This window comes from Pseudomonas sp. GW821-FHT09C10 (assembly GCF_059418085.1).
Genome location: NZ_JBWKPE010000001.1, coordinates 57,672 through 169,912 on the forward strand (window position 1 = coordinate 57,672; position 112,241 = coordinate 169,912).

At 58.3% G+C, this 112,241-nt stretch carries 110 protein-coding genes, 1 tRNA gene and 2 pseudogenes (2 of these 113 cut by a window edge); 46 read left to right on the forward strand and 67 right to left on the reverse strand.

Translation table 11 applies throughout. The features are described from left to right. The 9 genes from AC07OT_RS00200 to AC07OT_RS00240 form a co-directional block, all read left to right on the forward strand. A protein-coding gene (locus AC07OT_RS00200) for a FliI/YscN family ATPase (RefSeq protein ID WP_495107062.1) crosses the window boundary here: on the forward strand, window positions 1-190 show its final stretch. The gene continues 1,157 nt to the left of window position 1, outside the view; only the last 190 of its 1,347 coding nucleotides appear in the window; the start codon falls outside the window, past its left edge; the stop codon is at window positions 188-190. Beyond that, complete coding sequence (locus AC07OT_RS00205; protein WP_495107063.1) at window positions 180-641, forward strand: hypothetical protein; 462 nt, start codon at window positions 180-182, stop codon at window positions 639-641. The genes AC07OT_RS00200 and AC07OT_RS00205 overlap by 11 nt, the downstream gene beginning before the upstream one ends. Continuing rightward, a complete protein-coding gene (locus AC07OT_RS00210; RefSeq protein WP_495107064.1) occupies window positions 631-1,362 on the forward strand; it encodes a hypothetical protein in 732 nt (243 codons plus the stop codon). Before AC07OT_RS00205 ends, AC07OT_RS00210 begins: the two co-directional genes overlap by 11 nt. Continuing rightward, entirely contained in the window at window positions 1,352-1,774 is a 423-nt protein-coding gene (locus AC07OT_RS00215) for a flagellar hook assembly protein FlgD (protein ID WP_150675510.1), read from the forward strand. Before AC07OT_RS00210 ends, AC07OT_RS00215 begins: the two co-directional genes overlap by 11 nt. Beyond that, entirely contained in the window at window positions 1,774-2,952 is a 1,179-nt protein-coding gene (flgF, locus tag AC07OT_RS00220) for a flagellar basal-body rod protein FlgF (protein WP_495107065.1), read from the forward strand. The genes AC07OT_RS00215 and flgF overlap by 1 nt, the downstream gene beginning before the upstream one ends. Window positions 2,953-2,955: 3 nt before the next feature. Continuing rightward, on the forward strand, window positions 2,956-3,711 hold the full coding sequence (locus AC07OT_RS00225; RefSeq protein ID WP_495107066.1) for a FliM/FliN family flagellar motor C-terminal domain-containing protein: 756 nt from the start codon (window positions 2,956-2,958) through the stop codon (window positions 3,709-3,711). 1 nt (window position 3,712) lies between these two features. Continuing rightward, a complete protein-coding gene (locus AC07OT_RS00230) occupies window positions 3,713-4,018 on the forward strand; it encodes a FliM/FliN family flagellar motor switch protein (protein WP_150675513.1) in 306 nt (101 codons plus the stop codon). 337 nt (window positions 4,019-4,355) lie between these two features. Next, window positions 4,356-5,078, forward strand: a complete 723-nt coding sequence (gene fliP / locus AC07OT_RS00235; RefSeq protein WP_495107510.1) for a flagellar type III secretion system pore protein FliP — start codon at window positions 4,356-4,358, stop codon at window positions 5,076-5,078. An 18-nt stretch (window positions 5,079-5,096) separates the two neighbouring features. Continuing rightward, complete coding sequence (locus AC07OT_RS00240; protein ID WP_281112273.1) at window positions 5,097-5,801, forward strand: sigma-70 family RNA polymerase sigma factor; 705 nt, start codon at window positions 5,097-5,099, stop codon at window positions 5,799-5,801. A 54-nt stretch (window positions 5,802-5,855) separates the two neighbouring features. Here the strand turns inward: AC07OT_RS00240 and AC07OT_RS00245 are convergent, their stop codons facing one another. The 3 genes from AC07OT_RS00245 to AC07OT_RS00255 all read right to left on the reverse strand — a co-directional run bounded on the left by AC07OT_RS00245 (window position 5,856) and on the right by AC07OT_RS00255 (window position 8,181). Next, window positions 5,856-6,632, reverse strand: coding sequence for a hypothetical protein (locus tag AC07OT_RS00245; RefSeq protein ID WP_495107067.1), 777 nt, complete (start codon window positions 6,630-6,632; stop codon window positions 5,856-5,858). 899 nt (window positions 6,633-7,531) lie between these two features. After that, window positions 7,532-7,888: a type II toxin-antitoxin system RelE/ParE family toxin gene (locus tag AC07OT_RS00250; protein WP_495107068.1), complete on the reverse strand. Its 357-nt coding sequence runs from the start codon at window positions 7,886-7,888 to the stop codon at window positions 7,532-7,534. A gap of 2 nt (window positions 7,889-7,890) precedes the next feature. Continuing rightward, window positions 7,891-8,181, reverse strand: coding sequence for a type II toxin-antitoxin system ParD family antitoxin (locus AC07OT_RS00255; RefSeq protein ID WP_495107069.1), 291 nt, complete (start codon window positions 8,179-8,181; stop codon window positions 7,891-7,893). A 303-nt stretch (window positions 8,182-8,484) separates the two neighbouring features. On the opposite strand from AC07OT_RS00255, the pseudogene AC07OT_RS00260 reads away from it, so the two are divergent. Next, window positions 8,485-9,469: pseudogene (locus AC07OT_RS00260) on the forward strand (5'-nucleotidase). A 497-nt stretch (window positions 9,470-9,966) separates the two neighbouring features. Here the strand turns inward: AC07OT_RS00260 and AC07OT_RS00265 are convergent. The 8 genes and pseudogenes from AC07OT_RS00265 to AC07OT_RS00300 all read right to left on the reverse strand — a co-directional run. Beyond that, window positions 9,967-10,201: pseudogene (locus AC07OT_RS00265) on the reverse strand (integrase arm-type DNA-binding domain-containing protein); the annotation flags it as partial. A 301-nt stretch (window positions 10,202-10,502) separates the two neighbouring features. Continuing rightward, on the reverse strand, window positions 10,503-12,341 hold the full coding sequence (locus AC07OT_RS00270; protein WP_495102518.1) for an autotransporter domain-containing protein: 1,839 nt from the start codon (window positions 12,339-12,341) through the stop codon (window positions 10,503-10,505). A 151-nt stretch (window positions 12,342-12,492) separates the two neighbouring features. Next, window positions 12,493-13,101, reverse strand: coding sequence for a TetR/AcrR family transcriptional regulator (locus tag AC07OT_RS00275; protein WP_424082619.1), 609 nt, complete (start codon window positions 13,099-13,101; stop codon window positions 12,493-12,495). Between the two features lie 69 nt (window positions 13,102-13,170). Further along, the gene (gene actP, locus AC07OT_RS00280) at window positions 13,171-14,835 is read right to left on the reverse strand and encodes a cation/acetate symporter ActP (protein ID WP_495107070.1); all 1,665 of its coding nucleotides are present in this window, start codon (window positions 14,833-14,835) and stop codon (window positions 13,171-13,173) included. After that, window positions 14,832-15,143: a DUF485 domain-containing protein gene (locus AC07OT_RS00285; protein WP_424082623.1), complete on the reverse strand. Its 312-nt coding sequence runs from the start codon at window positions 15,141-15,143 to the stop codon at window positions 14,832-14,834. The genes actP and AC07OT_RS00285 overlap by 4 nt, the downstream gene beginning before the upstream one ends. A 263-nt stretch (window positions 15,144-15,406) precedes the next feature. Then, the gene (locus AC07OT_RS00290) at window positions 15,407-16,216 is read right to left on the reverse strand and encodes an AraC family transcriptional regulator (RefSeq protein ID WP_424082625.1); all 810 of its coding nucleotides are present in this window, start codon (window positions 16,214-16,216) and stop codon (window positions 15,407-15,409) included. Window positions 16,217-16,342: 126 nt separating this feature from the next. Further along, the gene (gene bktB, locus AC07OT_RS00295) at window positions 16,343-17,527 is read right to left on the reverse strand and encodes a beta-ketothiolase BktB (protein ID WP_495102521.1); all 1,185 of its coding nucleotides are present in this window, start codon (window positions 17,525-17,527) and stop codon (window positions 16,343-16,345) included. 68 nt (window positions 17,528-17,595) lie between these two features. Beyond that, a complete protein-coding gene (locus tag AC07OT_RS00300) occupies window positions 17,596-18,369 on the reverse strand; it encodes an enoyl-CoA hydratase (protein ID WP_424082629.1) in 774 nt (257 codons plus the stop codon). 223 nt (window positions 18,370-18,592) lie between these two features. Between AC07OT_RS00300 and AC07OT_RS00305 the strand changes: the two genes are divergently transcribed. The 4 genes from AC07OT_RS00305 to AC07OT_RS00320 all read left to right on the forward strand — a co-directional run bounded on the left by AC07OT_RS00305 (window position 18,593) and on the right by AC07OT_RS00320 (window position 24,748). Beyond that, on the forward strand, window positions 18,593-19,633 hold the full coding sequence (locus AC07OT_RS00305) for an AraC family transcriptional regulator (RefSeq protein WP_495107071.1): 1,041 nt from the start codon (window positions 18,593-18,595) through the stop codon (window positions 19,631-19,633). A gap of 37 nt (window positions 19,634-19,670) precedes the next feature. After that, complete coding sequence (locus AC07OT_RS00310) at window positions 19,671-19,862, forward strand: hypothetical protein (protein ID WP_424082632.1); 192 nt, start codon at window positions 19,671-19,673, stop codon at window positions 19,860-19,862. A gap of 133 nt (window positions 19,863-19,995) precedes the next feature. Then, window positions 19,996-23,478 (forward strand): indolepyruvate ferredoxin oxidoreductase family protein, encoded by a 3,483-nt coding sequence (locus AC07OT_RS00315; protein ID WP_495107072.1) that lies wholly within the window; start codon window positions 19,996-19,998, stop codon window positions 23,476-23,478. A 40-nt stretch (window positions 23,479-23,518) separates the two neighbouring features. Next, window positions 23,519-24,748 carry a pyridoxal phosphate-dependent aminotransferase gene (locus tag AC07OT_RS00320; RefSeq protein WP_495102524.1) on the forward strand — a complete coding sequence of 410 codons (1,230 nt, stop codon included), beginning with the start codon at window positions 23,519-23,521 and terminating at the stop codon, window positions 24,746-24,748. Here the strand turns inward: AC07OT_RS00320 and AC07OT_RS00325 are convergent. Further along, entirely contained in the window at window positions 24,666-25,484 is an 819-nt protein-coding gene (locus AC07OT_RS00325; RefSeq protein WP_495102525.1) for an AraC family transcriptional regulator, read from the reverse strand. The genes AC07OT_RS00320 and AC07OT_RS00325 overlap by 83 nt on opposite strands. Window positions 25,485-25,559: 75 nt before the next feature. Then, the gene (locus tag AC07OT_RS00330; protein WP_424082639.1) at window positions 25,560-26,585 is read right to left on the reverse strand and encodes a GlxA family transcriptional regulator; all 1,026 of its coding nucleotides are present in this window, start codon (window positions 26,583-26,585) and stop codon (window positions 25,560-25,562) included. A 96-nt stretch (window positions 26,586-26,681) separates the two neighbouring features. Between AC07OT_RS00330 and AC07OT_RS00335 the strand changes: the two genes are divergently transcribed. The 7 genes from AC07OT_RS00335 (at window position 26,682) to AC07OT_RS00365 (ending at window position 33,948) form a co-directional block, all read left to right on the forward strand. Continuing rightward, window positions 26,682-27,398, forward strand: coding sequence for an NAD(P)H-dependent oxidoreductase (locus tag AC07OT_RS00335; protein ID WP_106803944.1), 717 nt, complete (start codon window positions 26,682-26,684; stop codon window positions 27,396-27,398). A gap of 17 nt (window positions 27,399-27,415) precedes the next feature. Continuing rightward, window positions 27,416-28,231, forward strand: coding sequence for an enoyl-CoA hydratase/isomerase family protein (locus AC07OT_RS00340; RefSeq protein WP_495107073.1), 816 nt, complete (start codon window positions 27,416-27,418; stop codon window positions 28,229-28,231). Between the two features lie 18 nt (window positions 28,232-28,249). After that, entirely contained in the window at window positions 28,250-29,017 is a 768-nt protein-coding gene (locus AC07OT_RS00345) for an SDR family NAD(P)-dependent oxidoreductase (protein ID WP_495107074.1), read from the forward strand. 175 nt (window positions 29,018-29,192) lie between these two features. Beyond that, on the forward strand, window positions 29,193-30,434 hold the full coding sequence (locus tag AC07OT_RS00350) for an OprD family porin (protein WP_495107075.1): 1,242 nt from the start codon (window positions 29,193-29,195) through the stop codon (window positions 30,432-30,434). A gap of 154 nt (window positions 30,435-30,588) precedes the next feature. Then, a complete protein-coding gene (locus AC07OT_RS00355; RefSeq protein WP_495093860.1) occupies window positions 30,589-32,274 on the forward strand; it encodes an AMP-binding protein in 1,686 nt (561 codons plus the stop codon). Between the two features lie 59 nt (window positions 32,275-32,333). Then, window positions 32,334-33,104, forward strand: a complete 771-nt coding sequence (locus tag AC07OT_RS00360; RefSeq protein ID WP_495102529.1) for an enoyl-CoA hydratase/isomerase family protein — start codon at window positions 32,334-32,336, stop codon at window positions 33,102-33,104. A 13-nt stretch (window positions 33,105-33,117) separates the two neighbouring features. Beyond that, the gene (locus AC07OT_RS00365; RefSeq protein ID WP_495102530.1) at window positions 33,118-33,948 is read left to right on the forward strand and encodes an amidohydrolase family protein; all 831 of its coding nucleotides are present in this window, start codon (window positions 33,118-33,120) and stop codon (window positions 33,946-33,948) included. Between the two features lie 19 nt (window positions 33,949-33,967). Here AC07OT_RS00365 and panB read toward each other — a convergent pair whose 3' ends face one another. After that, a complete protein-coding gene (panB, locus tag AC07OT_RS00370) occupies window positions 33,968-34,801 on the reverse strand; it encodes a 3-methyl-2-oxobutanoate hydroxymethyltransferase (protein WP_495107076.1) in 834 nt (277 codons plus the stop codon). Window positions 34,802-34,826: 25 nt separating this feature from the next. Continuing rightward, window positions 34,827-35,444, reverse strand: coding sequence for a LysE family translocator (locus AC07OT_RS00375; protein WP_424082650.1), 618 nt, complete (start codon window positions 35,442-35,444; stop codon window positions 34,827-34,829). 148 nt (window positions 35,445-35,592) lie between these two features. Between AC07OT_RS00375 and AC07OT_RS00380 the strand changes: the two genes are divergently transcribed. After that, entirely contained in the window at window positions 35,593-36,045 is a 453-nt protein-coding gene (locus AC07OT_RS00380; RefSeq protein WP_177009980.1) for an Lrp/AsnC family transcriptional regulator, read from the forward strand. Here the strand turns inward: AC07OT_RS00380 and AC07OT_RS00385 are convergent. Together AC07OT_RS00385 and AC07OT_RS00390 are read right to left on the reverse strand one after the other, a co-directional pair. Continuing rightward, complete coding sequence (locus AC07OT_RS00385; RefSeq protein ID WP_424082653.1) at window positions 35,965-37,404, reverse strand: MFS transporter; 1,440 nt, start codon at window positions 37,402-37,404, stop codon at window positions 35,965-35,967. The two genes, AC07OT_RS00380 and AC07OT_RS00385, sit on opposite strands and share 81 nt — an antisense overlap. A 141-nt stretch (window positions 37,405-37,545) precedes the next feature. Next, a complete protein-coding gene (locus tag AC07OT_RS00390; protein ID WP_177009982.1) occupies window positions 37,546-38,478 on the reverse strand; it encodes a LysR family transcriptional regulator in 933 nt (310 codons plus the stop codon). Window positions 38,479-38,589: 111 nt separating this feature from the next. On the opposite strand from AC07OT_RS00390, the gene AC07OT_RS00395 reads away from it, so the two are divergent. The 8 genes from AC07OT_RS00395 (at window position 38,590) to lhgO (ending at window position 48,866) form a co-directional block, all read left to right on the forward strand. After that, a complete protein-coding gene (locus tag AC07OT_RS00395) occupies window positions 38,590-40,311 on the forward strand; it encodes an acyl-CoA dehydrogenase family protein (RefSeq protein WP_495107077.1) in 1,722 nt (573 codons plus the stop codon). 30 nt (window positions 40,312-40,341) lie between these two features. Then, window positions 40,342-41,529 (forward strand): CaiB/BaiF CoA transferase family protein, encoded by a 1,188-nt coding sequence (locus tag AC07OT_RS00400; RefSeq protein ID WP_495107078.1) that lies wholly within the window; start codon window positions 40,342-40,344, stop codon window positions 41,527-41,529. 32 nt (window positions 41,530-41,561) lie between these two features. Continuing rightward, entirely contained in the window at window positions 41,562-42,356 is a 795-nt protein-coding gene (locus AC07OT_RS00405) for an enoyl-CoA hydratase (protein ID WP_495107079.1), read from the forward strand. Next, window positions 42,353-43,900, forward strand: coding sequence for a 3-hydroxyacyl-CoA dehydrogenase (locus AC07OT_RS00410; RefSeq protein ID WP_495107080.1), 1,548 nt, complete (start codon window positions 42,353-42,355; stop codon window positions 43,898-43,900). Before AC07OT_RS00405 ends, AC07OT_RS00410 begins: the two co-directional genes overlap by 4 nt. 18 nt (window positions 43,901-43,918) lie before the next feature. Next, a complete protein-coding gene (locus AC07OT_RS00415; protein ID WP_495107081.1) occupies window positions 43,919-45,121 on the forward strand; it encodes a 3-oxoadipyl-CoA thiolase in 1,203 nt (400 codons plus the stop codon). Window positions 45,122-45,214: 93 nt separating this feature from the next. After that, complete coding sequence (locus AC07OT_RS00420; RefSeq protein ID WP_495107082.1) at window positions 45,215-46,540, forward strand: OprD family porin; 1,326 nt, start codon at window positions 45,215-45,217, stop codon at window positions 46,538-46,540. An 81-nt stretch (window positions 46,541-46,621) separates the two neighbouring features. Next, the gene (gene glaH, locus AC07OT_RS00425; protein WP_495107083.1) at window positions 46,622-47,608 is read left to right on the forward strand and encodes a glutarate dioxygenase GlaH; all 987 of its coding nucleotides are present in this window, start codon (window positions 46,622-46,624) and stop codon (window positions 47,606-47,608) included. Window positions 47,609-47,669: 61 nt separating this feature from the next. After that, entirely contained in the window at window positions 47,670-48,866 is a 1,197-nt protein-coding gene (lhgO, locus tag AC07OT_RS00430) for an L-2-hydroxyglutarate oxidase (RefSeq protein ID WP_495107084.1), read from the forward strand. A 6-nt stretch (window positions 48,867-48,872) separates the two neighbouring features. Here lhgO and AC07OT_RS00435 read toward each other — a convergent pair whose 3' ends face one another. Continuing rightward, entirely contained in the window at window positions 48,873-49,781 is a 909-nt protein-coding gene (locus AC07OT_RS00435) for a LysR family transcriptional regulator (protein ID WP_495107085.1), read from the reverse strand. A gap of 85 nt (window positions 49,782-49,866) precedes the next feature. Here AC07OT_RS00435 and AC07OT_RS00440 point away from each other — a divergent pair, with 85 nt between their 5' ends. Further along, window positions 49,867-50,376 carry an SRPBCC family protein gene (locus AC07OT_RS00440; RefSeq protein WP_495107086.1) on the forward strand — a complete coding sequence of 170 codons (510 nt, stop codon included), beginning with the start codon at window positions 49,867-49,869 and terminating at the stop codon, window positions 50,374-50,376. Here AC07OT_RS00440 and AC07OT_RS00445 read toward each other — a convergent pair. Further along, window positions 50,348-51,244, reverse strand: a complete 897-nt coding sequence (locus tag AC07OT_RS00445) for a LysR substrate-binding domain-containing protein (RefSeq protein WP_495107087.1) — start codon at window positions 51,242-51,244, stop codon at window positions 50,348-50,350. The genes AC07OT_RS00440 and AC07OT_RS00445 overlap by 29 nt on opposite strands. Window positions 51,245-51,343: 99 nt before the next feature. Here AC07OT_RS00445 and AC07OT_RS00450 point away from each other — a divergent pair, with 99 nt between their 5' ends. From AC07OT_RS00450 to avs1c, 7 genes are all read left to right on the forward strand, one after another. Continuing rightward, window positions 51,344-52,126 (forward strand): NAD(P)H-dependent oxidoreductase, encoded by a 783-nt coding sequence (locus AC07OT_RS00450; RefSeq protein WP_495107088.1) that lies wholly within the window; start codon window positions 51,344-51,346, stop codon window positions 52,124-52,126. 792 nt (window positions 52,127-52,918) lie between these two features. After that, window positions 52,919-53,797 carry a putative phage abortive infection protein gene (locus tag AC07OT_RS00455; RefSeq protein ID WP_495107089.1) on the forward strand — a complete coding sequence of 293 codons (879 nt, stop codon included), beginning with the start codon at window positions 52,919-52,921 and terminating at the stop codon, window positions 53,795-53,797. Window positions 53,798-53,945: 148 nt separating this feature from the next. Further along, window positions 53,946-54,257 carry a hypothetical protein gene (locus AC07OT_RS00460; RefSeq protein WP_495107090.1) on the forward strand — a complete coding sequence of 104 codons (312 nt, stop codon included), beginning with the start codon at window positions 53,946-53,948 and terminating at the stop codon, window positions 54,255-54,257. A gap of 146 nt (window positions 54,258-54,403) precedes the next feature. Then, a complete protein-coding gene (locus AC07OT_RS00465; RefSeq protein WP_495107091.1) occupies window positions 54,404-59,689 on the forward strand; it encodes an AAA family ATPase in 5,286 nt (1,761 codons plus the stop codon). A 642-nt stretch (window positions 59,690-60,331) separates the two neighbouring features. Further along, window positions 60,332-61,519 (forward strand): AVAST type 1 anti-phage system MBL fold metallo-hydrolase Avs1a, encoded by a 1,188-nt coding sequence (avs1a, locus tag AC07OT_RS00470; protein ID WP_495107092.1) that lies wholly within the window; start codon window positions 60,332-60,334, stop codon window positions 61,517-61,519. After that, window positions 61,509-67,313, forward strand: coding sequence for an AVAST type 1 anti-phage system protease Avs1b (avs1b, locus tag AC07OT_RS00475; protein ID WP_495107093.1), 5,805 nt, complete (start codon window positions 61,509-61,511; stop codon window positions 67,311-67,313). The genes avs1a and avs1b overlap by 11 nt, the downstream gene beginning before the upstream one ends. A gap of 19 nt (window positions 67,314-67,332) precedes the next feature. Next, a complete protein-coding gene (gene avs1c, locus AC07OT_RS00480; protein ID WP_175581887.1) occupies window positions 67,333-67,584 on the forward strand; it encodes an AVAST type 1 anti-phage system protein Avs1c in 252 nt (83 codons plus the stop codon). A 56-nt stretch (window positions 67,585-67,640) separates the two neighbouring features. Here the strand turns inward: avs1c and AC07OT_RS00485 are convergent, their stop codons facing one another. From AC07OT_RS00485 to mobH, 4 genes are all read right to left on the reverse strand, one after another. After that, window positions 67,641-67,781 carry a hypothetical protein gene (locus AC07OT_RS00485; protein WP_495107094.1) on the reverse strand — a complete coding sequence of 47 codons (141 nt, stop codon included), beginning with the start codon at window positions 67,779-67,781 and terminating at the stop codon, window positions 67,641-67,643. A 467-nt stretch (window positions 67,782-68,248) separates the two neighbouring features. Further along, entirely contained in the window at window positions 68,249-68,527 is a 279-nt protein-coding gene (locus AC07OT_RS00490; RefSeq protein WP_495107095.1) for a hypothetical protein, read from the reverse strand. 198 nt (window positions 68,528-68,725) lie between these two features. Then, window positions 68,726-68,974, reverse strand: a complete 249-nt coding sequence (locus tag AC07OT_RS00495) for a DUF6124 family protein (protein WP_253490366.1) — start codon at window positions 68,972-68,974, stop codon at window positions 68,726-68,728. A 512-nt stretch (window positions 68,975-69,486) separates the two neighbouring features. Next, window positions 69,487-71,130, reverse strand: a complete 1,644-nt coding sequence (gene mobH, locus AC07OT_RS00500) for a MobH family relaxase (protein WP_495107096.1) — start codon at window positions 71,128-71,130, stop codon at window positions 69,487-69,489. Window positions 71,131-71,351: 221 nt separating this feature from the next. Here mobH and AC07OT_RS00505 point away from each other — a divergent pair, with 221 nt between their 5' ends. Next, complete coding sequence (locus AC07OT_RS00505; protein WP_495107097.1) at window positions 71,352-71,714, forward strand: DUF3742 family protein; 363 nt, start codon at window positions 71,352-71,354, stop codon at window positions 71,712-71,714. Between the two features lie 8 nt (window positions 71,715-71,722). Here AC07OT_RS00505 and AC07OT_RS00510 read toward each other — a convergent pair whose 3' ends face one another. The 16 genes from AC07OT_RS00510 to AC07OT_RS00585 all read right to left on the reverse strand — a co-directional run bounded on the left by AC07OT_RS00510 (window position 71,723) and on the right by AC07OT_RS00585 (window position 85,097). Then, window positions 71,723-73,228, reverse strand: a complete 1,506-nt coding sequence (locus tag AC07OT_RS00510; protein WP_495107098.1) for a conjugal transfer protein TraG N-terminal domain-containing protein — start codon at window positions 73,226-73,228, stop codon at window positions 71,723-71,725. Continuing rightward, window positions 73,225-73,566 carry a hypothetical protein gene (locus AC07OT_RS00515; RefSeq protein ID WP_495107099.1) on the reverse strand — a complete coding sequence of 114 codons (342 nt, stop codon included), beginning with the start codon at window positions 73,564-73,566 and terminating at the stop codon, window positions 73,225-73,227. The genes AC07OT_RS00510 and AC07OT_RS00515 overlap by 4 nt, the downstream gene beginning before the upstream one ends. 1 nt (window position 73,567) lies before the next feature. Continuing rightward, entirely contained in the window at window positions 73,568-74,923 is a 1,356-nt protein-coding gene (locus AC07OT_RS00520) for an integrating conjugative element protein (protein ID WP_495107100.1), read from the reverse strand. A 3-nt stretch (window positions 74,924-74,926) separates the two neighbouring features. Continuing rightward, a complete protein-coding gene (locus AC07OT_RS00525) occupies window positions 74,927-75,862 on the reverse strand; it encodes a TIGR03756 family integrating conjugative element protein (protein WP_495107101.1) in 936 nt (311 codons plus the stop codon). A 463-nt stretch (window positions 75,863-76,325) separates the two neighbouring features. Then, window positions 76,326-76,571 (reverse strand): DUF6124 family protein, encoded by a 246-nt coding sequence (locus tag AC07OT_RS00530; protein ID WP_495107102.1) that lies wholly within the window; start codon window positions 76,569-76,571, stop codon window positions 76,326-76,328. A 446-nt stretch (window positions 76,572-77,017) separates the two neighbouring features. Then, window positions 77,018-77,320 (reverse strand): type II toxin-antitoxin system RelE/ParE family toxin, encoded by a 303-nt coding sequence (locus tag AC07OT_RS00535; protein WP_495107103.1) that lies wholly within the window; start codon window positions 77,318-77,320, stop codon window positions 77,018-77,020. Continuing rightward, a complete protein-coding gene (locus AC07OT_RS00540) occupies window positions 77,317-77,628 on the reverse strand; it encodes a type II toxin-antitoxin system RelB/DinJ family antitoxin (protein WP_495107104.1) in 312 nt (103 codons plus the stop codon). The genes AC07OT_RS00535 and AC07OT_RS00540 overlap by 4 nt, the downstream gene beginning before the upstream one ends. Before the next feature lie 65 nt (window positions 77,629-77,693). After that, window positions 77,694-80,516: a conjugative transfer ATPase gene (locus tag AC07OT_RS00545; RefSeq protein ID WP_495107105.1), complete on the reverse strand. Its 2,823-nt coding sequence runs from the start codon at window positions 80,514-80,516 to the stop codon at window positions 77,694-77,696. Then, window positions 80,516-80,926 carry a TIGR03751 family conjugal transfer lipoprotein gene (locus AC07OT_RS00550; protein WP_495107106.1) on the reverse strand — a complete coding sequence of 137 codons (411 nt, stop codon included), beginning with the start codon at window positions 80,924-80,926 and terminating at the stop codon, window positions 80,516-80,518. Before AC07OT_RS00550 ends, AC07OT_RS00545 begins: the two co-directional genes overlap by 1 nt. Next, window positions 80,907-82,289 carry a TIGR03752 family integrating conjugative element protein gene (locus AC07OT_RS00555; RefSeq protein WP_495107107.1) on the reverse strand — a complete coding sequence of 461 codons (1,383 nt, stop codon included), beginning with the start codon at window positions 82,287-82,289 and terminating at the stop codon, window positions 80,907-80,909. The genes AC07OT_RS00550 and AC07OT_RS00555 overlap by 20 nt, the downstream gene beginning before the upstream one ends. Further along, window positions 82,279-83,118, reverse strand: coding sequence for a TIGR03749 family integrating conjugative element protein (locus AC07OT_RS00560; RefSeq protein ID WP_495107108.1), 840 nt, complete (start codon window positions 83,116-83,118; stop codon window positions 82,279-82,281). Before AC07OT_RS00560 ends, AC07OT_RS00555 begins: the two co-directional genes overlap by 11 nt. Continuing rightward, the gene (locus AC07OT_RS00565; RefSeq protein WP_495107109.1) at window positions 83,115-83,774 is read right to left on the reverse strand and encodes a PFL_4703 family integrating conjugative element protein; all 660 of its coding nucleotides are present in this window, start codon (window positions 83,772-83,774) and stop codon (window positions 83,115-83,117) included. Before AC07OT_RS00565 ends, AC07OT_RS00560 begins: the two co-directional genes overlap by 4 nt. Further along, window positions 83,771-84,163: a TIGR03750 family conjugal transfer protein gene (locus tag AC07OT_RS00570; RefSeq protein WP_253490344.1), complete on the reverse strand. Its 393-nt coding sequence runs from the start codon at window positions 84,161-84,163 to the stop codon at window positions 83,771-83,773. The genes AC07OT_RS00565 and AC07OT_RS00570 overlap by 4 nt, the downstream gene beginning before the upstream one ends. A gap of 13 nt (window positions 84,164-84,176) precedes the next feature. Next, window positions 84,177-84,476, reverse strand: a complete 300-nt coding sequence (locus tag AC07OT_RS00575) for a TIGR03745 family integrating conjugative element membrane protein (protein ID WP_253493967.1) — start codon at window positions 84,474-84,476, stop codon at window positions 84,177-84,179. A gap of 77 nt (window positions 84,477-84,553) precedes the next feature. After that, a complete protein-coding gene (locus AC07OT_RS00580) occupies window positions 84,554-84,793 on the reverse strand; it encodes a TIGR03758 family integrating conjugative element protein (RefSeq protein ID WP_495107110.1) in 240 nt (79 codons plus the stop codon). Continuing rightward, window positions 84,780-85,097, reverse strand: a complete 318-nt coding sequence (locus AC07OT_RS00585; RefSeq protein ID WP_495107111.1) for an integrative conjugative element protein, RAQPRD family — start codon at window positions 85,095-85,097, stop codon at window positions 84,780-84,782. The genes AC07OT_RS00580 and AC07OT_RS00585 overlap by 14 nt, the downstream gene beginning before the upstream one ends. A 277-nt stretch (window positions 85,098-85,374) precedes the next feature. Here AC07OT_RS00585 and AC07OT_RS00590 point away from each other — a divergent pair, with 277 nt between their 5' ends. Beyond that, entirely contained in the window at window positions 85,375-87,120 is a 1,746-nt protein-coding gene (locus AC07OT_RS00590) for an ATP-dependent nuclease (RefSeq protein ID WP_495107112.1), read from the forward strand. After that, the gene (locus AC07OT_RS00595) at window positions 87,117-88,850 is read left to right on the forward strand and encodes a UvrD-helicase domain-containing protein (RefSeq protein WP_495107113.1); all 1,734 of its coding nucleotides are present in this window, start codon (window positions 87,117-87,119) and stop codon (window positions 88,848-88,850) included. The genes AC07OT_RS00590 and AC07OT_RS00595 overlap by 4 nt, the downstream gene beginning before the upstream one ends. 70 nt (window positions 88,851-88,920) lie before the next feature. Here the strand turns inward: AC07OT_RS00595 and AC07OT_RS00600 are convergent, their stop codons facing one another. From AC07OT_RS00600 to pilL2, 7 genes are read right to left on the reverse strand one after another with little or no spacing between them, the layout of a single operon-like run. Continuing rightward, window positions 88,921-89,664 carry a TIGR03747 family integrating conjugative element membrane protein gene (locus AC07OT_RS00600; protein WP_495107114.1) on the reverse strand — a complete coding sequence of 248 codons (744 nt, stop codon included), beginning with the start codon at window positions 89,662-89,664 and terminating at the stop codon, window positions 88,921-88,923. Next, window positions 89,657-91,720 carry a type IV conjugative transfer system coupling protein TraD gene (traD, locus tag AC07OT_RS00605; protein ID WP_495107115.1) on the reverse strand — a complete coding sequence of 688 codons (2,064 nt, stop codon included), beginning with the start codon at window positions 91,718-91,720 and terminating at the stop codon, window positions 89,657-89,659. The genes AC07OT_RS00600 and traD overlap by 8 nt, the downstream gene beginning before the upstream one ends. A gap of 1 nt (window position 91,721) precedes the next feature. Next, window positions 91,722-92,138 (reverse strand): integrating conjugative element protein, encoded by a 417-nt coding sequence (locus tag AC07OT_RS00610; RefSeq protein WP_495107116.1) that lies wholly within the window; start codon window positions 92,136-92,138, stop codon window positions 91,722-91,724. Further along, window positions 92,135-92,701 (reverse strand): transglycosylase SLT domain-containing protein, encoded by a 567-nt coding sequence (locus AC07OT_RS00615; protein WP_495107117.1) that lies wholly within the window; start codon window positions 92,699-92,701, stop codon window positions 92,135-92,137. Before AC07OT_RS00615 ends, AC07OT_RS00610 begins: the two co-directional genes overlap by 4 nt. After that, window positions 92,686-93,429 (reverse strand): TIGR03759 family integrating conjugative element protein, encoded by a 744-nt coding sequence (locus AC07OT_RS00620; RefSeq protein ID WP_495107118.1) that lies wholly within the window; start codon window positions 93,427-93,429, stop codon window positions 92,686-92,688. Before AC07OT_RS00620 ends, AC07OT_RS00615 begins: the two co-directional genes overlap by 16 nt. 27 nt (window positions 93,430-93,456) lie before the next feature. Then, on the reverse strand, window positions 93,457-94,068 hold the full coding sequence (locus tag AC07OT_RS00625; protein ID WP_495107119.1) for a hypothetical protein: 612 nt from the start codon (window positions 94,066-94,068) through the stop codon (window positions 93,457-93,459). 8 nt (window positions 94,069-94,076) lie between these two features. After that, window positions 94,077-94,556 (reverse strand): PFGI-1 class ICE element type IV pilus protein PilL2, encoded by a 480-nt coding sequence (gene pilL2 / locus AC07OT_RS00630; protein WP_495107120.1) that lies wholly within the window; start codon window positions 94,554-94,556, stop codon window positions 94,077-94,079. 151 nt (window positions 94,557-94,707) lie between these two features. On the opposite strand from pilL2, the gene AC07OT_RS00635 reads away from it, so the two are divergent. Continuing rightward, a complete protein-coding gene (locus AC07OT_RS00635; RefSeq protein WP_495107121.1) occupies window positions 94,708-95,349 on the forward strand; it encodes a glycoside hydrolase family 25 protein in 642 nt (213 codons plus the stop codon). 46 nt (window positions 95,350-95,395) lie between these two features. Here the strand turns inward: AC07OT_RS00635 and AC07OT_RS00640 are convergent, their stop codons facing one another. The 5 genes from AC07OT_RS00640 to AC07OT_RS00660 all read right to left on the reverse strand — a co-directional run bounded on the left by AC07OT_RS00640 (window position 95,396) and on the right by AC07OT_RS00660 (window position 98,247). Then, on the reverse strand, window positions 95,396-95,689 hold the full coding sequence (locus tag AC07OT_RS00640) for a hypothetical protein (protein ID WP_495107122.1): 294 nt from the start codon (window positions 95,687-95,689) through the stop codon (window positions 95,396-95,398). Between the two features lie 76 nt (window positions 95,690-95,765). Continuing rightward, window positions 95,766-96,239 carry an STY4534 family ICE replication protein gene (locus tag AC07OT_RS00645; RefSeq protein WP_495107123.1) on the reverse strand — a complete coding sequence of 158 codons (474 nt, stop codon included), beginning with the start codon at window positions 96,237-96,239 and terminating at the stop codon, window positions 95,766-95,768. A 299-nt stretch (window positions 96,240-96,538) separates the two neighbouring features. After that, complete coding sequence (locus AC07OT_RS00650) at window positions 96,539-97,258, reverse strand: DUF5983 family protein (RefSeq protein WP_495107124.1); 720 nt, start codon at window positions 97,256-97,258, stop codon at window positions 96,539-96,541. 78 nt (window positions 97,259-97,336) lie between these two features. Beyond that, complete coding sequence (locus AC07OT_RS00655) at window positions 97,337-97,729, reverse strand: hypothetical protein (RefSeq protein WP_495107125.1); 393 nt, start codon at window positions 97,727-97,729, stop codon at window positions 97,337-97,339. 305 nt (window positions 97,730-98,034) lie between these two features. Beyond that, window positions 98,035-98,247, reverse strand: a complete 213-nt coding sequence (locus AC07OT_RS00660) for a YegP family protein (protein ID WP_253490312.1) — start codon at window positions 98,245-98,247, stop codon at window positions 98,035-98,037. Between the two features lie 204 nt (window positions 98,248-98,451). Between AC07OT_RS00660 and AC07OT_RS00665 the strand changes: the two genes are divergently transcribed. Then, complete coding sequence (locus AC07OT_RS00665) at window positions 98,452-99,114, forward strand: hypothetical protein (protein ID WP_495107126.1); 663 nt, start codon at window positions 98,452-98,454, stop codon at window positions 99,112-99,114. Window positions 99,115-99,350: 236 nt separating this feature from the next. On the opposite strand, the gene AC07OT_RS00670 is transcribed toward AC07OT_RS00665, so the two are convergent. The 12 genes from AC07OT_RS00670 to AC07OT_RS00725 all read right to left on the reverse strand — a co-directional run bounded on the left by AC07OT_RS00670 (window position 99,351) and on the right by AC07OT_RS00725 (window position 108,544). Beyond that, entirely contained in the window at window positions 99,351-99,752 is a 402-nt protein-coding gene (locus tag AC07OT_RS00670; protein ID WP_495107127.1) for a single-stranded DNA-binding protein, read from the reverse strand. Then, complete coding sequence (locus AC07OT_RS00675) at window positions 99,749-100,243, reverse strand: DUF3158 family protein (protein ID WP_495107128.1); 495 nt, start codon at window positions 100,241-100,243, stop codon at window positions 99,749-99,751. The genes AC07OT_RS00670 and AC07OT_RS00675 overlap by 4 nt, the downstream gene beginning before the upstream one ends. A gap of 2 nt (window positions 100,244-100,245) precedes the next feature. Beyond that, window positions 100,246-100,980 (reverse strand): PFL_4669 family integrating conjugative element protein, encoded by a 735-nt coding sequence (locus AC07OT_RS00680; RefSeq protein WP_495107129.1) that lies wholly within the window; start codon window positions 100,978-100,980, stop codon window positions 100,246-100,248. A gap of 142 nt (window positions 100,981-101,122) precedes the next feature. Beyond that, entirely contained in the window at window positions 101,123-102,220 is a 1,098-nt protein-coding gene (locus AC07OT_RS00685; RefSeq protein ID WP_495107130.1) for an STY4528 family pathogenicity island replication protein, read from the reverse strand. A gap of 3 nt (window positions 102,221-102,223) precedes the next feature. Further along, window positions 102,224-102,784: a DUF2857 domain-containing protein gene (locus AC07OT_RS00690; RefSeq protein WP_495107131.1), complete on the reverse strand. Its 561-nt coding sequence runs from the start codon at window positions 102,782-102,784 to the stop codon at window positions 102,224-102,226. After that, on the reverse strand, window positions 102,781-104,070 hold the full coding sequence (locus AC07OT_RS00695) for a ParB family protein (RefSeq protein WP_495107132.1): 1,290 nt from the start codon (window positions 104,068-104,070) through the stop codon (window positions 102,781-102,783). The genes AC07OT_RS00690 and AC07OT_RS00695 overlap by 4 nt, the downstream gene beginning before the upstream one ends. Further along, window positions 104,063-104,260, reverse strand: coding sequence for a hypothetical protein (locus AC07OT_RS00700; protein WP_495107133.1), 198 nt, complete (start codon window positions 104,258-104,260; stop codon window positions 104,063-104,065). Before AC07OT_RS00700 ends, AC07OT_RS00695 begins: the two co-directional genes overlap by 8 nt. Next, window positions 104,250-105,101 carry a ParA family protein gene (locus tag AC07OT_RS00705; protein WP_495107134.1) on the reverse strand — a complete coding sequence of 284 codons (852 nt, stop codon included), beginning with the start codon at window positions 105,099-105,101 and terminating at the stop codon, window positions 104,250-104,252. The genes AC07OT_RS00700 and AC07OT_RS00705 overlap by 11 nt, the downstream gene beginning before the upstream one ends. A gap of 12 nt (window positions 105,102-105,113) precedes the next feature. After that, the gene (locus AC07OT_RS00710) at window positions 105,114-105,329 is read right to left on the reverse strand and encodes an AlpA family transcriptional regulator (RefSeq protein ID WP_495107135.1); all 216 of its coding nucleotides are present in this window, start codon (window positions 105,327-105,329) and stop codon (window positions 105,114-105,116) included. A 113-nt stretch (window positions 105,330-105,442) separates the two neighbouring features. Next, complete coding sequence (locus tag AC07OT_RS00715; RefSeq protein WP_495107136.1) at window positions 105,443-106,177, reverse strand: ATP-binding protein; 735 nt, start codon at window positions 106,175-106,177, stop codon at window positions 105,443-105,445. 822 nt (window positions 106,178-106,999) lie between these two features. Next, window positions 107,000-108,295: a tyrosine-type recombinase/integrase gene (locus tag AC07OT_RS00720; protein ID WP_495107137.1), complete on the reverse strand. Its 1,296-nt coding sequence runs from the start codon at window positions 108,293-108,295 to the stop codon at window positions 107,000-107,002. A 162-nt stretch (window positions 108,296-108,457) separates the two neighbouring features. Beyond that, window positions 108,458-108,544, reverse strand: a tRNA-Leu gene (locus tag AC07OT_RS00725). A 224-nt stretch (window positions 108,545-108,768) separates the two neighbouring features. Here AC07OT_RS00725 and AC07OT_RS00730 point away from each other — a divergent pair. Together AC07OT_RS00730 and AC07OT_RS00735 are read left to right on the forward strand one after the other, a co-directional pair. Continuing rightward, the gene (locus AC07OT_RS00730; RefSeq protein ID WP_065941586.1) at window positions 108,769-109,233 is read left to right on the forward strand and encodes a hypothetical protein; all 465 of its coding nucleotides are present in this window, start codon (window positions 108,769-108,771) and stop codon (window positions 109,231-109,233) included. A gap of 94 nt (window positions 109,234-109,327) precedes the next feature. Then, complete coding sequence (locus tag AC07OT_RS00735; protein WP_027606617.1) at window positions 109,328-109,519, forward strand: hypothetical protein; 192 nt, start codon at window positions 109,328-109,330, stop codon at window positions 109,517-109,519. Between the two features lie 45 nt (window positions 109,520-109,564). On the opposite strand, the gene AC07OT_RS00740 is transcribed toward AC07OT_RS00735, so the two are convergent. Beyond that, entirely contained in the window at window positions 109,565-109,846 is a 282-nt protein-coding gene (locus AC07OT_RS00740) for a hypothetical protein (protein WP_146476314.1), read from the reverse strand. Between the two features lie 196 nt (window positions 109,847-110,042). On the opposite strand from AC07OT_RS00740, the gene AC07OT_RS00745 reads away from it, so the two are divergent. Next, window positions 110,043-110,501, forward strand: coding sequence for a GFA family protein (locus AC07OT_RS00745; RefSeq protein WP_065927465.1), 459 nt, complete (start codon window positions 110,043-110,045; stop codon window positions 110,499-110,501). 2 nt (window positions 110,502-110,503) lie between these two features. Here the strand turns inward: AC07OT_RS00745 and AC07OT_RS00750 are convergent, their stop codons facing one another. From AC07OT_RS00750 to AC07OT_RS00760, 3 genes are all read right to left on the reverse strand, one after another. Beyond that, entirely contained in the window at window positions 110,504-111,031 is a 528-nt protein-coding gene (locus AC07OT_RS00750; protein WP_495107138.1) for a DinB family protein, read from the reverse strand. A gap of 94 nt (window positions 111,032-111,125) precedes the next feature. Then, window positions 111,126-111,947, reverse strand: coding sequence for a PA4824 family protein (locus tag AC07OT_RS00755; RefSeq protein WP_495107139.1), 822 nt, complete (start codon window positions 111,945-111,947; stop codon window positions 111,126-111,128). Window positions 111,948-111,966: 19 nt separating this feature from the next. Further along, window positions 111,967-112,241 carry the 3' portion of a DUF2493 domain-containing protein gene (locus tag AC07OT_RS00760; protein ID WP_065927468.1) on the reverse strand. The gene runs 73 nt beyond the window's last position, so 275 of the gene's 348 nt are visible here — the last part of the coding sequence; its start codon lies beyond the right edge, outside the window; it ends in the stop codon at window positions 111,967-111,969.

Consider the following 112,241-nt stretch of genomic DNA (forward strand, 5'->3'; position numbering starts at 1 on the left):
GGACCTGATTGAGTTGGGAGCCTATGAGAAGGGCACCAGCCCATTGCTGGATAGCATGATCATGCTTAAGCCACAGTTCGATGAACTGCTCAAACAGCGCTCGAACGAACATGTACTGACGGCTGACGCCTGGAAGACCGTGCGGCGCTTGTCGCAACAACTGACCGCAGGAGCCGCCCATGCAGGATGAACAGCGCAAGCTCAGGCAACTGGCGGCCGCGGCCCGCTTGCGAGCATTGCAACGGGAAAAAGCTGCATTGAGTCACGCTGCCTGTTTACGCGGTGTGCGCACCGCCGAACGCCTGCTGGAGGAAGAGCACCAGCGGTATGCGCAACTCCAATCGTCGTTTGAGCAGCAAGGTCGCGTAGGCGTGGCGTTGGACCCGGCGCAATACGAGCAGCGCCTACTGGCCCAATCGCAGAGTTTTGCTGCGTTGAAGTCTCGGGTACGGGCCTTGGGCGAGGTACAGGACGAGGAAAGCGCATGCAGGACGCTGTTGGGGCGCCGCACGCTTGAGGTGCAGGTGACGCAAAAGGCCTTCAACACGGTATTGCATGACCTGCAGTGCTACCTGAGGGATCAGGAATCCATCGATATCTTTGACGCGCAGCAGGCGCGAGGGGCGGGTCATGGGGCTTAACGTCGGGGTATCGCTGTGGGTTACGCCGCCGGACGCGCAGGCGCCAGCGCTCAGTAACAACAAGCCCCAAGGGCCTACATTTGCGCAGAGAGCGGGGGTTGAGCCGTTGCTGGCAAAGGCGGATCAATTGTTGCCGCCAACCGATGATCATCTGGCCCAGGAGGCTGGTTTGCTCAATATTCAGCGCCTGCTTCAGTCGAGTTTGAAAACACCCGAGAGGGGCGTGTTGGAGCTCTATAGCCTCGGGCTTCGTGCTGGAAAACATCTTTCGTATGTGCCGCAATTATTTGAGCAGACGACACATGTTGAACGCGGGGTTGCTGCGGCTGATAACGAACGTGCGTTCTATCAAGCCGGAGGCGGCCTCCCGCTTCAAAGGCCATTACCCTCAGTTGAAGATCACAGCGCCCTTGAGCAGAAAACCGTACACCTTGCCAGCGATAACTTGGCGGATGCCGGCCATGAAGTGCCCGGTGCGGGTCCGGCCCTGGCCTACTTGATAAGAAAGTGGCCAGAACGTCATGTACAGGTTTTGCCAAGGGGTAAAGGCATCGAAGTGATCATTCGCGACTACCACCTGGGCCCGGAGGAGCAGCGGGCCCTGGTGCAAGACCTGACACGTCAGGCTGTACGCCCTGAAAGCATCTGGATCAATGGCCAGCCAGCGTGGCAGGCCCCGTCTCTCTCACGTCATTCAACAGGCGACTCCCATGGCCATTGAAGCGATCGGCAACGAACTGAGTACCACCACCTCGGAGCTGGCGCAAAGCCGCTTGGGCCAGGAGGACTTTATCAAGTTGTTCCTCACCGAGTTGACGTTCCAGGACCCTCTGGAACCCATCAACAACCGTGAATTTTTGGCCCAGATGGCGCAGTTCGCCAACCTTGAGCAGACCCGCGTCACCAATGAAAACACCAATAACTTGGTGTCGATGAGCGCGACGTCGCAGTCTCTCGGGCTCCTGGGGCGTCAGGTGGAGATCAATATGACCACGGGAGGTAGCGTGATCGGTTCGGTATCAGCCATTGCGTTTTCCTCGACTGGACCAGTGCTCTCTATCAAAAAAGCCGACGGCTCCGTGCTTACGGACGTGCGTCTCTCGCAAATCAAACTGGTCAGGCAGGGGGCGTGATGCTGCAAGCTTTCTATAACGGAATGAGTGGCCTGTTTTCCTTTTCCAAGGGCTTGGACAACGTTTCCAATAACGTTTCCAATATGAACACCCCTGGGTACCGCGGTAGCGACACGTTTTACCGCAGCGTCAACGGCCAGAATGGACAAAGCTTTGGCGCCGGCATCGCCGGTACCGAGGTGCGGATCAAGCCCGGCGAAAACCGTCAGACCGGCAACAACACCAACGTTGCCGTCAACGGTTCAGGTTACTTCGTGCTGCGCGATGTACGCGGTGAGCTGTCTTACACACGGGCCGGGCAGTTCCAGGTGGACCAGGACGGGTATCTGGTGGACACCGTGACCCAATTGAAAGTGGCAGGTATCGACTCTGCGGGCAACTTGCGCGACATCAATATCAAGGGCCAGCGGACGTTGCCACCTAAGGCCACCACCCGCATCGAGATGATAGGTGCCTTGGCGCGTAGCGGCCCTACGGATTCCACCCACCAGATCAACTCAATCCAGGTGTTTGACGCGACGGGCGCCAGCCACACGTTGAGTGTCAAGTTTGAGCCGCAAACCACACCGCCCAACAGCTGGAAAGTCAGTGTTTCAGATGCCAGCGGCGCATTGCTGCAAAGCGGCACCATTGCCTTTGGTCCTGACGGCAGTCCCGTGGCAGGCTCCAATACGCTGAACTTCACCCTGACCGCCAACGGCGCCGCCCAGAGCATTCAGTTGGATTTCGGTACGCCAGGCAGTTTCAACCTGGCCTCACAGGTGGCCAGTGGTCCGAGCCACACCTTGGGCGCTCGTGTGGTCGACGGCAGTGCGATTGCGGGGTTGAGCAGTTACGCCTTCGATGAGAAAGGCGTTCTGCAATTTACCTATGCCAACGGCGAAAAACGCACCGGTAGCCAGTTGGCCCTGGCCGATTTTGCTGACGAGACAGCGCTGATTGCTGGCGCGAATTCGCAGTACAGGACGCCCTCGACCCTGCGTGCCGAATTTGGCAGGGCAGGTGAGGCTCAGTTCGGCCGTATCCAAGGCGGTTACCTTGAGTTGTCCAATGTCGACCTGGCGCAGGAGTTCGGCGACATCCTCATCATCCAGCGCGGTTATCAGGCCAGCTCCCGGGTTATGACGGTCTCCAACGAAATGCTGGAGCAACTCTACAACGGCACTCGGGGTGGGTAATCGATGAGAGCGTTGGGGTTTATTGGCAAGAGCCGCTGGAGCGCAGCCACAGAAAAACTGCCACCGGCGGTGGAAGCCTGGCGTGAGCAATGGTGCTTCAGCCAGATGGGAAAACCTTGGCAGATTGAGTGCCTGGAGCGTGTTGATACCGCTGACCAGGAGCGCGCGTACCCTCTGACGTGGCTAAAGGCCGGTAGTGCAGGTGCTGCGGTGTATGTGGCGGGCGACTGGACGGCACTGGTGTTTGGCGCATTCGCCCAGGAGTTGCCTGCAGACGAAACCTCGGACTATTTGCTTCAGGGCGCCCAGCGAGCACTGGTCAATGGTGTCTTGGCGTCAATCGGCCAGGCGCCAGCCGCAGAATTGCTGGCGGCACCGCCAAGAGCACTCGGCAAACCGATGAGTACCGACATTCTACTGCGCGTCAGCGTTGAGTCTTTTCGGGTCTATGTCGTGCTGGACGCTGCGTTGTTGAACAACGCGCTGGGACCACACGCGGTCAAGCCGCCGCTGTTCCCGCGTGAAAATGCCCTGGGCAAGGCCAAGGTCAAGCTGTCGCTGCAATTGCCACTCGCCAGCCTGTCCATTGGCGAGATGAACGACCTGCACCCGGGGGACACCTTGCGCGCTCAGGCACTGCTTTCCCAAACCTTGAAATTGCGGGTCGGCACGAGTGTAGTCGCGTCGGGATACCTCGCCCGGCAGCAGGACAATCTCGCCGTACAACTGATTTCCGGTCAATCGCCAAAGGAGTTTTAGCGTGACAGCTACAGTCGATTCAATCGAGTTGGAAGAGGCAAAAAACGTCGCCAATGAAAGCATGCCGGCGCTGATCAAGCGGGACATGAACCTGATCAAACATGTGGTCGTGGAACTGGTGGTTGAGCTAGGCAACGCGTCGATGAGTGTCGACGAACTGTTTGCGCTCAAGAGCGGGGACATCGTCAAGCTCTTGCAGCAAGTCCACGAACCCGCGTCGCTGTGCCTGGATGGCAAGGCCGTGGCGCGTGGCAACCTGGTTGCCGTCGACGACAACTTTGGCATTCAGTTGACGGAAATACTGTGACCACGGACATTACTTCCCAGCCCATGGGCTTACCGCTTCGCCAGGACGACCCGGTATCGTTTGTACTCATGATCAAGGTGCTATTGGTCACGGCTTTATTGCTGGCCATTGTGTACTTGGTCATGCGTTGGTACGCCAAGCGTCAGGCAACTGGTAGTGCAAGTGCGCCGACTACGGAGTTGAACTGTACTCGAGCACTGAGGCTATCGACCAAAACCAAGGTCTATCTCTTGCGTGCGGAGGGGACCCAGGTATTGGTCACGGAATCATCCAACGGTGCGACGGTGACTGTGCTCAGCCAATCTGCCTCTGCGCCCGCTCCGGATCTTCAATCGTGATGATCCGAGGCCTTGCGCTTTTGCTCCTGGGGTTACTGCCTCTGACGGCATTGGCCACCGACGACTTTTCTGAGTGGGGCAGCCTGCACATCAATCAGATCCAGTCGCCCGTCAGCATTGTGGTGCTGCTGACAGCACTGTCGTTTGTGCCCTTTATGGTGATCGCCCTCACCACCTTCACCCGAAATATTGTGGTGCTGTCACTGACGCGCCAGGCGCTTGGCTTGCAGCAAACGCCACCGAATATCGTGTTGATCGTGCTGTCGATGTTTCTGACCTTGTTTGCCATGGCGCCTACCCTGGAAAAAACCTACGACATTGGTGTCCGCCCGTTTCTTGCCAGCAAGGTCGGTTTAGAGGGGGCCGCCCAGCAAGGCTGGGTGCCGATTCGCGACTTTATGGTTCGTCAGACTCATGAGTCTGATCTGCGGCTGATCTACGAGCTTGCCAAGGCGCCGCTACCCTCAAGCCCGGACGGCCTCTCTCCAGTCAAATTGGTGCCAGCCTTCATGCTGAGCGAGTTGAAGGTCGCCTTCCAGATTGGCTTCATGATTTTCCTTCCATTTTTGATCATTGACCTGGTGGTGGCCTCAATCTTGATGTCCCTGGGGATGATCATGGTGCCGCCCATCACCATTTCACTGCCGTTGAAAATCATGTTGTTCTTGCTCATTGATGGTTGGGGATTGATCGCCCAGACATTGATGCGTGGTTTGGGTTAGCCAGAGTCGACCCACTCCATGGAACCGGAAAAAGATGCTGACAAAACCGATGAGCTTTCGCTCTGGCAGGCTTGGCTGAGCGAAAAATCCAGCGATGCCCGCAGTCATCTGTTTTTCTTTTACGGGCAGTGGTTGCGCATGATTACGCGCTTGCTTTACGTGCGTTATCCCCACCCACTCGCCGAGTGGCACGACTACGTGAATCTGGCGTCTATCGGCTTGCTGCAAGCCATCGACCGATTTAATCCGGCGTTGAACACCCGTTTTCAGGCTTATGCCGAACCCTATGTGAAAGGCAACGTACTCAAAGGCTTGGCGTGTTACGTACGCGATAGCCGAAAAATGTACCAGGACCGTCTTGTGAGCCTGTCTGGCAGCGAGGACGAAGGCGCGAGCGATCTGGAGCACGTTGCCAACGTCGCGATAGGATTAGCGTTTGGACTGTTCTTGGAGTCAGGCATCATTGATCATGAGCCTGAGGCCAGTAACCCTTTGAATGTGTATGAAGTGGAGCAAAACCATGACCACCTTAATGAGTGTGTGAAACAGCTGCCGCCCAACGAGCAGCGGTTGATCGTCGCTCATTACTATCAACATTTGAGCTTCACGGAGATCAGTGAGTTGATGGGCCTTTCGAAAGGGCGGATTTCACAGTTGCATGCTCAAGCGTTGAAGCGTGTGCGGCAAAGTCATGAGCATTTCATGGGCGGGGTGCGGTGGTGAACATCAATGTGGCGCTGGCCTTAAGAGGATCCTTAGCCAGCGCGCTGCAGATCGTCAGGCGGTAGGTCTGACCCGGAAGGCAAGGAACAGCGGGCCGCACGGGAATGTACTGATTTCCAGCTCATCCAGCGGGTTAAGCGTGCGTGTACGGTTCCCAGCGTTGCTGTAGATCGTGTGGCTGCTCGATGCTGAGATGTTGATCTTGCCGGCGGCCGCTTGAATGAGAGTGGCCTTGAATCCTTCAGTCACATCGTCACTTACCGTAAGTGTGACGTCAGTGTTGCTGATAACCAGAATCGACTTACCTGAATCCGCCATGGTCAGGGCTCTGCTGCCAGTGATCGAAACATTCGTGTGCACGTGGCCGCCGGCGTGGTAACTGACCATCCTGGGGTCGGCAAAGACACGGGCGAAGGCGCCGACATAATTGACACTGGTGCGCATGTCATCGAATTGCTCAACAACATAGGTGCCGATGCTACCGGAGACCTCTGCGCTAGGGTCTAGAACCCATTTGCGTCCGACCATCTGCCCGATCTGGGTGTTGTCGCGTACACCTGCACGCATCTCTTCAAGAAACAATGCGCTGATCTGGCCGCCACCTTTGCCCTGGGCATAGGTTAACCGTGCTATTGAGTGGCAGTCTCCCGTAGGGTTGCCTTGGGAGGTATCGACCCGGTAGTCGAGAAAGTCTGCCGAGACGATGGTGGTCGTAGTATTGGCGTTAGGCGCCCAAGTGAAATCCAAGACCCGGCCGGTTTTGACCTGCTCCAGGGAGGTGGTGCTCTGCGAGGTAGTGGTAGAGCCTGACTGCTTCAAATCATCGTTCATAATACTCATCCTTAAGTAAGGTTCGTGCGTGAGTGCGGGTCGAAATGTGCCGAGGCGTATGACCGCCGTCCTACAGCCATTTGTCCTGCCGCGTAGTGGTGCTTCCTTTGATCCGGATCGAATACACCGTCAGCGGTCACTATGGGTAACCTTGTATATATATACAGTAATTTAGATTCTGTCGTCACTCGCCTTTTCGACGAGTTGCAGAGGATTCTGATTTGATGTTCGGTCGGCAGAACGCCGGGGACACAGTAGCGATAAGCACCTTTTAGGACGGGTCAAACCAACAACCTCCGTTCGGGGCAGGTCGTGATCATCGTACGAATTTCACATACACCCATTCAGGATCGTGTTCATCAAGGTTCGCGATCTGCCCGCTTGATACAAAACCCGCCTTTGTAATGAATGCCTGTGAAGCGATGTTCCCCGCATTAGTCGACACAAACAGCAGTCGACACAAACAGCTAGGGCGTTTTGCACGCCGCTTCGGCCGCTGCAAGCAAACGTAGCGCGACGCCTTTTCGCTGATGGGGAAACCACTTCCAGCGCAACATGAACCTCGTTACGAGCCATCCCCCAAAAAACATTTTGACAGGGCTCTAGGACAATATTTTCAGCTCAAAAAATCTAAAATATGCCCCCAGATTTGCCCCCGCTCGCACCGGGTGTGCGAGCGATCGCGAATGGCGATTTCTGACACGGACCTCGGTGGCCGTGGCTGGTATTCAGTGCGCCTCCGTATACTGGATGAGCAACCCGTATCTGGCAAACCCTTGCTTGTTCGGAAGAGGGCATGGGTAATGAGTCGATACCTTTAAGCGGTGTTGTCGGGTGTGTTTTTCAGCACCTATCCTTCGCAGTTCATGGCCAGTTAACCCTTTGGGCTAGCTCGGTGATCAGTCATTAGGCAAGTGAGACTGCACTTCCATGGCGTCATGAAGGAGTCTGACGACCTCGATCACGTCGTCGTTTGCCACACGATAGAACACGATATGGCGTGGGCTTTTAACCGTTCCATGGGTTTGTTTGGCCTGCTGGCGTGAGTAGATGAGGTGATAGCTGCGAAGGCCCGGTGCAAGCTCATCGCGGTCGTGGCTGCCAATGCGATAAGGCGTGTCGGCAAGCGCTTGCAGCGCCGCGAGGATCAGTGCCTGGTAGCGCTGGCGTGCTTGACCGCCGAACTGTGTCTGGGAGAGCCTGAGGATGTCAACAATGTCGGCGCGCGCTGCGTTGGTAATCCGATACTGCGGCATACTCAGTGTTTTTCTCTTGTGGGGATGGTGGCCTCCAGGCTCAAGCCCTCGAGAAAGTGCTCCAGATCCCCTTCGTTCAACTGAGTAAAGCGCCCGTGCTCGAGATCCATGATGCCGATTGAGGTCGCTTGACGCAGTGCCTCAATTTTGGCGGTGTCTTCGGCGACGCGCTGCTCCAATAAACGCAAACCTTCTCGCATCACTTCGCTGGCATTCTGATAACGGCCGGACTGCACTAGGTCATGGATAACCTGTTCCTGGTGAGGGGTGAGCACAACGTTTCGCGTCGCCATAACTAGCTCCAGTTCCATGCAAACAGGTACTTTTGATTGTTGGCATATTATGCCATTTTCGTTCAGGGGAATAGTTTGGGGCCGACATTCGGCGATCAGGTGATGGCTGACTCGGCGCTAATCAGCAAGATTCAAAGTGATCCACCCATTAATAAAACAACCTGTAGATTGATTTGAAGATTGATATGCCTGACTGTGCGTGGGAGGAGGCGTTCGATGTGTGCTTCTTGATCCGCCCTGAAATCGATCGGCATGTTCGATGCCCATCAATATTTGCGTTTAGAGGCATCAAGAGAGGTTCCAATGCCCTACGAGTTAGAAAATCGCCTGGTGATTGGCGTCGCTTCCAGCGCTGTGTTTGATTTGTTGGCATCGGACGCAGTGTTTCAGAGTCAGGGGGAGGAGGAATACCGCAAGTTTCAGCAAGAAAATCTTCACGTACCGCTTCCTAAGGGGATAGCGTTCCCCTTCATCAAGCGCTTACTGTCAGTGAATGACCTTAGCGTCGATCCTACGGATCCGCTCGTCGAGGTAATACTGCTTTCGCGCAATGATCCCGACACTGGGCTGCGCGTGCTGAAGACTATCGAGCACTATGGCCTTGGGATGACAAGGGCGATTTTCATGCAGGGAAAATCCCCTTATGAATACATACCAGCACTGAATATCGCTTTATTTTTGTCGGGTGACAAAAAAGACGTGGAAGCGGCAATCAAGGCCGGGTACCCGGCTGGCCAGGTGCTCGATTCAAAATTTGAAGACGACGAAGCTGATAAAACCCTACGTATCGCATTCGACTTTGACGGCGTACTCGCCGGCGATGAGTCCGAAACAATCATGCAGGCCTCTGGATTGTCTGAGTTCCATGCGCACGAAGTGAAAAACGTTATGCAGCCCCATAACCCGGGGCCGCTGAAGGAGTTCATGGTGCGGATATCCAAAATCCAGTCGGTCGAGGAGAAGCACAAAAAGCTCAATCCTAAATACGAAAACCGCATACGCGTCTCGATCGTCACAGCCCGCAATGCTCCGTCTCATGAGCGTGCGATGAATACACTCAAGAGTTGGGGGTGTCATGGCCAATGACGCATTCTTCCTGGGTGGCATAGAGAAAGGCAAAATTTTAGGCGTATTGAAACCACACATCTTCTTCGATGACCAATCAGGGCACCTTAAATCGACTAGCGCCGTTGCTCCATCCGTGCACATTCCTTTCGGCATCACCAACCATGTCGCTACTGTGGATGCGCTAGAGCCTGAAGCGGATCAGGTCCAGCAGGTGGTGTAACACGGTGGCTTGAGCGCGTAGTACTACAGGAACTCGTATCGGTTCTGTACTGCGTACCCGTTCCAGCCTTGACGACGACGTTGACTCGTCGATTTGCGACCAGTCACCAACGTGCTCGATAGCGAATCCATTTCCCGAACGATGAACCCCAAGGTGGATAGGGTACAACGTGAGTATCGATTCGGTAATTTCCGCCCGGTCTGGTCTGATCGGAGCGGTACCCTTGACAGGTTGGTGGATGAGGGGCCCCGGGGCATCCAGTGCCTTACTATGCCCAAACGGACATAGCGTTTCTTCCATCCATGGCCAAATTCTTTCCAGCACTCGATCATGCGGAATTCCGCAGCAAAGGCGAATTTACGCTTTTTCAGGAACTAGCGGCACTTGACGATGGGGTTGTCGTCATCCACTCGCTACCTTGGCTACGCGGCCGGACAAAGCGGGTGTACTCGCAGGATCTGCAGGACTACCTACGAGGTTCCTTAGATAGGAGGCACCTTGAGCTCCAAACGTTTGGCTCGTGCATCTGTCAGGCTGACAACAGGATAATTGCCGAAAGCCGTGAGTCCTTGCTTGCCATTGGATTTGGTATATCGAAAGCGCCATCCCTTTCGGCCGTTAGGCTGGATTAGCAGAAAAAGGCCATCACCATCGAACAGACCGTATGGGCAATCTTTAGGCTTGGCCGTACGGCAAGCAGCGTCACTGAGGGGGAGCAGTGGTACGTGGCATAAGTACACAACCCATTATCGAACTGGCTTGTATCTCTAAAGCTATACCTAAAAAGCCTGGAACTCGACAGAAACCGCCGGAACGCCATAAACGAAAAAACCCGCCAAGTGGCGGGTTTTAAAGGGTTCCATGGACTTTACTGGCTGTCAGTGGAACTAGAGATGGTGCCGAACCCGGAATCGAATGACGGCATAATATATTGAAAGTATTCAAGTATTTTCTTGGTTCGCGGAAGTTTTATCCCTAAAAATATCCTATTAGGAGTGAAGGCTTCTGGGGCGGTGACGGCCCCAGACCCGCGTTAGAGATCGTAGCTAAAGCTAGCCATTATCGAGCGATCATCCTGCCGGTTGCCAAAGGTACTCATCGCATTCAAGTTCATGCCCCATCCTGAAGGAAGATGGATGTCGACTTGCGCGCTCAGGCGCCCGAATGGTCTTTCGTCCGTCCCGTTGACGGGGGTTTTGATGTTGAAATTGGGCGCGTTGCGTTGAAAGCTTTCAAGCGTTCGATCACTGTCGGTCAGGACTTGCTCTGTGGTCAGGCGCAGCAGTGACTCTACGGATGCCCCGTGGCTATTGATGCGTTTTCCTATCTGCCCACCCAGGCTGGCATTCAGTTGTTCGTATTGCTGGCCGCGCACACCCATTTGCAGTAATGAATCGCCTTGCTCGGAGTAGCCACTGATTCTGCTACGCCAGTAATCCAGGCCGATCACCGGGGCCAACTCAACCGACTCAAAGTGAAACCACCGGCCTGCACGTACTGTGGCACTCAAGACATTGGCATTGGGTGAGGCAGACAGGCTGTCGAACACGCCGGCCCGTGAGATATCGAACTGGCCTGCGCCATAGGCCACCCCCATATTGATAAATGTTCCTCGTGCGGCAAAGCTCGCGAGGACCGCGGCCTGGCCCATTTGCAATGCGGTGTTGCTGCCACCTCTGGTTGCTTGTCTCGATTCGATATCTGAGTAGTTAAGAGCTGCTCCGAGCGTCCATTCACTTGAGAGTCGGTAGTCGACTCCGATACTGATGGTGTCGCTCTTCAAGGTGTTTTTTCCGCGATCGAGCCCAGGCCCCGGTATCTGCGAATGATCGGCCCCATGGGCTGTGCCACCGTTGATAAACACCGTCCATGACGAAGCTTGATCGCGCTCCTGAAGATCGATACCCCGCAGGTCATATCGACTGATCAGCGGCTGAAGAAAATTGGCGCCTGCTGAACCGACCATGGTCGATTGCACGCTGAGCGTGTTTCGAGCATTGATGATATTGGCGATATAACTCGCAATAAGTCTTTCAAAGCGGTCGGTGTAATGAATGCTGTCCTTCATTAAGTAAGTGTTTTGTTGTGCAAGTGTCAACGTGTCGCATTGGTTTGCCTCGCAGTTATCCAGGCTGGTGACATGAGTGAAACCATATTTCACGGGATCGCTGACCGTATTTCTCAATAAGGTCAGTACATCGAAATAGTAGATGTTCACGTTGGAAATATTAAGCGCCAGCAGTTTCTGGTTGAAGTTTTTGCCAGCATTTGAAAGCGCTTCAAGGCCCGGATCTACCGCGGACGAAGGGCCTGCCAATAACGAGACGTCATCAGAACCAATCAGCACAAAGTTATGTGCGCCCAGTGCCTGAAGTGTGCGGATGCCTGTTTCTATATTGTTGACGTAGGTATCCAGTGCCGCGAGGGATGCGTCATCGAAAATGTCGTTGGTGCCAATCCAGATACCAACCAGGTCATTTTCGCCGAGGAATTTTTTTCCACTGACCACGTCACTGCGGAACTTTTCAATTTGGGTTAGAAAACCGGTCGGTGCTCCCACCAAGGCGTCATCAAAACCGCTATATCCACTTTTTGCGCCGCCGATTGCATAGCCATTGGTGTCGCTGAATGAAAGTCCGGACAGACCGGGTAATACTTCGGCCCATGTGCTGCCATTGGTGAATTTCCCATCTGCGCCCGGGTAGCGACCCGGGGCGTTACCGATGGCTGCGCCAAATTCACGCACTGAAATACCATTGTCGGTGAGGCTGTCGCCAAAGGAGTAGAAAGAATTGGCCTGGGCGGAGTAAGACGATAGCGACAAGGCGCCAGCGATCAGGATACTGCGGACTCGCGTGTCTGTGATATTCACTGTCTCTTCCTGTTTTTATTGTTTTGGCAGCGATTCCGTAAATACGGAAAAGTGTATTGGTGATGTAGCCATACGTTCTGGATCGAGAGGATTATGCGCAGGGTAGGGTGAGGTACAAATGCCAGAATTTAAAAAATCACTTGTGTATTTTCTAAACTAATCTACGGATAGTTGTACGTTTGTGTATTTGCAACTTGTTTATGGCCGTTATCAGGAAGTCCTGCAGAAATTTATGTTGCTGGCGTTGATCTATCGCTGAGCCTGCCAGCCAGGTCGGGGCAAATTGCAGTAGGTTCGCGATAAGCCTGGCGATGAGTTCGGCTTCAGGATCAAATATTTGAGCAGGTGTGCCCAAGGTCCTATAAAGATCGCCTTTGTAGTCTTCACGCAGGGTTTGCAAACGCTGCTGTTGCTCTTCGGTCAAGCACCCAATGTCCCGTTCCGCCAGGCGGAAGTGCCAGGGCATCTCTGCATGCAGGCGAAGGTGTACCTGAATTAACAGGTTGAGTTTTTCCGGCTTTTTCACCGCTAAGCGCCTGACGCTGGCGACGGCGGCAAGCAACTCCTCATATAACTCTTCAATCAGGTCGAACAACAAGTCCTGCTTACTGGGGTAATGGTGGTAAAGCGCGCCGGGTGACAGGCCCAGGGAGGAGGCAAGTTCACGCATGCCAACCTGACTGAAGCCTTTGCTGGCCAGCAGTTCCAGCACCTGGGGCCGGTACTGGCCGAAATGCGACCGTCGTTCAGAAACAGGCATCGTCGGGCCTCTCGATAGCTCAAAAAAAGGGAGCGTGACGCGATTGCGCCACGCTCCCGTTAGAAGTTTTCAGTGCTGTGCGGCTTTCTCAGCTCCCCAGCCGGTTTCGGCGCGTACGCTTTGCTGCTCGTATGCATCACGTTCGCTCGTAGTGCTCGGGCTGCGATCCAGGCAGGAAACGCTCCACGCGACGGCGAAGGCCAACGGCATCGAGAACAGGGCGGGGTAGTCGTACGGGAACAAGGCCTCGGGGTGATGCAGTACTTTGACCCATACCCCCGGCGACAGCAGCACCAGCGCCAGTGAGCTGACCAAACCGCTCAGCCCGCCCCATAGAGCGCCACGGCTGGTCAGGCCTTTCCAGTACATAGCCAGCAGCAGAATGGGAAAATTCGACGAGGCCGCAATACCAAATGCCAGCGCCACCAGGAACGCCACGTTCTGACCCTTGAATAGAATCCCCAGCGCAACTGCCAGCACACCCAGGATCACGGTGGCCCAACGGCTGACGCGCATTTCCTTGCCACTGTCGGCTTTGCCCTTGCACAACACGTTGGCGTAGAGGTCATGGGATATCGCGGACGCGCCGGCAAGCGCCAGGCCCGACACCACGGCCAGGATCGTCGCGAAGGCAACGGCGGCGAGGAAGCCGAACATCAGGTCACCGCCCAAGGCTTGTGCCAGGTGCATGATTGCCATGTTCACACCACCCAGCAGGGGGCCGCCAATCACGCCTTGGTCGAAGTAGCTGGGATCGGTACCGACGATGCTGATGGCGGCGGTGCCGAGGATGCACACCAGGATAAAAAACAGACCGATCAAACCATAGGCCACCAGCACCGATTTGCGCGCCGCCTTTGCATCCGGCACGGTGAAAAAGCGCATCATGATATGCGGCAAACCGGCGATGCCGAACACCAGCCCCAAGGACAGGGAAATCATCGACACCGGGTCCGTGGCGATCTTCAATGGTCCGAGAATCAGCTGGCCGCTCTGGTGGGTCGCGACGGCGCTGTCAATCATGCGCTCCATGCTGAAACCAAAGTGCTGGAAGGCCAGCCCTGTCAGCAGGATGCCGCCACTGAGCAGCAGCACGGCCTTGATGATCTGCACCCAGGTGGTCGCCACCATGCCGCCGAACGTGACGTACACCACCATCAGCACACCGACGCAGACCACCGCGACTTCGTAGTCAAGGCCGAACAGCAAGTTGATCAATTGTCCGGCGCCGACCATCTGCACAATCAAGTAGAAACACACGATGACGAACGAACTGAACGCCGAAAACAAGCGAGTGGTCACCGGGTCGAGGCGGTAGGCGATGATGTCGGCCAGGGTGTAGCGCCCCAGGTTGCGTAGACGCTCGGCCATCAGGAACATGATCAAGGGCCAGCCAAGAATCGCACTGACCGAGTAGATCATGCCGTCGAACCCGGTTGAAAACACCATGCTCGATACGCCCAGCAACACGGCGGCGGACATGTAGTCCCCGGCAATCGCAAAGCCATTTTGCACACCACTGATGCCGCCTCCGGCCGTATAGAAGTCCGCTGCTGAGCGCGTGCGGCCAGCCGCCCAGTAGGTGATGCCGACGGTGGTGACAACGAAGGCCAGGAAAATCGCAATGGCGGTCATATTGGGTTGGCGCGCCACAGTTTGGCTGGCTTGTGCCAGGGTTGCAAAGCTGATCAGGCATAGCACCCCAGTGGCCAACAATAGGCGAGGAGCCCTCATGGTTGCACCTCCAACAGCAGCGCCTGGTTCAGCTTGTCGAATACGTGGTTGGCGCGAAATACGTACAGCCCGGTCAATAGCCAGGAGCCGACAATCAGGATGAGTGCCGACCAGATCCCCAGCGTGATGCCACCGCCCACAGGCACATGCAGCAGGACGTGGGGGAACCAGGACACCGCTGCGACAAACAGCGAATAGAGCCCTAACACAATGGCGCTGAGGGTGAAGGTCAGGCGAGCGCGGCGCCGGACCAGTTCGCGATAACGCGGGCTGCTGCGCAACGCCTGGTAGGCAGGGTGCAATGACATGTTGAGCTCCTTGATACCTTGATTGTTATTGGCTGGAGTTTTTTGTTATGGGGTTGCCATGCTTGCGCACAGCGGGTGCTGCATTACGGTCCGCAGCGTTTTCACCCCGCGCGAAGTGCGTGGTGAATCTGCCTTGCAGGGGTAACGTGGACGTTATGTCCGGTATAGGTGGCGCTAGCTTATCCAGTGCTCCACTGGCGATTAAATAACCCGATCCGCCGATTAACTTGCATAACCCGCCAGTCCTGCGCGGCGCCTGTACCTCAGGTTTTTCGCGGGCTGCACCAGCGCGTGGGGGAGAGACCGAAGGCCTTCTTGAAGTGTCGGGTCATATGGCTCTGGTCGAAGAAGCCGGCTTCGACCGACGCATCCGACAATCCTTGCCCGGCCTGGACCAGCGCCTTGACCCGGTCGAGGCGCCGTAGCGTCAGGTAGCGATGGGGGCTGGTGCCGAAAAACTCCCGGAAGTCACTCGATAGGCTCCAGCGGTCGCGCCCGGCGCAGTGGGCGAGGTCGTCGAGGGTAATCGCCTGGTCGAGGTTGTCGTCTATGTATTCGCGTGCGATGGCGGCAGCCGCAAAGTGATGGGACGCGCTGACAACGCCGCTGTTGGCGACGCTGGCGAGGGTGATAACGAACGTGTAAAGCGCGTCATCCTCGGCCATGGAGTCCAGGTCGGCATCCAGTGTATTGAGCAGTGCGTCGGCGGCCATCGCCAGTTGCTGATCCTGCGTGATACAGGCGCCGAAAAAGGGCAGGGCGCTGCCCTTGATGATGTCTTGAACCAGAGACGGCGGCACATACACGCCACGATAGTGGAAGCCGGCGTCGGAGCCGGCGCAACCATCATGGGATTCATCCGGATGGATGATCATGGTTTCGCCGGGCAGGCACAGTTTGCATTCACCCCGATAGTGAAAGCGGTGTACGCCCGACAGGGTGCGCCCGATGGCATAGGTATCGTGTCGGTGCGGATCAAACGCGTGCGAACCGAAGTAGGCTTCAAAACGCTCCACTTTTGAGGTTGGCGTTGCGTGTTTGACCCAGTCTTGTTTCGGTTGTTCGTTCTGCATGTTGGCGCACCGAGGCGATACCGCTGTTGTCTGGCAGAGCATAAGCAGAGGCATCGCCGTTTGGCTTGGACGTTTGTGGGTTTAACCTGGCCGGCGGTTTTTGCGGGGCAAAAGCAGACTGGTGGGTTATACCCGCTCAAGAATGGCGGCAATCCCTTGCCCACCGCCGATGCACATGGTGACCAGGGCATAGCGTCCGCCACTGCGTTGCAACTCGTGGATCGCCTTGATCGCAATCACTGCGCCGGTCGCGCCCACCGGGTGCCCGAGGGAGATGCCCGAACCATTTATATTGACCTTGTCCGGGTCAAACTCCAGTTGCTGCGCCACGGCACAGGCCTGTGCGGCAAAGGCTTCATTCGACTCGATTACATCAATGTCCTGGATGTTCAAACCGGCGCGCTTCAGGGCCAGGCGGGTCGCCGGCACCGGGCCAAGGCCCATGTAATCCGGGTCAACGCCGGCATGGGCATACGCGACCAGGCGTGCGAGAGGCGGCAGGTTGTGTTGCTGGATCGCGACAGCGTCTGCCAGCACCACCGCGGCTGCGCCATCGTTGAGACTTGATGCGTTGCCGGCGGTGACCGTTCCGTCTTTCTGAAAGACTGGTTGCATCCGACACAGCTGTTCGAGGTCGATGTTGACGCGCACGTTTTCATCTGTGTCGAAGAGCGTCGTCTGGCGCTTAATTTGCACGTCGACCGGAACGATCTGCGCCTCGAAGCGGCCTTCGCTGATGGCGCGAGCAGCGCGCTCCTGGCTTTGCAGGGCCAGGCGGTCCTGCATGTCGCGGGTGATGCCGTAGCGCTTGGCGATATTTTCGGCGGTCACGCCCATGTGAGTTCGCTTCCACGGGTCATGCAGGATGCCATTCATGTAGTCCACGGCCTGGCTATCACCCAGACGGCTGCCCCAGCGGAGGTTGGGCAGCAGGTACGGTCCACGGCTCATGGACTCCGCACCACCGGCAACGGCCAGGGCAAAATCCCCCAGTAAGATACCTTGTGCGGCACTCACTATCGCTTGCAGCCCGGAACCACATAGGCGGTTGACGTTGAAGGCTGGGGTTTCCTGGGGCATCCCGGCACCGATGGCCGCGACTCTGGAGAGATAGGCATCACGTGGCTCGGTGGGCACTACATTGCCCATGACAACATGGCCGATAGGCTCGCCATCGATCCCGGCATGGGCCAAGGCGCCTTTGACGGCGACGGTAGCTAGGTCAACCAGGGGCACATCTTTCAGGCTGCCGCCAAAACTGCCGATGGCGGTGCGCGCGGTGCCAACGAAAAACACATCTTTGTGGGCCATGGAAGGCTCCCGTTTTGAGAGGTAAAAGTTGAAGGAGGTTCGTCGCAGCTAGGGCCGCGGTGGCCAGGTCATCTGTGTTTGAACACGGGCGCACGTTTTTCGACGAAGGCGGCCATGCCTTCCTTCTGGTCGGCGGTGGCAAAGATCGAATGGAACACGCGGCGCTCGAAGCGCACGCCCTCACTGAGGCTCGACTCGAAAGCACGGTTGACACTTTCCTTGACCAGCATGGCCGCCGGCAGGGATTTTTCGGCGATGGCGCTAGCGGCCCTGAGTGTTTCCTCCAACAGCTTGTCGACTGGGAAAACGCGCGCCACCAAGCCTGCCCGCTCGGCCTCTTCGGCGCCCATGTGGCGTCCGGACAGGCACATTTCCATTGCCTTGGCTTTGCCGATGGCGCGGGTCAGACGCTGTGTACCGCCAATACCCGGCAACACACCCAAGGTTATTTCCGGTAACCCGAAGCGCGCATTGTCGGCCGCATAGATGAAATCGCACATCACGGCAAGCTCGCAGCCGCCGCCCAGGGCATAGCCGGCCACGGCAGCGATCAGCGGCTTGCGGCGGCTGGCGATGCGGTCGGCGGCCGAGAAGAAATCATCGAGAAACACCTGAGGGTAGGTGAACTCGGCCATTTCCTTGATATCGGCGCCGGCGGCAAAGGCCTTGATGGAGCCTGTGATGACCATACAGCCGACCGCCGGGTCGTTCTCCAGTTGATCCAGGGCCAGGTTAAGCTCGGTGATCACCTGGGTGTTAATGGCATTGAGTGATTGGGGGCGGTTCAACGTGATCAGACCGACGCGCTCATGGACTTCCAGCAGCAGGGTTTCAAACGGCATGGCTCAGACTCCGAAAGGTTTGCATTAACGGCCAGGCGATGGCTGCATTTTTCAAGCGGCCATTCGAGCAAGGTTGCGTTGGGTATGGGCTTTGGCCTAGCTTAGCCAGTGCGCCTGGGCCCTTGAAATAACCCGATCCGCCGAATAGTTTGCATATCACGCCATATCAGCCGTCAGCATAGGAGCGCAGCAGGTGGACCATCCCGTGGATAACACCTTGCCCATGACTTTCGTTCAAGGCTTGCTGCAAGGGGCGTTGAACATCTGCAGCGAGGCAGATATCCGTGGATTCGTCGGTGCTGCGGGCATTGCCGGACATTTGCTTGAGGCACCGGGTGCGCGGGTGACTTACGACCAGTTTGTGCGTTTGTATCAGCAGGTCGCGCTGGGTACCGATGATGAAGTGATGGGGCAGTTTTCCAGGCGCATGCGCAGCGGCACGCTCAAGTACTTGTGTGCGAGCCTGCTGGATGCTCGTTCACTGAGTAATGCGATGTACCGCTTTACGCGATTCTGGAATTTATTGCTGGACGACTATTGTTTTGGCTACTACGAGCGCGACGGCCAGATGGTGATCTCGCTGGAGGCCCGTGATCCCGCCGCCAACGCCCAGCGCTGGGGGCACGAACTGATGATGAAACTCGTGCACGGCGTGGCCTCCTGGTTGGTAGGCCAGGAAATTCCGCTGCACAGCGTGGCGTTCTCCTTCGCTACGCCGGTGTATGCATCGGAATACATGCATATGTTTCCTGGCCCTGTCCGTTTCGAGCAGCCGTGCACGGCGTTGTCGTTCGATGCCGCGTGGGGCGCAATGCAGTTTCGCCGCAGCAAGGCCGAGTTACTGCCGTTCCTGCGCGAAGCGCCGCGCTACTGGCTGTTCACCACGTTGAAGGAGCGCCTGGTGGCACAACAGGTGCGGCAATACCTGTTGGCCCATCTCAAACAGGCTGACACCATCCAGGGCGCGGCCTCGGCGCTGTTGCTGTCGACCCGCACGCTGACGCGTCGGCTCAAGGAGGAAGGAACCAGTTACCAGATGGTCAAGGATGCGTTGCGCCGGGACATCGCCGTACAACAACTGATTCATACCGACCTCTCCATCATGCAGATTGCCTTGGGCTTGGGGTTTGATTCCACGGCGGTGTTTCACCGTGCCTTTCGTGGTTGGACCGGTAGCACACCCGGTGCATATCGGCGTCCAGGCGCAGACCTACAAACGTACAATCCAATTCCGGCGCCAGCCGATAAAGTCAGCTCCACATGACGGCTGACCCAGGCCGTCATCGCGACGGAGCAAGGTTATGACCCCTTTTCTGAGTTTGATCATTCGCCCTCATCGCAAGCGCAGCGACGGTGTTTACCTGCTGCTGGCGCTCCTGACGGGAGGCTTCTTTGGCGGCGTCATGGGGCTCAAGATTTCACTCGCGGCAGGGCTGGCGATTGGGGTGTTCTCCACGCTGGTGCTCTACACGATGTGGCGCTCGCCGGACTAGCCAGCCCTCATACCGCTTAGCCCCAAGACAGACGTAATACGCGCGGTCGTCTCCATGCAGCCGCGTGAGGGCAAGTCGCGCCTGCTCGTCACTAAAAACAATAAATACCCCAACCAAGGGGTGGAGTTGAATGATGACCCTGAAGACCGTCCAGCTCGACGATAAATACACGCTTACCCAAGGGCGTATTTTCATCACCGGCACCCAGGCCCTGGTTCGATTGTCCATGACCCAGCGTCAACGTGATCAGCAAGCGGGCCATCACACGGCTGGCTACATCTCCGGCTATCGGGGCTCGCCCCTGGGCGGCCTGGATGATCAGTTGGGCAAGGCGAAAAAACACCTTGAGCAGCACCACACCTTGTTTGTCCCAGGCATCAACGAAGATCTGGCGGCCACCACCATCTGGGGGGCGCAGCAGGCGCACCTGAGCGGTGAGGGCAAGTATGACGGTGTGTTCGGCATGTGGTACGGCAAGGGGCCCGGCGTTGACCGCACCGGTGATGCGTTCCGGCATGCGAACCTCGCGGGCACCGCGCAGTTGGGCGGGGTGCTGGTGCTGATGGGCGATGACCATACCTGCGAATCGTCCAGTACCTGTCACCAGAGCGAATTTGCCATGGTCGACGCCATGATTCCGGTACTCAGCCCGTCCGGCGTCCAGGAAATCCTCGACTTCGGCCTGATCGGTTGGGCGTTGTCTCGCTATAGCGGCTGCTGGGTCGGCATCAAATGCGTCAAGGACACCGTGGAGGCCACGGCGACCATTGACGTCGACATCAACCGCGTGAAAATCCAAATCCCCCAGGATTTTGCCCTGCCGCCCGACGGCCTCAATATCCGCCAGCCCGATACCCCACACGCACAGGAAGCGCGGCTGCACCGCTACAAGCTGAATGCGGTGCGCGCCTTTGCCCGTGACAACGCGCTGGACCGCGTAGTCATTGATGCCCCTGGCGCTACGCTTGGCGTGATCACCCACGGCAAGAGCTACCTGGATGTACTGCAAGCACTTGACGACCTGAACCTCAGCGAACAGGCCGCCGCTGTCATGGGCTTGCGCATTTACAAGGTCGGGATGGTCTGGCCTCTGGAACCCAAAGGCGCGCTACGTTTTGCCGAGGGCCTGAACAAAATCCTGGTGGTGGAGGAGAAGCGCAGCCTGCTCGAATTCCAGCTCAAGGAGCAGTTCTACGGCCGCGCCGGCGCCCCGGTCATTGTCGGCAAACTGGATGAGGCGGGCCAGACGCTGTTCCAGTCGGAAATGGCCCTTGACTCCAACCAGATCGCTATCGCCCTGGGCGAACGCCTGCTCGAACTGGGTAGCAACTCCAGCCTGCGTCTGCGCATTGAAGAGCTGCGTGCCTACCAAGTGGTCAAGGGCGACACCGAGTTGCTGGCACGCAGTTATTACTTCTGCAGCGGCTGCCCGCACAGCTCGTCCACGGTGCTGCCGGAAGGCAGCAAAGGCTACGCCGGTATTGGCTGCCACTGGATGGCGCAGTCCATGGACCGCTCCACCTTGGGCTACACCCACATGGGCGGCGAAGGCATGGTGTGGGTCGGCGAGGCGCCGTTTTCCAAGCGCAAGCACATGTTCCAGAACATCGGCGATGGCACCTATTTCCACTCCGGGTATCTGGGCATACGCGCCGCCGTTTCCGCCGGCACCAACATCACCTTCAAGATTCTGTTCAACGACGCCGTGGCCATGACCGGCGGGCAGAAACACGATGGCGCATTGACCGTGCCGGCCATCGCTCATCAAGTCAGTGCCGAAGGGGTCAAGCGCATCGTGGTGGTCAGCGATGAGCCCCACAAATACCCGCTGGAGACCGCCTGGCCCGCCGGCGTGACCTTCCATCACCGTGACGAACTCGACAACGTCCAGCGCGAGATCCGCGAGGTGCAAGGCACGTCGGTGCTGATCTACGACCAGACCTGCGCAGCGGAAAAGCGTCGGCGCCGCAAGCGCGGTACTTTCCCCGACCCGGCCAAACGCATCGTGATCAACGACCTGGTGTGTGAAGGCTGTGGTGACTGTGGCGTGAAGTCCAACTGCGTGTCAGTGCAGCCGGTGGAAACCGAGTTTGGTCGCAAGCGTGCGATTGATCAGTCTTCCTGCAATAAAGACTATTCCTGCGTCAACGGCTTCTGCCCAAGCTTTGTCACCGTTGTTGGCGGCAGCCTGAGCAAGCCGGAGGCGGCCGTGCAGGGGCAGGCGGTACCGTTGCTGCCGGAACCGATGCGGCCGAGTATCGATGATCGGGTCTACAGCATTTTAGTCGCGGGCATGGGCGGCACTGGGGTCGTCACCATTGGCGCCATTTTGGGCATGGCTGCGCACCTTGAAGGGCGCGGCTGTGGCTTGCTCGATATGGCGGGCCTGGCCCAGAAGGGGGGATCGGTGTGGAGCCATCTGCGCTTCGGCCCCGACCCGCAGTCAATCAAGACCATCCGTATCGCCGCCGGTGGCGCCGACCTGGTGCTGGGCTGCGACCTGATTGTGGCGGGCAACACCAAGACCCTCGCGGCAACGCGCCATGGCAGCACCTACGTCTTGGCCAACACCCAGGAAACCATGCCGGGTGCCTTTACTCGCAATGCCGATATGCAATACCCCACCCAAGCGCTGCGGCGCAATATCGTCGAGGCAGTGGGCCAGGATCATGCCGAGTTCGTAGATTGCGGTCGCATCGCCACAGCGCTGTTGGGCGATAGCATCGCCGCCAACATGTTCATGCTCGGGTTTGCTTACCAGCGCGGGCTGATTCCTATCTCTGCGACTTCAATCGAATCGGCCATCGAACTCAATGGCGCGGCCAAAAAGATGAACACAGAAGCCTTCCGTTGGGGGCGCCAGGCAGCGGTCAACCCACAAGCCGTCGAGCAATTGCTGGAGTCCAAGGCTGCCGGCCAGGGTGTGCGTATTTCACCGGAGCCCGTCAAGACACTGGATGAGGTGATCGCTGTCCGTCAGCAGTTCCTTACCGAGTATCAGAACAGTGCCTACGCCCAACGCTACAGCGCCTTGATCGAACAGGTACGTAACGCAGAACAACGGCTCGGCACTGGACGTAGCGAACTGGCCCAGGCCGTTGCCAAGTACTACTTCAAATTGCTGGCGATCAAGGATGAGTACGAAGTCGCACGCCTGCATGTAGAAAGCGGTTTCCTTGACCGCATCTCCCAGCAGTTTGAAGGCGACTACAAACTGGTGTTCAACCTGGCCCCACCGCTGTTTGCCAAACGCGCGCCTGATACCGGACTGCCGAAGAAAAGCGAATTTGGCCCCTGGATCGTGCCGGTGTTCCGCCTGCTCGCCAAGCTGCGTGGGCTACGGGGGACTGCGCTGGATGTGTTCGGCTACTCCGTCGAGCGCCGTCAGGAGCGCGCACTGATCCAACGCTACGAGGCGGTGATTGCTGAGGTATTGCCGCTGCTGGAGGACGGTGGCGCGCATTACGACACGCTGCTGGAGCTGGTTTCGCTACCCGAGCAGATCCGCGGTTATGGGCACGTTCGCGCCAAAGCCATGGCGTTGGCCAGGCAGCGCGAAAGCGTTTTGCTGGATGTGTTGCGCGGTCGTGTGATCGCGCTGAAAAAAGTGGCTTGAGTCACCCAGGTCGCACCGATTATCAATGGAGGATAAAACCATGAACTCACTGATCAAACCGCCCGTTATCGCCGCCCGTATGGACGATGTCGCGCCGTTTCATGTGATTGATATCCTGACCCGCGCCAAGCGGCTGGAGGCGGAAGGGCGCGACATTGTGCACATGGAGGTCGGCGAGCCCGACTTCCCGACCCCACCCGCCATCATTGCTGCCGGCCAAGCGGCCCTGGCCAACGGCAAGACCACCTACACCCCAGCGCTGGGGATTCCCGAGCTGCGGCAGGCGATCGCCGATTACTACTTGCGGCGCTATGGCGTCACGGTGCCGGCGGCACGCATCGTGGTGACGGCGGGCGCTTCGGGTGGGCTGTTACTCGCACTGGCCTGCCTGGCCGAACCGGGCAAGGAATGGTTGCTGACCGATCCTGGATACCCGTGCAACCGCAATTTCGTGCGCATCTTTGAGGGCGTGCCTACCTCGATTCCGGTGGGCGAAGCGCATAACTTCCAGCCCACCCTGGCTGACCTTGAAGCCCATTGGAATGATTCGACCGCCGGCGCGCTGTTTGCCTCACCGGCCAACCCTACGGGCACCATGCTCAGCCTCGAACAGGTCCGTACGTTCGCAGAGTTTATCCGCGCCAAGGGCGGACATTTTATTCTCGATGAGATCTACCAGGGCCTCACCTACGACCAGGAGTCCACCACCGCACTGCAGTGCTGCGAGGGCGTCTGGATCGTGCAAAGCTTCTCCAAATACTTCCAGATGACCGGCTGGCGCCTGGGCTGGCTGGTGGTACCCGAAGGCTATACACGGCACATCGAAAAGCTCGCGCAAAACCTGTTCCTGTCGCCATCGGCACCGGCCCAGTACGCGGCGCTGGCAGCCTTTAAACCCGAAACCCTCGACTTGCTGGAGACGCGTCGCATGGAGTTCCAGCGCCGTCGCGACTTCCTTTCTGCCGAGTTGGCAAGGTTGGGCTTTCGTGTGGTGGCCAAGCCGGAAGGCGCGTTTTACATCTATGCCGACTGTTCAGCATTCACCACCGACAGCTTTGCATTCGCCATGACGCTGCTCGAAGAGGCTGGGGTGGCAACGGGGCCAGGTTTGGATTTTGGGATCAATCAACCGGAGCGCTATATCCGCTTCTCCTACACGACCAGTATTGAAAGGCTCAAAGAAGCGGTTAGTCGTATGGAGCAGTTTCTGCAGGTGCGCCATGCTCTGGGAAAAGCCAACGGGAAGGGGCAATCCCAAAACTGCGCGTGAAGTGCCGGGACATATGGCTCTGGTCGAAGAAGCCCGCATCGACCGCGGCTTTGGACAAGGTCTGCCCGGCTTGTACCAATAGTTTTACGCGGCTTAGCCGGCGTGCGGTGATGTAGCGATGGGGGCTGGTACCGTAGAACACCCGAAAATCCTTTGACAGGCTCCAGCGGTCGCGCCCCGCGCACTCTGCGAGCTCGTCAAGGGTGATTGGGCGGTCCAGGTTGTCATGAATATAGTCCCGCGCCCTGCGTGCGGCCTCGAAATGATGGGCCGTGGGTGTGCGGGGTTGGCCGGTAACGGCCGCGAGGGTGGTCACGAAGGATAGCAGTGCATCTTCTTCAGACATGGGATCGAGGTCTTGCGCGTGCAAGAGTTCGAATACCGTCGTCGTCAGACGTGGGTCCTGGGATACCGCGGTTTTCAGGAACGGCAACGGTTTGCCCTGGAGGATTTGTTGTACCAGCGCGGGCGGCAAGTACAGGCCCTGATAGCGAAAGCCTGCGTCGGTACCGGCGCGGCCATCATGCTGTTCGTCGGGGTGCACTACCATCACTTCACCAGGGGCGCAAACTTTGGCCTCACCTCGGTAATTGAAGCGGTGCGCGCCGTGCAGCGTGATGCCGATCGCGTAGGTATCGTGCTGGTGCGTGTTGAACGCATGGGTGCCAAAAAACGCTTCGAGTCTCTCTATGGGGGAGGTCTGCGGCGCGTGTCTGACCCAGTCTTTTGTCTGCATCGGGAGCGGCTACTCAGTGATTTCCCGCAGAGTACGTCTGCACTGGGGGCCGTGGCTTGCACGTTTGTGGTTGGACTATCGTTGTCGATTGCCGCCCGTTGTCGCAAACCGACTGCGATAAGCGGCTGGCGTCGATCCCACTTGCTGGCGAAACAATCGCGTAAAGGAACTGGCGTTCTGATAACCGACTTGATTGGCAATCTCCTCGATGCTCAGATCGCCGCTCTCGAGCAGGGTCATGGAGATCTCAATACGCAGATTTTGCAGGTAGGCGAGGGGCGTTGTCCCCAGCACGCTGTTGAAGTGACGGATCAGCGTACGCACGCTGACTGACAGCGCAGAAGCAAGCTCAGGCAGGCTTATGTCCTCGGCAAAGTGCTTGAGCAGCCAGTGCTGTGCCTTGGCGACCATGGTGTCGCTGTGCACGGTTTCCATCTGCAGGGGCAGATAAGGCAGTTGAGTGGTCTGGCTGGTGTCGATAAGCATCGTTTTGGCGGTCAGGGTCGCGGTATTCGCGCCACAGAAATGCTCAACCATCCTGACCCCTTGCAGCAGATACGAGGCATTGGCGCCGGCACACCACAGGCGGTCTTCCTCAGTCACCATCGAGCGCAATTGCAGGTTCACCGTGGGGTGGCGCTCGCGAAACAGCCGCTCCAGCCACCAGGTGGTAGTGGCCTGGCGGCCCTGCAATAAGCCTGTTTCGGCAAGCAGGAAGGTACCCGTGCAATTAGCGGCCAGCACCGCGCCCTCGCGCCATTGCGCCTTGAGCCACTCTAACTGCGGAGCGGCGGATTCGAGCATCTGTTCGAAAGCGTCATGCCCGGCGTAGTACAGCCCCGGAATAAAGATCATATCGACCTTCTCTTGCGGCAGTGGGGTGGCAATGTTCAACGCCAATCCATTGCATGCCGTGACGGGCTTACCCTTGTTCGACACGAACTGCCAGGAAAAAGGCCGGGCAATGGCTTTACCGGTCTTATGTTGCTGGCGACTGAGGTGCGCATTGGTGACATGGAACACGTCGGCGATGCCGGCGAGGCTGGAGGCATAACAGCCATCGAGAGCAAGAATGGCGACGCGTACCGGGGTGATTTTCATAATGGCAAATTACGCATAAAAATAGTCATTAATGCCAATTTAGCACCGCGATCCGCTTCCGTACAGTGAGCTCATCAGCCATTGACCGGAGCTTTCATGAACGTACTGATTGTCCACGCGCACAACGAACCGCAGTCATTCAACACGGCCATGTTCAACCTCGCTGTGGAGGTGTTGAGCGGGCAGGGGCATGAGGTGGACGTGTCTGATTTATACGCGATGAACTTCAACCCTGTCGCCAGCGCCAGCGACTTTGGCCAGCGCGCCAACAGCGAGCACCTGGTCTACGCCCTGGAGCAGCGCAACGGTTACACCACTGGCACCCTCGCGCCGGACATCCTCGCTGAACTGGAGAAGATCAAGCGCGCCGACCTGATCATCTTCAACTTCCCGATCTACTGGTTCAGCATGCCGGCGATCATGAAGGGCTGGTTCGACCGCGTGTTCATCTCGGGGTACTGCTATGGCGGTGCACGCATTTATGACCGCGGCGGCTTGAAGGATAAAAAAGCCATGCTCGCGTTCTCCCTGGGCGGGCAGGACCATATGTTTGGTCCGGGCGCTGTGCACGGTGAGCTGGAAATCCTGTTGCAGCCCATCCAGCGCGGTGTGCTGGGCTATGTCGGTCTTACGGTGCTGCCGCCATTTGTGGCCTTCCATGTGCCCTATATCAGCCAGGCGGCGCGTGAGGACTACCTGGCGAAGTATCGCGAGCATCTGTTGACCCTGGATCAGCGTGCCGCGCTCGAGTTTCCGTCGCTTGACGACTACGACGAAATCCTGCGCCCAAAACCTTCGACGGCTCACGCGTGAAGGTCTGCGAGGTCGATATGACAGCTGCTTTAAACACAGATGCAGGCGTTCAAGTCGAACGCCAAGGGCTCATTGGTTTCATCACGTTGAATCGTCCTGAGACGGGCAACAGTGTGGATCTGGGCATGGGGCTGGCGCTGAGAGATGCGGTGCGCTCGTTGGTAGTGAACCCGCCAAGCGTTGTGGTGCTGCGCAGCAGTGGCGCGCACTTCATGGTGGGGGGCGATGTGCGCCGCTTCGAGGCTTTGTTGAATGTCTCCAACGCGGCGTGCGCCGATGATTTGGAAACCCTGATCAGTGCCGTCAACGAAGCGGTAACCGGGCTGACGCAATTGCCCTGTCCGGTGCTGGCTTTGATCAACGGCGCGGCCGCTGGCTTTGGCCTGTCGCTGGCCTTGGCATGCGACATTCTGGTCGCGGCCGACGATGCAAGCTTCCTGATGGCGTACAGCGCAATTGGCGCAACGCCAGACGGCGGTGCTACCTGGCATCTGCCACGGCAGGTTGGGTTGCATCGGGCCATGGCCATCGCGTTGTTGAACCCGAAACTGAGCGCCGCGGACGCGAAGGCCGCGGGCCTGGTGACTGAAGTGGTGCCTCGCGATGAACTACACACCGCTGGCCTGGCCATCGCCCAGCGTTTGGCCGACGGCCCCGCGGCGGCGCATGGGGGGATCAAACGCTTGCTGCGTAGCGGCCTGGACGCAACCCTGGAAACGGCCTTGGCAGCCGAAAAAGCCACGTTCGTGGCGGTTTCCGCCAGCGCCGACTTTGCAGAGGGCGTCGCCGCGTTCTGCCAGCGACGCAAAACTCAATTTGGTGCTTCTCGTTAATTCTCCAAGAGGTCTTTCATGAACATCGAAAGTTCGGTTTTTTTCATCACGGGTGGTGCTTCAGGGTTAGGCGCTGCCACAGCCAAATGGTTGGTCGAGGCCGGTGCCCAGGTAGTGTTGGCTGATCTCAATACAGCGGCAGGTGAAGCGCTGGCGAATGAACTCGGAACGGCCGCGTTGTTTGTGCATGCGGATACGGTCGACGAACACTCCATGCAGGTCGCTATTGATAAATCGTTGAGCCGTTTCGGTCGGGTGGATGGACTGATCTGCTGCGCCGGCGTTGCGCCTGGGCAGAAGGTGCAGAGTAAAGTGGGGCCGCATGACTTGGAGACCTTTGCACGGGCAATCACGATCAATCTGGTGGGTACGTTTAACGCCATCCGATTGACCGTCGCCGCCATGAGCAACAATGTGCCCAATGGCGATGGCGAGCGCGGGGTGATCATCACGACCGCTTCCGTGGCCGCCTTTGATGGGCAAATCGGTCAGGCGGCCTATGCGGCATCCAAGGCTGGCGTGGTTGGCATGACACTGCCGATTGCCCGCGAGCTGGCACGTGTCGGCATTCGAGTCGTGACCATCGCCCCCGGCATCTTTGAGACGCCGATGCTGCTGGGTCTACCGCCAGCAGTACAGGAGTCCCTAGGCAAAACGGTGCCGTTCCCGTCACGTCTTGGACGCGGTAGCGAGTACGCGCAACTGGTAGCGTCGATCGTGCAGAACCCCATGCTCAACGGCGAGGTGATTCGCCTCGATGGTGCACTGCGCATGGCCGCCCAATAAGGAGTAACGCAAGTTACAGCTTAATGTGAACAGGAAGTTTGAATAAGTTTGGTGACGTTGGGAGTCATTCCAGCGGCACTAAAGTGTGCGTCACAGTCGAAAATAATAAAAAACAGCAATAACAATAAAAATAGCGAAAGGTAGACTAACCATGCATTTCAACTTCGGTACAGTTATGCCCGTACTCTGCGCAGTCGCGGCCCTGGGTATTGTCGGATCGGCTCACGCAGACTTTCTGGGGGACAGTAAATCCACTTTGGAACTGCGTAACTTCTATATGAATCGCGACTTCCGACAGGGCGGCTCGGCGCAAAATAAAGCAGAGGAATGGGCGCAAGGATTTATGTTGCGCTTAGAGTCCGGCTACAGCGAGGGCCCGGTAGGTTTCGGTATTGATGCCATCGGGATGCTGGGGCTGAAACTGGACTCCAGCCCTGATCGGGTTGGCACTGGCCTGCTCAAGACCAATGCGGTCGGGCCAAAGCGTGCCAAGGATGAATATGGCGAGTCTGGCTTTACTGCCAAGGTACGTATCTCCAAGAGCACCTTGAAGCTCGGCACAGTCCAGCCGGTGTTGCCGCCTCTGATGCGCAATGACTCACGCCTTATGCCGCAGACCTTTCGCGGGGCCTGGTTGGCCAGTAACGAGATCGAGGGTTTAAACCTTGACCTGGGCCGTCTTGATCGGGTCAATCAGCGCGACTCCTCGGACAATGAAGTGATGACGGTCTTCAATGGCGGCAAGCGCAATATAGTGCTGGGAAGTGCCAAAACCAGTGATGAATTTCTGTTTGGCGGAGGTCGTTATCAATGGACCCCGATACTGTTCACCAGTTATTACTACGGTGGTCTTGATGGCATCTACAAACAACACTTGATCAATCTGGTGCACCAATTGCCGTTGGGGGGTGGGCAAAGCCTTAAGTCCGATATCCGATTTGCACACTCGGGTGCCGATGGCGGAAGTAACGTGGACAACGATGCTCTGGGCGCCTTGTTTACCTACAAAATGCTTGGCCACAGCTTCAGCGCCGGCTACCAGCACCTCAGCGGTCGCACCGGTTTCGCCTACGTCAATGGCGCGGACGATGCTTTGCTCAACCAGGTACAGATCAACGACTTTGGCAACCGCGATGAGCATTCATGGCAGGTGCGCTACGACTATGACTTCGCCGCGTTGGGCATTCCCGGGTTGACCCTGATGACCCGCTATCTCTCGGGTGACAACGTGGACCGCGGGGCGGGGCTGAGCGAAGGCAGAACCTGGGAGCGCAACACGGATCTGGGGTATGTCATTCAGAGCGGACCACTGAAAAACCTGGCGTTGAAGCTGCGTAACGCCACCACCCGCAGCAACTTCCTGAGTGATCTGGATGAGAACCGCCTGATCGTCAGCTACAGCTTGCCACTCTGGTAGGCCCGAAATAATCGCAGCCTGGCGCACACCCGCAGGGAATTACTGGCTTGGCAAGATTGGCATAAAAAACGTCAGTTTTGCCAATGTGCCAGCGCTGTCGACTCTCGTACTGTGCATACAGGCACAGCAGTACTTCAATGTTGAGACAGACACGATGAACACAATAAAAAGAAGTTATTCGCGTGGCGCGGTTCATATTCCGTTGATAGAGAAAACCCTGGGAGATTTCTTTGACGACGTGGTCGCGCGATTTCCCGATAATGAGGCGCTTGTATCGTGTCATCAGAATATCCGGCTTAGCTATTCTCAACTTCAAGCTGAAGTAAACCAACTGGCGAGTGCCCTGATTGCGTTGTCACTGGCGCCGGGCGATCGTGTGGCCATCTGGGCAAACAACAGCGCCGAATGGTTGATAACCCAACTGGCGACGGCCAAGGTCGGGATCATCCTGGTCAACTTCAATCCAGCCTACAAAACCATGGAACTTGAGTACGCGTTGAACAAGGCGGGCTGCAAGGCATTGATCACCCTGTCGGCATTCAAGACCACCGATTACCTGCAAGTGATCAGAACGATTGCCCCGGAAATCAACACCTGCGCGCCTGGGCAGCTCAGTGCTGCGAGGCTGCCCGCGTTGCATACGGTGATCCACCTGGGCGAGGAGCAAGTGCCCGGTTTTATGCGCTTTCGCGATCTGATGAGCCTGGGGGATGCCTTGGACGAGCGCGTCCCGCGTGTCGCGGCGACGCTGAAGAACACTGATGCGATCAACATCCAGTTCACCAGCGGCACCACGGGCTCGCCTAAGGGCGCAGCGCTGACCCATCGCGGCATTCTGAATAATGGATTTTTCCTCGGCGAGGGCATGAGCCTCACGGCCACTGACCGTCTGTGCATTCCCGTGCCGTTGTTTCACTGCTTTGGGATGGTGGTTGGCAACCTGGCGGCATTGAGCCATGCCAGCACCATTGTCTACCCAAACGATACGTTTGACCCGGTGCGCACCCTTGAGGCAGTACAGAATGAGCGCTGCACCGCCCTGCACGGTGTGCCAACGATGTTCATCACCGAACTCGACCACCCCCGCTTTCACGAATTCGACCTGTCCACCTTGCGCACCGGCATCATGGCCGGCACGGCGTGCCCGATTGAGGTAATGCGCCGGGTTCAGCGCGACATGCATATGCGCGATGTCACTATTGCCTACGGCATGACCGAGACCAGCCCCGCCAGCTATCAAAGCACGTGTGAGACACCGCTGGAAAAACGTGTGTCGACCATCGGCAAAGTGCATCCCCATCTGGAAGCCAAGGTGGTCCACCCTGAGTCAGGAGATACTGTTCCGACCGGTGTAGTGGGGGAGTTGTGTATTCGCGGTTATTCGCTGATGCAAGGCTACTGGAATGACCCGGAAAAGACCGTTCAAACCATCGACAGCGACGGCTGGATCCACAGCGGCGACCTGGCCACGATGGATGCCGAGGGCTACGTCAGCATCACGGGGCGTATCAAGGATATGGTGATACGCGGCGGCGAAAATATTTCCCCGCGCGAAATCGAGGAGTTCCTGTATCAACACCCGGCCATTCAGGATGCGCAGGTGATCGGTGTGCCGGATGAGAAGTACGGCGAGGAGCTGTGTGTCTGGGTCATCGTGCGCCCAGGCCAGGTGATCAACGAAGACGAAATACGCGAGTTCTGCAGCAGCCAGATCGCTCGTTACAAAATCCCACGCTACATACGCTTCGTAGACGGCTTTCCGATGACGCTCTCCGGCAAGGTACAGAAGTTCAGGATGCGCGAAATCATGGAAGAAGAGCTTGCGTTGGCTGTGTGCTAGAGCGTTGCTGACATTCAATGATGCGCCAATTCAGAGGCGCCACCGATAAGGAGTGAAACATGGCATGGCAGATTGAAGTGATGGAGGGGTGTGCGGTTGTGCGCATGAATACTAACAAGGTCAATGTGCAGAACGACACCTTCTTCAAGGACCTGCATGATGCCTTCGATCGGCTCGAAACCGAGTTCAGCGAGTTGCCGGTGATTCTAACCGGGCAGGGCAATGCCTTTTCAGCCGGTATCGACTTCAAGTACAGCTTTGATGTATTTGGCAGCCAGAACAAAGAGCGAATCCGCCAGTGGTACGCCGAATACCGCGCGACCAACCTGCGTATTTTCCAGTACCCGCGCCCCACGGTGGCAGCGATCAACGGGCATGCCATTGCCGGCGGTCTGATCACGGCTCTGGATTGCGACTTCCGTATCGCTGCGCGCAAAGAGGCCAAGTTCGGCCTCAACGAAGTGCCTATCGGTATTCCGATGCCCGCCGCGTATGTGGAAATCATCAAGTACGCGTTGGGTGATCAGGTCGGCGCGCTGACCACCCTCAAGGGTGAGCTCTATTCGCTGGAGCAGGCCGAGAAGCTCGGGTTCTTCCATGAGGTGGTGGAGGAATCGCAACTGCTGGCCACCGCGATTGCCTATGCGCGCTGCATTACCCCCGATTGCAACGTGGCGTATGCCATGTCCAAGAAGGCCTTGCAGGATTCGGTCATGCAGCAGATTGACCTGCGTACCACGCTGCTCGACCAGGAACTGCCCACCGGCATGAGTGATGAGGGTAATCGCCGGGCCCAGGATAAACGCCGCCGGGAAATCATGGGTGAATAGGAGTTAAAACGCCGTGGAAATAATCGACGCCTGGATGCAGTTTCCCAACAAGCGCTTTTTGCAGGACTCGATGTTTGAGTCATTGCGGCGCTGGCCAACAGCATGGAAGGCTTTAGCCGAAAATACCCCTGACATCACCTCGGCCGAGGCGCTTGAGACCTTCCGAAAGGACGGAGTATCCAAGGTCTTTGCCAGTGCCTGGTGGGGGCCGGCTGGGCCGATGATCACTAACGAAGAAGTGGCGGCTGCGGTCTCGGCGCAACCGGAGCGGGTCATTGGCGTAGCGTCAGTGGACCTGAGCCGGCCGATGGATGCGGTAAGGGAGTTGCGTCGTTGCGTCAGGCAATATGGCTTCAAGGCCTTGCGCGTGTTGCCCTGGCTATGGGGGCTGCCGCCTGATGACCGCCGATACTATCCGCTATACGCCGAGTGCATCGAGCTGGATATCACCTTCTGTTTGCAAGTGGGCCATGCAGGCCCGATGCGCCCGTCTGAGCCCGGGCGCCCGATGCCTTATCTGGATAACGTAGCGCACGAGTTTCCTGAGCTACGCATCGTCGGTGGACATATCGGCTTTCCGTGGGTGGCCGAAATGATTTCCCTGATGATGAAGCACCCGAATGTCTACGTGGATACATCGGCCTACAAGGCGTCGCGGTTTCCTGACGAGCTGGTGGCGTATATGCGTGGGGCGGGAAAGGGGAAGGTGTTGTTTGGCACAAACTACCCGATGCTGACGCCGGCGGATTGTCTGGATGGACTCGCAGCCTTGGGTCTGGACGATAATGTCCGGCGTCTGTTCCTGGCGGAGAATGCGCGCCAGGCGTTCAAACTGAGTCGTTGAAACGCCTGGGTTCCGAGGGTCAGAACGTATGTTCAGGCCCCGGGAACTCGCCGGCCTGCACCTCTCGCACAAAATCACTGGCGGCGGTATGGAGCACAGACCTGAGGTCCGCATATTGTTTGACGAAGCGCGGCAGCCGGCCATTGCGCAGCCCCGTCATGTCCTGCCAGACCAGCACCTGTGCATCGCACTGGTTACCTGCGCCAATGCCAACGGTCGGAATCGATACCGCTTCAGTGATCTCACGGCCTACCTCACCCGGCACCATCTCGACCAATAACGCAAAGGCGCCGGCTGCCTCGAAGGCCTTGGCGCTATGGATCAGACGTTGTGCGTCTTCCCCGCGCCCCTGCACCCGATAACCACCCAGTTGATGCTCCATCTGAGGCGTGAAACCAATGTGCGCCATGACCGGAATACCGCAGGTCGTCAGCTTCTCGACCTGAGGCAGCATTTCAATGCCGCCCTCCAGTTTGACCGCATGGGCACCGGCCTCTTTCATAAAGCGCACGGCAGTGTGAAAGCATTGTTCCACCGAGGCCTGATAGGAGCCGAAAGGCAGGTCGGCAATTACCAGCGCTCGTTTCGTTGAACGACTGACTGCGTGCACCAGCGGGATCAGTTCGTCCACAGTGACCGAGAGCGTAGATTCGTTGCCATAGACATTGTTGGAGGCCGAATCACCTACCAATAGTACCGGGATGCCGGCCTCCTCGAAGATGGCTGCACTGTACATGTCGTAGGCGGTGAGCATCGCCCACTTCCGGCCCTCCATCTTCATCTGCTTCAAGTGCGGAATACGGATACGAGAAGCCGGTTGGGCATTGCCATAGGGTGCAGGCTGATCAGTCATTCTTGTCGCCTCACTGAAATAGGGGTTAACCCAGTAATTGCTCGATGAACAATACGATTGCGATAAGGATCATGGCTGCACCGGAAAAACGACTGACACGCCGTGCCGCAGCAGGCCGTGCCCGCAGCACTGTCTGGGATCCATAGCCGACCAACAGATAAATCACTGCGCAGCTCAGCGTATGAACGAGTCCCAGCGCAATCATCTGCATAGGTACCGGCCAGGTCGCCGTGCCATCGGTGAATTGCGGCAGGAGGGCCAGGAACAGCAGGAATACCTTGGGGTTCAAACCACTCACACACAGCCCCTTGATCGCCCAGCGTTGCCACGAGTCGGACACCTGGACCTGATCAGCGTGGGGCGTGGAAGGGTGAGCAATCATATTGACGCCCAGCCACAGCAGGTAGCCCGCGCCGGCGACAGTCAGCACTGACAAGGCCAGTGGATGCCTGGCAACCAGTGTGCCGACACCGCCAGCAACGATCAGGGTGGCGATGATATGCCCGGACAGCAACCCACCGATGGCAGGCAGGACCACGCGGCCTTTCAGCCCTGCCGAAATCGCATAAGCCCAGTCCGCACCAGGTGTGATCACGAACAGAATAGATACGGCCCAGAAGGCAACGAAGATACTCAAGGTCATGCCGCTGCCCCCCTTCGTTGGTGACTCATACATCTTTGCATCGTGGCGCCTCGCGCAATAATGAACGCCAGGAAGAATAATGAAATATTGTTAGAATGTGCTTTCAAATACAGTCATCAAAGCGCTTTGAATTGGGAGAATCTTCCGGATGGATGAGATTGATCGCAAGATTATTTCAGAGCTGCAAAAAAACGGTCGCCTATCGGTAACGGAATTGGCTGAGCGCGTGGGCCTCAGCCTTTCACCGTGCCATCGTCGCGTGCGGGCGCTGGAAGAGTCCGGGGTATTAATGGGCTATCGTGCGCAACTGGACCCCGGCGCCCTTGGCCTCAACTTTTCTGCCATGGTGTTTGCGACCCTGCGTGAGGGTGACAAGGCCGCCGTTCATGCGTTCGAGGCTGCGCTGATGCAGATTCCTCAGGTCATCGATGCCCAACGATTGTTCGGCGAGCCGGATTACCTGCTTCACGTCATTACCCAGGACCTGCCGGCCTTTCAGCGGCTCTACGATGAGAGTCTGTCAGCCTTGCCCAATGTGCAACGGTTGACCTCGACGCTCGTCATGAAGCGAGTTATCCAGGACCGGCCGCTGCCCGTGTGACGGTTGCGTCGACGCTGTAACTGCGTCGCCGGCCAACTCATCGGCGTCTGCCTGTTCCGCGCAGGACAGCTCGGAGGCGTTATGCCCGATGCGTTTGAGCAGGAGCAGCATGCACACCAGCGACACCAGGGCATAGGAAGCCGAAGCGATGGCCACCCCAATGATGCTGCCGGTGGAGTTGAGCAGCCCTTGGGCAAGGACGGGGGTGGCACCACCTACCAACAGTGAACAGAGCTGGTAGGCGATCGACAAACCGCTGTAGCGCACTTTTGTGGGAAAGGCACGCGCGAGAATGCCACCGACGGCGCCGTAGAACATCGAGTGCGGAATGGTCGCCAGGCACATGCCCACTACCGCAATCCAATAGATCTTTGTTTCGACGGCAAAGAACATCGCCGGCATCAGAATCAGTTCGGGAATCACCATGAACGCAACCGCTTTGCGCATATCAATCTTCGACACGAGAATGGCGCCAAAGGGCTGGGCGATGAACTGAACGATCAGAGAAATAACGATTACGCTGAGAAAAGTGCTTTGTGCATAGCCCAGTTCCTTGGTGGCCCAAGACAGCGCAAAGGTGCTTTTAAAGTAAGTCACATGGATGATCGGCAGCACGCCGGCGCCCAGCAGCACGATCTGCCAGTGATTGCGCAGCACCTCCAGGATTGGCAGTTTGACCGTCTTCTTTTGCGCCATAAGACGCTTCATGTCGTCGGACTCTTCGAGCTTGAGACGGATGACCATGCCTACGATGACCAGCGCCGCCGATAGCAGGAATGGGATCCGCCAGCCCCACAGCATGAAGTCTGTCACCGGCAGGGCGCTCAAACCGAAAAACACCAGCGTGGCCAGCAGGTTGCCGGCAGGCGAACCTTGCTGGGCGAAGGCGGCGTACAGGATGCCTTTACCTTTTGGCGCGTTTTCACTGGCGATGAGGATGGCGCCACCCCATTCGCCGCCGACGGCGACCCCCTGAATTACCCGCAGTACCACCAGCGCGATCGGCGCCCAGATGCCGATTTGCAGGTAGGTCGGAAGTAAACCGATGCAGGTGGTAGCTATGCCCATCATCACCAGGGTGATCACCAGTGTGGTTTTGCGGCCAATCTTGTCACCCAGGTGACCGAAAATAATGCCGCCTACCGGGCGCGCGATGAATCCGGCCCAGAGCGTCAGGAATGAGAGGAGGGTGGCAGTGCCTGGGTTGAGGTCTGAGGGAAAGAACACTTTGCCGAAGACCAGTGCAGCCGCGATGCCGTACGCGTAGAAGTCATACCACTCGATTGTCGTGCCGATAAACGAGGCAACACCTGCCTTGCGAGCTCTTTTGTGAGCGGCAATATCCTGGGCGGTATTCATAGTGAGATCCTGTTGTTTTTATTGGAAACAACCCTTCTTCACTGCGCGAAGGGTTATGAGCGGATCGGCCCGCCAAGGCACACGCAAGGCCGATAGCTAAGAGCCTATACAGCCAACAGTGATAAAAATAATGATTAAAAATTATTGCGTGATACGGGATTTCGTATCGTTGAGGTCATTGGTAGATGGGAGCGTAGGCTGCAACGTTTTGAACCGCTCCAGAAAACTTTGCGCGGCGGCGGACGGCGTTGCGGCCAAGCGGATGGCGTGAATTTCGGAAAGTGCGCCGTCCCCATTGATCGCGCAATAGCGCACGCCTTCGCGCAGGGTCTTGGCCAGGGTTTGTGGTACAAGCGCCACGCCCATTCCGTAAGCCACCATGGTTACCACCGTCTGCCAGAGGCGTGTTTCGTGGCGGATGCGCGGGCTGAAACCTGCGTCGACACAGCGTGCGATGATCAGGTCGTGGTAGTGCGGCGACACCGTGCGCGGGAACAGAATGAAATCTTCATCTGCCAGCGCCTGCAGGTCGATGCTGTCGCGGTCAGAGAGCCGATGTGACGTTGGCAGGCAGCAGACAAAGGGTTCGCGCAACAGCCGTTCGCACTCGATGCTGTCGGGGAATTTGCTCCAGTGCACAAACCCAATATCGATTTGCCCGCGTTGCAACGCCTGGGCCTGTTCCGCGCTGTTCATCTCCATTAGCACGATCTCCGTATCGGGGTGGTCCTGTTCGAAGGTTTTTACCGCCTCGGGCAAACCGCGGTACAACACAGAATTGACGAACCCCACACTCAAGCGACCGGCAAACCCTTGGGCGGAGCGCAGGGTCAGGCGCTTGGCCTGCTCGGCACGCAATAACAGGTAGCGCGCTTCATTGAGCAGGACCTGGCCCGCATTGGTCAGGCTCACCGACTTGTTATTGCGGTTCAGCAACTGGATATCCAACTGACCTTCGAGCTTCTTGATGTCAAAACTCAGGGCCGGTTGGGAGATGAACAGCCGTGTGGCAGCGCGTCCAAAGTGAAGCTCTTCGGCCACCGCAACAAAATAACGCAGCTGTTTGAGATCCATGGCACGCCCTCGGCTTATGATAATTTTTTATTATCGTAGTTGATTTATTTTGTATTAGATACTTATCGATGCTGACCCTACTCTGAGTCCACAAGAACCAGGAGAGTCACCATGAATGCCGTGTCCAAAGCGCTCCACGACCCCTTGAATATTCCTGATAGTCGTGGCCTCAACCTGTTCGAATGTGACGCCGGCCTTGCCGCGCTGCTCAAGGTTTACCTGCCCTCCGATCTCTATCAACACTGGTTGCCGACCTGGCAACAGCTGGGGGCTCGCGCCGGTAACGAGCTGGATGTACTGGCTCTGTCGGCCGACAAGAATCCGCCCAAGTTGTTGCCGCGCACCCGCCGTGGTGAAGACATCCAGAGCATCCAGAAGCACCCGGATTTTGTCGAGCTGGAGCGCGTAGCGTATGCCGAGCTGGGCCTGGCAGCCATGAGTCACCGCGATGACGGGACGCTGCCACTGGTCAAATATGCCCTCACGTTTCTGTTTGTGCAGGCCGAGTTCGGCCTGTGCTGCCCCGTGAGCATGACCGACTCCCTGACGCGTACCTTGCGAAAATTCGGCGCGCCGGAACTGGTGGCGCGCTACCTGCCGTCCCTGGTCTCTCAGGACTTTGACACGCTGTTCCAGGGTGCCATGTTCATGACCGAGCAGGCTGCCGGTTCGGATGTGTCGCGCACTCAAACCCGCGCCACGCTTAAGGACGGCGAATGGCTGTTGAGCGGCGAAAAGTGGTTTTGCTCCAACCCGGATGCCGACCTGGCAATGGTCCTGGCGCGCCCGGATGACGCCCCGGACGGGATGTCCGGTGTGAGCCTGTTTTTATTGCCAAAGCTGCGTGCGGACGGTTCGCGCAACGCCTACCGGATTCAGCGTCTGAAAGACAAACTCGGTACACGCTCGATGGCCAGCGGTGAAATCACCCTGGAAGGCGCCACGGCCTACCTGATCGGTGAAGTGGGGCGCGGTTTTCAGCAGATGGCCGACATGGTCAATATGTCACGCCTGTCCAATGGCGTGCGCGCCGCCGGCCTGATGCGGCGCGGCGTGAACGAGGCCTTGTATATCGCTCGGCACCGTCGCGCGTTTGGCAAGCATTTGATCGAGATGCCATTGATGCAACGGCAATTGCTGAAAATGATGCTGCCTACCGAGCAGGCGCGCTCGATGTTTATGCAGATTGCCACGTTGCTGCCCAAGGCGGATGCGGGCGATGAAGCGGCGCGCAAGTGTGTACGTATCCTCACGCCACTGATCAAATTCCGCGCCTGCCGCGATGCCCGCCGTGTGACGGGTGACGCCATGGAAGTCCGTGGCGGGATTGGTTATATCGAAGAGTGGAGTGATGCGCGGCTGGTGCGTGATGCTCACCTGGGCTCCATCTGGGAAGGCACGAGTAATATCGTGGCCCTGGATATCGGCCGTGCCGTCATCCGTGAACAAGCGCTCGAACCGCTGCAGCAGCACCTGTCGACACAGCTGGCTGATGCTGGCTTGCCCTCGCAGAGCCATCGTCTGTTTGCAAGCCTGTTGGATCGCACGGTGGCGCGTATGTCGACCGTAGCCAGCGAGCGACGTGACGACCAAGTGCGCCAGGCCGGTAGTGCCCTGTATCACATCGCCACGGCGATTTTCATGGCGTGGGAAGCCAGCCAACAACCGGATAACAGTCGCCGTTTGGCCCTGGCCCATTTGCTGTTGCAACACAAGCTGCTGCCCCGCGACCCGCTCAACCCTGAACCCTCGATCAACGCGCAATTGCTGTCACGCCTGGCCGACGAAAGTCCGCTTTCTCACGCCGAGGCCATGCAGCTGCTGCCGGTTTGAATCCTTTTTCCATTGATCGCAGGTGCACTGATGAACCATTCCAAAGGGGCCCTCGACGGCCTGAAAGTGATCGACCTCAGCCGTGTGCTGGGCGGCCCTTACTGCTCTCAGGCGCTCGCCGACCATGGCGCCGAGGTCATCAAGCTGGAACCGTTGAGCGGCGACGAAACGCGCGGGTGGGGGCCACCCTTTGAAGGTGCCGACGCCTCGTACTACCGTGGCGTCAACCGCAACAAGCAGGGGATCGCCGTGGACCTTTCCCGGCCCGAAGGGATTGAATTGCTGATGGGCCTGCTTGAAGGCGCCGATGTGCTGATCGAAAACTTCAAACCTGGCACCCTGAAACGCTGGGGTATCGATTACAGCGAAGTGTTGAGCCAGCGTTTCCCCAGCTTGATCCACTGTGCCATCTCCGGATTTGGCGGCGATGGTCCGCTCGGCGGCCTCCCAGGCTACGACGCCGTGATCCAGGCCATGGCCGGCCTTATGAGCGTCAATGGCGAAGCCGACAGCGGCGCGTTGCGCATCGGCCTTCCGATTGTCGACATGGTGACGGGGCTCAATGCACTGGCTGGCGTACTGTTGGCACTTAATGAGCGTCATTGCAGCGGCCTCGGGCAATCCCTCGACATCACCCTGTACGACTGCGGTGTGTCGCTGTTGCACCCCCATGTGCCCAACTACCTTGCCGCCGGTAAAACGCCGCGCCGCACCGGCAATGCCCACCCCAACATTGCGCCCTATGACAGTTATGCCACGGGTACCGAACCGATTTTCCTGGCGGTGGGCAATGATCGCCAGTTTGCCAAGTTATGTGAGCAGTTGGGCGCGGGCGAAATGTTTGAAGACCCTCGATTCGTCAATAACGGCGCTCGCTCGGTCAACCGCGAGGCGCTCAAGCTTGCACTGGAACAGCATATGGCTGCCCATGATGGGGCGGCGCTGGCCCAACAGTTAATCAGCGTGGGCGTGCCGTGCGGGGCCATTGCATCCATCAATACCGTAGTGGCCCACCCACACACGCAGCATCGCGGCCTATTGGTGGACATCGGCGACTACCGTGGCATCGGCTCGCCGGTGAAGCTCTCGCGTACCCCGGCGACCTATCGCAGCCCGCCACCGACCTTGGGACAAGACACGCGCAAAGTGCTTGAGAACCTCGGGTTGGACGCTCAGCAGATTGAGCGCCTCTATGCCGCCGGCATCGTTCGTGGTTAACGCCTGCCCACTTACCTGGCCACGGAGCCCCTATGAGCCACGCATCTGATTGTCCCGAACCCTTGGTTCTGCACGAACAGCCCGCACCGGGCGTTGCACTGTTGCGCCTCAATCGCCCCAAGGCTCGCAATGCGTTGAATATGGCATTGCGCGAAGAGCTGGCAGCACAGTTTCGACGTCTCGACGCATGTCCTGATACACGCGCCATCATCCTTACTGGCAGCCCTACGGTGTTCGCCGCCGGTGCGGACCTGAGTGAAATGGTCGACGCCACTGCGCTTGAGCTGTATGCCCGACATGCCGAGCGGCATTGGCAGGCGATTTCTGGATGTCGCAAACCGGTAATTGCCGTCGTAAACGGCTTCGCTCTCGGCGGCGGCTGCGAGCTGGCGATGCACTGCGATGTGATTATCGCAGGGGAATCGGCCCGTTTCGGCCAGCCCGAAGTCAAGGTCGGGATCATGCCCGGCGCGGGCGGCACCCAACGCTTGTTGCGTGCGGTAGGCAAATTCCAGGCGTTGCGCCTGCTGTTCACGGGCGCCCAGTTCACCGCCGGCGAAGGCCTGCGCATGGGTATGGTCAGCGAAGTAGTACCCGACGCGCAGACCCTCACCGCAGCCCTGGCAATGGCGGTGGCCATCGCGGCTATGCCGCCCATCGCCGTCGCGCAGATCAAAGAAGTGGTGCTTGCCGGCATGGATCTGCCGCTGGAGCAGGCTCTGACCCTGGAGCGTAAATCCTTTCAACTGCTGTTCGGCTCCTACGACCAGAAAGAAGGCATGCAGGCGTTTTTGCAAAAGCGCACACCGGAGTACCTCGGCCTATGAACGCATTACCCATTCAGCGAATCGGTGTGGTCGGTGTCGGTGCCATGGGGCAGGGCATTGCCCAGGTCATGGCGCTGGCCGGCTTGAACATCTCACTGTTCGATGTGCGCCCGGGGGCGGCGCGCGCCGCGCAAAGCGCATTGGTGACGACGCTGGCCACGTTGCAGAGCAAGGGCCGTATCAGCCAGCAGAAGGCGTGTGATGCGCTGGCGTTGGTGCAGGTGGTTGATCGCCTGGAAGCGCTGGATGACTGTGAGCTAGTGATCGAAGCGATTGTCGAAGATCTTGAGGTCAAACAGCAGCTGTTCCGGCAACTGGACGAACTGCTCGATGAAACCACACTGTTGGCGAGCAACACGTCGTCGTTGTCCATTACCGCGATTGCCTCAGTCTGCAGGCATCCAGGGCGGGTGGCCGGCCTGCACTTTTTCAACCCGGTGCCGCGGATGCGCCTGGTCGAAGTGATCGGGGGCATCGCTACACAGCCCGACGCGCTTGAGCGGCTACGCGCGTTGGTCCGCAAGGTCGGCCATTACTCGGCGGATTCCAAGGACTCCCCGGGGTTTATCGTCAACCATGCCGGTCGTGCCTACGGTACCGAAGCGTTGCGCATGCTCAGCGAAGGGATCGCCACACCGGCGCTGATCGACGCGCTGCTTCGGGACGGCGCGGGTTTTCCAATGGGGCCGTTCGAGTTGCTGGACCTGGTGGGGCTGGACGTCAGCGTACCAGTGATGGAATCGGTGTATCACCAGTTCTATGAGGAACCGCGCTACCGACCCCATCCATTGCTGCGCTTGATGCAGGCCGGCGGGCACCTGGGACGAAAGACTGGCCAGGGCTTTTATCGATACGACGGCAACAGCGCCAGCCCCTCGGCGCTCCAGCCCGTACCGACGTGCGCGCAACTGCCCGCCGTGTGGGTGGCTGCGGACGATGATCTGGGCAAGACCCGTGTGCTGGCACTGCTTGGGCAATTGGGCGCACACGTCGAGACAGGCGCGAGCCCATCGCCCGACGCCTTGTGCCTGCTGGCGCCCTTGGGTGACGACACCAGCGAATCGGCTTTGCGCCATGGTGTCGACCCCTCCCGCAGCGTAGCGATCGATACCGTGCTGGAGCTGGGTGCGCTGCGCTGCCTGATGGTCAACCCGGCAACCCGCGTCGATATGCAGGAGGCCGCCCATGCGCTGTTCAGTCGCGACGGTGGCCACGTGGTGATGCTGCGCGACAGCTGCGGTTTTGTGCTGCAGCGCACGCTGGCAGCAATCGTCAACCTGGGTTGCGACATCGCTCAACAGGGCACCGCCAGCGTCGAGGATATCGACATGGCGGTGCGCTTAGGCCTCGGCTACCCCCACGGGCCGCTGGCGTGGGGGGACACTCTGGGCGCGGGGCGACTGCTGCTGATTCTGGAGCGTATGCATACCCTCACCGGCGACCCGCGTTACCGCCCCAGTAACTGGCTACGCCGCCGGGCACGCCTGGGAATCGCCCTGTGCAGCGCCGAAAACTCAATGCCGGCAGCCGCCGAGCCACTTTGATTGAGCGAGAAATTTGCCATGCTTGATGCCTATATCTACAGCGGTTTGCGCACCCCCTTTGGCCGTCACGGCGGCAGCCTGTCGGGCATGCGGCCGGATGACCTGGTCGGCAACCTGCTGGCGCACCTGATGCAGACCTCAGGTCTGCCGGAACATGCCGTGGAGGATGTGATCCTCGGCTGCACCAACCAGGCCGGCGAGGACAGCCGTAACGTGGCGCGCAACGCATTGCTCAGCGCCGGGCTGCCGTGCTCCGTTCCAGGCCAGACTGTCAACCGCTTGTGTGCCAGCGGATTGTCCGCAGTCATCGATGCGGCGCGGGCGATCACCTGCGGTGAGGGGACGCTGTACCTGGCCGGAGGCGTCGAAAGCATGTCGCGGGCGCCGCTGGTGATCTCCAAGGCCGAGGGTCCATACAGCCGCACCCAGGAGTTGGCGGACAGCACCATCGGCGCACGTTTTTCCAATCCGAAACTGGTTCAGCGGTATGGCAACGACAGCATGCCGCAGACCGGTGACAACGTCGCCCTGATGTATGGCATAACCCGCTATGAGGCCGATCACTTTGCTGCCGCGTCGCAGGGACGTTATGCCCACGCGTTGAAGTCGGGCTGGCTGTCCGATGAGATCCTGCCGGTGGAGGTGCCCACTGGGCGCAAGGGGCAAACCCAGCTGATCAGCGTTGACGAACATCCACGGCCACAGTCCGATTTTGCTGCGTTGTCGCGGCTCAACCCGCTGTTCCCCGGCGGCGTCGTGACTGCCGGCAACGCGTCGGGCATCAACGATGGCGCCGCAGTCTTGCTGTTGGGTAATCGAGCCATCGGCCAGGCCCACGATGTTGCGCCCATGGCCCGAATCCTGTCTTCGGCAGTGGTAGGCGTAGAGCCGCGCATCATGGGCATCGGCCCATACCAGGCGATTAACGTGGCGTTGCAGCGCGCCGGTATCAGCCTGGCACAGGTGGATCTGATCGAGATCAACGAGGCATTTGCGCCGCAGGTGTTGTCCTGCCTCAAGGCGCTGGAACTTAGCTTTGACGACAGCCGCGTCAATCCTTTGGGCGGCGCGATTGCTATCGGGCATCCATTAGGGGCCTCAGGCGCCCGGTTGGTGCTCAGTGCCTGTCGCACTTTGCAGCGTAACCAGCAGCGCTACGCCGTGGTCAGCCTGTGTGTGGGGGTTGGACAGGGCGTCGCGATGGTGATCGAGCGCGTTTGACCCTTGCATGACGGGGTATTAAAGGGCGGCCCCCAGGCCGTTCCTCGATAAATGTCATCCATAACAACAATAATCTCACTGGACATACTTCCCATGAAAATATCCCTGGCCCTCACGGGCTTGAGCGCCGGCGCTTGCCTGCTGTTCTTCGGTCAGCCCGCGTCGGCGGACTTTGTCGGCGACAGCAAAGCCACGCTGGGCCTGCGCAATTACTATTTCAACAACGATTACCGCGACCGGGCAGGGCCAGCCAGTCAGAGTAAAACTGCGGAGTGGGCCCAAGGTTTCATGCTCAATTACACCTCGGGGTTTACCAATGGCCCTCTAGGATTTGGCCTCGACGCCATGGGCTTGCTCGGCGTGACGCTGGACAGCGGGCAAGGGCGGCATCGCGGCAGTTCGATGATTCCATCCGCAGGAGACCACGCCACTGACGAATGGAGCCGCCTTGGCTTGACCGCCAAGATGCGCCTGAGCCAAACCGAACTGCGCTACGGCACGCTGATGCCCAAGCTGCCGATCCTGCAAGCCAATGACGGCCGCCTACTGCCGCAGACCTTTGAAGGCGCCCAGATCTCCAGCACAGAAATCGACAACCTCAGCCTGACGGCGGGTCGTTTGGAACATGCAACCGGGCGCGGCTCCACAGACAGCACCGGACTGGCCGTCGCCGGTGGTACACGCCAGAGCACTGCCTTCGTATTTGCCGGCGGCGATTTCAAGGTCAACAAAGACCTGACGCTGCAGTACTACGTGGCCAACCTTGAGGACTATTACACGCAGCAGTTTTACGGCCTGCAGCACGTGCTGGGATTGGGTGAAGGGCAGTCGTTGAAGACCGACCTGCGCTACTTCGACACCGATTCCAGTGGTGCCAATGGCCGCGCGGCAGGGCGTAGTGCCGGTTATCGCACCAGTGGCTACAGCGACGATGCCTCGGGTGAGATCGATAACCGTACCTGGAGCGCCATTTTCACCTACAGCCTCGGCGGCCACGCATTGACGGGCGGTTACCAAAGCATTTCGGACGCCAGCAACTTTGTCCAACTCAACCAAACATCGCTGCCGGACAAAGGTGCTACCGGCACATCCCTCTACCTGTTCACCGATCGCATGATCACCAGCTTCAACCGCGCCGGTGAACAGACCTGGTTTGCCCAATATGCCTACGACTTTGCCGCCGCCGCTCTCCCTGGCCTGCGCGCCTCGGTGGTCTACCTCAAGGGCGACAACATCAAGACCACCACCGGCCGCGATCAACAGGAATGGGAACGCGACCTGGCACTCGACTACGTGATCCAGGACGGCACCTTCAAGGGCCTTGGGTTCGCCATGCGCTCGGGGGTGTTGCACTCCGAGGCGGATGCCAATCAGGACCAGACCCGCATGACGGTGAGCTACACCGTCGCGCTGTTCTGAGGTGTTGATTCAGTAATTTCCATCGGGTGCACGACGATGTCGTCGTGCGCCTTTCTACTCGGCAAAAAAGAGGATGTAGCAATGAATGCCTTCGCCCCGCTCGACGTTGCGGTCATGCAGCCACCAGCAACCTTCCAGGGCTTTTCAATCAAGCCTTCGGCCCAGTCTCCACGCCTGCTTGAATTAACGTTTGCGCAATCGACGGTCAGTGCGTTTTTGAGCGCTGTGGCTCAACTGCCGGTGCAGGCGCTGGAGTACAAGTCTTTCCTGCGATTCCAGTTTGGCCAGATCCTTGATGAGCTCTGCGGCGGTACCCTGCGCCCAGTGCTGGTGAACACGGTGATGGACCGAGCAACCGGGGGACTGCTGATCGTCCCCCAAGGCCTGGATAACGTGTCCCAGGCCGACGACATGGTCAAATTTTCCACCGCCGTGGCGCATTTGCTCGGGCGCTCTAACTTCGATGCCATGAGTGGTCAGTTCTATGCGCGGTTCGTGGTGGAAAACGTCGATACCTCAGACAGCTATTTGCGTGCTCCGCACCGTGTGATGGAGTTGCACAACGACGGTACCTTCGTGAATCAGATCACCGACTACGTGCTGATGATGAAGATCGACGAACAGAACATGGAAGGCGGTAACTCGCTGATCCTGCACCTGGATGACTGGGCGGATCTGGACACGTTCTACAAGCATCCCCTGGCGCGTCGTCCCCTGCGCTGGACGGCGCCGCCGAGCAAGAACGTCAAGGAGGATGTGTTCCATGCCATCTTCGACACCGATGAAGTCGGCCGGCCGACCATGCGTTATATCGACCAATTCGTGCAGCCTGAAAATTTCGAAGAGGGCACCTGGTTATACGCGCTCGGCGAGTCACTGGAAAACAGCGATGCCAAGCTGTCCGTGCCGGTCGCTGTGGGTTCATTCCTGCTGATCAACAACCTGTTCTGGCTGCACGGCCGCGATCGCTTCACTGCGCACCCGGGCCTGCGTCGTGAGTTGATGCGGCAACGTGGTTACATCAGCTATCCCAAGCTGGCGCATCAGCACGGGCAAAGCGCCAACTGACACGGCGCGGGGGCGCAGACGCCCCCGTTTGCCCATGACGGATGTAAGAGAGGGAATACAGGTGTACGACTTTGTGATCATCGGTGGCGGCATCATCGGCATGTCCACCGCCATGCAGTTGGCGGGCGAATACCCGGATGCGCAGATTCTGCTGCTGGAAAAGGAATCGGGCGCGGCCCGTCATCAGACCGGGCATAACAGCGGTGTGATTCACGCCGGGGTTTACTACACCCCTGGCAGCCTCAAGGCGAAGTTCTGCCTGGAGGGCAACCGGGCGACCAAAGCGTTCTGTGATGAGCACGGCATTCGCTACGACACCTGCGGCAAGCTGCTGGTGGCCACCAATGACGTCGAGATGCAGCGAATGCAGGCGCTGTGGGACCGCACGGCGGCCAACGGGCTGGAGCGTGAATGGCTGACTGCAGATGCGCTGCGTGAAAGGGAGCCGAACATTATCGGCCTTGGCGGCATTTATGTGCCCTCAAGCGGTATTGTCAATTACGCCGAAGTCACCCGGCAAATGGCTAACGAGTTCACCCGCCAGGGCGGTGTTATCCGTTACAACAGCGAGGTCATCGCGCTCGATGAGCGCGAGAATGAGGTGGTGATCACGACCACTACCGGGGTTTATCAGGGTCGATTTCTGATTTCCTGTTCCGGGCTGATGGCTGATCGTGTGGTGCGGATGCTCGGCCTGGAGCCTGAGTTCCAGATTTGCCCGTTCCGGGGCGAGTACTACTTGCTACCCCATGAGCATAATCAAATCGTGAATCACTTGATCTACCCCATTCCCGATCCTGCCATGCCGTTTCTGGGCGTGCACCTGACCCGCATGATCGATGGCACGGTGACGGTCGGCCCCAATGCCGTACTGGCGCTGAAAAGGGAAGGCTACAAGAAAACCGATTTCTCACTGGTGGACATGTTCGAGATCTTCACATCTCCTGGGGTGTTGAAAGTGCTCAAGGCTAACTTCAAGCCTGGGTTGATCGAGATGAGAAACTCGATCTTCAAGCGCGGCTATCTCAAGCAGGTGCAAAAATATTGCCCTTCTATCAAGCAGGATGAGTTAAAACCCTATCCCGCAGGTGTCCGCGCCCAGGCCGTCTCCAACAGCGGCAAGTTGATCGACGACTTCCTTTTCGTGAACACAAGGCTCAGTGTGAACGTGTGTAACGCGCCGTCGCCGGCAGCTACATCGGCGATTCCTATCGGTGAGTGTATCGTCAGCAAGGTCAAGGTGCAACGCGGCGCTTGAAGGCATTCAGCCGAGTGCCTGGCAAGTGTCCACCAACAGTCCGCGCAGCCATGTGTGAGCGGGGTCATGGTGAGTGCGCTCATGCCACGCCACAGTCTTGCCGAAACCTGGAATGTCCAACGGCGGTTCACGCATGAGCAGCCCATCGGCATGCAATGCCAAACGGCGGGGCACCACGGCGATCAGGTTGCTGGCACGCAAGATCTCCGGCAGCACCAGGAAGCTGGTCACCGAGACGGTCACGCGCCGTGACCTGCCGATGCGGGCGAGCGCGTGATCGGTCACCCCTTCAAAAGCGCCACCGGCGGGGGAGACCAGCGCATGATCCAGCGCACAGAAGCGCTCCAGGGTCAGCGCCTCATGCCGCGACTCAGGGTGATCGTCGCGCATCACGCATACATAACGCTCATCGAACAACGCTGCAGAATGCAGGCCTGGCGGGGTGCTTTCCGGTGTCACGAGGGCCAGGTCGATATCGCCACGGTCCAGTTGGCTAGGCAGTTGCTGAGGGTCGACGGGTTGCACGGCGATACGAATATTCGGCGCTTGCACACGCAATGCGCTGAGGAAAGGCACCACCACGGCCCGTAACGCGTAGTCGGTGGACGCCAGTGAAAGCGTCATCGTTGCCGTGTGCGGTTCAAACGCATGGGGTTGCAGCATCTGCCCAATAGCACTGAGCATCTGCTTGATCGGCCCGGCCAATTGTTCAGCCCGAAGCGTCGGCACCATGCCGCGTTGCGCACGCACGAACAACGGGTCGTTAAAGCTTTCGCGCAAGCGTGTGAGCATGCCGCTGACGGCGGGCTGGGTCAGTGACAATCGCGCGGCGGCACGGGTGACGCTGCGCTCATCCAACAAGGCATCGAGGGCCTTGAGCAGGTTGAGGTCGAGGTGCCTGATATCAGGATTCATGATGCTCTGCATAAAAGATGACGATTGGTTTTATTTCACGCTAGCACCGACCATGGCACCAGTCCATTACCACTGAGTGCTGAGCATGAAAGAGATCATCTGGCCGCAAGGCTACCTGCCGGGCTTCACCGAGAATTTTGTCTCCAATGAAATCATCGTCGCAGGCCTCACCGCCGCCGATATCTGGCCGTTGTTGAGCCACGCGTCGCAATGGCCGAGCTATTACGCCAACTCGGCGAATGTGCGCTTGCATGACGGCCCGGGTCCTGAGCTACAAGACGGGATGCGCTTCTACTTTGAGACCTTCGGATTCCCGGTCGAGGCGCAGTGCAATGAATTCGTCCCGCCGGCTGATGGCCAACCAGGGCGGATTGCCTGGCACGGTTGGGCGGGCGAGGGCGATACTCGCCTGGATGTGCACCATGCGTGGCTGATAGAGGACCTGTCGCTGGAGCGCGTGCGCATTCTCACCCAAGAAACCCAGAAGGGTAAGCCGGCAGTAGAACTGGCCCTGGCTCGGCCAAACCCAATGATCAATGGCCATCAGGACTGGTTGGATGGATTGGTCAGGGCTGCACGTGAGGCGAGCCAATAAGCGCGGATTGCAATAACCACTGCCGGAGCTGCTCGACGGGTGTACGCAAGGGCGCGCTAGCACTGTGAACCAGGTAGTAGCCCTTGCTGACGGACAGGGTTGCTTCGAACACCTGCTCGAGTTGCCCGTGCTCCACGGCCTCTTCGACCAGCCAGGGGCTGGTCAGCACCACCCCCTGACCACGCCGCGCCGCATCGATGGCGAGTTCAGGCTGGTCGAAACGCAGGCCGGTTGCCATTTTTGCATCGGCCATGCCGAGCTGTGCGAGCCACGCGGGCCAATGCGCATGCGACGTAGTGTAGAGCGGCGTCGTGCGCGTGAGGTCGGCGAGCGAGCGTAATTGCAGGCGCTTGCGATACAGCGGGCTGCAATACACACGGACCTCATCCGCCAGCAACAACTCGGCCACCAACCCTCGAACCTGCCCATCGCAATGGCGTACGGCAAGGTCAAATCCATCGTGGCTGACGTCAACCAGATCGGTGCTCGCACTCAGGTGCAGTTTGAGTTGAGTGTGCTGGCGAGTGAGTGTCGGCATACGCCGAGCGAACCATGAGTTGGCAAAGGCGGGAGGCAGGCTGAGACGCACTTCCTGGGCGTGTCGATGACGCAGCGCAAGGCTGGCGTTCTCCAACGTCTGAAGTGCAGGTTGGACCTGTTGCCAGTAGGCCAACGCTTCCTGAGTAGGAGTCAGCTTGCGCACGGTGCGAGTGAACAACGACACGCCCAGCCAACCCTCAAGCTTACGGATCTGCTGCGTCACGGCTCCCGGCGTAACAAACATCTGCTCGGCGGCCAGGACGGCACTGCCGGTGCGCATTACTGCGTCGAAGCAGGCGAGGGACTTGAGGGGGATATCAGGTTTCATGGCGCAGTTTTTCTCTTTCATGAGGCGATAAACGATGATTTGTCATACCCCAGGTCAGGCATAAGAATCAAAGGCGTCATTGGCCCTGAGGAAATGCAGATGAATGTCCTGATTGTATATGCCCATCCGGAACCTCGGTCTTTCAATGGTGCACTGAAAGACCTGGCGAGTGAAACCCTGACGGCCCAGGGGCATAAGGTTCAAGTGAGTGATTTGTACGCGCTGGAATGGAAGGCGCCCCTGGATGGCGCGGATATCACCACGCCGCGTGTAAACGCAGAGTTTCTGAACCTCCCCGCTGAACAGGAACACATGTTCTCTCAAGGCCGACCGACCTTTGATGTGGAACAGGAGCAGGCCAAGGTGCTTTGGTGTGATCTGTTGATTTTCCAGTTTCCGATCTGGTGGTTCTCAATGCCAGCCGTGCTGAAAGGCTGGGTTGACCGCACCATGACCCGTGGCTTTGCATACGCGGCCGGTGAGAAATACGACAACGGCAAGTTCAAAGGCCGCAAAGCCATGGTCTGCGTCACCACCGGCACCGCCGAAAGCCTGTATCAGCCGGATGGGATCGACGGCTGTATGACCCACCTTCTCTGGCCGATCCACAACGGGATATTCCGCTACCTGGGGTTTGACGTGCTGCCACCCTACGTTGCCTGGATGCCGGGAAATGTGTCTGAACAAGAACGCAAAGCCTACCTGGATGGATACGATCAGGCGTTGCGTTCGATCGATAAGGCCAAGCCGCTGTTCTTCCATCCGCGCGAAGATTATGGCGACGATCAGCGCCTCAAGCCTGGGGTATTGGCTCAGTCGGGATTTCAGTGGAATCCACGGGCGGGGCAAAGCCACGAGCAGGCGGCTGACGACTTCACCTGATCGTCAAGGCGCATTTATGGAGATTTTTAGATTTGATTGGGCTTTGCTCTGGGTGTTTTGGCCAAAAAACATTTTGACTAGGCTCTATCACAGTAGTTTAGCTTGAAAAAATCCCAATATGCCCCCAATTTTGCCCCCACTCACATGCCGTACATGAGCGATCACGAATGGCGATTCCTGACGAAATCCAGTATGGCTCTGGGTGACTTTCAGTGTGCGTCCATCCACTCTAAGGGGAATCGCGGTGAGGAGCTCATCATACTTGGCCAATGTCTAGTGCTCCTCGAGAACGCAACTCGGTCATTGAACCTCCACTGCCTGCATGGCGTGCTAGGGGGCAAGTGCTTGAATACTCGGACCAGACCATACTTTTCTCAAGAATCCAATCACTTAGCTGTGGTTGGATTTTTTGTTTAGTCGCTTACTGTGAAATCATATTTTGTCGCCACTTTTTGCCCCGCTGATATTTTCCGCACCATACATCTATCGGTGTGAGAGTTTTCCTAGCCAGTCATTCTTGGTCTGCGAGGTGGTTGATGACAGCCTGGACCCGCGCTGCGCTGGCAGGCTCGGACGAGAAAGCCGGTCGGTCGCACCAGTAGCCCAGCTGATGCAATTTGCCTACTAGGAGATGAAATAGCGCGAAGGCGCCATCCGCAGGGCGCTGTAGGTGTTCCTCTAGCAGTGCTCCGCCCCAAGCTCGATTGTGCCGCTCCTAATAAGTCTTGGCGTCGGTTTACGCTGAGGATGAGACATAGCATTATGATGCCATTCGACAGCAGGAGTATTAGTATGGCAGCTTGGATGGCGAGGTTAAGGAATAGGCCATTTCAATGGTTTGAGTCTTTCGTTAAACCAGGAGATGATCTTGGTGTCAAAGGACTATATCGGATTTTTATTTTCGCATTATTAGTTGTTTTGGCGATTTTTTTAATCGATGTGGTATTGACCCTCTCCACAAATAAGGAGAGCGAACCAAGTCACGGGGTCTTTGGTGATTTTTTTGGCGGAGTGGCCAACCCTTTTTTGACGTTCCTTACATTTATGGGCTTGCTTCTGACAATAGTTGTTCAGAAAGTGGAACTAAGAGACTCAAGGGAGGAAATGAAGCGCTCCGCTGATGCTTTGAGTGAGCAGGTAGTGGCCTTCAGGAAGCAGAGCTTTGAGGTGACTTTTTTGAAAATGCTCGAGATTCACTCCGCGCTTACCCAGTCGATAGATCTGTTGTTAGTAAAAGCCAACAAGACCGTCACCGGGACAGACTGTATGGCTCGCTTCCATTTGAGGCTAAAAACAAAATACCGTAGTAAATTTAAAGGCAATGGAATGTCTTTTGATGGCATGACACTGCAAGGTATGGAGGAACTAAAATCTATGTATGTTGAGTATTGGGAGCCTACTAGAAAAAATTTACATAGCTGGCATGAAAGCCTTTCAGTAATTCTGGGATATATAGAGTCGGAGTCCAGTTCAAATGAACCCTACCTGTCGATGGTATCTGCTCAGCTATCGGAATATGAAAAAATATTAGTTTTTTATCATGTTGCTCTTCACGATCAAGCTCGTTTGAAAAGGCTGGTTTTAGAGTTGGGTTTTTTGAGAAACTTACCCGCTGATCTTCTCCTTCATAAAAGTCATATGCAGTTGTTGCCGACCACGAGTTTTTTGTAGGACGGCCGCAAGCGAGCGGGGTTGGTCTCTCGGAAAGCTAGGGTGCATCATTAGCCTGCAAGGTGTCTAAAAAATGGGCGTGATTTAGACCTCTCAAGCAAGGTGTGTACATTCGGCTGCCACATACTCTGAATGTGCTACGAAACCGATGCGCAGTGATGACTCTGTCATTGCTATCACGCGGGCCTTTGCCCTCATCTTCGAGGTCTCTATGATCCACCCGACGCTGGGTCATCAACATGGCTATGTTGCTAATCGGTCCGTGCTCCTGGAAACAGTCGCGAGCTGCTTTGGATTCGTGGGAGCCCGTTTAGCTCAACTGCGGGCCACGTTGCAGAGCAAGCGTCAGCCAGCCGTCAACCTGAAGATCGATGGCTCGCAACGGCGCGTCGATCTGAAGGTGGATAATATCGACATAGCCTTCCTCATGGGCAAACTGCATTGGTTCATCGACCACTGACAGCAAGGTTCAGAAACTCTACAATTCTCATCTTGGCCCTCACTGTATTCAGGGGTTAAGGCGTAAGCCCTGCATTGGTTTAGATCGAGCATTTCGTAGCGCTCACTTGCTGAAACCCAAAGAATTCAAAACCGAAAGGACTCTTCATGACTGCAGGTAGCAGAAGCCAATCCACCTCCACGGAACTGACTGGTGGGGCAGGATTCAACTACGAAGACCAAGTAGTGGCCTACTACCTCGTGGCGCTACTGCTCGAAGGACATGCGGCGGGATGCACCGGGGTGGTCAGGTCCGTTGCGGTACAGCAGGCGGCCGATCATCCGATGGATGATCTTATCGTGGAGATGAAGGACGAAGCCGGTCAGCGAGTGCTCGGCCTGCAAGTAAAACGTTCGCTGCGGCTCACTGCGGCGGCTAGCAATTCAGATTTTCTCAGCACTATGACTGCCGCAGCCGCTACCCGACGCCTGTCGACTTTCCAGGTCGGCCGCGATGCCTATGGCTTTGTGACCGAGCATGTTGCGGTGGCGAGTTACCGTTCGATCAACCGGTTGATTGACTGGGCCCGCGCAGATGTCTGTGGAAAAGATTTTGCTAGGCGCTTCGAGGTCGGGGGAACTGCGGCCGCTTCAGAGCGTTCTTTGCGGACAGAACTGCAGCCGTTGACTGAAACACAGACAAAGAACGAAGAAAAGGACTTCTATCAACACCTTGTAGCGCTGCGTATTGACGGGCTCGGTGAGGGCGGCATTTATCGTGGCGCCGTAATCACCCAGTTGAAAGGGGTGATCGCTAGCGATCAGGAAGGGCTTGCAGAGTTGTTGTTCAATCGGTTGTGCCAGATCGCAAGCGATGGGGCTGGGCAGGCTAGAAAATGGACGCGAACGACACTTGTGCAGCAGTTGCGGGGCGCAGTGCCACTCCGGTGCGCTCCCAGCTATGTCGCGGACCTTGACCTGATTCAACGGTATTCTACGGACGGCATGGCTGACATCCTGGAGGATGTTGGCAGTTACCACGTCGAGCGACCCAGTGTTGCCAAGGAAGTTGCTGCACATCTAGAGAAGTTTCGGCTGGTAAATCTAACGGGCTTGCCTGGTTGCGGGAAATCGGTGGTTTTAAAGCAGTTTGTTAAGACTGCCTCCGCGAAGGGACCATGCCTATTCATCAAGTCTGACCGATTGTTCGGAAATAGCTGGTCAGCATTCTCCGCAACCTTGGGCATAAGGCATGCCGCAGAAGAAATCCTTGCTGAAATCGGGAGCACGGGTACACCGATCCTGTTTATCGACGGCATTGATCGCGTCCCTTTGGATCGTAAGGGCATCATCATTGATCTGCTGAGGGTCATTGAAACCCATGAGACCCTCAGCAATTGGAGAGTCTTAGCAACATCTCGGGACCAAGGGTTAGAACCGTACCGAGCATGGTTTCCAAGCAGTTTTTATCACGATGACGGGATTGGCGATGTCTTTGTAGAACCCTTTTCGGATGCGGAAGCCGGTAGGCTGGCGGACCAGATTCCAGCACTCCGTTCGCTGCTAAGTAACTCATCTGCGGTGAAGGAAATTGCACGGCGGCCTTTTTTCGCCGCAGTACTAGCGAGAAACAGCGCAACAATTCAAGGCTCAGCGCTGCAGACAGAAATTGATCTGATCGCAGCTTGGTGGTCCCGTGCAGGCTACGATGCATCACCCGATTCCGCTTACGTAAGGCGACGCGCCATTATCGATCTTGCGGAGAAAGGTGTAGGAGAGTTGGGTAAAAGTGTTCGACTTCGCAGTTTAGAGCCTAGTACCGTGTCCCAGCTAGCCTCTCTCAAGGCTGACCTCATTGTTCGCGACCATGATGATGGAGCGGCCGTCTCTTTTACCCACGATATTTTCTTTGAGTGGGCGTTTTATCAATTGTTAATCGATCTTGGCCCTGATTGGCACGGCGCGATCGGTGAAGCCGGCGAGCCCCCCTTACTCGGTCGAGTGGTGGGGTTACTCGCCCAGCGGAGCCTGGGTGTTCCGGGACAATGGACGCAAGGATATCGTTTGCTGGAGAGCAGGCCACTGAGGCCGCAATGGCGAAGAGTCTGGTTGACCGCGCCCCCTTTCACCGCAGCCTTCATTGCAGAAGGCACACAAGCAGAATTCACTTCTGCCATGCAGAAGGTCGATTTCCAACTCTTAGAAAAGCTTTTAGTGTGGTTTCAGGCGGAGCACACTATTCCCAACCCCGTGGTATTAGAACGTGCTGGAGGTGTTGAGGACGGGGAGGACTCCATACGTATTGCGCACCTTCTGGGTTGGCCTTCGGATGTCAGAAGCTGGGGCCGGCTCATAGATTGGTTGTTATCAGTTGCCGATACATTGCCCGGTCGCCTGATTCCATGTGTGGTGGATGTTTTTGAAGTATGGCTGAACATGTGGGCCAACCACGGCAACAAGCGCACCCGCGGTATTGTGGCTCAGAGTAGCAATTGGCTGCTGCATCTTGAAAACGCGAACCGTGCTGATTCAAATCACCGGAAATGGGTCGATCTTGGCCATGACGCCATCAATCAGCTCGCCGTTTCTCTTCGCCGCGCTATCCTACGAAGTGCAGCTGCATTCCCTCATGCAGCCGTTGAGCTTTACACGCGCGCAGCGGATACCGAGCACTTACGAGATGATGCATACAGTACGCTAATGGCATACACACACGTTATGGCGTCCGTTAATCCAGAGGCCGTCGTTAGATTAGCCAAAGCAGAGTTGCTGGACGAGTTGCCTGGTGACCGCTTTGCACGCGAGGAGGAGGAAAGTCGAAGGAGCGCCGAGCGCAGGAAAGCCATACGCGCAATTCCTGAAGAAGAACGATCTCCTAAGCAACAGCAACTGCTGGGCCATATGTTTCACTCCTTGGGCCAACAGCTTCCGAAGATCGATGAGTCAGGCATCAGAAAATACCACCGCTACTACTCTGATCCCTCAGCTCTGCACGAGCCGTTTGCCAGCCTATTTGCCCACGCCCCTGATCAAGCTCTCGGGCTCATAAACGATATGTCCAACCACGCAGTGACGGGTTGGCGGCAGGTTCATGCACTCCGGGATGACCTGAAGACTCCCGTGCCAGTCATACTGGAATTTCCTTGGGGCGTGCAGGCTTTTTGGGGCGATTGGCCAGTCTACAGCTGGTCTCAGGGCCAATTAGGCGCCGCCCCGCTCGAATGTGCATACTTGGCGCTTAGCTATTGGGCATTCCAACAACTTGAACATGGCCGGCCGACAGACGAAATCATCCGGCTGATCGTAGAAAACTCAGATGGTATCGCTGCTCTTGGATTGGCCCTGGTTATTGCACTTGAATCGCTTCATGTGTCCGAAACCACGTTGGTATTGGTAGGCTGCCAAAGGCTCTGGCAGCATGACCTAAAAAGGGTGGTCCAAACGCCTACCTTGGACATCGACATTTTTGGACTCGGCCTGGAATCAAGGTTGATGGGGGACAAAGCCCAAGCCCAAGCTTTTTTGAAAGCACGGAATAGTCGGAAACGTAATGTGCGGCAACTCGCAGCAGCTTTTGCGATGACGGGTAATGATCAGTTACGTGATCGTTTTCGGGTTGCCCTCGCCGCATTCCCAACCGCGCTCCCTTTCGAATTTGAAGAAGACGCTAATGATGCTCTCACCACCAAGCGCTTGATGGAGTTAGCAGTGCTGTGGGCTGGACAAGGTGATAGCGATAACTACCGAGCAGTTCCAACACAATCTGGCCTTACCGAAATTTTGTATGAGTCACCAGTGCCACTGGATACAGAGCAACAGATAAGACTGGAGGAGACGACGGCGTTTCTTCACGCATCGAGCGTACTTGATTGGGCAACCCGATCACTCGAGCAAAATGCGTTACAGCCTCGCTTAAATCTGGAGCTCGCGATTGCATTTGCCAAACAATATGACACCGATGAGATGTTTGAGGTGCGTTACGACGTAGGTGATCATGCGGTGCAGAGTGCGATTTCCTGCATTGCCGCATGCGTCATACGGCTTGGCTCAGAGGAGAGCGGGGAGCTTGAGTGGGCTTGGGAGGTCATGGGGCGCGTCTGGAATATGCGGGAGCGCCCTCTCAATGGCTCGCAGGTTTCATGGCATCCGTTTAACCACCTAATTGTGGCGTTGGTGCATAAAAGGCAAATCGATAGCCTGGATGTCGATGCCGTTACAGCGTTAATTGATCTGACTTCTCATCCGCTGGAGGGTGTTTCGGCTCTGGCTTTTTCAGGATTGTTCCAAGATCCTGACCTGGCAGTAACTTGGGTGTCTGCCCAGTTAGCCATGCGGATGGCCGTTCGTTGGCGCTCGTCCTGGACACCCAAAGATGGCCACGACCATTCCAGAGACCGCATCAATCGTGATCAGTCTCTGCTGCTCGCCCATGAAGCGCTTTCTGAGGCACATCCTACTCAGTTCCCAAGTATGCCAAAGCCCTGGGAGCAGTTATCAAAGGGTATGGGTAAGGAGGGCGATCAGGTCCTGCGTGATCCTGACCCATTCTTTGACTGGCAATTTGCCGCGGGAATCTTTAAGTACTTCCCCGTTGAACGGTGGTGCTCTTCAGATGTGTATGGGGATTTTTGGCAGTTGGCGCTTGGTGACCTCGCAGCATGGACGGCTTCGAGGCTGGTTCCACCCATGCCTGAAGGAGGGAAAGAACATCACCCGGAGGAGTACGACTGGCATACCTCACTCGGTCATTTGTTTGCTCGCTCAGCACCACTAGTCGAAGAGCGATGGTTCATCGATTCCTGCTTAAGGCCGTTCTTAGTGCCAGAGCGGAATGCACTTCAAATGCTAAGCCGTATCGCTCAGTCCTTGACGATCCGCCATATTGTAGGTGCTCCCGTCATTCCCTCGAGCACTTTGCCGTTGTTAGACATGTGTACTGAAAGGCTGATCAGCGATCGGGCGTTTTCAAAACGAAATGATGGTTCTGTCCACGATAATGCGTTGTCACGACTCATCGATGCGTTGCTGTTTGTAGCGACAGAGGATAAGCCAGGTGCGAATCGATTCGCGAACGGCAACTGGTCAGAAATCGAGGCAGTAATGCCATTGATTACTAAAATCATGTCCTCCATCGGTTGGTCGTCGTATGTTATGGGTAAGTTTTTGAGCCTTTGTGAACGAGCTGCAGATGTCTATCCTTTGGATGCGTTCATCCATCAGGTGTCAGCTGCACTTGAATCCCTTGAGCGGGCCCACGGAAGCTGGACGGGCTCTACACTACCAGCACGTATTGCTGCTGTTGTACAACGCCTCGCCGACAGGTACTTCCCTCTCGATCAGGGCCAGTCGCTTGGCTTGCTGCGTATACTCGACGCGTTGATCGATCTAGGTGACCGTCGCAGTTGTGCCTTAGAGCAAAGTGAAGCGTTCAGAGCTGTACGCAAAAATTGCTGACTGTGTGTCGCCAACAAAATGAAGGTTCCGCCCGTGTCCGATCAGTTCAAGTTCGCTTGCTCCCAGAGTAAATCTAGTGAGTTACCTAAGCTCATTCGATTTCGCTTTACTCTAGGACGGTCCAAACGAGCCTCAGCCGCAGGGTTGGTTGTTGCTTCACTGCTGTGCCGCGAGGCCTCGTGCGAGGTTGATCCCTAAGCTATTGCGTTCATTCTCCCGGACGGCCTCCTGGGGGTGGCGACGCAACATCACCGGCTGCCGAATAATCACCTGCAATCCGGGCAATCGCCCGGCGAACAGCAACGTTACACCCGTGATGTCCAGGGGGCATTGATTGTGGTGGATCGATAAATCTGATATCACGGTGCGACCACGTCGAACAAGGAAGATGACGTATGCATTTGCGTCGCATCACTATCAAGCGTTTTAGGAAGCAGCAATTTCAGGCGGTGACCGCGGTTGGTCTAGAGAGCAGCACATTTCCCAAAGGAAATGAGAAAACAGACGTTAAGTGGCTAGAAAACGCCGGCCGCCAATTTTACGTAAGGTTGGCTTGCGCTAAAAGGCAGGCCCACTCCCTGTATGTCTGGCGTAGTTCGCAATTCACTTCTGCTATTGGTCTGGCCACTGGTTGCCCCGCTTATGCTTGAGTTGAAGATGTATCCGGCCAAAAACGGCGATGCCTTTTTAATCAATGCTAACGGTCAGTACATTCTGATTGATGGAGGTTATGCCAGCACCTACACGTCTTGTATTTCCCCCGACTTGGTCATGCTAGCGGAGCGGGGAGAGCGTCTTAGTCTGGTGGTTTGCAGTCACATCGACGCAGATCACATCGGTGGGTTGTTGGCCTTCTTCGACGATAACGGTTATCCCGGTTCTCGTAGGATCGAGGTTGACGCTGTCTGGCACAATAGTCTGCGTTCGGTGCCGTACACGTCTGATGGACCAGACCTAAGCGATCATGCTGGCGTTCTACAGGCCTTTAAACGCCGCGGTTTTCCTGTGCCGCCGGCGCTTTCCCCTAATCCTATCGGGGCGAGCCAAGGAAGCTCCTTGGCTAAGCTTCTCAGATCCAACGGCTACCATTGGAATCATAGTGATGGCTCTCGCTCGATCGATAACCGTTGTGCTCCTTACACCTTGGGCAACCAGGTACAACTGGAAGTACTGGGGCCTACCCTTGAGCGATTGGAAGCCCTAAGTAAACTGTGGTTACAAGAGATGCGTCGGTTGGGCTACCGGGGTAAGTCTTTGAGCAACGATTTAGTAGACGACGCTTACGAGATGTGGTGCAGCCATGCAGCGCAACAATCGCGCGTACCCAGTGTTCGCCCCATTGCTGCTCGGCGCGATCGAACCCTCGCCGATGCCTACACACCGGATACGGCAAGAGCCAATGGCAGCTCCATTGTGTTGGTGCTTTCTGCTGGCTCGGCTTGTGTGCTCCTATTGGGCGACGCTTGGGCCGAAGAAGTTGTCGAGGCATTGAAACGACACTACCCGGGCGCTCAGGGCTTGATGTTCAGTGCGATTAAAGTCGCTCACCACGGGAGCCTCTGTAATACCAGTCCGGAACTCCTCGCGTTGATCGATGCGCCTTGCTACCTCGTTTCCTCCAACGGAAGCAGGCACAGTCATCCAGACTACGAAGTCTTGGCAGCGATCGTAGATCGACCTGCGACTTTTGAGCGCAAGCTCTATTTCAATTATGAAACCGCATCCGTGCAACGGCTGCGGAGTCACTCATCACAATCCGGGGCGCGCTTCAGTGTTCACGTCGTCAAGGATGAATGGATTCAATTAGGAGACGTCAACAGTGGCGGATGAAGTGGTAAAACAAGCAACTTGCCGTGTCAGCAATGCCCACGAAGAAGGCACCGGCTGGCTTATCACCCCCTCACTCGTATTAACGGCCTTTCACTGCGTGGAGGCGGCTGTAGCTTCAGGCGCAGACATCATCGTTCAGTTTGGCTCCGGCGACGCATCGTTGCAGCATACCGTGACGGTTCAGGCTCAAGATGCAGACCTGGATATCTGCCTTCTCCGTCTACCTATCGAGCATCCATTTGAACCACTAGTAATCAGCACCCGGCGGCTCAGGGGCGGTGAAAAATGGTCCGCATTCGGCTATGCCGTGCACAAGCTTAACTTGGGCCACTTACTCAACGGCGGGATCCAGCAAGCATTAGACGAACTCGTTCATGGGGTCGATCTAGATCTATCAGTCAGCCCGGACACCCACCTGACAGATTATGGTGGTCTCTCTGGCGCGGCGTTGATGGTCGAAGGGGAGTGCCGCGGAATGTTACGCGTAAGCGTCAACACTGCGCTCGCGGCAATCAGCTTCCACCAGCTATCTCCTTTCCTCGAAGCCAATGGTGTACTGGCAGACGTTGCCTCAGTTGAGGCACAACGTATGCCTTTTGGTACTCGACCCGAATTCGACCGATTGCTTGAAGAACGCTTGGCCACACTCGAGAACGGTTACTTGGTCATGGAGGGGGCCCATGGTATCGGCAAGTCAACCTATTGCCGGCAATTTGAACCTGTTAGTAAGTCGCTCGAAGTGTTGGGGATATACGCGCTATCTGAGCGGGGGCGCGGGATCACTCCGGCGCATCAGGCCCAGCCGGAAGTATTTTTTGATTGGATCAATTCACTGTGGTCGAGTGCGGTGAGCGGAAAACCGGCGCGTTTGCAGGAGCTCTCTTATCCAGAGCTGATCCGAACCAGCCATAAACGAATCCAGTATCTGGCACACCGCCAAGCGGCAGTGGGCAAGGTCGGTGTCATTTTTATCGACGGTCTGAACGAAGCCGCTAGCGTCGGCACGGACGCTCTTCAACGACTCGTCGCGCTAATACCACCAACGTTACCGACTGGGTTGGTGATTGTCATAACCGTCGCCGGTTTGGATGTACATGCAGCGAGCATGGGCGGCTTGTTACAGGGTGCTGCTCGTTTGACCTTACCCGCACTGGGGCAAGACAGTCAACAAGAGCTGTGTACAGAGTTACTCGACCCGACCGTAGCAACTTCAAAGCTAGTTAGCCTGTTGTGTGACCGGGCAAAAGGGCATCCGCTGTACCTGCGCTACCTTACTGATATGGTGAACGACGGAGCAAGCGAAGCCGATATTATCCAGATGCCGGCATTCAGCGGCACCATTGAAGACTACTATGAAACCTTGTGGGGACATTTGCTGACCGACCAGGATGCGGTGAATTTGCTGGGGCTTGTGGCGCGCCTACGCTGGGGACTCCCCACCAAGGACCTGGTCGCGATGCTGGAACCAGCCGAGAGCATGGTATATGTCCCCACGCTCGCGAGAATCCGTCATCTGTTTTCTGAAGCGGGAAATACCGAGATTTACCACGCTTCGTTTTCAGAGTTCATCAAGCATAAAACCTCTACGTTGGGGGAGCGTCTACAAGAACGGCTGGCCGAGTTTTGCTATTTGGTCCAGAGCGGAGACTATGGTCAGCTGAATCGGGTTTACCACGGGTTGTTGGGCGGCACAGCGGGGCAAAAACAGGCAATCCAGCACTGCCAACAAACCTGGGTGGACACCTCGGTCACGCTCGGTGCCGAACCGGACGTACTCTTGGGAGACATTGAGGCTACGCTTACCGCAGCGACTCAGATCGGTGCGGCCCAAGATACGATTCGCTTGCTGCTGTTGTCGCAACGCCTGACCTTTCGCTACAACACCCTTTTTACCCAAGCCGCTGAACAAGTGGCCTTGGCCTTGTGCGCGCTCGGGCATACCGACCAGGCGCTGCGCCATCTGATTCGCAATGGTCGTCTTGTTGCTCCTCCCCTCGGTACTTGTGCAGTCGTTCATGCTTTGATTCGGATGGGCAGTACAGGGCAAGCCATGCAGCTGATTGACGCAATGCATCAATCATTGGATTCGGTTTTTGAAAATTTTCAAGCGACAGGCAGCATTGAAACGGATGTGTTTCTCCAGACCGTAATGCTGCGCCTGCATGGATTGGCATTGGAAAGCGCCGCTGGTGGCGAACCACCCGTAAACCCTATCTTAGCAGCGGCGATACGACAGGTCCGCGCTGTCCCTGAGGCTTTCGGTGAGATCGACTTGGGCGAGGTTATCGCCAATCTGGGTGGCAGTTTCTACGGGGCAAAGTTATGCCTGGAAGGACTGTATACCCCGATTGCGCGATTACCTTTGACAGCTATTCCGCCTGAGGCAGTGGTCTCGACACTGCTCGGCGTGCTCAATCATGCCAGAATCAATTCGCATCTGTATGGCATACCCTTGTCTGCAAGCATGGTTGGACCATTGCTCAGTGATCTGGACGAGGCTAGTCAACGGCTCGACCAACCTACCGAATTATCTTTAAGTACAGTCAATACTTTGATTGAGAGCGGGGCATCACCGCAGCTCATTCGCAAGTGTGGGGGGCCCACTCTCACCAAAGCCCAGCCATTGATGTTGTATTCGTCCAATCGGGCACGACCGGACCTTACGGGATTCCTAGAATCGTACGAGCTGTGGCGGGCAGCGGACTTTCTCAATGAAAGCTATCAGGAACCGGCGATTGGCTCAGAGGTTGGGGCCGACTGGGAGGCGTGGTTACGCTCGCTGGTGGCTTCCGTCGCCTGGGCGGATGGCACCGCCCGCCGAGCAAAAGCCATTAATGACGCGCAAGTACTGGGTCAGGTGTGGTCGTACTTATCGGACCGCGTTCTGCCGAACATGACGCGTCCTTTGAGTGAGCGCATGCACTGGCAGCACGCCTATGCCATACCGGAATCCATTTTCCCTGCGCTGTTCCAGCGATTGGCAAAACTGCTGGTGGAGTGCCTGCCACAATTCGTCGGCCAGTTGTTAACGGTACTCAAGCACGGTTTTGCCGAGCAACTGGGCCTATACAACGAAGGGTTTCGGCAAACATTGGCCATGGTGGCGGATCAGTTCATGACTATGGAGCTGCAACCGACTATCGCCGATGCGCTGTTTGACTTGCTAATCCGGTGGCGTGATTTCGTCCAGACAAACGTCGAGAACCGCTACGAGCTCATTCCTGAATTACTGCGTATTGTCCCATTACTAAAGCGACTGAACGCGGAGGAAGAGGCGGTCAAGACTTATCAGACGGTGTTGCGCTTCTCCATGGGGCCCAGTTGGTATAAGGAGGACCAGCTTTCGCTCATGTCCAGCACGCTGGCAGCGCTGCCAGCGGCTACATCGATACCGACCGCCTCACTGCAGCAAATTGCTGCGTATCTTGAACGGGCAAGCGGGGAGATGACATTCCAGCGCTATGTGCGGGCAGATAAGGGCAACTTCATAGCTCAACTATGCCGACGAGCCCTGTACAGCCAGGCTGTTGATTACTTCAAGCACCAAACATGTGGAACGTCGCCCCAACTTTATGAACAAGCGGCAGCAGGGGGCTTGGATCGGGTGGCGCCGTTGACCGGCATGCATTTCCCGGGCGGTGCGCTTGAAGAGCAGGCCGCATTACTCTCGCTGTTATGGGAAACGCCCGATAGTCTAGATTGGCGGTTGTACTGGGCTTTGTTGGAGGTCTTTCAAGGTGGTGATGACCGTCATCTTGACGATTGGGGGATGCACTATGCCCGGTTAATTAGCGCCATGGTTGTCGGCTCTGATGACCTAAAGTGGGCGGAGGGGCGCGTCCGAACTATCTCGCAGAATATGAATGCCGAACGATCGCTCCGTCTGCTACGAGCCTTGGTTGCCGCCTTACCGACGACACATACAGCTATTTTTGAGCCTGTGCTTGCGATTATTGAGACGAGCGCAGGACCTGAACTCTTTGAGCAGTTCACAGACAGCTCCAGTCGTGCCGCCGCCACTACTCAGCCCACATCGGCTGAACCTGAGTCGGAGTCAAAGGCAGAATCTATTGGCGACACCTCGGTGGAGGAGTCGCTTTACCAGCCCGGGCTTTTTGGAAAGTTCTCGTTTGATGAGCAGGCGCGCGTCGAGTTGCAAACCGCGCTTACGCTCAAGCGTAGGGGTAACACTACCGCGGCAGTCAAAGCAGCGGTTCGCGTATTGCAGACACTGCAGGATGGCGGCTGGTCCGTCTGGACGAGCAACCACACCGGATCAGCCGCAGAAAAAATAATACAAGACGCGGTTCCAGAGGCTGACGCCTTAGCCAGACTGTATGGTCCCCTGGCGCTAGAAGAGCGCCATGTTCGACGTTGGCTGATTGCGTCGCACATGATCGATAAGGTGGCCAGCAAGCTGAGCGCGGATCAACAATGCACGCTACTCCACCATGCTATCGAGCATGTCGGCCACATGGTCGGAGAAAACGCGACGCAGGAATTTGAGTATCTGGAAGGCGCAACCACGAGTGTAGAGGTAGCGTTATTCGATTTTTTCTTGTGGACGCTCGATCATCCATCTTGGGAGCGGCGGGATAGCGCGGCAGCTATGTTGCTTTGGTTAGTGAGCACGGGAGAGACCTATTTTGTTCCCGTTATACGGCTGGCGTTTTCGATGGATTCACACAATCGGGCCGATCTCGCGGCAGCAGTCTTGGACGTATTGTCCCGCCGCAATCCTGTGGCCTTGTGGGAGCGCCTTGCTCCGCATCTCGATCTAGCTATGCTGCTCGTCGAATGTCGACACGTATCGCGGCTGGCCATTCTTTCCCGCATCGTTGATCGTGCCGCAGAGCTAGATAGCACCACCGCGCAGGCCGCACAGACCACTCTAAATACCGTCCTAGACCAGCAAGCCACTGAGCCGTCTGACGATCCGATCGCTCCGCCGAGCCACTTCCCACAGGGGCTGCGTTCGCAGTGGGCTACATTGGCAAGGCTAGGTCTGATTACGGCAAGCACGCGGAACAAAACTGAAGAGGTGCTGGCGCAACTCTGCTCGCCGCTGTCGACGGAGGTCACACATCTCTTGGAGCAGCGTGTTGCAGAAAACTTCAGAGAGCCGGATCAAATCCCGACGGGCCGCTGGGCGAACAAAGTCCGTTATGCGTTCAATCTCGGCCTTTACCAATCCATGTCCCGCGAGCAGTTGCACGTCATCGAAGAACTGTTACGGTGCCATAACCCTAACCATTGTGCAGCACCTCCGAATGGTCATCAGTTTCTCTCTGACCTTATTGCATCGCTCAAGATGCGCTCGCCAAAGGACTTTCGGCCATTCAGTCAGGGTTTAGTTTTTCTCGACGTGCAATGTGTGATCGAATTGAATGGGAAAATTGTCACCGTTGAGCTGCTGGCCCATCTCCGCTCACCCGATCCTCGGCAGTCACCTTTCGTATCGCTTGAGGGGTTCAAGGCCAACCAGGATGCGCCACAGGCGCCTGACGGGCAGATGGCAATTTGCGTTCGCGCTCGGCCTACAGCGGCCTATTTTGCGTCGCGCACGCCTTCCGTACCGACGCGCAAATTTCTTCAGTTGATCGGTGTCAGTGAGTCAGCCACCGTTCGCTATCACTGGCGTGATGGCAGTACGGTCGCGGCGAACGGGGGCAGTCGTCGCTGTGAGGCGGCCATGCTTGCCATTCATGAAGGTGCTTTGACACTTCCGCCTGGGTGGAATATCGGCTGGGAGCTTCGGCTGAATGGAAAAGTCTGGGCAGTAATGAAGTCTTGAGAGAAAGGAGATTTAAATTATGGCTACTTTTGATACGCCAGAAACCCGGGCTGATTTTGAGGAACGGATGGGAGTCCTAGTAGAAATGTGCCGAACCGGCCGTATGCGCTTTGTCGAAGGAGTAGGGGGGTATGACAGCATCTCTCGGGTCAGATATCTGCCCAATGGCAGGGTCGATTTCCTCAGTATTGACGAGTCTGCTCGCTTGCAAGCGAATATGGCTCATCAAATGCCAACGTTCGCCCCCTCATTTGATTCCGATGAAGATTGAACCCACCATTCAATTCATACGAGATGATCATAACGGCTTGCCATAAAAGGATTACATCAAATAGCCCCGCCGTGCAGCTCGCCGACGTGATGATCGGCGCGGCTATCGAGATGGCTCAGAGGATTACTGGCCGTATCAGCAATGGGCCTGAGCCGGAAGCAGTGCTGAGGTTGTATGCCGATGATCAGCTTATCCATATGCTGCCCTCGTTAGACATTGAAGACCAGATCGCATTTCGCGAGGGAACTCAGGCGTCAGCCCTGATTGATTGCTATGCCAAACATTTTTCCAGCTAGCGAACCAATGGGGCAAAATTTGTCCGAATACGTATTGAATGAGCATTCGCCTTGGATCCTGATCAGTCGGCAATGAGACGTGTGTATTGACCTTCCGTGAGAGCCTATAAAATCTAAGGTCTGGACTGCCCCCAGCATCGTAGACGTCTCCAGCCTATGCGTGGACTGCCCCCGGCATCCTACCTCGGCTTCATCCGGGCTGAGCCGCCCGATGAGTCCCGCGCAAACCTGGTTGCCAAAGACTTTTGTGCGCTCTACAACATTCCAGATGAAAACCGGCAGGTAGTTGCTTCAATTGTCGTGAAGGCGATATCTGACAGGACGCACCTCTGGTTGCGTTATGTGGAGTGAAGCTAGGTGGGGAACGCTTACTGCATCAGCTTCATAACCGCGATCAGCACACCAACGGCGGCCGATAGCATGACACCCATGCGAATCGTAAGTCGCGCTTCGAGTTTCGAGAGCTCACCATGAAAACTCGCAAGCTCCGTTTTTACATTGGCAATATCAGCCTTTGTCGCGAGATAGGTATTCAAGTCAGACTCCATCGCATCAATGACCGCATTGATCTTTTGCTCGGGAACGTTGATTGAGGCTAACGCCTGGTATAGGCAATTTCGAGCTTCATAAGGCTTCCAACATAGCAAAGGCCGATTCCATACGGGAAGATGTGAGCGGTGCTGTGAGATGGACGGCTTTCCGAGTCCACCCTGGCGATAGTGTGATTGTGTCGGGAGAGCGATGTGAGGATCTACTGTCCGAACGGATAGGTGTGGGATCTGTAGTCCGCTATCGGCAAAGCGGATAGCCACTCCTTTTGGGAATGGCCATCCGGGGCTGATTTTTCATTTGGCAGATGGGGCTTCGCGCTCCAACACCATGTTGACCAGCAATTGTGCATCCTCAATCAGTTGAATAACCCCAAAGGCTTTCTGACGCTGCGCGTCATCGAGTTTGGCGATGTAGTCATAAGCCAGTGCGGTAGCTGATTGAAGAAACTCGCTGGCATGCACCAAGGCTTTTTCGTTGGTGATGTCTGGGCGTACGTTGAAAAGGCCCTGAGATGCATCTGCGTGGTTATCGTGATCATTCATACGCAAACCTCCCTTTGCGGGGGATACTTGAACAGCTACGGATTGATAGCTGACCAACTGAACGCGCTGACGGAAAGTTCCGATATGTGTAACGACATATTGATTAGACGTAGTGGGCGGTGCCCTGGCGTGAAAGGGGGATAAGTCATCTCCATATCCTCGGACAGTGATAAAACTGTCACCCGCCGTTCTGACACGGTATGGGTGGCAGACCGTGCGGGGGTCAGAAAACCGGCGTCCGAGGGAACCGGCCAGGTCGAAACCTGCCCCGCACGGCCCGCCATAGCAATGCAGCGGCCAGATGCATGTGCATCAAGGCTGCTTGATAGAAGGGCGTTACCGCGCCTCAGACGTTCGGGGTTCTGACACCCGGTCACAGCTCAGCTGTGACATGAAAAGCCTACCGTGCTGAAAAGCGTCTATCAAGACGGTTTGAGAATAACTGGCCACACTACATTCTTATCCGCTCGTTACGTGAATTTACTCGCCAACATTGCCGCCAATCAGCAGATCTATTCCGTGTGTTCGTTCGTCATCAGACGAAGATAGGGGTTATCAAACGACACCTGCGCCGAGACCGACTCCGGCCGTAGCAACAGATACCCATGCAGGCGTTTGCCTGGACGAGGCCCGCAGACTTCGCAGGTCCACAGATTGAGGTCGTTCGGACGTTTGCGGTGTTGCTTCAGTTGTTCAAACTGCTTCTGCAGCCATGACCAGTCACGCGGGTTTTTGCTGTGCGCATTGTTGGCGATTTCCGGGTGTTCCTGCAGATAGCGGTGAAAGATACCGGGGCTGACCAGGAACAGTGTGCCGTCAACGGTGTGCAACAGGGCTTTGCTGTCGTTCATGGCGAGGCGCTGCTCGCGTATTCCATCGCGCAGCCACTGCATGAATGGCAGGGCTGGGGCGTCTTCTGGCGGTTGAGTGGCTTCGTCAGACGCTGGTAACGGCGCTGCGCCCTTGGGTAGGTCAGGGACATCGTTTGGTTCATTTGAGTCGTTGTGCGCTGCCGTCTCCACCTGAACCCGACCGGCAAAGGCTGCTGGGCGTTGGTCCGGTTCCCAGATCAACGCGGGGGACAGTTTGAGCAGCGTAAACGTCTGCGTCCAGCCGCTGTCGCTTTGCACGGTGGCGCGCCAGATGGCTTTGCCGTCCGGGTTATCCAGCACCAGGCTGTGTTCCTGCAGGATGTTGAACAGAGTGGTATTGCGCTCGGGAATGCCGCTGATGCCTTGGGACAGCAGGTGAGCGCGCAGCTTGTCTGAAACGGTTTTGCTCACCAGCCAGAGTGCATCGTCGGTGAGCCAGCCGTCGGAGGCTTCGGGTTGGTTGAGCTTGATCACGTCGTGCAGCAGGTAACGCAGGCCGTAAATCAGCTTGCGTTGCAGGGCGTGACGGGGTGCGGCCAGTGCCTGCACCGGATCGCCACCGAGGGCGCGGGCGACGGAGGCTTGGTCGGCGCGGATTACTAGTTCGCCCAAGATGCCGGCGTGTTCGTAATGCCCGGCCAAGGCGTGCAGCAAGGCGGCCCACAGTTCCGGGAAGCCGCTGAGCCAGTCCAGCGGTTCGCGGCCAAGCACGGAGCTGGCCAGCAGCCCGGCTGCGGCGCCATGCAGGCGGTACTGCCGGTCCGGGTTATGGCGGAAGCGGTAGGGCTGTCGCAGCGGGCCGTGCCATGGATTCCAACGATGACCGGCCTGGTCTTCCACCACCAGGTCGGTGATCAACTTGCCGATGTCGTGCAGCAGGGCGGCATAGGCGATGCCGGCAGTCCAGGCTTCGGCATGTTGGGTTTGGATCTCGGGTGGCGAACCCAGCGGCAACAGGTGTGACTGGCGCAGCTTCAGGGCGCAGACGACGATTTCCAGGCCGTGGTCCAACAACCCGCCAGGATGGGCGTGGTGATGGCTTTGTGAGGCGGGGAAGTGCTGGACCAGTTCGGCATAGCGTTCCAGTGGGGCGCGGTACAACACGGCGAATTGTGCTGGGGAGACGGCGGTGCGTTGCCAGATTTGCTCCATCAGTGTTCGGCGATGGGGCGCGGCCAACAATGCCGCTGCCGACTGCGGATACAGCCAGCCGCTGGGCAGTTCGATGTCAGCAGAAGTGGACGATTCAGTTGCCCCTTTTCGGGGGCGTAACCATCGAAACATGGCAACACTCCGAAGTGTGCACGGCGGGATTGCCTTTTGCCTTTTCTGGATAGAGCCTTTGCCATTGATGAACCCTTCCGTTGCGTCCCTTGCGCCCGCCGTTTCAAGCCATTTTTGCTGACGGGCGGCACGCACATCCCAGGAACGCTGTGGTATCCATTGTTACTCGTCCGTCCTCGAACTGGAGTGCTGAAAAGCCCATTGTCGTAGAGGTGAATGCCATGAGCGGTCATTCAACAAACAGTAAAGCCGAGCGTGTCGGGCGCTGGCTGGGTAGAGCCTATAGAAGCCTGCTGCGACAGGAACAGCGGTTGCGCTTGTGGCTGGTTGGGCTTGGGATTCCCGCACCGGGTGCCAGGGTCTTCGCCTGGTGCCTGCGCTTTAGCGTGATTGTCTTGCTGCTGAGCTTTTCCATCGTGCTAACGGTGATTTTCTGCGGCCTATGGCTAATCGGTCGAGGTGTTGCTCGAAGCGACCTGTCTTGGGACAAGGATCATCCGACTTGGCGATATGGTCTTTCCGGTTTCGGTCTTTATGACAAGTACGATACGCGAATCGACCCTCACGACAGTGGGGATTCATGAGCGTAAACTCACTTCACTGCTCTCATGGCTGTGTCGCTGCCTTTAGACCCTGCCTCCTTAGCACCGCTGACCCCGCCAGCGAGTCCTTCAACAATGTTGCCTGCTCGCAGTCCAGTCCAAGTTAATGCCGCGACCCAGAAGGTGGGCAGTACCAAGAACATCATCGCCATGACGAAATTCAGCAACATATCCCCAAACGAATTGTTCAACCCAAACAGCACATTGAAGTTGCTGTGCGGCGAGCCGCTGCCGTAGAGCGCGTCGAGAATGGTGCTGTCGATCCAGCGTGCCAACTGAAACCAGAAATCCACGAAGAACAGCGCAAACTGCACGCAACTGGCGGTCACCAAGGTCTTCAGATCATAGGTGCCGATCACCAGCACCAACGGTAGACAGATCACCAAGGCCATCTTCAGGAATGACAACACCATCGGTAGCGCCTGGCGCACCACATCCATTGCTGGGAAGAAGCCCAGCGAGCCCACGGTCAGGCCCAGGTCGGCGGTGGCGCGGGTGACGAGGTTGGGGATGCTCTTTTCAACCTGTCCGCCATAGTCGTTGTACACCTGGCCCTGGTTCATCACCTGCTGCCGAGGCGCGGCTACTGCTCTGATCACCGCGTCATCGACTTGCACGCGGGGGATAAAACTGGCCCAGCGTGACAGGCGCGTCAGCAGGTCCGCATCTACTTGCTGCAACAGGCGCAAGCGTAGGCCGCTGTCGCCATCTGTCCACCATTGCCGGCAACCCGGATAGCCGCCACCGTCCGGTACCTGTGCCAGTCCCGCATCGCGGTTGACGTCATATGGCCAGGCACTGCGCGGGGTGTTGGAGCGGTAGCGGTCGTAGAAACCGGGGGTGTCGAGGAAGTAGCGTGAGCCGATCCAGCCCACATCGTTCATCTGTTCGTCGCTCAGTTGCGGGCGGTCCATGAACAGCCGCGCACGGGCGCGGGCGTAGCAGTCGCGAGTGAAGTCGGCGACTTCCTGGGCCAGCAGCGGATCATCGATCCGCGCGCTGTCGATGGCCATGCGCATCTGCCGCAGGTCCGCGCCACAGGGGATCGAAGCTACTGCCGCGCCGGTCACCGCTTTGGACAGTGAGTGCATAAAAAACCACCACACTGGCACCTCGGCGCTCTGGTTGTTGAGGGTGGTAAAGGCACTTTCCCAACCAGTTTCCGTGGGCGCGACGACGCGCACCTGGCATTGCTGCGAGCGGCTTTCATCGAACTTCAGGGTGCTCAGGTCCACTGGGATAAACGGAATGGCCGCGAACAGAATCACCACGATGGCTACCCACACCCGGTTCTCGATACGCATCGCCGAAAGCACACCCTTGTTGCCTTCATCGGCCCCTTCGGCGCGGGCGCGCAGCCATTCCTGCAGGATGATCGCGAGAAACGGCAGCGCATATACACCGCTGGCCACCAACACCTGCCATAGGCCGTTGTTGACGATCCAGCCCACCAAAGTTAGGTAATACTCCAGGTAGTCGGTGGTGGTCAGGGTCATGTGGCCTCCGGTCCCGAAAGGGCATTGCTGACTTCCAGCAGTACCAGTGCGGCCACGCCCGCCCATTCGGCACGGCGCAGACGCGCGGCGGCGTCTGGCTCGCGTTGCAGCAGGCGAGTGCGCATCCAGTGCCAGCCGTAGATCAGCGCCGCGTACAGGCCCAGGCGCCAGAACAACAAGCCCAGTGTGTGATTGCGCAACCAGTTGCTCCAGGCCTGCACATCGCCCAGCAGGCGGATGGCGAGCACATTGATCAGGAGGGTCGCGACGACCAGGCCCAAGGCCCACGCCGCACCACGACCCAGCGGGCGCAGGTACTTGACGTCTGGCCAGCGCATCTCAGCGGCCTCCCTCGGTGGGCTGTTCGATCTGCTCGATACGGTTGCGTTGCGGATCGCCCTGATACACGCCGCGCGAACCTTCGATGCGCAGTTGATTGCGCCGCAGTATCTCGCTTGCTGCATTGGCCGCCAGGGTGCGACGCAGCTCCAGTTCGGTCTTCAGGTTCTGGATTTCCAGGGTCAGCATGTCGCTCTCCTGGGCCACTGCCTGTTGCGCCAGGTCGTTGGCTGCCACATTCGGCTCCTGGCGCCCGGTCAGCAGCGTGCGCTGCAACAGCAGGGCTTTTTCCAGCACGCTGGACAACGCCACTTCGGAGGCCAGGCGCTTGCCCAGCAGATCCTGGTCCGGTTCCTCGCGCAGCGCCTCGACCAGTCCGCGCGTCACCGGCAATGCATTGCTGCCGGCGGCATCCAGATTGGCCGGGGTGGTCGGCACGCGCTTGCTGACCAGATCCAACAACGACTTGAGCTTGGCGTCGTACTCTTCCTGAATCAGCGGGGTCAGCCCGGTGCCCGGCGTGCTGTCGGTCTTGCTGCAATCGTCGCAGGTGCGCTGTACTTGTTCGCCCAACACGCGGTTGGCCCAGTCGGCCGCGGCCTGGGGTGACGGCCAGCTCTGGCAGCTCAAGCGGCCGCCGCAACTGGCGCTGGGAATCGAGGAGGTGTCGGTGGCGCTGCGGCCGTTGAGCAGGTTGTAGCCGGCGCGGGTCACATCACCGACCACCTTGATCGGCGCCTGTCCGCTGCCACCGGCTTGCTCGCCGCCGACCCAAGGCACGCCACGGTTGCCGCGCTTGGCCTCGGTCTGTTCAATCGCAGCCACGGCATCGGTCTTGCTGGTGGTTTCTTTCAGCGCCATGCCTTCGGCCAATTGCTCCCAGCCAGACTGGTTGCCAGCGATATCGGCCATGCGGTTGGCAATCGCACGGCACGTGGTCTTGGAACGGTCAAAATCCAGCCGCGCCTGCAAAATTCCGTTGGTCAGCAGGTTGTAGAGGCCGGGATTGGCACGCTGGATGATCAGGGCGGGCAGGGACGCGACGGCGCTGGTGGCGTTCTGGATCACGCTGCTCATGATCGACTGGAAACCGTTGGTGATGCCGTTCAACTGATTCTGCAACGTGGTCTCCAGGCTCATGTCACCGCAGATCATATTGCTGCTCCAGCCCACGCCGACGCCGAGGCTGCGCATATTCGCCCCTGGGCCCATCGGCACGGCGCGGCCGCCACCGATGCTGTACAGCACGTCGTCGCCGATCACACTGCCGCTGGCGCCGAAGTTGGGATCGTCCGCGTAGGCCGGGTAGCACAGCAGCCCGAAGATCAGCAGGGCGGCGGGGTAGTGGGTCTTCATTGTTTAACTCCCTGTGTCGGTGCTGCCGAGAAAAAATTGGCCCTCGCGCTTGCAGCAGCTATACGGGCGCCACAAACTCCAGGCATACGCGCCGTCCTCGGCCTGCGGCAACGCCTCGCTATTGGGGAACACCGCGCAGTTCATCGACAGGTCCGGTTGCAGCCGCTGCCACTTGCCGCTGTCGGCATCGTTCTCACGCAGTGCGCCGGCCGGCCAATAACCCGGTTGCGCCCGGGCCAGCAAGGACTGATACAGATGTGGCTGACCGCTGCGGGTGACAACATCGCCTGCGCGCTGGGCGACCACGGCCGCCGCCTTGTAGTCGTCGGCCTGCAGCAGGAAGCCGCCGCGCGGATACACGCTGCCCCACAGATCCCCGGTGACACCCACCTCACGCTGACCGGGTGTCAATGCCTCTGGATAGACCATCTCGGGAACGTTGTAGCGCCAGGCGGGGACGTCGAAACTGCTCAGCAGATACGGCCTATACGCGGTGCCTGCCCCAGTGCAGCTGTAGCCGAACTGGCTGGCGAAGCGATTGAACAACAGCGTGCCCGGATGGCCGATCACGTCCGCATTCTTGAACTTGAGTAGTGCGTTTTCGTTGGACTGATTGGTGGTGCTGTCGCCGCCGCCTTGAGCCGAAGGATTGGCCGGGCTCATCAACGCGACTTCGCGCCAGGGGTTCGCGCCGGTGTCGGCATAGCTCGACACCACCGCGTCCGGCACGTAGTGACGCACTTTCACCGAGGTTTTGACCTTGCAGCCGTAGGGTGTGCAGCGCAGCCAGTAGCACACGCCGACAATGCGGTAGGCCAGGCAGTCCGGGGACAGACTGGAGCTGATCAGGGTGGCGCTATCGATGGCGGTGGCGCTGCCGGCGGTGGCCAGCAGGGCGAGGCTCAACGAGCCGTGCCGCAAGCGTTGACGTGGGTCCATCAGGCAACTACCGGTTGAATGATCAGAAGGTAGTTGAGCGCCGGCTACCGGCGATGTCGCGAGGAAAAGCGGGGCGGCTTACACCCCTACTATGTTGGCAGTTCATAGATTCGATAATGTGGATAGCCCGGCGCGCGGCGCCCTGCATCGGATGTCGGGCTTACTCGTGGGGGTTAAACGGTTACAGCAGGATACGAGGGTTCATGAACGTTGAGCAGTTGAACACGCGGCCCTTGGCGGCGTTGATCTTATGTATCAGCAGAACGTTTGGGTGTGGCGCAACATGATGACTGTGGGCCTACCAGGCAGATAGTTTGATACGGCGGTTTCAAGTCACGGAGTCGGCTATTCGATTTTTTGATGTGTTCTGAAAATCACGTAGGAATTTTTTACGATCGCGCAGAGGCAACAATAAGGCCGCTGCGAAAGTACCGCAGCGGCCATTGGCGCTCGCGTAATGCAATCATGCCGCTGGGAATTGCTTCTCAAGGGTCTGATCGACCAGCATCTTTGCCATTTCTACGAGCTGCAGTATGCCCAGCGCCTTGTCGCGTTGGGCACCTACCAACTCGAAGGCACCGTAATAGCCCATGCTGACTGCGGAGGCCAGTAGTTCACTGGCATTGGTCAAGGCATCTTCCGGGCTAATTCCAGGGCGTACATTGAATATATTGGACGACGCGCTCTTCATGGGGAGGTCGTTGTTCATGACAAAACCTCCGCTGGCGCAGAACCTCGAAACCATCGTGCGAGGTTGCTTCGGGACAGTTTGGATCTGATAGCGATGTTTACCGGGCGGCGCCCTGGCGTAAAAGGGGGATAGGCCATTCTCCTTATCTCCAACGTGTGGTTAAGGAACTACCACCCGCCGTTGCGACACGGAAAAGGTGGCAGACCGTACGAGGGTCGCAAACCGGCACACGAAGGCAAACCGGCCAGGCCGAAGCCTGCCCCGCACGGCCTGCCATAGAAGGACAGTCGCCGGCTTGAAAAAGCGTCGACCACTGTCATATGGCGCTGAACCGCGCCTTCGTGCGATTGCAGGTTGCGACACCCGGCCACAACAGCGTTGTGACGCGGTTAGCCTATTCCCGAGTCATCGTAAGTCAACACTAGGTATTGAATGGCAGAGGCGTGTGCTATCAAGAATTTAGATCATTGGCCAACCAGCGTGGGTAAATCTTCCGGCCAGCTCTGAGCCTCATGCAACACGCGCAAGATCCGCACACGCTCATCATGGATTCTGTAGGCGACGATGTAAGGCGTGCGATTGATCACCAGCTCGCGTGTGCCGAGACAACGGCCACGGCGACCGCTCTCAGGAAACTGAGCCAGTCGCTGGGTCTGTTCGGCAATTCGGCTATCTACCTCAATGGCGGCACGCGGGTTGTCCTGCTCAATGAAATCGAAGATCGCATCGCGATCCTTAAGAGCCCAAGGCGACCACTCCAACTTCACGCCTCACCACCTTCCGACAGCTTGCGCTGGGCTTTGGCACGGCGCTTGGCGAAGTGAGCCTCGACGTCCTCGGCGGCAATCGCTGGGCGAGGGTCGTCCAGTGCCTCCTGCACTTTGGCGCGGAACCAGGCGTCATAAGTGCCGGGGTCTGTGGCAAACCCAAAGGGCAGGGCGCCTTCATTGGCGACGCGGGTGAGCAGGATACGCACGGCGTCGGAGACCGTCAGCCCGAGGTTGCGCAGGACCGCCGTGGCACGGTCTTTCACGTCCGGGTCGATGCGGATCTGGATCAGGGCATTGCTGGCCATGGCTGAGGTTCCTGGGGTGGGCTTGGGTAGAATGTAATTCAACTGAATGACAATTTCCATGCCGTTCAGCCCATTTCCGGCAGATCGATGACCAGCGGTTCGATCCCTCGGATGCCATCCAGTTGGGCTGCGACCCGGAACGCTGCTGCCAGCTCATCAATGCCATGAGCCTGCATCAACTGGTGACGCTGGTGCTTTTCCTCCGGCTCGGTCATCGCCATCGCCAAGTACAGGCTGGGTGGCACCGCACGAAACAGCACCTCCATGGATTTGGACAGGATGACCCCCTCCGAGAACTTGCCCGCCTCCTTGCGCGCACTGCGCATCAGAGCTTTCTGAGCCGGGGTCAGTGCACGAAAACGCGCGATCTTCTCCACCTCATCCGGCGGCATGCTCAGGCAGATCCACCACTCGATCATGTTCAACATTGGTTCGGCAGCCTTGGGCAGGTCGTCGAGGTTTTGCGTGGCCAGCCAGAACCAGGCGCCGAGCTTGCGCCACATCTTGGTGATCTTCACCACATAGGGCGCCAGCAACGGGTTCTTGGTGATGATGTGACCCTCGTCGGTGACATTGACGATCGGGCGGCCGAGCATCTGGTCGCGTTCGGCCAGGTTGTTCACCGCGTTGATCAGCGAGATATAGGCGATCGACAACTGCGCGTTGTAGCCCTCACGGGCGTAGGTGGCTAGGTCGACCAGGGTGACATCGGCTTCGGGCCAGGGTGTGCCGTCGCGATTGAACAGCTCGCCGTCGCTGCCCTGGCAGAATAGGTCCATGGCATCGGCCATTTCCAGCAGGCGCACGCGGCGAGATTCGGGTAAGGCAAGATCCTGACCCATGGCGCGCAGGGCGTTGCGCACGTCTTCGGTCAGCACCGTGCGTTGCTGGCTGGCGCAGTGATGGGCCGCATCCAGAATGCTTTGCCTAATTAGGCTGCGGTCGGCGCGGGTCAGGCGCTGTTCTTCCTTGTCCTCGCCGCCGGTGATCATCAACCGCGCGGTAATTTCCAGTTCGCCCAACACATCGCGCTCGTCTTCCTGCTCGGAACCGTCCTCATCCAGGGCATCGGCATCCAGCGTCTTGACCTGGCTGGGGTTGTCCACGAGCCTGCGAGCATCGGCGAACGGCGCCAGGCTGACCCCGGCACCGGGGGCCAGTTTAAGCCGATGCACGCTCAGGCCCAGACGCTGGGCGAAGTCGGCGAACAGACCAAAGCTGTTGCCGGCTTCGACGATAAACAGCCGCGGCCGGTAGATCGCCATGATCTGGTTGAGCAGATTGTTCAAGGTCGCCGACTTGCCCGAGCCGGTCGGGCCAAACAGGAACAGGTGCGCGTTCATCTGCCGATCCAATCGGTTCAGCGGGTCGAAGGTGATCAGCCCGCCGCCCCGGTTGAATAAGGTGATGCCGGGGTGGCCGGTGCCTTCGCTGCGGCCCCAGACCGGCGCCAGGTTGGCGGCATGCTGGGCGAACACCAGTTGCGTGTACCACTGCCGCTTGTCCTGCTCCGGATCGAATACGCACGGCAGCCAGCGCAGGTAGCTGTTGAGCGGTGCTACCTCATCCTCTTCGCGCACCGGTTGCAGTCCGGCATTGAGCAGGGCGTTGGCCAGTTGCAGGCCGCGTGCGTCCAGCTCCGGCAGGTCACGGCTGCGCAGGTAGAACGCCAGCGACCCCCGATAGAGCTTGTGCGAGCGACCAATCAAACTGCGCGCCTGTTCGACATCTTCGCGGGTCTGTTGCGAATCCAGGGTGTCACCCACGGATTTATGGCTCAGGTGATTGAGCTGGGCTTCCAGGCGATCCTGCGGGGTGATGAGCAGGGTCAGGCACAGCACGGTGTCTTCCGGCAATTGATCGAATACCGCGTTGAGCGCATCGCCGCCTTTGGCAGTCTCGCCGGTGAGATGGCCGATGCCGGGCGGACTGCGCAGCCGGTCCAGGGTAACGACGCGGTGCGGTTGTTCATCGAACCACCACACGCCGTGCTCGGTATCCGAGCGCGGTTGGCGAAAGAACAGGCGTTGGGCGAAGTCGCTGCCGCAGGCCAGTTCCAGTTCATCGGCATCCGGGGTAGGGGGCAGCTCAGCCAGTCGATAGAAACGCCGCCGCGCCTCGGCGTCTGTGCCCAGCCAGTTGGGGGCGGGGTTGAACCAGCGCAGCAACCAGGCATGGATCGCGGCGGCCTCCAGGCGGCGGGCGTGCACACCGGCATTGGCGAGGCCACCGAGCAGGCGCTCACAGATGGCCGTCAATGCCGCTTCCGGCGGCAGGCCACGTCGTGACGGGGGGCCTGCCGTGCGCCGGTACACCACCAGCCGCGTGCGGCGGCGTTGACCGCGCCAGGGCAGGTGGCTGACGGTTGTGTCCTCGAACAGCCCGCCGGGTTTGGCCACGGCCTGCAGATGTTGCTGCATGGAACGCCAATAGAACGCGCTGAACGCGGTGCCTTGCGCCCGTGGTTGCATATAAGCCCGCAGCCCGGTGAGATACTCGTCCCAATCGGTCTCGTCCTGGGCGTAGAGCTGCACCACCCACGGCTGCTGGTCCAGTTCATCGAAACTGTCCTGCAAGGCGTTTTCCAGCGCGTCGCGCACGCTGCACAACCACTCGGCCTCGCGGCCCTCGGTGCCGATAGCGCTTAGTTCAAAGAACGCCGCGACCGATTGACCGTCATCCAGCAGCAGGCTCTGCGAGTCGGGCAAATATTCGACCCAGGGCAGCAGATCGACAAAGGACGGCGGCGAGGCATACAGCTGCTGTTCGTCGGCGCGGGTCGCAGGACGGCGAGTGGGGTCACGTCTCGGTGCGGGGATGCCCAAGCCGCGCAGCCGAGCCAGATAGCGTTGCCAGGCATTCCCCGGACGACGCTGTACGCGTTTCATCAGTAGTCCTCGACCCGCTCGCCGGGCAGGGCGTAGTGCACCCGCTGATACAGCGAGAACACCGTGCTGTAGCCTGGTACCGGGACCGACTCTGTGCCGGCCAAATGCGGGAACATATACATCACCAGGTCCGGGTTGGGCAGGCGCTGGAACTGGCGGTAGATCTCGTTTTGCGCGGTGCGGGTGTAGCCGCTCTGATCGACCATCGGCACCGGCGGCTGCAACGGTCGGCGCAGCGTTTGGCGGGCGTCCAGCAGGCGGCGCATCGAAGAACCACCGTCGGTCTGTTGGTTCCAGATATCCAGCATTGTGGAATCGCCGTGGGGTAGTACCTTCTCCGGGTTGGTGGCGCAGCCGCCCAGCAGCACCAAGGCGGAAAATAGCGTGGATTTAATCCAGTTCAACGACATGGCCGCTCTCTCCTCGATTGTGATCGACCCGGCGCCCGCTGGGGTTGTAATCGACCGTGATCGCCCGCTCGATATGTACCGCAACTTTGGCGCCAGGTTGCACGTATACCGCCGCGAAAGCCTGCCCGTAGAGCTTGTTGACCCACTGCGCCATCTCCTGCACCCCACCGGCCAGAATCCGTCCCAAAGCCTCGTTGGTGGTGATGCCCACCGTGCCCAGCGGATTGCCGGGGCTGGTGTAGGTCATGCTGTTATTGCCTTGAATCAGCGAGGCGGCGCCCGCTCCGGCGGCAGTGATCAGCGCCTGTGAGCCCAGGTACTGCTGGGCGTTGCTGCGGCGCTCACCGGCAACGCAGGGGATGCCGTAGGGATCGCTGATCCAGCCCAACCCCTGGCGGGTGTCGCTACTCTGCTCATCGTTGTCATTTTCGCGTTTGGCGCCTTTCGACGGCACCGTGCGCACCGTACCGTCACGGAACACAAAGGTCAGTGAGCGAATTTGCCCACGCACACACGACAGCGTCCAATCCCCTGAAGCCGTGCCGCTGACCACAGCGCCGGCCACTTCCGGCAGGTCGATGCCGTTGGCGGTGAGGTTGTCCGGGCCGATCAGCACTTTGAACGGGTAGGGATCGTTAACCGTACCTTCCACTGGCACGCGGCCGATCAACGCAGTCATCGCCACTGAGCCCATCAACGTGGCATTGGCCGGTACGGTATACATCGGTTGCAGTGCGGTTTTTTCACGCAACGCCTTGCTTGCGTTGTCGAGCCGGGCAGAGGTGTCTTCCAGTGGTTTTTGGGCGGGGCCGAATGAGGTGGGAAAGGTCAGTGGTTTGGAGGGCTTGTTTGCTGGGGCGCGGCCATCCTCGGGTTCGATCCAGATCAGTTGATCACGCATCAGACCTTGGTTATCGCTGTCCTCCAGACCCAGACCAACCGGCAGGTCGGTATTGCCCAGCGATTCCAGACGCTGCTGCAGCTCCTCGATCAGGCCACGGGTCTGACGTTGCGTTTCGGCCAACTGCTCGCGCCCGTCCTGCATGGCGCTCTGGAGGCGCAGCTCAATGGCGCCTTCGCGCTGACGCAGCCGTTCGTTCTCGGCCTTCTCCTGTTGATTGCTTTTCAGCGCACCCTGCAGCTCGCCGCGCAGCTGTTTGACCTGGGCAACCAGCGTGGCCACCGTATCGCGCGGGGTGTCGCCTTCGATGCCCAGTGCCTGCATTTCATCGCGGCTCAGCGGCTCGACGCGATTGCCTTCGCCGGCGTCATCCCGCGATGACCCGGCCCATTTCACCCCGACGTAGAGCAGCAGCAAAATCAGCGGCAGCATCAGCCACTTGAGCAGTCCGTTACTTTTCATCGTCGCGGCTCCGGGGCAGGTTCAGCGCCGCATCCACCGGGCTGAGACTTGGCAACAGCGACCCGGCCAAACCGTGGCTGCGGGTGACCAGATACACCACGCTGGTGTCAGTGGCGTCGCCTTTGGGGCCAAGGTCGAGATGCTGGAAGGTGGCGCTGACGAAATCCCCTTGCAGGCGGCGCGGATCCAGCTCAATCCAGCGCGGCGAGGTGTTGCGCAGTCGCACCGCAGTGACCCACAAGTCCTCCAATCGCCAGGCCGCCAGTGCGCGATAGGCCAGCGGCAGCTCCGGCATCAAGGTGTCCAGCACCAAGTCATCGCGCAGGGGCACCGTGGTCACGCCGGGCACCGGTTCGAGCGTGCGCAACGGTGCATACAGGCTTTGTGCGGCATAGCGGGTCAGCGCCACGGGCAGCGGCGTTGGCGGGGCAGGGCGTGCAACGGTAGCCTCCACCTCGTCGCGGGGTGTCGACCGTTCGGCCTCAACAATGCGCACCGCCTCCAGCGGCGGCTCACCGGTTCTGGCCGGCTCGGCGACGATGTCCAGCAGGATCAACGTGCCATCGTCGGCGTCCTGCAGTTGCAGGCGGCTGGGCGCGATAGCTTCGTTCGCCAGCAGGTACAGCGCGCCGCCGGCGCTTTGCACGCGCAGTTTGCCTTGCAGTGACGCCGGTAGGCCGACGCGCACATTGCGCTCGATAAACACCACGCGTTCCTGACCGACCTGCAACGGCACCGCCAACGGCAAACGCTCCCAGCGCAGGATTTCCACCGCAGTGGCCAGCGGGCTGACCAGCAAAAACAGGGCACTGCACAGCAATCGTTTCATGGTGTGGACTCCTCACCGTTGTCATCTGGGGTGCGGCCAATGCGTTGCGGTGCTTGGCTGTAGCAGTCCAGCGCCAGACCGAAGGGGTTGCGCTCCGGGTCGATGTCCAGCCGCACCACCTTCAGCGAATAGCGCACCAACGCTCGCTTGACCTGTTCGGCGCCGTAATACTCATCGGCGCTCAAGTCCAGGGTGACGATCCAGTCGTCATCGGAAAGGGCCTTGACCCGCGTCATCGGGTTGTCGCCGTAGCCGCGGCCGGGAATCTCATAGACCCCACGCACCCGCTGGCGCAGCTCGCCGCTGTCGCGCCGGCGCCCGGCTTCGTCGAGCAGAAACACCCGGCAGGCCGGGGTCAGGTAAGAGGACAGCGCGCGGATATTGCGTGGGTAGTCGTCTTCGCCATTGGTGGGCCAACGGTGGAGCTGCTGGAAGATGTAGAAGGCAAAGCTGTACACCGTGCCGGGCGGCACTTCCCACCACTTGCGCACACTGCCCGAGCGCAGATCTGGCGGAATGTGGATCGTCAGATCACGCGGCGCATTCCACCAACCGACCGCCAGTAATGCCGCCAGCCCCAGCAACGCCAACCCGCCCAGGCGCAGGGTGCGCACATGGGCCTGCAGGTGCGTGACCTCATTCTTGAACCGGCTCATGCTTGGCTCCGGCGTGTGCGCCAGGCGCCCGAGCGCAGAATCAAACCTTCACCGCCGACGTAGCGGGCCAGCAGCGGATAGCGCTGACACAGCCTCCATTGCAACTGCCGATACAACCAGGCATCCGGCCGGCCGCGCTTCTGACGGCGCAGCAAGCCACCGCCGAAAAACACCCCGCACACCACCGCGATCAGCATCAACGTGGGCACCATCGCCACGCTGCGGCTCAGCCAGGCCAACGGCAACCCGGCGAGCGCCCCCAGCGCGGCGCTGATCCCGGTGCAGGCCCATAGCTCATCGGCCGTCAGTCCGCGCACCACCACCGGTTGGCGGTTCAGGCGATGGGGTAAAAAGGTCAGGGTCTGATCGGATCGCGATGTGCTCAGCATGGAGGCCTTCTCCCTACAAGATCCCGGTGGCCTGGGTCAGCAACCAGATGCCGACCACCAGCAACAGCGCACCCACCGCCACGGTCAGCCCGAACTGGCCCCAGGTCTTGCGCCCGGCGTGGATCTCCGAATAGGTGGTGTAGGCGTGGTAGCAGACGCCAATGAACATCGAGGCGATCACCAGCAACGCCACCAGCAGCACGATGTCGTAACCGTAGTTCTGCATCGTTGAGATAATGCCGTCACCTGTCCCGCGCGAGGGCTCTTCCAGGCTGGGCAGCGCACCCCGCGCCCGAGCCGGTGATAACAGCATCGCCGCCGACCAGCCGCCGGACGCCACGGCCAGCGCAACGGGAAAGGCCTGATGGCAACGCTTCATGGCAACCTCGTTCATGACAGCAGGAAATAGGTCAACACCACATACATCGCGGCAAAACGCACCGCGACTCCGAGCAACTGACGCTGGGTCAGCTTGTGCTCGACCCAACCGACATAAGCCGTGCGCAACGCCCATATGCCCCACACCAGCAACACCGCGAACACCACCGCAATCAACAGTGATGCACTGGCGCCCGGCGTGAACCCGCCGTGGGCCAGGAAGGCGATGCTTTGCTCGTTACTCAGGCTCATGGTTGGCCTCGGTCTCACGGCGGTAGTCGCCGGACAACGGCAGCGGATCGCGCGGCTGAGCGCGCTGCGGGCTCAGGTGGTCACGGATGCCCTGGCGCATGCGCTGCACGTCATCGCGGAAACGGGTGTAGTCGAAGTGGTAGCGGGAGGTGTCGTTGCGGGGGAGGCGGGCGCTGGCTTCGGCCTGGCGTTCGATCAGGTCGAGTTGGCGGAGCAGGACGGCCAGGCGAGCAGGCTCCTGGGTTGTGCCTGAAGCAAGAACGAGGGGGGGGACCAGTAGCAGGGAAAGGGTAAGGACTCCCATTTGCCGACTACTTGGATGGATCTTGCGCATGTGCCGAGACTCCGGGGCTGGGAGGGCAGATGCTGCTGTGTCATTCTGCCCAGCACAGCTGAAAATGGGCGAGAGCTTCAGGCCGTATTCCGGCACGGGTCTGCGATAGGCACGTGGGATCGGGCCGTAGCGTTCGAGTTGTATCGTTATGATGTCATCGGTTTGAATGAAAACACTGGGGCTGGCATGTGCGGGAGATGCTCTCCCGGTCAGGTCGGAAAGGGAAATACTGAGGAATGGAGTGCCTATGTATCTTGCAGTACTGAATATCACGAACTTTCGAAAGCTGAAGAGCGCAACGCTGTCTTTTCAGGCGGGTTTGAACGTTCTAGTGGGAGCAAACAATGTAGGCAAGACTGCGGTAGTGGACGCATTACGCGCATTGTTGGCGGGTCATGAGGAACCTTACCCTCGTTTCAGCGTAGAAGATCGCCATCACTCCAAAGCAGGAGTGGCGGAGGGGGACATCGTTTTCCACTACGTTTTTCGTGGGCTGGATGAGGATGACGAAGCTGACTTCTTGGCAGCCCTCCAGCCGGGTCTGCAAGACAAGCTGGAAGCCCACATCTGGATTCGGTACTCCGACCCTGACAAAGCTGGACGTTTCAGGGTGAAGCGGTGGTGCGGAGAGCATGAGGAAGTCGGCTTGACGGCGGATATGATGGAAAATCTGCGAGGCGTCTACTTGCAACCCCTGCGAGATGCTTCGCAAAGCCTCAGACCCAGCCGTCATAGTCAGTTGTCCCGCCTATTGCATCTGTTGGCAGACGATGCGGGCCGGGCGGGCATCGATAAAGAGCTCAAACGCCTGGATGATGAGCTCAAGAAGCACCCGCCGATCATCAGCACTCAAACTGCGATCTCGACCAGGCACGACACCATGCTGGGAAAGCAGTTGGCTCAAGTACTTGAGGTGGGTCTGAGCGTCAGCGATTTTCAGCGTTTGTCTTCGCGGCTCTCACTGTCAGTTGACTCGTTCGAGATCGAGCAGAACGGGCTGGGATTCAACAACCTCATCTTCATGGCCGTCGTGCTCAGCGAACTGACCAAAAATCCGGAAGCCACCTATCGGGGGCTGGTCGTGGAAGAGCCCGAGGCGCACCTGCACCCCCAACTTCAGGCTGTCCTGCTTCGTTACTTGGAGAGCATTCAATCTATGGCCGGCGAGAAGCCGGTGCAGCTGTTTGTCACCAGTCACTCGCCAAATTTTGCCAGCATTGCCGATCTGGATTGTCTGACCTGCTTAGTCGAGACCGATGAAGGTATCGAAACGTTTTTCCCAAGGACGATCACATTTGGTAAGGGTAAGCGGGAAAAGTTGGAACGCTATCTGGATGTCACACGAGCCGAGCTATTCTTCGCCCGACGCGTGATGTTTGTGGAGGGGGCTGCGGAGCTGATGTTGGTCGATATCTTGGCGGCTAAGGCCGGGTTCAACCTGAGAGAGCATGGTGTGAGCCTAATCAGCGTGGAGGGGCTGAACTTTGACTCGTTCCTGCCATTGTTCGGTGAGAAGGCATTGAAGCTGCCCACCGTGTTGCTCACCGATGCTGACCCGACCAGTGTGGTGGTGGAAGGCGAAGAACCACTTGCTCTCTATCCGGGAGCCGATGATGTGGTGATTGTCTCGGACAACACGGCGAAGATGAAGGCGCTGCAGGATCGCTATGTCCAAGTGCGACATGGTGTGAAAACGTTGGAGTACGACTTGGCGCTGCATGCCGACAACCGAACGGCAATGCTTGCCGCGCTTGCCGAGATGCACCCGAAAATCGCAGTGACTGTTAAAGCTGCTGTTGATGCGGCCGCTGACGATGCCACCAAGGCGCGAGCCCTTTTTTCGGGGATGTTCGAGCGTGCACAGAACAATGTGCAGAAAGGTCGTTTTGCGCAGGAGCTTGCCCAAATCCTGAAGGATGGTGCGGCGTGCGTGGTGCCCAGCTACATCCTGCAGGCTGTAGAGCATGTATGCCAAGTTCCGGAGGGCAGATGAAGAAGCTGTCATTGGAACAACGGGCAATTGTCGACGCTCCTTTGACGCCCATGGCTGTCATCGCGTGCGCGGGAAGTGGCAAGACTGGTACCGCCGTACATCGGGTAATCGAAATGCGCCGGCAGCTCGGCGAGCAGCGTGGCCGAGTGGCATTGCTTTCTTTCTCCAATGTTGCCGTGGAGACGTTCAGGAAGGCCTACCAGCAGTTGGCTCAAACACTGCCAACGAGTGTCGGTCGCAATCGTGTGGATATCGATACGTTGGATGGATTCATCACCGGTCACCTCTTGCGTCCGCATGCCTACCGAACAATGGGGTCAGTGCAGTCGGCGTATCTGGTCACTGGCAATGAGCCGTTCTTGAACGGATTTACCTACTGGACGGGTGAATATCCTTTGCCTGTCACGAAGATCAAAGTGGGGTTTAACGAAGGGGCTGCGTTCTTCTACTACGACGTACACGGTACCGCTCAACTGCTCGATACGGCCATCGTAGTTAAGTTAGTGAATCGCTTAGGACGAGCCGGGGCTTACACCCATGACCTCGGGCGTTATTGGGCCTATAGGATCTTGCGAGAGCAGCCCGCCATCCGCAAGGCACTGGCGCTCCGCTATCCCCATATCTTGGTTGACGAGTCCCAAGACATCGGTACCGCACATCAGACGGTGTTGGAGCTGTTGGTTGACGCCGGTGTGCAGGTGTCCTTGATCGGTGATCCAAATCAGGGAATATACGAATTTGCTGGCGCTGACGGGACTTTTTTGAAGAAGTACCATGCGCGTGAGGGAGTTGCCACCTATGCACTGACTCGTAATTACCGATCGTTGCCGCCCATCCTGAATTTGGCCAATCGGTTGTCAGGTCGAGACGATTCGGCGCATCGGGAGCCGGATGATGCTATCGGTGGCGCCTACTTTATCGGCTATACCAGGGCGGAGCTTCCATTGCTTGTCGACACATTTCACGCCGAAGTGCTCAAGTTGCGATTTCGTCCCCAGGATTGCGCCATCCTGTGTCGCGGGCGTTCACAAGCCGAAGCACTTGCTGGCATGGAGCCCCCGGCGGGCCGAGGTGTGATCAAGGTGTTTTCATCGGCCGCTGTTGACCGCGACAAACACCGGAATTTTCGGGCAGCGTTCAAGCGCGTTGCCAGTGGCATTGTAACGTTGTTGGAAAATCCATCGGACGGCCTGTTGTCAAAACTACTTCAACCTTCGCAGTACCCGGAGATGAAGGGGCTACATCGGCTCTTGTGGGCATTCACACGCAATGCCGACACCGGGCTGCCGTCGTCTGATCTGGTCGCCACGACACATTGGCACCCGTTACTGGTCGAACGAGTCAAAGCTCTGTTGGTCAAGCTGCAGCTGGAATTTGGTTTTGCTGCTGTCGACAATATCGGCCGGAAGCTGGCCAAGACGGGGTTGCCTGATGCGCCACTGGTGAGGCTTGACCATTTGGCTGCCGAGCTAGGCGTACGGATCCGTGTCGATACCGTTCACCAGGTCAAGGGCGAGAGCATTGACGCAGTGCTATACGTGGCGACCAAGGAACATGCAACGGCAATGTTGAATGGTGTTGAAACTGAGCTTGGCCGCATTGGTTATGTTGCGCTGACGCGAGCCAAGAATTTGGCTTGGGTTGGAGTGCCTGCCTCTGCATTGCGCGAGCTGCGGCCTGCGCTGTTAGCGGCGGGTTTTCGGGAGGTCGGCGTTGTAGATCCGCTTTGAGCGCCTCAAATATTGCTCGAGTGGCGAGAGGCCGCTTCTACTGCAGCCTTGCGCGTTTGGCGGTGATTGCTCAAAGGTGCTTCTTAAAACTCCCCACTGTCACATCCGCCGCCACCCCCAACATCCCCGCTGCCGGCAGCAGAATCCATAGTGGATGCACACTCACCGGCAAGGCCAGATACGTCACCCACGGCAACACCGCTAGCGGCAGGAGCGTAGCCCGCGCCCGATGGTACAGAAACCCCGATTCCCGCCCCGCACAGAACCGCCGCAGATCCCGCCGCACCAGCCCATCCACCAACCCGGTGAAGGTTGCCAGGGCAAACAACGGCAGGGTCATGGCCAGTACCAGTAGGCGCAGTACAAAAGTCACCGTGGTGTAGAACGCCGCCAGTACATACCGCTCCAGATAAACCAAGGCCTGAGCCAGGCTGGCGTTGAACCCCCTCGCGCTATCAGCGGCTTTCGCCTGGTCGTTCATGCGCTTGAGCCAGTCCAGCAGTCCGCTGTCGAACAGCAGAATCTGATGTAGCCAGACCACCAGTCGAGAGGCGCTGCGGCCCGGCTCCTGCACTACCACGCTGCGGGTGAACTGGGCCGAAAGCTGTTGCAGCTCGAAGTTCATCATCCCTTGTGCATGCCGCCAACCTTGCTCCGGCCAGAACAGGTGCATACCGATCAGCTCAATCACCAGGCACAGCAGCAACGAGCCCAACAACACTCCGATAAATCGTAGCGGCAGGGTGATAAGGCCGATGACCAGCCCATGCTGCCGCGCCTGCTGTTGTTGGGCGACGCTGGCCGGGTCACGCATGGCCGCAGGCTTGCGCGTGCCAGGCCGGTTCGTCGTTGTTGTACTGGCAACGCATCTGTTCGGCCAGGGCGCGTAGGTCGTCGGGCAGGCCGGTGTTGGGTTCGTGGATCGGCAGTGGCATGCGCAACTTCCACAGGGTGCCGCCTTCGAGCAGGGCAAAGGCTTGGCCCTTGGGCAGGGCGACGATATGCGCCGGCTCCAGCAGCGGCACGCTGGTGGTGGTGATGCGGTCCATGCTGCTGGAGGTGAAGGCGGTGCGGCCGTGGGGATCGGAGCTGTCGGTGGCGCCGCTGAGCGGTGAGACGCTGGCGACATCGACCTTGGGCAGTTGCTGGGTCAGCAGTTCGGCCGTGGCGGTCTCGCGCACGCGCAGCATGATCAGGTTGTTGAAGTTGCCCACCACCTGGGCGGCCTTGGCGCGGTTGCCCAGGCGCGCTTCGATGTCGCTGAGGGTCTGGGTGTAGGCGGTGACTTGTACACCGGCGCCACCGGCTTTGTTGACCATGGGGATGAACTCGTCGCCCATCAGTTCGCTGAATTCATCGGCGTGGACGTTGATCGGGGCCGTCGGCTGGTTTGCGGTGCCGGGCAGGCCGTCGTCCAGGCCGAATTTGTACAGATGGCCGGCCACGGAGACTAGGTCGGCGAACATCGAGTTGCCGACGGCGGCGGCAACTTCGCTGTCGGACAGCGCGTCCAGGCCGACATAGACCACCGCGCGTTGGCGCACCACCTGCATCCAGTCGAAGATCGGCCGTGGGTCATTCAGGTCCGCGTAGTCGGGGGCCAGCAGTTGGGCGATGCGGCCACTGGTCAATTTTTCCAACAGTGGCAGCAGCGAGGCGACAATCTTGTCGAAGAAGGTGCGCTCGTAACGCACGGCGCTGCGCAGGCCTTCGAGCACCGGGTCGAACAGCGGCGCCTGGGTCAGGTACTGCTCGATCGCCACCACCCGGCGGTCGCGACCGAGCATATGGCGTGGAGTATTGCGCTCGTTGATGCCGCCTTCGATTTGCACGATGGCTTCCCAGGCTTTGGGCGCGCGCTTGGCGAACAGGTGTTGGGCGTATTCGATGAACAGGGTGTCGATGTTGACCACATGGCGCTGGATCAGCAGGTAGTCGGGGCGGTGGCCGAGTTCGACCAGGGCACGGGCGATGATGTTGACGAAGCGCCAGGCGAATTCGCGGAACGCGGCGCTGTTGCCTTCATTGGAGAGTTGCCCTGCGATGCGGCTGGCCACCTCGGTGATGCGACCAAAACGGCCGACGGCGTTGTAGCGCGCGGAACTGTCGGGCCAACCCAGATGGAACAGGTAGAAGGCATCCAGCCGGCCGCTGCGCAGGCATTCCAGGTACACACGCTTGAGCAGGTCGGCATCACCCTTGGGGTCGAACACGATGCAGGTCTCGCCACGGCGGATGTCCTGGGCGATCAGTTGTTCAGCCAGACGGGTCTTGCCGACGCGGGTTGTGCCGAGCACCAGGGTGTGGCCGACCCGCTCGCGCAGCGGCAGGCTGACTTCGACCTCATGAGGTTCGACACCGTGCAGGCGGGCCAGGCCGCCCACTGCGGGCAAGGGACGCACTGGATTCAGTGGATGGTCCCAACGCGTGACGCGCGCCAGTTGCGGCAAGGGCTGGGGGGCAAATTCCAGGCGCTCTTCCAGGCGGCGCGCATAGCGCAGCCGCCAAGGGGGCTCGACGTAGTGCCGGAACTCCGGGCGGTAGGTTTGCAGCAGGCGGTGGGTATGGTGCGGTTCCCAACGAAAGCCGCGGCCGAGAAACAGCCGCTCCTGGCTGACCGGGATTTGGCTGTCGCGCAGGGCGTAGCGGGGCAGGCGCCGGATGTTGCGGCGGTAGCGCAGGATTACCCAGGCCTGTTGGAGACGAATCGCGCCGAACACGATAAACCCCAATGCCGCCCCCAACCCCAGTGGCGGACTGAGCGCCACTGCCCAAGGGGCGGCCAGGCAGAGCAGCGCACTGCCGGCGCAGATCGCCAGGGTGTACAGCTCCACCGCCGGGCGCAGCAGCACTTCGACGGTCTGGGCCATGTCATTGCTCGATGGCCGTGGCGGTGATCAGCACCGGGTAGCCGCTCAGTCCCAGCCGCTGGGCCAGGTCATCGCCGGGTACTGGGGTCAAGCTCAGGCCGGGGGCACGTTCGCGCAGGGCCTGCAGTGCTTTGGCTGACTCAACATTGACCACCAGCCCGGCGGCGCCGAGGCGTTGCAGGTCGGGCAGGCGTTGTTGCAGCCAGACGTGGGAGCGCGGGTCGTCACCGATGAGAAAGAGCGCGGTGATGCCGGGTAGGCTGATCGCTCGCGGCTCTACAGGGCCAGGGCGCAGTGAAGGCGAACGGATCGGCAGCAGTGCGGCTTCGTCGTACGGTGCCGTCGGTGCGTCGTCGGCCTCTGCACCCAGCACAAGGCTGGGCACCAACAAAACCAGTGATAGGGCGAAATGTTTCATGGCGTTCTCCGGGATGACTCGGCGACCTCCAGCCTTGCCAGGTGCTGGCCCACTTGCTGTCGATAGCGAACGGCCGGTGCGCCGCCGGCGGGGCGGTGATAGCGCCCGGCGGCCATCAACCAGCTTTGGTCGGGGTTGTATTGCTCGCGCAGAATGGTCGCGGCCAGGCGCAGGTTGCGGTACGGCTCCAGCAACTCGCAGGGTTGGCGCACACGGTGGCGTTGATAACCGGCATTGAGTTGCCCCAGGCCTACATCCACCCGTGTCGCGGGGGTGAGCTGCAAGACCTGGCGTAGATCAGCGCAGGCCTCGCGGCGGGTGCCGTAACGGCGGGGTTGGCCGGCGACATTCAGCGTCCAGGGCCAGGGTACAGTCCGCCCACGCAGGTTGCGTCCGCTTTCTTGCAGGGCCACTGCGTAGAGCAGATTCGGCGGCACCCGGGCCTGTGCGGCTGCCAGTTGATAGGCTGGCGGTGGCAGCTCCCGCGCGGTGAGTGCGGATGGATCAAGCAGTGTCGGGACCAGTAGCAGTGCCGTGCAGTGGCCGATCATTGACGTTGCCATTGCCCGCCCACCTCGCGCACCAGCGCCGGCAGCTCACCGGCCACGCCCAAGCTGGCCCAGCGCCCGGCGTCGTGATTAAGGGTGACCCGGCGTTCGCGCACGCTGCGCGGGTCCAGTGCCATGCGCTGGGCCCATTGCCGTAGGCGGGCATCGTCGTTGTCGCTGCCGACCATGTACAGGTCGAACTCGTGGCCGGCGGTTTGCAGCTTCTTGACCTGCAGGTTGCAGGCCATGCAGTTGTCCTCGATAAACAGCGCCAGACGGCCATTGCCTTGCAAGCGCGCCGGGCTGCTGTTGGCGGCGGTCAGGGTGACCACTTGCAGGGTTGGGTACAGCCGTTTCCAGGCCTGGTCATAGGCACGTTGATAGGCCAGTTCCTTGGTGACACGGGCCGACTCGACCAGTACCTGTAGTTCGGCAAAGCGTCGGCGTTCTTCGTCATTACGGGACTCGATACCCAGTGCAGTCAGGGGATCAAGGTTGGGTGAGTACACACCTAGTGGGCCTTGTTGCAACTGCCGGTAGCGTGCCCAGTCCTCGGCAAGTAGGCCCCAATCTTCGGCCCGTTGTTCGTAGCTGCGGGTTTCGCGGCTGTCACGTTGCTGGCTGAGGCGGGTGTCACTGGTGGCTTCACCGCCAGCCAATGCCGAGGCCAGGCCGATCAGCAGGGCCGCCAGTACCGCGACGGCCAGTGCGGGCTGGGTACGGGAAAGCAGTTGCGAGGCCATGGCTTACTCCTGGGGCAGCGGCAGGCGCTACATCTGTTGGCCACTCCGGAACAGCGCGCTGCGTGGTTCCAGGGCCTCCAACTGCCAGCGGCCTGCGGCATCGCCGAGCTGGAGCAGGCGAACGGTGGCCAAGCCAGTGGTGCCGTTGGGTTGGATTGCCAGGAAGGGTTCGCCGCCACGCAACTCCATGCCCAGTAACTGGAAAGTCGGGGCCGTGGAAACAGCGCGTGGCTTGGCAGCGCGAGCGCGTGGTTTGGTTACGACAGGTTTGGCGGTGTTGATCTGTTGAACCAAGGCGTCGAGACGGCTTTGCAGGGCGGTCAGGTCGGTAGTGCTGGCGAGATCCTGCTGACGCTGGCCGAGGGTGTCCCATTGCTGCTGCCAGTGGTCGCGCGCCTGCTGGAAATCGCTTTCGGTCACAGCAGCGGGTGTTGCTTCGACGGAGGCCCGGAACGCTTCCAGTTCAAGTGCGCGGGTTTGCAGTTCGGCAATCTGCGCATCAGGTGCGTCCTGGCGGCGTTGTGCATCCAGGCGGGTCAGGGAGAGTGCCAGCGCGACCAAGCCGACGCTGATCAGTGTCAACCATACGACCACTGCCACGCGGATCAGGCGCGAACTATTGCGGGGCGTTGAAATCATGGCTGAGCCTAGCCATTGGATTGGGTGGTGATAAAGCAGACCTGTCGTGCGCGTTCATCTATCGACAGGCGCCAGGCATCACCGGCCAGCAGTTGCAGGGTCTGGTTCAACGGCAGCGGGCCAAGCCGTAAATGTGCCGCCGGCAAGGGTAGATCCCACAAGGTCGCCAGTACCGGGCCCCCCTCACACAGCTGGTAGCCCGAGCGGCGCAGCACATAGCGTATGGCATCGCCGACGGTGGTGGCGTGGGTCGCTGGAATGCGTAGGTCGATGATTTGCCGCAGCAGGTTCTGCTGCCCGGCGTCGGGGCGCAGTTCGACCAGGGTGTAGCGGCCTTGGCGCAGGAACTCGCGTGCATCCTCGTCGGTTGGTACCGGCATCGGTGTGATGGAAAGTGCTGTTTCCTCTGTGGTTGAGGCACATGCACCGACCAGCATCGCGGCCAAAGCGGCAATGATCGGGCGATAGCAATTTGGACGTATCAGCATGATGGGCTCCATGACAGTTATGGCGCAGCGTCGTGCCTTGATATGCCCGCTGCCATCTGGAATGGGCAAGGTGCGGTATCCCGATAGTGCATGGCGGCCGGTCGCCGATGAAAAGATGCAGCGTCAAGATATCCATTGCAGGAGAGCAGATATGAGTTGCGAAGGACCGATCAACGATGCAAATGCACGCGGCATCGACGTGTCGCGCTGGCAGGGCGATATCGATTGGGTGCGTGTGGCCGGCGCGGGCGTTACCCATGCGATAGCAAAGATGACGGAGGGCGGCGACTACACCGATCCCAAATTCGTCGAGAATTTCCAAGGCATGAAGGCGAACGGCCTGAAGGCCGGGGTGTACCACTATTTCCGTGCGTTGAGCAGCACGCCGTGCGAGCAACTGGCCAATATCCAGGGCTGCCTCTCGGAGGTGGGGTTCAAGGTCGGGCAGGACATCCTGGCCATCGATGTCGAGACCCATCGCAACGAAGAGGCCACCCCGGATCAGATGGCTGATGCCTTGTTCCAACTGGTGACGCTGGTCAGGGTGTCGCTGCTGGAGGGGGCGTATCCGCATATTTATGCCTCGCCCAGTATCTGGAGCAACAGCGTGGCCTGGCGCAAGTATGACTTCAGCGAATGCCCGCTGTGGATTGCCCATTGGGACGTCGCCGAGCCCACTGTGCCGGAAACCTGGAGCAAACACGGCAAAAGCTGGCAGTGGTGGCAGCACAGCAGCAAGGGCCAGGTCGAGGGTATCCAGGGCGCGGTGGATCTGGATTGGGTCAAGCCTTGAAGGCAAACAGCACAACGGCCCCGATTGGGGCCGTTGCTTTTCAGGCTCAATACTCGTCAGGCAGCAGCATCGTCGTCACCGACCGATCCCACTCGGTGATGATCCACAATGTCAGCTCCGGCGCGACGTGATAGACCGAGAGCAGGCGGTTGCCAAGCTCCAGCGCGGACTGATTTTCCTCCCAGTCTTCAGGACAGATATCGCCCCAGTCACCGTTGAGGTGGCGCAGCAGGTAGGGCAGGGGCTGGAAGGAACTGCTTTCGATCAGGGCTTGAACCCCGGCCGTAGCGACGATCATGCCCGGCGAAAAGCGCGGGGCGTTAGCGTATGCGGTTTCCATGATGGAATCCTCCATAACGTACGACAAGGCCACGGCAAACCGTGACGCCGTCGGATGGATGAAAGGAACACGGGTTCTAAATGGACTCGGCAGTCGCCGGTGCATCCGCAGGACGGGGTACTTCGGCTTCTTCGGACTCAACCTTGGGTCGTGCCTGATAGACCAGCTTTCCATCGACCTTGACCCAACTGACAAACAGCAACCGCGCCTTCAAGCTGACGCCGGTTTTGCCGGCTTTTTCGCCACGGTTGTAGCGAAATAGATCGGTCCACAGATCGCCGAGACGAAAGCCCATCAGGACTTTTTGGCCCCGGTTGACGGCGTTGGCGTAGCGGTTGACCAATTGCTGCGCTTCAGCGCCGCAGACAATGACGTCGAAGTAGCGGTACTCAGGTGCCTGTGTGGGCCCATTGAGCGCGGCGATGGTGCAGGCCAGGAATGACTTGCCGCGGCTGGGTGTGACCTCGCGAATTCGGTTGAGGTAACCGAGGCCCTGGGTGTGCAGATCGAAGTAGGTCGTCTCTTCAGAGACGCAAGACGATTGAGACATGACAGTCTCCTTCAATTCAAAGTGGAGATGAACATGGGAGACGTCCCGTCGGAACGTGGTCCCACGGGTTGATTACCAGTGTTGGACTGGTGATGTGCGTGACGCGGATCAGCGCCTGAGCGCCGTGGCCTTGAAGACCGAGACCACCTGGGCATGTTGCCGAACGGGTCGGCGGAACATGCTTTCAGCGTGATCCTGTTGCTTGCCTGCGGCATGCATGAATACGCCGCGCACGGACACCCGAATTCGCGGCTGCAGGTATGAGGAAGCCCCGCGAACGGGGCTTCTGAGTGGTGGGATCATTGCAAGTCTTCGTAGGTGGGCAATCCCGCCAGGCACGCAGCATTTGGGTCGAATATCAGTACCCGAACATCGGCCTGTGCCGCCAAATGCAGCACCTCGACCAGTTCTCTGGGCACGCCTTTGCAGAGTTGTTCCTGGCGCAACTGTTCCGCTGTGATGCTTCCGACCTTACTTAGATGCGCATCGGTCCAGGGTGTGGCAATCAGTTTGAAACCGATAGCAGCGCTGGCTGGTAGCGCAAAAGACTCAAACAGCAGGCCATTAAAAGACGTCAACATTTTCAGCGTGCTCCAGGCCGCTTCCGGCAAGTGGGCACTGCTGACCTCCCAGCAACGGCTGTAGTGGCCGGTCTCAAACGTCAGTTGCTGAACTCTCTGTTGGGCATGGGCCTGGGAATAGAGATCGCCCACCAGGAGGGGCGGTGATTGATCGTAGGCAAATACTCCGTAGATCACCTGCACCACGATTCCTGGATTTGGGTGGTTGTCGTCATCGACCGTCGACGCAGCGTTTGAGGTAATGATCAGCGCATGGGTGTCATTGAACAGACAAGGCCGACGTTCGAGTTGCTCGTCATCCAGGTGCTGCTGGGAAGGATGGGGTGGCAGGTAGCACAGCGGCGCCTTGGCATCGTAAAGGATGGCCAACAGGCGCTGGATGCGCAGTTCGTTAAAACCGCGGACGAATGGGTTGAACGAATGATTGTCGATAGGCATGGCTACTCTCCTATAAGCAAATGAGGAGGGACACCACCCCCGACGGGAGGTGTCCCGTCGGGTGCCTGAGTTGCTGGATTACCAGCCGTTGTAGTGGATGATCAGGTTGGCGATGAGGTAGCGTCGCCGGGAGTCCAGCAGACCAAAGTCAGCCAGTCCGTGGACGCCAACCCGTTGCAACAGGCGTCCCCCGGTTTCATCGTTGTAAAAACTGACCAGCGCAGCAAGGAACACCTGCTCACCATGACTCATGGCGCCGATGGCCGTTTCAATCAGTGGGACATCGGGGCACAGATCCCATTTACTGAGGGCCAGGTTGATGTCGTTGTGATGCTCAATACCGAAGTAACGTGGGCCTGCGAGCCGGACGGCGTGTTGCCAGGTTTGGAAGAACTGCTGGGTTGCAGGGGGCTCGGGGTGATCAGCGATCATCTGGTCCGAGACCTCGGGTTTTGTGGGCGGTAGGTTCATGGGGGAATCTCCAGACAATGACGGCCTGGGTCGGCCGTGGGAAGGACGATGGCCTGTGACATGCAACAGGCTGTTGGACCAACGCAGCGGGTACTGCGCCGTAGCCTTGAAGATCTGGACTACCTGGGCGGGTGCCGAACGAGTCGGCAGCGCTGGGCGTTAGCCTGGAGAGGATGGTGGGTGGCGGGGCAGCGTCAATCGGCAACGGGCGCAGCCCGCTATAGGCGGGTGTTGATTATCTGGCTCAAACGTAAGAACTGTGTGAGATAGCCCATGCAGTGCTGCACTGCATGAGCCGAATCTGATTACTGTGTACGTAATCGCATGAAGGAGTCGTCGCCAATAACCCGGGTGGCGGAGTCCTGTGTTTTGACTAATTCAACAGAGTGTTCGCAGTCCTTGAGGTTGTGATAACTCTCGGAGCTGACGGCGATGATCTTTGAGTTTTTAGCGATAAATCGCCAACGCCATTCGTTTTTGACGTCTTTGTATACGTAAAAGTGGGCAGCCTCTGCCATATGCGTCTCCTCGGATGTCGATACTTATGTAGCGGGCGCTGAACGCTATCAATCATGCCGGGAGAGCGTCTATAAACATAGAGATTCGAGTTACTTCGCAATGTGTCGAAGATCGCAAATTACGTTCGACCTAACGGACGTAGGCGTGTTGATTGTGAGATGGTGTTTGACTTTATATCGTTAATGTTGATGAAGGAGTCGTAAATGGATTTTCAGGTATGGCAGGCTGTAGTTGTGCCGCTCGCTATCGCGTTGTTGACGCTGTTCGTTACGTGGCGGCACAACACGGCTAGCATCTCTCATCAACGAACGCAGCGTTTACGTGACTTGGTGCATTCTGGTTCGTGGCGCACTGTGCACCCAATGGTACTGGTGATGGATGTGCGTGAAGCGTTCAGCCAACGGATCAATCTTGACCCACGCGCCTTGCGCCTTGCCCTGGATTACCAGGACCATGCTTTTGCCGCACTGAGGTACTACTTGGTCGCTCGGATTTTTGTAAATATTTCTGAAGATGGCCGTCGTTTTCAGCGAATGGCACACGGTAATAGCGAAAAAACTTACGGTCATTGGCCCATCTACATCGCTCTATCTGGCTTAGTTCCGTACATCGCGCTCATGATTACTTTTTTCTACCTTGCGGACCAAGGGCGGTTTGAGGCTGTGTTCGCGATACTTGGTGCAGTTTTAGGTTTGCTGTTCACGACATGGCTTGCGTTTGGTATGAACACAGCTAATCGACTGTTCAAACTGCGGCCTATCCAAATTCAGCATGAAGGTACGGCTCCGCACAAACCAGACGTCAGCGTTGATGGTCAGGAAAAGGGGAGCGTGATTTCTGACGCTGAAAATATACCGGCTGTTTAGTTCGCGTACGCAGGTCCGTCTGAAACGCTTTGAGGCTCTCGTAATACAAGGCCGAGCGGAGAGCGCAGTAGGCGGTCAAGAGATAAACTCACCACTCGGTGACGGGCTTGCGGCTCGGCTATAAGAAAGACTAAAAACAGTGTCTTTGCTTATCAGCATGCTCTCGACGAATGACGTCATGATGGGTATGTACAAGGCTGTTGGCGCAAGCTCTCTGGTTAAAAAGATGTAACGATTCAGTCTCGCTCGGAGGTCGTTTTTTCTAACGGTTCTACAGGCGTTTGAAGCGTAATTTTGGCAATCCGATACGGCAGAATTGCTACCCGCCGCGCTTCGACCTTGAAGGTGACGCGCAGATTCTCCTCCCGATCCTCCCACTCCTCGCGCACAGTGCGGCCATCGACCAGTACGCGCATGCCTTTCTGATACAGCGCTTGCCATTGTTCCGCTTCGGAATGCCACAGCTCCACGGGCGCCCAAAAACCACCGCGATCCTCGTAACCATCCTTAAGTAACACCGGGTTGTCGAAGTAAACGTTAAGCCGCAGCAATCGCCGCGGTTCGGCATTGTCCCGTGGGAACTCACGGTATTCCGGTGCAGTACCGATATTCCCCTCGCCGACAAAGTAGGTGCTCATACGACCTCCTTACTGATGGATTGCAGGCGCTGTTCATAGGTGCGCTCGGCCACGGCCAATTTGTCGGTCGTCGTGCTTGCTAGGTACAGCAGGGCGTGAATCAGGCTGATCTGTGCGTTGAGCAACACCCGTTGCCGCTCCAGTCGATACAGCGTTGGCACTAGCGCATCCGGTGTACTCGGCGCCAGTAGCAGGGCCTGCCATTGCGCCACGCCCATGGCGGTCCGGTCGACGCGGCGCCAACGCAGAAACCTGGTACCTGCGTCGGTACTCTGGCTGCTCAATTGCACCGGCAGCAAATGCAGTGGCGAGACGCGGGCACGCGCTACTTTCTGTGGCAGAGTCTGATGGATCAGCTCTTCGCGCAGTGCGATGCAGCTATCGACCAGCGTGGTCAATTCCCCCTTACCTTTAAAAGCCCTTAAAAGGCCCTTTAGGGAGGTGGACTGTTCCAGCAGGATGGTGACCTCGTCTGCAATCGGTGTGGGCATGGTCAAGAGTCCTCGGGCAGTCCATGGGTGTTGTTGCTGGTTGGATCAGCACTGTTGAGAGTGGTTGGCTCACTCTGTCGAATGGCAGGCGCATGTCTGGCACGCAGGCTGCCATCTAGGATGTCCTGCGGCAGTTCACCGAACTGTTCGCGAGCCCGTTGCGCTTTGGCATTGTTGGCCGCGAAGTCATCGCGACAGGCACCACTGGTACGATAGGTCTGGATCAGGCTGAACAGGCTGCGCAAGCAGTGGGCACCTTCGTCCAGCCAGTATTCGAGGGTGGGTGGGTCGATCAGGGCAGTGTGCTGAGCCAGCAGTGCGCGACGGGCCAGTTCGTCGTAGTCAGCCAGCAGGTAGAGCGCCAGAAACCCCAATGGGGCGTTGAAAGTGACAGGCAGTTGGACCGGTTCCACGTTCAGGTTGTCACCCAAGCTGAAGGCAGCTGGGGCTTGTGCCATGGCGGCGTTGAGTTGTCCGTGGAGGTTGAGCAGGGCAGTGCGGGTGCTGTCGAGCTTGGCTTCAAAACGCAGTAACAGGGCGTCGGCGTAGGGATCGTCGCGTGCGGCGTCACGGTAGACGCGGTTGACCAGGGTGACGAAATCATTCAGGCCGCGGATGCGTGGTGCGTCAGCGGACGGCAGTCGGCCGTTCCACAGACGGATCGCATGAAGTGTATGCAAGGTCAGGCGCATTTGGCTGCGCAGGCTGCCGAGCGGGGCGTCTTCGATCGTGGCCATGGGCAAAGTTCAAGGGCAAGTTGAGGTTTCAGGCTGACGGGTTGGTTAGGTACTGTCTGTGCACAATGGGTAGGTGGCGTATCCCGGTTTGTTGGCGACCCGCTGTGGATTTATGTCAGTGACATAAGTCGGTTAGGTGCGATCAGCGGATCTTGAGTAGTTTGCGCAGTTGCGCCAGATGCTGGTGTGCGAGGGCGCGTTGCGCTTCCTGCTGCTCGGGTGTCGCGGTTGTTGGCGCTGCCGGTTGGAACGATTGTGCTGCCCACGGATGAAAGTCCCCGCGCAGGGCTTTTTGCAGAATGCCGAACAGGTAATTGGCCGGGCGTTGCACGTCGCCGGTTTCGCAACGTACCTGCCATTCGTTCAGCACCGCCTGACGCAGGTCGGGTGCTATTCGCTGCAAGGTGGCCAACGCTGCGCTTTGTTCCTCCGCGCGCAGTTGAGCGAAACCGGTCGGCAGGTGGGGCGCATTCGATTTTCGCGCGCGCGGTATACAAAAGCTTTTACTAATACTTAATACAGTACTAGGGCCCTGCTTCGGATTCCGAAGGCTGGCGGATTTACTGGGCTGGCGACCTACTTCGGAAGCCGAAGCAGGTGGGTTGATTTCGGAATCCGAAGTAGGGCGGCCTTCGGATTCCGAAGTAGGTGCAGCGCTAAAGTCTGTGATGATGGGGCATGGTGAAACCGTAATGCCGGTGGTGTTTTCCAGCCACTCAGCGAGCCGTTTCAGGTGTTCGGGCAGTGGCTGAGTGGTGAGCAGAGGATCTTCGGCCAGTGCCTGGAGGGCGTCATAGGCAACGCGCTGGACGGCCTTGCTGGCATGGGTCAGTGATTGGCTGAGCAATTCCAGATACTCGCCATCCAGGCGTAGGGCTTCATTGGGGGTCAGTGGCGCTTGGTGCAGTACATAAAGATTGCCTTGCCAGCGCCCATTGCCTTCGGGGCGTCGACGTCGCGCCAGGCTCAGCCAGCGACATAAACGCAGCACGGTGAGTGCACGTGCGACGGTTTCGGTGGACGCCTGCAGGGCGCAGGGAGAGGTTGCCAGATAGGGACGCAGATGCTCGTAAGTAGGCATGGAGGTTATGCCGTCCCCGTTGAGCAGCAGGCGAATGACTTGCCAGGCATTGCGCTCCAGTGGAGAAAGGCGCCGATCCAGCAACAGAGCGCGGGGCACACTGTCGTGCAGTTGGCCACTGTAGACAAAATCATCACAGGGCAGCGAAGGATGCACCATCGCTTAGACCAATCGCTGTTTGATCCAGTCCTGAATCATTGCCCAGACCACCGACAAGGGGAGTGCCATGTCTTCGGCGACGTCCAGGGCCAGTTCAAGCATTTTCGGTTCATCGTTCACATCGATCTGGCGTGCATCCAACTGCGGCTTCCAGCGCTTCCACAGCTCGGTGTCCTGCGCCTCGTCCAATGCTGGGTGTCGTCCGCGGCGCTTGGGCAGACCCAGTACGTCACGGCGCATGGCAACCTCCTGGTGAGTCAGGCCGTGATACAAGCTCATCATCTCGGTGCTGGCGCCGGCGCGCAGCAGACGGTCGATGGTGTTGACTTCTTCCTTCACCGCGTTGGCCTGGCTGAGAACCCTTTGTACCATCGCGGTGTTGACCTTCACCGTGCACCAGCAAACGGGCGCATTAGCCAGTACGCTGAGCAGCTCGGGGCGTTTGAGTGCGCCCAGTTGTTGCTCGGTAAAGCCCATCGCCAAGCCGCGGCGCAGTTGACCGTTGCGCAAGTCATGCAGGATCTGGGTAATCACGGCCTGGTTTAACGGTTGAGGTGTGTTCATTGTGATTCACCGCTGTGAGGGAGTTGGCGAGCCAGTTTGATCAGGCGGATTAGCCGGGAAAATTCAGGGTCGTCCAGTTCCGGCTCACTGTGTGCGGTGCCGCAAAGCAGTGGCCCTAGGCGGGTGTTTGGCGATTGCCCAGTCAGTGACAGCAGCAGCGCTATCAACGCTTTCTGAGGTGCTGGGAGTTCGTGTTCATTGGTGCAGAAACAGAGAAAACCCAGGTATTCAGGCTGTAGGCGTACCTCTGTAGGCTGATCAACTAGGCTTCGCGCTAGTTCGGCAATGCGTGTGCGCAGTTGCTCGGCGGTAGATGGTTTGGCGTGGTCGGGCGGTGCGGTAAGCGGCCCTGATGCTGGACCGCGCTCTGCTAGCGGGAGTGGGACTTCCGGCTCCAGCAATTGGCCCAACACTTCACGGCGTATTTCTGACTCGCCAATATCCAGAGCCAATTCACCGTAGTCCAGCGTCAGTTGTTGAGCCAGATCACCGAGCAGTTCGTCGCGTACGCGCGGTATCGAAAATTGCTTTGTCTCGGCGTCACAGCGCGCCAGGCTCTGCTGAAACAGTGCGCTGAAGTCTGCTTCAGCATCGGGCACATGACGTTGCCAGGTCCGTTGCGCGGCTTTGCGCAGGCTCAGCAACTTTCGGATCTGAGGGCGCCCCAGCCCACTGTAAAGCGCCTCGGGAATGGCCGGCAGTAGGAAGGTCAGGGTATCGCCCATGCGGCTGATCGTGGGCTGATCCACTGGGTAGCCGTCTTCACTTAAGCGCTCAGCCAATTCGCGTTGATTCAAAGGCTTTCCATACTCTTGCTCGTACAACTGACGCGCCTGCTCGACCGCCTGGCTGCGCTCAATATAGGTGAGGCCGCTGCGCAGATCGTTCTCGGCCAGGTGGCCAGTTAGGGCAAGAATCTCGCCGCGTGCGGTCCAGGGACGAAATAGGCACAAAAAACGGTGGAAACGTTCGTCGCCGGTTTCCTGCCAAAGCTCGTTCAGGATCGCCAGGCGAGTGTTGCCGCCGTTGCGGATGATGAAGTGTTCTTCGCCGGGACGGCGGGTGATATTCGGTGGCTGATCCAGGCCGCGCTGGCGGATTGAGGCCTTGATTGCCTGATGCTGAGGGTTCAGCGCGCGGCGTGGGTTCAATTGATACGGGCGTAATTGTTCCAGGTTCACCTGCATTGGGGTATCCACCAGCGGAGCACAAGTATTCTGCTCGCGGCGGTTGAACGATGCGGCGAGCAGATGGGCGGCCACATCACTGGTGGGTGATTTAGCCATTATCGGGCTCATCGCCGTTTGAGCGCTGCAGCACTCGGGTATCGTTGGCACGAGGGCCGGTCTGAATCGGCGTGAAACCCGGTTTGCGCAAAGTCAGCTGCACGTCAGGACTGATCTCGACCCGCCAGCCTTCTTGCAGCGCCAGAACAATCAGGCGCCGCAATCGTCTCGGTACACGACTATCGATCATGTTGGCGCGCTCCGCTCCCGTTGACCTTGGCAAAGCGCTCTGTCCAGTCCGGGAAGAGTTCGCAGGCCAATGCGCGCATGGTCTCCAGCCCCGCAGGGGCGACTCGTCGGGAGGGCTTGCGGCGTTCAAATCGATGGACTGGTAATTGATGGGTGGCGGCACAAGGGTAGGCAGTGATCGCTGGGATGGTAGTACACAGCACATGAACTCCACGGACGCAGCCAAATACCTGGCGCAGTGCCTGCTGGATTTGCCGCGCATCGGTGGAGACAGGATGCACGCGGTTGATCAACAGATGCAGGGGCGGTGGTTGAATACCCAAATTGCGATAGAGGGGGATATCTTGAAGTAACTGCAGCGTACCCCGGCGAAATTCACGCGCGGCCAGAATCTCCGGAGTGACCGGTGACACCACCAAGTCTGAGGCAATTACGGCCATCTCCAGCAGCACACTACGTGTGCCTGGTGTGTCGATCAAAAGCAGGTCGTAGTGATGCTGAAACATGGGCAACAGATTGCGCAGGCGCAATCGGCTATCGGGCGTTTGCAGCAGTAGGGGGCCCAAATGGCCTTGATCATCGTTGGAGGCAATCAGATCCAGGTTGGGGATGGTGGTGTGCGAAACCAGTTGCTCAAGGTCACGCTCATTAAACGCCAACAACTCGTAGCTGCCGGCGGATGCCAGTTTATTTAACTCGAAGTAGCTGGACAGCGTGGGCTGTACATCCAAATCCAGCAGCAGCACGCGCAACCCGGCATCGGCGACAAAGCCGCCTACGTTTGCCGCCGTGGTGGTTTTACCGACGCCGCCCTTGGTCTCTATCAGGGATACAACTCGCATAGTCGTCTCCCTTCAGCCGCGCTCGGCACGGCGTTCAGCGATCCATTGTTCGATTTCCAGCGAATCCCAGCCCACTGCCCGTGTGCCGAGCGAAATGCTTTTGGGAAAACGCCCAGCGCGCATCAATGCATACAGATGAGCGCGCTTAAGGCCGGTTTTGTGCTCGACTTCCACCCGACGTAATACACGGTGCTCGGTGTGGAGGTCTATGGAGGCGTTCTCAGTCATGGTGATCACTCCCGAAGGCTTAATTGGGGTGATCGGTATTCAATAGCCCATCTCTGTCGACGGCTACCGCAACTGCTGGGAATACGACCGCAGTTGCGGTGCGATGTAGGGGCTTAAGTGCTCAGGCTGCGGCGAGCAGCGGCGAAGTGCTTTTGCATCGTACGCTCGGTGATCCCAACCCGTCCGCCATGGTAGGAAATGACCGTTTGAATGATTGCCGCGTCGCTGTCGAACTGGCTGTATCGCTGGCCACCGGGCGATATGCCGCGCAGGGCTGTAAGTAGGCCACCGATAATGTTTAACAATGCTGAGCGACCGCGATCACTGAGGTCTTCATCGGTTGGCAACAAGCGCTGGAATTCCGCCAGGTCGCGTTTTAGCAGGGTGTTACGCTCTCGTAATTGCGAAGCTTTCTGTGCACACATATCAAGCTGCACTTTCAGCGCAGCATGGTTGGCTGACATCTCCTGCAACGCCGCCCAGCTAAGACCGCGGCGTTCAGCTGGGCCGTATAGAAAGTTAGGTTTTTCTTCCGGGTAGTCGCGTTGCATCCAGGCTTTCAGATGCGGCTCACAGATGCTCAGGTCTGGATCATCAAGCAGAGTTATGTCCTGGCAGATGACGCCGTTTTTTCCGAAGGGTAGATCGCCATTGCAAAGGGCGCAGTAAATACGCTCACTGTTCAAATACAGTTTCGGCCAGCGTGGAAAATCGTCCTGCATCGGGCGTAGACGCTTGCCTAGTTGGTCCAGGATTGAGGTTTCAAAGTGATGCAGATTACTCCAGCGGATCGCTGCCTCAATCGGGTGGTAGTAGGCTTTTATCAACGAAGTAGGTAGCTGTCGCATGATCGATATCTCGCATGAGTGGTGAAGTCATCAATGGGTTCCTTGGTTGGGCGGCTATCGGGGTGATAGGAATGCGATGGCATATACCGGTAGCCGTCGCTGACATGATCCAATGAAATAGAGTCGATTCGGGGGAGCAATTGCAATCAACTTGAAAGTGGTTTGACACTTACATTCAAGTTTTCCCCATGCGCGATGGCTGGAGTACTGAGTTTACATGCCTGCCATTAGGGTTTGCGGGTAAAATGCTACTGATACTAATAGTTACATTTTTGTCTATGTTTTTTGGACGCTGCGCAGGAATAGAGGGCGCTTAGCAGGAGAGGCTCAGGTTTGGGTAGTTGATCAGGTGTTGAATTAGGCGAGATGACCTGCAGCGCTGCCGCCCAGTTTGTTGTGGGCTAACTCCTACCAGTCATCTAGCATATATACATCGATGTTTAAGTTTGGGTGTAGGCAATCAAATTTTATGGCCGCTGGGGTGGCGTTTACCTTGCTGGCGATCCAGTAAATAACTTGGTTTTTGACTAGGGCGCCATGGCATTTTGAGTTGTGGCTTCTTGGTAGCGACAGGAGGTGTCTCTCGAAACGCCCATGATTTACAGGCCTAGGAAACGTTGCCGAGTTCCTCGGCCAGGTTCAACAAGCCCAGCTTGTTTTTAACAATCGGTTGATTTGCAACGCTCATGCGGGGCTACTCCTCTTGGATTGGCGATGGCTTGCACAACCATCAAACTCGGTAGCCCCGCTCTGTTTAAAGAAGGATGTAAGATCAGGTCGAGAAATTTATACCTGAAGTTCGGTTCTGAACCCCTAGTTTATCTATATAGCAGTCGATTCTCGGGACCGGTTGGCGAAATCATGAGGGGTAACCCCCTCGTCCCGGTTTGCCTCTAAATACTCACTCCACCAATTCATGATTAGCCTACGCTCTTCAATAAATTCAGCCTTATGAATGTAAGCCGCCCGCACATTGTTTCGCTCTTTATGGCTCATTTGCCGCTCAATCGCAGTGACTGACCACATCCCAGACTCGACCAACGCACTGCAAGCCATTGTGCGGAACCCATGCCCGCAAATTTCGGATTGCGTGTCGTAACCCATTGTTCGAAGTGCTTTGTTGACGGTATTTTCTGATAAGGGCTTACGGGGGTTGGCGTTGCCAGCGAACACCAGGTCGTACCCACCCGTAATAACCTGGATTCGTTTGAGTAGTGCAATTGCTTGGGAGGATAACGGTACTAAATGGATGTCGCCCTCCATTTTTGTACCCCGAGTTGAAAAGCTGACGCCTTCAAGGGCAGGCCTCGTATCGGGGATTTCCCAGACAGCCCCCTTGAGATCGAACTCGCTCCAACGGGCAAAGCGCAGTTCGCTGGAGCGAACGAATAGATGCAGTGAGAGCATAACGGCCAGGCGAGTGAGTGTGCGGCCTTTATAGCTGTCGATGCGCTCCAACAGTTCGGGTAAACGTGACAAAGGCAGTGCAGGGCGATGAGTCACGCGTCGCGGTTTGATCGAGCCTTCGAGATCGTACGCGGGGTTAACGCTAATCAGGCGGCTGCGCTTGGCTTCTCGCATAATATTCAGCAGGTAGTTTTTTACCCTCAACGCAACGTCAATTGATCCCTTTTGCTTGATTGTTTCCAAAGGTTGGAGGAGATCGTGGGTGTCCAGCTCAACGATCGGCTGCGCCCCGATATGTGGAAAGACGTAGGTTTGAAGCCGGCGTAAAACGTTTTTTGAATGGCCTGGGGTCCACCTGGGCGACATATCTCGATGCCAATTCAGTGCAACATCTTCAAAGGTTCGGCTTTTCACCTCAGCTTCTTTTTTGACGCTGCGCTTATTTTCAATGGGGTCGATACCTTGCGTCAGCAGGCGTTTGAGCTCCAAACGCTTGGCTCGTGCATCTGTCAGGCTGACAACAGGATAATTGCCGAAAGATGTAAGGCCTTCCTTGCCATCAGGTTTGACGTATCGCATGCGCCAACCTTTCCTACCGTTGGCTTGCACTAAGAGATAGAGACCTTCTCCATCGAAAAGTTTATAGGCGCGGTCTCGCGGTTTGGCTGTGCGACAAGCTGCGTCAGATAGAGGAGTTGTAGTGCGCGACATAAGGGTACTACCTATTGTCGAACTGACCTGTACCCCAAATCTTACCCTTAAAAATGCCGGAATCACTTGGAAACCGACGGAACGCCATAAACGAAAAAACCCGCCAAGTGGCGGGTTTTAAAGGGTTCCATGGACTTTACTGGCTGTCAGTGGAACTAGAGATGGTGCCCGAACCCGGAATCGAACCGGGACGCCCTTACGAGCGGGGGATTTTAAGTCCCATGCGTCTACCAGTTTCGCCATTCGGGCGGTAGCGCGTTGTTGCAGGGTTGGGAATATATAGATCCAGGCGCTTCGACGCAAGGTCGGGCTGCCGCTTTCTTGCATGGGGAGCGCCTGAAAAAGCTTGGCAGATCAGTGATCTACATCGGCTTTAACAGGCGAACCAGAGGATTCCTGCGGCACGGGAACAAGCGGCATAAATGACAGTCATAGCGATATGCCATCCCGGCAGTCTGGAAAGGAATCAGTTGATGCTCAGTGTTCGCAGGCGCTATTGGATGGTCATTGCAGGTGTCGTGGGATTGTTGGCCGGTACGGCACAGGCTGGGAGTGCGGTGAAGTGGGGGGATTTCAGCGCGTCAGGCGGTGATCGGTTGACGGGGGCTTCGCTGGAAGCGGGCAATCAGTATGTGTTGAAGGCGTCGAGCATTTCGGTGGGGGATATTGAACAGCTGCAGGCTGCGCAGAAACGTACCGAGAGTGAGGTACAAGGCCTGAAAGGCAAGCTGGAGGGGCAGGACCGCGCGTTCGATGAGTTCAAGCGCAGGGACGGTTCGAGCGCCAGTTCCAGTGACAGCCAGTTGGCGAGCCTCAAGCGCACGGTCGAGGATCAGAACAGCACGATCGAACGGCAGAAAAGCGATATCGACGGTTTGAAGCGCAGCCTGGATGATCTCAAGCGCAGCCTGGATACCTTGAGCAGCAAGGTCAAGTAGCCTGGCCGCAGCGACATGCGGTCAGTCATGAGCCTGGATGCGGGTGTAAGGTAGGGCGTGCAACGCTGGGAAATCTCAGGAAAGCGAGGTGACTATGAGCGCTCCACTGCTGAAGAAGCTGCACCTGAATGGGTACGACATCGTGCAGGTCAATTTCGGGCCATGGCGGGTGTGTACGCCCCAGGATCGGCTGGCGTCCTTCAATTCCCGTGAACAGGCACTGGCGTATGCCGCCACGTTGCCGGGTTACCAGGCACGCAACAGGCCGGTGTCCAATGATGATTGATTGAAAACGAAGCCCCGGTTTGTCCGGGGCTTCTGCGTTTCTGGCTTATACGAAAGGCTGTGCGCCGAAGCCGCGGGGCAGGCGTTGTCGCCCTGGCAGGTCGGTCAGGCGCTGCGTCCAGGCACTGCGCCAGTCGGTGCTGGTGTGGGTCTTGGCCTGGCGCGAAGCACGGCGTGCGGCGTTGCGCTGGTTGCGGCGCGCTTCCTTGTAGGCATCGGTGTTGCGGCAGGTGCGGCACTTGACCCGATTCAGCTCGGTGCTGGAGGGCAGGTTATTGCCGTGATGGCCGCAGGCCAGATGCCCGGCAACCTTGAAGTGAATGACCATGTAAGCGTCTCCTTCTTATTGGGTACGCACATCGGTAAACCCACAATGCACGCGGGGAGGGCGGGGGTAAGAAATCCCGACACCTGAGGTTACGACCCCATGGGCGCAGCAGCGTTCGGTTTTGCCCCCGGACCTGTTCAACACCCCCGCCTCGGCGCTACCCTGCCACGCCACTGATCATGAAAAGGAGTGTGTGATGAGCGTCGAAACCCTGCCCCTGGAAGGCAGTTGCCGTTGTAACCGGGTGCGCTTCAGCGTGAGCCAGGCGCCGGTGATTACCATGGCGTGCCACTGCACCGGCTGCCAGAAGATGACCGCCAGTGCGTTCTCCCTCAGTGCACTGATTCCCGCCAGCGCGTTCACGGTGACCCAGGGTTGCCCGGTGGTCGGCGGCCTGCACGGGGTCGATCGTCACTATTGCTGCCCGCACTGCATGAGCTGGCTGTTTACCCGCCCCCATGGCATCGATGAGTTCGTCAACGTGCGTGCGACGTTGTTGGATAATGCCGCGGAGTACGTGCCCTTTATGGAAACCTGGACCCGCGAAAAACTGGCCTGGGCTACCACGCCGGCAGTCGAAAGCTTCGAGCAGTTGCCGCAACCCGAGGACTTTGCACGGTTGCTGCAGGCCTATGCCGAATTCAGCGCTCGCTGAGTTCAGTCTATCAAGGCGAGCAGGTCCGTATCGCCCACATCCTGCCCGGCCTGGGTCAGCAGCGTGGTGACCTGGCCTCGATGGTGGGTCTGGTGATTGAAAAAATGCACCAGCAGGGCGCCGAACGGCTTGCTTGCCGCCGCGCCGCGCATGTTGTGATAGTGCAGGCGATGGTCGAGGTCGGGTTCGCGCAGGGTGTGGACCCAATCGATGATCAATTGGTCCAGCCAACGCCGCCGGGCGGCGAGTTCAGCCAGGTCGGCGAACGCCAGTTGCTTGAGGTCCGACGGCGCGGCGATGCTGTTCAGCGGCGCCAGCGTCGCGTAGCCGGCGGGGTGCAGGGCAAAGCGTTTGAGCCAGACGGTGTCGCCCAACGTGAGATGGTTGAGCGTGCCGAAGACCGAGCCGAAAAACGCGTGGCGGTCCACGCGCAACTCATCGTCCGTAAGCCTGGCAGCCGCGTCATAGACCTTGCGGTTCATCCACTGGTTGTAGGTCGCCAGCAGCGTCATTTGTTCGATACGGTCCACGTGCTGTACCCCTCGTTGGCAATGGTGCCGCCATCATAAGGCAATTACCTGGACGACCCGCCACGGCAACTGCACCTGGAGCAGCAGGCCAGGCCTAAAACCTGAGCGTCGCACCGGTGGTCAGCCATTGATTGCGTTCACCGCCCAGGTCGCGCCCGAGCACCAGGTCGACGTCGACAAACTCCCCGAGGTGCAGGCGCGGCCCTGCTTGCCAGGCCTGGTCACCGCCTTCCTGGCCGTAACGTTCAGCGATCAGCGTAAGGGCATCCATCAGTTGATACTCCACGCCGGTGCCCCAGGTCAGGCGCTGGGTTGGCTCGCCATCGTTGTAGGCATGGGCCCAGCCGGCATTCAGGTTCAAGCGCAGGGGGGCCAGCGGTTGCCAGGTCAAGGGGAGGGTGAGGTCGGCGCCGTCAAACCCGTGTCGTCGATCAAGGGCAAGATGCGCCCCGGCGGAGATCGCTATTTCCAGCCCCAGGTCTTGCCGTGACAGTGCCTGTGCCTTGAGTTGCGGATTCACCTGGGTCTCGCCCCGGCCTGCGCTGCCGGCCCGCGACAGCGCCGCGCCCCACTGCACCGAAGGCAGTGCGCTGAACGTGCACGCGGGAGACAGCGTTGCCGTGTGCGTGTTGCCGGCGTGCCGGTCGGCGCTGTACCAGGCGTCGAGATTGCAGGCACCCGGTGCGTTGATTGCGCCGTCATCGACCACATAGGCGCCACCGGCGGCATGGGCCTTGGACACCAGGGCGATTAACAGGATCGAACCCAGGGTGATACCGATAAACAGCAGGTTGCGCCGCAGCGCTCGCTGTTTTGCCGGCGGCAACAGCAGCAGGGTCTGGCGCGCGCCGCGATAGTGCCGCGCACGGTATTTGGCAAACCCGTCCGGGCGCTTCGGGGTGTGTTTGTTGTGCATGATGCACCTCGCTTGAATATCAGTTCTCTACGGTCAGCACCGAAATGCCGCTGGCCCTGGCCTGGCAGACCAGCTCCGACGTGTCGTCACCACCCGGCAGCGCGATGACCACATCCGCGCGACTGTCGGTCAGCATGAAATGGTTGCGCTGGCGCTCCGCCTGCTTGCCGTGGCGTTGCCAGTTGGGCGGGTAGCGCACCACGTCGATGCCGAGTTCCCGCGCCCAGTCCTCGATGGCGCTGCCGAGGAACTGGTTGCCGCCGTGAATCAGCACCTGCACCGGGCGCAGGCGGT

What these genes read in the sequence shown, in the direction of transcription:
- AC07OT_RS00560 (WP_495107108.1), bottom strand. Translation starts at nt 83,118, where the DNA reads ATGAAACGATTGCTGTGCAGTGCCCTGTTTTTGCTGGTCAGCCCGCTG.
- AC07OT_RS00715 (WP_495107136.1), bottom strand. Translation starts at nt 106,177, where the DNA reads ATGCGACAGCTACCTACTTCGTTGATAAAAGCCTACTACCACCCGATT.
- AC07OT_RS00590 (WP_495107112.1), top strand. Translation starts at nt 85,375, where the DNA reads ATGTATCTTGCAGTACTGAATATCACGAACTTTCGAAAGCTGAAGAGC.
- AC07OT_RS00740 (WP_146476314.1), bottom strand. Translation starts at nt 109,846, where the DNA reads ATGGTCATTCACTTCAAGGTTGCCGGGCATCTGGCCTGCGGCCATCAC.
- AC07OT_RS00215 (WP_150675510.1), top strand. Translation starts at nt 1,352, where the DNA reads ATGGCCATTGAAGCGATCGGCAACGAACTGAGTACCACCACCTCGGAG.
- AC07OT_RS00305 (WP_495107071.1), top strand. Translation starts at nt 18,593, where the DNA reads ATGACTTTCGTTCAAGGCTTGCTGCAAGGGGCGTTGAACATCTGCAGC.
- AC07OT_RS00610 (WP_495107116.1), bottom strand. Translation starts at nt 92,138, where the DNA reads ATGAAACATTTCGCCCTATCACTGGTTTTGTTGGTGCCCAGCCTTGTG.
- AC07OT_RS00310 (WP_424082632.1), top strand. Translation starts at nt 19,671, where the DNA reads ATGACCCCTTTTCTGAGTTTGATCATTCGCCCTCATCGCAAGCGCAGC.
- AC07OT_RS00530 (WP_495107102.1), bottom strand. Translation starts at nt 76,571, where the DNA reads ATGAACAACGACCTCCCCATGAAGAGCGCGTCGTCCAATATATTCAAT.
- AC07OT_RS00330 (WP_424082639.1), bottom strand. Translation starts at nt 26,585, where the DNA reads ATGAAAATCACCCCGGTACGCGTCGCCATTCTTGCTCTCGATGGCTGT.
- AC07OT_RS00685 (WP_495107130.1), bottom strand. Translation starts at nt 102,220, where the DNA reads ATGGTGCATCCTTCGCTGCCCTGTGATGATTTTGTCTACAGTGGCCAA.
- AC07OT_RS00435 (WP_495107085.1), bottom strand. Translation starts at nt 49,781, where the DNA reads ATGAATCCTGATATCAGGCACCTCGACCTCAACCTGCTCAAGGCCCTC.
- AC07OT_RS00635 (WP_495107121.1), top strand. Translation starts at nt 94,708, where the DNA reads ATGAGTTGCGAAGGACCGATCAACGATGCAAATGCACGCGGCATCGAC.
- AC07OT_RS00450 (WP_495107088.1), top strand. Translation starts at nt 51,344, where the DNA reads ATGAATGTCCTGATTGTATATGCCCATCCGGAACCTCGGTCTTTCAAT.
- AC07OT_RS00485 (WP_495107094.1), bottom strand. Translation starts at nt 67,781, where the DNA reads ATGGATAAGCTGATCATCGGCATACAACCTCAGCACTGCTTCCGGCTC.
- AC07OT_RS00670 (WP_495107127.1), bottom strand. Translation starts at nt 99,752, where the DNA reads ATGAGCACCTACTTTGTCGGCGAGGGGAATATCGGTACTGCACCGGAA.
- panB (WP_495107076.1), bottom strand. Translation starts at nt 34,801, where the DNA reads ATGACTGATCAGCCTGCACCCTATGGCAATGCCCAACCGGCTTCTCGT.
- AC07OT_RS00225 (WP_495107066.1), top strand. Translation starts at nt 2,956, where the DNA reads ATGAGAGCGTTGGGGTTTATTGGCAAGAGCCGCTGGAGCGCAGCCACA.
- AC07OT_RS00565 (WP_495107109.1), bottom strand. Translation starts at nt 83,774, where the DNA reads ATGAGCCGGTTCAAGAATGAGGTCACGCACCTGCAGGCCCATGTGCGC.
- AC07OT_RS00455 (WP_495107089.1), top strand. Translation starts at nt 52,919, where the DNA reads ATGGCAGCTTGGATGGCGAGGTTAAGGAATAGGCCATTTCAATGGTTT.
- AC07OT_RS00730 (WP_065941586.1), top strand. Translation starts at nt 108,769, where the DNA reads ATGCTCAGTGTTCGCAGGCGCTATTGGATGGTCATTGCAGGTGTCGTG.
- AC07OT_RS00405 (WP_495107079.1), top strand. Translation starts at nt 41,562, where the DNA reads ATGAGCCACGCATCTGATTGTCCCGAACCCTTGGTTCTGCACGAACAG.
- AC07OT_RS00745 (WP_065927465.1), top strand. Translation starts at nt 110,043, where the DNA reads ATGAGCGTCGAAACCCTGCCCCTGGAAGGCAGTTGCCGTTGTAACCGG.
- AC07OT_RS00240 (WP_281112273.1), top strand. Translation starts at nt 5,097, where the DNA reads ATGGAACCGGAAAAAGATGCTGACAAAACCGATGAGCTTTCGCTCTGG.
- AC07OT_RS00570 (WP_253490344.1), bottom strand. Translation starts at nt 84,163, where the DNA reads ATGCTGAGCACATCGCGATCCGATCAGACCCTGACCTTTTTACCCCAT.
- mobH (WP_495107096.1), bottom strand. Translation starts at nt 71,130, where the DNA reads ATGTTTCGATGGTTACGCCCCCGAAAAGGGGCAACTGAATCGTCCACT.
- AC07OT_RS00615 (WP_495107117.1), bottom strand. Translation starts at nt 92,701, where the DNA reads ATGGCAACGTCAATGATCGGCCACTGCACGGCACTGCTACTGGTCCCG.
- AC07OT_RS00460 (WP_495107090.1), top strand. Translation starts at nt 53,946, where the DNA reads ATGCGCAGTGATGACTCTGTCATTGCTATCACGCGGGCCTTTGCCCTC.
- AC07OT_RS00735 (WP_027606617.1), top strand. Translation starts at nt 109,328, where the DNA reads ATGAGCGCTCCACTGCTGAAGAAGCTGCACCTGAATGGGTACGACATC.
- AC07OT_RS00275 (WP_424082619.1), bottom strand. Translation starts at nt 13,101, where the DNA reads ATGCCTGTTTCTGAACGACGGTCGCATTTCGGCCAGTACCGGCCCCAG.
- AC07OT_RS00555 (WP_495107107.1), bottom strand. Translation starts at nt 82,289, where the DNA reads ATGAAAAGTAACGGACTGCTCAAGTGGCTGATGCTGCCGCTGATTTTG.
- AC07OT_RS00445 (WP_495107087.1), bottom strand. Translation starts at nt 51,244, where the DNA reads ATGAAACCTGATATCCCCCTCAAGTCCCTCGCCTGCTTCGACGCAGTA.
- AC07OT_RS00205 (WP_495107063.1), top strand. Translation starts at nt 180, where the DNA reads ATGCAGGATGAACAGCGCAAGCTCAGGCAACTGGCGGCCGCGGCCCGC.
- AC07OT_RS00385 (WP_424082653.1), bottom strand. Translation starts at nt 37,404, where the DNA reads ATGAATACCGCCCAGGATATTGCCGCTCACAAAAGAGCTCGCAAGGCA.
- AC07OT_RS00300 (WP_424082629.1), bottom strand. Translation starts at nt 18,369, where the DNA reads ATGCCGTTTGAAACCCTGCTGCTGGAAGTCCATGAGCGCGTCGGTCTG.
- AC07OT_RS00595 (WP_495107113.1), top strand. Translation starts at nt 87,117, where the DNA reads ATGAAGAAGCTGTCATTGGAACAACGGGCAATTGTCGACGCTCCTTTG.
- AC07OT_RS00410 (WP_495107080.1), top strand. Translation starts at nt 42,353, where the DNA reads ATGAACGCATTACCCATTCAGCGAATCGGTGTGGTCGGTGTCGGTGCC.
- AC07OT_RS00355 (WP_495093860.1), top strand. Translation starts at nt 30,589, where the DNA reads ATGAACACAATAAAAAGAAGTTATTCGCGTGGCGCGGTTCATATTCCG.
- AC07OT_RS00640 (WP_495107122.1), bottom strand. Translation starts at nt 95,689, where the DNA reads ATGGAAACCGCATACGCTAACGCCCCGCGCTTTTCGCCGGGCATGATC.
- AC07OT_RS00655 (WP_495107125.1), bottom strand. Translation starts at nt 97,729, where the DNA reads ATGAACCTACCGCCCACAAAACCCGAGGTCTCGGACCAGATGATCGCT.
- AC07OT_RS00400 (WP_495107078.1), top strand. Translation starts at nt 40,342, where the DNA reads ATGAACCATTCCAAAGGGGCCCTCGACGGCCTGAAAGTGATCGACCTC.
- AC07OT_RS00465 (WP_495107091.1), top strand. Translation starts at nt 54,404, where the DNA reads ATGACTGCAGGTAGCAGAAGCCAATCCACCTCCACGGAACTGACTGGT.
- glaH (WP_495107083.1), top strand. Translation starts at nt 46,622, where the DNA reads ATGAATGCCTTCGCCCCGCTCGACGTTGCGGTCATGCAGCCACCAGCA.
- AC07OT_RS00660 (WP_253490312.1), bottom strand. Translation starts at nt 98,247, where the DNA reads ATGGCAGAGGCTGCCCACTTTTACGTATACAAAGACGTCAAAAACGAA.
- AC07OT_RS00350 (WP_495107075.1), top strand. Translation starts at nt 29,193, where the DNA reads ATGCCCGTACTCTGCGCAGTCGCGGCCCTGGGTATTGTCGGATCGGCT.
- avs1c (WP_175581887.1), top strand. Translation starts at nt 67,333, where the DNA reads ATGGCTACTTTTGATACGCCAGAAACCCGGGCTGATTTTGAGGAACGG.
- traD (WP_495107115.1), bottom strand. Translation starts at nt 91,720, where the DNA reads ATGGCCCAGACCGTCGAAGTGCTGCTGCGCCCGGCGGTGGAGCTGTAC.
- AC07OT_RS00575 (WP_253493967.1), bottom strand. Translation starts at nt 84,476, where the DNA reads ATGCTGTTATCACCGGCTCGGGCGCGGGGTGCGCTGCCCAGCCTGGAA.
- AC07OT_RS00675 (WP_495107128.1), bottom strand. Translation starts at nt 100,243, where the DNA reads ATGCCCACACCGATTGCAGACGAGGTCACCATCCTGCTGGAACAGTCC.
- AC07OT_RS00420 (WP_495107082.1), top strand. Translation starts at nt 45,215, where the DNA reads ATGAAAATATCCCTGGCCCTCACGGGCTTGAGCGCCGGCGCTTGCCTG.
- AC07OT_RS00440 (WP_495107086.1), top strand. Translation starts at nt 49,867, where the DNA reads ATGAAAGAGATCATCTGGCCGCAAGGCTACCTGCCGGGCTTCACCGAG.
- AC07OT_RS00550 (WP_495107106.1), bottom strand. Translation starts at nt 80,926, where the DNA reads ATGTCGTTGAACTGGATTAAATCCACGCTATTTTCCGCCTTGGTGCTG.
- AC07OT_RS00495 (WP_253490366.1), bottom strand. Translation starts at nt 68,974, where the DNA reads ATGAATGATCACGATAACCACGCAGATGCATCTCAGGGCCTTTTCAAC.
- AC07OT_RS00710 (WP_495107135.1), bottom strand. Translation starts at nt 105,329, where the DNA reads ATGACTGAGAACGCCTCCATAGACCTCCACACCGAGCACCGTGTATTA.
- AC07OT_RS00645 (WP_495107123.1), bottom strand. Translation starts at nt 96,239, where the DNA reads ATGTCTCAATCGTCTTGCGTCTCTGAAGAGACGACCTACTTCGATCTG.
- AC07OT_RS00515 (WP_495107099.1), bottom strand. Translation starts at nt 73,566, where the DNA reads ATGCGCTGGCCAGACGTCAAGTACCTGCGCCCGCTGGGTCGTGGTGCG.
- AC07OT_RS00395 (WP_495107077.1), top strand. Translation starts at nt 38,590, where the DNA reads ATGAATGCCGTGTCCAAAGCGCTCCACGACCCCTTGAATATTCCTGAT.
- AC07OT_RS00540 (WP_495107104.1), bottom strand. Translation starts at nt 77,628, where the DNA reads ATGGCCAGCAATGCCCTGATCCAGATCCGCATCGACCCGGACGTGAAA.
- AC07OT_RS00510 (WP_495107098.1), bottom strand. Translation starts at nt 73,228, where the DNA reads ATGACCCTGACCACCACCGACTACCTGGAGTATTACCTAACTTTGGTG.
- pilL2 (WP_495107120.1), bottom strand. Translation starts at nt 94,556, where the DNA reads ATGCTGATACGTCCAAATTGCTATCGCCCGATCATTGCCGCTTTGGCC.
- AC07OT_RS00340 (WP_495107073.1), top strand. Translation starts at nt 27,416, where the DNA reads ATGACAGCTGCTTTAAACACAGATGCAGGCGTTCAAGTCGAACGCCAA.
- avs1a (WP_495107092.1), top strand. Translation starts at nt 60,332, where the DNA reads ATGCTTGAGTTGAAGATGTATCCGGCCAAAAACGGCGATGCCTTTTTA.
- AC07OT_RS00680 (WP_495107129.1), bottom strand. Translation starts at nt 100,980, where the DNA reads ATGGCCACGATCGAAGACGCCCCGCTCGGCAGCCTGCGCAGCCAAATG.
- bktB (WP_495102521.1), bottom strand. Translation starts at nt 17,527, where the DNA reads ATGGCCCACAAAGATGTGTTTTTCGTTGGCACCGCGCGCACCGCCATC.
- AC07OT_RS00390 (WP_177009982.1), bottom strand. Translation starts at nt 38,478, where the DNA reads ATGGATCTCAAACAGCTGCGTTATTTTGTTGCGGTGGCCGAAGAGCTT.
- AC07OT_RS00705 (WP_495107134.1), bottom strand. Translation starts at nt 105,101, where the DNA reads ATGCGAGTTGTATCCCTGATAGAGACCAAGGGCGGCGTCGGTAAAACC.
- AC07OT_RS00580 (WP_495107110.1), bottom strand. Translation starts at nt 84,793, where the DNA reads ATGAGCCTGAGTAACGAGCAAAGCATCGCCTTCCTGGCCCACGGCGGG.
- flgF (WP_495107065.1), top strand. Translation starts at nt 1,774, where the DNA reads ATGCTGCAAGCTTTCTATAACGGAATGAGTGGCCTGTTTTCCTTTTCC.
- AC07OT_RS00585 (WP_495107111.1), bottom strand. Translation starts at nt 85,097, where the DNA reads ATGGGAGTCCTTACCCTTTCCCTGCTACTGGTCCCCCCCCTCGTTCTT.
- AC07OT_RS00620 (WP_495107118.1), bottom strand. Translation starts at nt 93,429, where the DNA reads ATGGCCTCGCAACTGCTTTCCCGTACCCAGCCCGCACTGGCCGTCGCG.
- AC07OT_RS00375 (WP_424082650.1), bottom strand. Translation starts at nt 35,444, where the DNA reads ATGACCTTGAGTATCTTCGTTGCCTTCTGGGCCGTATCTATTCTGTTC.
- AC07OT_RS00720 (WP_495107137.1), bottom strand. Translation starts at nt 108,295, where the DNA reads ATGTCGCGCACTACAACTCCTCTATCTGACGCAGCTTGTCGCACAGCC.
- AC07OT_RS00700 (WP_495107133.1), bottom strand. Translation starts at nt 104,260, where the DNA reads ATGATCGATAGTCGTGTACCGAGACGATTGCGGCGCCTGATTGTTCTG.
- AC07OT_RS00315 (WP_495107072.1), top strand. Translation starts at nt 19,996, where the DNA reads ATGACCCTGAAGACCGTCCAGCTCGACGATAAATACACGCTTACCCAA.
- AC07OT_RS00520 (WP_495107100.1), bottom strand. Translation starts at nt 74,923, where the DNA reads ATGAAGACCCACTACCCCGCCGCCCTGCTGATCTTCGGGCTGCTGTGC.
- AC07OT_RS00335 (WP_106803944.1), top strand. Translation starts at nt 26,682, where the DNA reads ATGAACGTACTGATTGTCCACGCGCACAACGAACCGCAGTCATTCAAC.
- AC07OT_RS00695 (WP_495107132.1), bottom strand. Translation starts at nt 104,070, where the DNA reads ATGGCTAAATCACCCACCAGTGATGTGGCCGCCCATCTGCTCGCCGCA.
- AC07OT_RS00285 (WP_424082623.1), bottom strand. Translation starts at nt 15,143, where the DNA reads ATGTCATTGCACCCTGCCTACCAGGCGTTGCGCAGCAGCCCGCGTTAT.
- AC07OT_RS00415 (WP_495107081.1), top strand. Translation starts at nt 43,919, where the DNA reads ATGCTTGATGCCTATATCTACAGCGGTTTGCGCACCCCCTTTGGCCGT.
- actP (WP_495107070.1), bottom strand. Translation starts at nt 14,835, where the DNA reads ATGAGGGCTCCTCGCCTATTGTTGGCCACTGGGGTGCTATGCCTGATC.
- AC07OT_RS00245 (WP_495107067.1), bottom strand. Translation starts at nt 6,632, where the DNA reads ATGAACGATGATTTGAAGCAGTCAGGCTCTACCACTACCTCGCAGAGC.
- AC07OT_RS00210 (WP_495107064.1), top strand. Translation starts at nt 631, where the DNA reads ATGGGGCTTAACGTCGGGGTATCGCTGTGGGTTACGCCGCCGGACGCG.
- AC07OT_RS00665 (WP_495107126.1), top strand. Translation starts at nt 98,452, where the DNA reads ATGGATTTTCAGGTATGGCAGGCTGTAGTTGTGCCGCTCGCTATCGCG.
- AC07OT_RS00360 (WP_495102529.1), top strand. Translation starts at nt 32,334, where the DNA reads ATGGCATGGCAGATTGAAGTGATGGAGGGGTGTGCGGTTGTGCGCATG.
- AC07OT_RS00380 (WP_177009980.1), top strand. Translation starts at nt 35,593, where the DNA reads ATGGATGAGATTGATCGCAAGATTATTTCAGAGCTGCAAAAAAACGGT.
- AC07OT_RS00755 (WP_495107139.1), bottom strand. Translation starts at nt 111,947, where the DNA reads ATGCACAACAAACACACCCCGAAGCGCCCGGACGGGTTTGCCAAATAC.
- AC07OT_RS00325 (WP_495102525.1), bottom strand. Translation starts at nt 25,484, where the DNA reads ATGCAGACAAAAGACTGGGTCAGACACGCGCCGCAGACCTCCCCCATA.
- AC07OT_RS00690 (WP_495107131.1), bottom strand. Translation starts at nt 102,784, where the DNA reads ATGAACACACCTCAACCGTTAAACCAGGCCGTGATTACCCAGATCCTG.
- AC07OT_RS00650 (WP_495107124.1), bottom strand. Translation starts at nt 97,258, where the DNA reads ATGCCTATCGACAATCATTCGTTCAACCCATTCGTCCGCGGTTTTAAC.
- AC07OT_RS00625 (WP_495107119.1), bottom strand. Translation starts at nt 94,068, where the DNA reads ATGATTTCAACGCCCCGCAATAGTTCGCGCCTGATCCGCGTGGCAGTG.
- AC07OT_RS00345 (WP_495107074.1), top strand. Translation starts at nt 28,250, where the DNA reads ATGAACATCGAAAGTTCGGTTTTTTTCATCACGGGTGGTGCTTCAGGG.
- AC07OT_RS00250 (WP_495107068.1), bottom strand. Translation starts at nt 7,888, where the DNA reads ATGCCGCAGTATCGGATTACCAACGCAGCGCGCGCCGACATTGTTGAC.
- AC07OT_RS00600 (WP_495107114.1), bottom strand. Translation starts at nt 89,664, where the DNA reads ATGCGTGACCCGGCCAGCGTCGCCCAACAACAGCAGGCGCGGCAGCAT.
- AC07OT_RS00545 (WP_495107105.1), bottom strand. Translation starts at nt 80,516, where the DNA reads ATGAAACGCGTACAGCGTCGTCCGGGGAATGCCTGGCAACGCTATCTG.
- AC07OT_RS00525 (WP_495107101.1), bottom strand. Translation starts at nt 75,862, where the DNA reads ATGGACCCACGTCAACGCTTGCGGCACGGCTCGTTGAGCCTCGCCCTG.
- fliP (WP_495107510.1), top strand. Translation starts at nt 4,356, where the DNA reads ATGATCCGAGGCCTTGCGCTTTTGCTCCTGGGGTTACTGCCTCTGACG.
- AC07OT_RS00505 (WP_495107097.1), top strand. Translation starts at nt 71,352, where the DNA reads ATGAGCGGTCATTCAACAAACAGTAAAGCCGAGCGTGTCGGGCGCTGG.
- AC07OT_RS00320 (WP_495102524.1), top strand. Translation starts at nt 23,519, where the DNA reads ATGAACTCACTGATCAAACCGCCCGTTATCGCCGCCCGTATGGACGAT.
- AC07OT_RS00255 (WP_495107069.1), bottom strand. Translation starts at nt 8,181, where the DNA reads ATGGCGACGCGAAACGTTGTGCTCACCCCTCACCAGGAACAGGTTATC.
- AC07OT_RS00290 (WP_424082625.1), bottom strand. Translation starts at nt 16,216, where the DNA reads ATGCAGAACGAACAACCGAAACAAGACTGGGTCAAACACGCAACGCCA.